The organism is Bacillus coreaensis (genome assembly GCF_050586445.1).
In the GTDB taxonomy this organism is placed as follows: domain Bacteria; phylum Bacillota; class Bacilli; order Bacillales; family Cytobacillaceae; genus Robertmurraya_A; species Robertmurraya_A coreaensis.
On the sequence record NZ_JBOCCY010000006.1, the window covers coordinates 115,344 to 230,390 of the forward strand.

A 115,047-nucleotide genomic window follows, 5' to 3' on the forward strand; every position below is an offset into this window, starting at 1 on the left:
GACCAATTTTTATATTATCATGGTCGGTTCCATAAGATAGGATGAAGTTGGCAAAAGCAAAGAGAACATCTTCGTCGTCTTTCAAACTCGCCTTGCCATCCCCATTCCCATCGATTCCAAAACCGTTAAAGTACTTAATGGATATCGGATTCTCATCTTCAAGATTTGGGTTCAGCGGGCCAACCCATACCTCTGGTTTGTAGTAAATGCCAGTTAGACCTTCCGCTTTCGGCAAATCACGTCGAGATTGCCTAAGACTTCTTTCATATTGGTCAACAGCGGCCATATAGTACCAAGGAATATTGGTAGCTGCTTCAACTTCTTTATATAGCTCGAGTCGTTTGGCATAAATGGTTTGTTGATCGGTTTGGGCATGTGCATATCGATCAGAAGGTAATAAAGCAATAATAACAAGAAAAATAAAGATTCCTTTTAGCAGTTTCCGCACGATGATCCTCCTTCAAAAGAATTAACATGCTTTAGTTTGTCTTAAATCATTTAAAACAATATATATCAATTACTGGTAATAGTAAGTCTCTTGCTTGTCGTATAATCTTCATTATGTTAAAGTGATTCAGGAGTAGTCTGAAATAGCTACATAGTGTGAAAAAAACACTTATCATATAAGGATGGTGTGGGAAGTTGAGCAAAAAACAAGAACATTTACGTAAACCCGAGTGGTTGAAAATTAAATTAAACACGAACGAAAATTATACAGGCTTGAAGAAGATGATGAGAGAGAAAAAGCTTCATACCGTATGTGAAGAAGCAAAGTGCCCTAATATTCATGAATGTTGGGCCGTTAGACGTACCGCTACATTTATGATCCTAGGAGATATTTGTACTCGTGCATGCCGTTTCTGTGCTGTAAAAACGGGTCTTCCAACAGAACTTGATCTTCAAGAACCAGAACGTGTGGCTGATTCTGTTGTGTTAATGAATCTAAAGCATGTGGTTGTTACGGCTGTAGCGCGTGATGACTTAAAAGACGGTGGTGCAGCAGTATTTGCTGAAACCGTTCGTGCGATCCGTAGAAAGAGTCCATTCACAAGTATTGAAGTACTGCCATCAGATATGGGCGGAGTCGAAGAGAACCTTCGTATGCTAATGGATGCGCGTCCAGATATCCTGAATCATAATATTGAAACGGTGAAACGTTTATCAGATCGTGTGAGAGCACGTGCAAAATACGACCGTTCACTTGAGTTCTTAAGAAGAGCAAAAGAAATGCAACCCGATATTCCTACAAAGTCTTCCATTATGATCGGTCTTGGTGAAACGAAGGAAGACCTAATTGAAGCTATGGATGATTTACGAGCAAATAACGTAGATATTTTAACAATTGGTCAGTACTTACAGCCATCTAAAAAACACTTACCAGTAGAAAAATACTACCGCCCAGAGGAATTTTCTGAACTTAAGGAAATTGCCCTAAGCAAAGGCTTTAGCCACTGTGAAGCTGGACCGCTTGTACGTTCCTCTTACCATGCAGATGAGCAGGTAAATGCAGCAGCTAAGCACAAACAATTATTAGGTGAAAAAGAAGCGAAGGAAGCATAATAAGAAAAAAGAGGCATTACGAAGTTCGTAAGCCTCTTTTTCTTATTGGTTCATTTTTGCCTTCATCTGTTGGCTTATATCATCTTTGTCCATTTCTTCATTAAGCTCTCCTTGAGCTTCACCATTCGCATTTTCACCTGTGCTCATGTTCTTCCCTTGAGGAGAGGCTAGCATTTGCTTAATGAGCTGATTGATTCCAGTTTCCGTATTTGCACTGTTCGGACCGAGGTTGGCAAGATTCTCTACATTTGGCCGAAGAGCTTCATTATCACTAACATATACATGGTACCATCTAGGTATAACGGACATAGCCATACGCTTGACTTGGTCAGCTGTTAAATTGCGATCACTTGAATCGGTATGGTACACTATGAGAACTTCCTCATCTGTTACCAATGTGGAGATATCGTCTACATTAGGAACATCTGTGCAATACTCACCGATGATATCGGCCACTTTTTCACGATCAATGGCAGCATAGTGATTTTGTGACTGTGTACGAGCCATTTCGTCCTTTTTATGTCTTACATAGCCAAAATCTTTAGAGTCATTCTTATCTCGATTGTATATGTCACCAGTTGGGTCATTAACGCTTAGAGCATTGCTTCGGTCGTTCTGAAAATCATCACGACCTAAATTATTTTGACAAGCAGTAAGTGTTGTCATCGCACAAATTCCAAGGATTATCATTGATTTTTTCAAGATTTACACCCCCTCTTTTATAGAATGACCACGAGAATTCTTTTTTCCTCTTAGTAATTCATGGAGAATCAGTTATAATTTAAAATAGATGAGTTAGTGAGGTGGACAAATGATCTGTATCGGGAATATATGTTACGAAGTAGTAGAAGAACGATCAAATGGATTCAATGAAGATGCCTTTAAGACTCGTTACAGCGATATATTAACGAAATATGACTATATCGTGGGGGATTGGGGTTACGGTCAGCTCCGTCTACGAGGGTTCTTTGAGGATAGTAATCATAAAGCAACATTTGACACGAAAATCAGTACTTTAACAGAATATCTGTATGAATACTGTAACTTTGGATGCCCTTACTTTGTAGCTAAGCGTGTAAAAAATAACAATGCAATAAAAAATGACGTGTAGCGGATACACGTCATTTTTCGTCCATGAATGGATGATTGTTATAAGGAGCCTGAGTATCCCTTGTTGGATCATCGTGCGGTGGATGTGCTCCGTCCATTTGTCTAGGGAGCCCCTCATGAAGCGTTTTATTTTCGTAATTAAATGCACTATAAGAACGCTGTTCCGTTGCCCCTGCAAGTTCTTGTTTGCCTTGTAGAGGCTCGTCCGCCTTATAAGGAGAGCCATATGGACCTTCAGGTGTTTGTTGAGGAGGAATATAACTTCTTCCCACCTCTACATTTGAAAAATCTGTATACTTCTCATCACTCATGGTCTTTCCCCCTCTCTCAATAGTATGTGAGAGGATTAGGAAAGAATTCAGAACTTATACTAATTCCATTAAAAAGGAGCGTAATTCTTCCGCATCTTCCTCAGAAAGCTGAAAAGCATACTCTAAATATCCTTCTTCTTTTAAATCATCTGGACCAATAATTGCAAATCGACTACCTTGAATATCTAGAACGATATGTTTGCCATAATATCTATCTGATTGAATAATGGCTAAGTCAAATCGAGTGTTTTCACCCATAAAACTTATAAAGCGTGTTTTTGTGTTCACTAATTCATCGTATAGAAAGAAACGATCTCCCATCCTAGTCACCCCTTTTGTCTCAATGTAATGCCTACTATCATCTTAACAGAACAAACAAGCCCATACTAGATGCTTGCTTTGAAGAGAAATATAGAATAGGAAACGCCTCCGTTTTTCCTAATTTATGTTACAATGGAAATAGTTTTCACTGCGAACTTCTGAGAGGAATGAGACGAAATGGCATGGACCACGAAGTCATTAAACAACTTATTACAGTGGAGAAAGGTAGTCTGGCCTCTAAGGTCCATTCGAATGTATCCTCCACAATTCGTCGTAAGAGATCCGATTATTCAAGGGGTACGAAAAGCCTTTAATCAAGGCCATGAAGTGGCTGTTATTGTTTTCAACATATCTAATATGAAAGATATTTATGAGCATTTAAGTGAGATACAATATATAGATTTTATAAAAAAAATGAAAATGAATTTTCAACAGGTCATTCAAGAGCAAATTGAGGATGATGACCTGCTTTTATTGCACGATTACAACAGTGATGGAATCACTTTATTTATTAAGGTAGATCATGAACAGCACTGTATATCTGAAATCGATCAGGTGATGAAGAAGGTCTTACGGGAAACAGAAACTAGGCTAGGTAGCCAATTTCTAAGTTTATTCATTCAATTTGAATCAGGTTATATGTTTGTCGAAAAGAAGCAATACTCCATTCAGGAAGCGATCTTAAAGGCTGGGCAGCAAGCGTTGGCGATGGCAGAAAAGCGTGTGCAAACGGAGTTCAATGAGCTTCTTTATAGTCTGAGCAGAATTGTCGCTCAAAAGAATATTATGCTTCTCGCCCAACCAATCTTTGATGTAGCGACAAAGGAAATTCGTGCCTGGGAAATGCTAACAAGAGGACCAAAGGGAACAGAATATGAAAATCCATTACACCTATTTTCGGTTGCACGGCAAACAGGAATGTTATATGACTTAGAGTTAATTGTTCTAGAAAAAGCACTTCAACAAATTAATGAAACAGGCTGTACACACGATATTTTCATTAACTTTACCCCGATTACGGTGGGGAATCCAAAGTTCATTCGTGATCTAAAGATGCTGATGGGGAAATATAAAAATATCTCACCGACTCAAATTACGATTGAAATTACAGAGAGGGATTCCATCGATGGTATGGAATACTTTATTTATAATATCAACCTTCTAAGAAATTTTGGGTTCCGTATAGCTGTGGATGATACAGGTGCAGGGTATGCGTCATTAAACACGATTAGTGAAATTATGCCTGATATTATTAAAATTGACCGTTCCGTCATTCAGGATATTGACAAAAACTCTCTAAAAGAATCTATGCTTAAAGGACTTCTTCTTGTTGCCCGTGAGGCCGGATCCCTCGTGGTCGCTGAAGGAATTGAAAGTGAAGAGGAAGCCTCTGTATTATTCAGAAATCGTGTCGATTTAGCACAAGGATACTTATTTGCTAGGCCCGCTTCGTTAATACATGGACTAGCTTCTGTATAAACAAAAACTGTGCTATTAGAAAAGGAGCTGACACTACGTGTACTTTGTGGATAGAGAATTAATTGAGGAAAGACTAATGTATTTAGAAAATCAAATACAGCAGTTTGAAGGAAAGAATGAGTGGAGTACGGCTCTAGAACAGGCTGCACTTGAGCGCCTTACACAAATGATGATTGAATCGATCCTTGATGTTGGCAACGCAATGATCGATGGCTTTATCATGCGTGATCCGGGTAGTTATGAGGATATTATCGATATTCTTGAGGATGAAAAGGTCATTTCGATTGATATGAGCCAGGACTTGAAAGTGATGGTTCAATATCGCAAAACACTTGTTCAGGATTATACGAGGATTGATCATGAAGATGTGAAGAATACTTTTTCACGGATCCTTCCTTCGATTAAACAGGTTTCTGAATCTGTTAGACAGTACTTAACGAACGAACTCGGTCCAGTCACCGCATTTAAAAACTAAGCAAAGCCTCTGTTGCCTGAGGCTTTTTTGTGTTTTTTCTCCGTTTTGTGCAGAATAGTTAGGGAGGGTTGTGGTATTTGAATGGGGTCCTAAAAGGGATCGCAAGTAAATTCTGAGAATCGCAAATAAAATTTGGGGATCGCAAATAAATTCTGAGAATCGCAAATAAAATTTGAGGATCGCAAGTAAATTCTGAGGATAGCAAATAAAATTTGGGGATCGCAAGTGAATTCCAGGAATCGCAAATAAAACTTAAGAATCGCAAATAAAATCGGAGAATCGCAAAAAAATCTTCCAACTTGTAGCTAGGTTCTGAAAGAATTCGTAAATTAAAGTTAATTCTCATAGCAAAACCTACAATAGCTTAAAAAAATTGTAAGAAATCCACCCGCTTTATCGAAAACTACATAAAAAATTATCAGGAGCTAAAAAGATGAAAAAGTATAAAGGATACTTAATCGACCTTGACGGGACGATGTATAGAGGAACGGAGTTAATTCAAGAAGCAGCCGATTTTGTAAAGCAGTTAAAGGAACAAAACATCCCGTATTTATTTGTAACCAACAATTCCTCAAGAACTCCTAGTCAGGTTGCAACAAAATTACGTGATTTCGGCATACCAACGACCGATGATCAAGTATTTACAACTAGCATGGCAACAGCAAACTATATTGCTAAGCAAAAACAAGATGCAACCGTGTATTGTATAGGGGAAGAGGGACTTAAAACCGCATTAGCTGAGAAAGGATTTCAGCAAGCTGAGACAGATGTTGACTTTGTGGTATGTGGAATTGACCGCGACATTACATATGAAAAGCTTGCTACTGCCTGTTTAGCGGTTCGATCGGGGGCAACCTTTATTTCAACGAATGCAGATATTGCGATTCCAACAGAGCGTGGATTGTTGCCTGGAAACGGATCACTTACTTCGGTGATCGCTGTTTCAACCACAACAAAACCAATTTTTATTGGTAAGCCAGAGGCCATCATTATGGAGCAAGCGCTAGAGGTACTAGGAACAAGAAAAGAAGACACCATCATGGTAGGAGACTATTATGACACGGATATTATGGCTGGAATGAACGCAGGTCTAGACACATTATTAGTTCACACAGGAGTAACGACGAAGGAGCTTCTACAAGGCTACGAAAAGCAACCAACTTATGTCCTCGATTCGTTGGATCAGTGGGAATTATAAGGGAAGGAAAGGGATGAACACTCGAGTTCATCCCTTCTTTTATTATTCCGTATGCTGTGCACGATGCGCTAATCTGCTAGAAGCAGCAGCGGCAACCGCACCAACAATGTCATCTAAGAAGGTGTGGCATTTTCCTGAAGACTTGTCATTAAGGTCTTTTAGTATCCCAGGTTTTAACTTATCAATATATCCGTAGTTCGTAAAACCGATGGAACCGTACACATTGACGATGGAGAAAGCAAGAACCTCGTCAACTCCATAAAGACCTTCATCCACCTCAATAATGGATTGCAACGGCTCTTCCATCAATTTTTTTTCAGCCATAATGTCTAACTGAATTCCGGTTAAAATGGCATTTTGAACTTCTCTTTTCGAAAGCACTCGCTCCACATTTTCAATGCAGTCTTTCATCTGTAAATCAGGATGGTACTTTTCCTGTAGAAAATAGACAAGGTCAGCAATGTCTTGAACTTCCACGCCTCGCTCGTGTAGCCATTTACGTGCTGTTTCTTCTGATAGACTCATCTTCTTCTCTTCAGCCATTCGCTTCACCTTTTCTCTCTCATTTTCACTATATATATAACTATATCATTAAAATTATGCACGGAACCAATTTTGGGTGCACGGTCTACCTTTGAAGCATTTGTCACTTTCCAATCCCTTATGCAACAAAACACAAGTTTTCTTTGTCATGAACATATACATAAGTAGTAAAACAAACAAAAGTGGGTGGATGTATGCTTCGAGAAATTTTAAATGAACATTTTCGACTTCAATTAGAAGAGCCTCTTTCGGTAGGGCGTTATGAGTCAGGAAGAATAAAAAATCAAATGTATATGCTCGTACCTGTAAGTTCACTGCCTGAGGAAGATCTATCTGAGCTCATGCAGCTCTCTTCACATGTCTTGAATCAGGGGGATCGGAACACTTGTCAGTTTCTACAAAAAGAATCGGGAGAATCGCTCATTGAGAGTCAGCAAGGGAAGTATGTGGTTCTTGTTTGTCAGATGTCTACAAATAGAAATCAGCAACATATTGGTCGAAAATTGTCTAAATTCCATTACAGGGGGAGAACAATTAATTTCCAAACAAACAAAATCAACCGAATCGGAAAATGGAAGCAGTACTGGGAACAACGGCTTGATCAAATGGAACGAGTGTGGAATGATATGCTTTATAAGCAGCCAGACCATGAATTTGAACGATTGTTTTTAGAAGCATTTCCTTATTATATGGGGCTTGCCGAAAATGCTATTCAATACTTAGTTGATACGGAGCTAGATGATGATCCACAAGCGGTTGACAGTGGAACGATCTGTCATGTTCGATTTACAAAACATACATGGGGAAACCAAATTTATATGAAAAATCCATTTGATTGGGTGTTTGACCATTGTAGTCGGGATTTAGCTGAATGGACAAGAGATCGGTATTTTACCAATATTAAGCTATACGAGCCAGAGGTAAGTCAGTTCTTTCAGGATTATCAAACAGTGATGCCTCTATCCTCTTTCTCCTGGAGACTGTTGTACGCTAGATTGTTATTCCCCCTTCATTTCTTTGATCATGTCGAGGGTTACTATATCACCAGCTCCGAGCAGGAGAAAAATAGTCTACAGGATCGGTTCATTAAAAGTCTCGATCAAACAAAGGAACATGAAGAATTTTTATCTTCCTTTTATCAACTGGCAGAGGTACCGGTCCGCAGGTTGAAGATACCGAAGTTAGATTGGCTATAATATAGAAAAAATATATTTCTCGAAATAATCAAATAATACAAGGGATAAAGCGTTTTCAAATAAATTCGCTCAATAAATAACCCTTGTAATATTGAGTCCCTCCATCTATAATGTCTACTATACACAAACAACTGTTCATTCCAGAAATACACACAGGAGGGGAAAAGGATGAAAGCTATCTCAATTGGATTATTAGGTTTAGGCACGGTCGGTACGGGTGTAGTGAAAATTATTGAAAATCATCAAGATAAACTCATGCACCAAGTTGGCTGTCCTGTTCAAATAAAAAAAGTATTAGTCAAAGATATCGACAAACAAAGAGATGTAAGTTTAAATAGAGAAATGTTAACAACAAATCCTAATGATATACTACAAGATTCGGAAATCGATGTGGTTATTGAAGTAATGGGTGGTGTTGAGGAAACGAGGCAACATCTTCTATCAGCTCTAAATAATAAAAAACATGTGGTGACAGCAAACAAGGATTTAATGGCTCTCTATGGTTCCCAGCTACTCACTGCAGCTTCTGATAATGGCTGTGACTTGTTTTATGAGGCAAGTGTAGCAGGTGGAATTCCCATTTTAAGAGGTCTAGTAGATGGTTTAGCCTCTGATCGTATTACGAAGATGATGGGAATTGTAAATGGAACAACCAACTTCATTTTAACGAAAATGGCACAGGACGGAAGTGCGTATGAAGAGGTATTAAAAGAAGCGCAAGATCTTGGTTTTGCTGAAAGCGATCCAACTGCTGATGTAGAAGGGCTTGATGCGGCAAGAAAGATGGCCATCCTTTCAACACTTGGCTTTTCAATGAAAATTGATTTAGATGATGTAAAAGTAAAAGGAATTACCGATATTACTGAAGAAGACTTAGAATACGGAAAGCAGCTTGGATATACAATGAAGCTGATCGGTATCGCGGATCTTGACGATGATAAAGTGGAGGTAAGTGTTCAGCCAACATTCTTAGTAGATTCGCATCCGTTAGCATCTGTTCATAATGAATACAATGCTGTGTACGTATACGGGGAAGCGGTAGGAGAAACGATGTTTTACGGACCGGGAGCTGGAAGCCTTCCAACAGCAACAGCTATTGTTTCAGATCTAGTTGGAGTGATGAAAAACATGCGTCTTGGTGTAAATGGTACAAGCGCAGTAACTCCACAATATCCGAAAAAGCTGAAAGAAGCTTATGAAATTAGGTCGAAGTATTTCTTGCGTTTATTAGTGAAAGATGAAGTAGGTGTATTTGCAAACATCACTTCTATTTTCTCAGAGCATCATGTTAGTTTTGAAAAAATTCTTCAGCTTCCAGTGAAGGAAAAAGGCTTAGCAGAAATTGTGTTAGTCACACACCATGCTTCTTTACAGGATTACGAGGATATTTTAGTAAAATTAAGAGACCTAGAAACAACAAAGCAAATCAAGAGCTCGTATCGAGTGGAAGGGAGCAAGTAGAACATGAGGTGGCAAGGGTTAATCCAAGAATATAAAGAGTTTCTTCCTGTAAGTGAGAACACTCCGAAATTAACATTAAACGAAGGAAATACTCCATTAATTTATCTTGAGAATCTTTCAAAAGAGTGGGGAGTAGAACTTTACGTTAAGACAGAGGGAACAAATCCAACGGGTTCTTTTAAAGACCGTGGGATGGTTATGGCAGTTGCTAAGGCGAAGGAAGAAGGCAGCGATACAGTTATCTGTGCTTCTACAGGAAATACGTCTGCAGCCGCTGCAGCATACGCTGCAAGAGCTGGCATGCGTTGTATCGTTGTCATTCCTGAAGGTAAGATTGCAATGGGTAAGTTAGCACAAGCAATCATGTACGGAGCAGAGATTATCTCTATCGAAGGAAACTTTGACCAAGCTTTAGCAATGGTACGTAAAATCAGTGAAACGGAGCCTGTTGCATTAGTTAACTCGGTGAATCCATACCGACTTGAAGGGCAAAAGACTGCTGCTTTTGAAGTGTGCGACCAGTTAGGTGGAGCTCCGGATATTTTAGCGATTCCTGTTGGAAATGCGGGAAATATCAGTGCGTACTGGAAAGGCTTTAAGGAATACCATGAGGCCAAAGGAACGACCCTACCAAAGATGCATGGTTTTGAAGCAGAAGGGGCAGCAGCAATCGTTCATAACCGCGTGTTTGAAAACCCTGAAACCATTGCAACTGCGATTCGTATCGGAAATCCAGCAAGCTGGCATTTAGCTTCTGCTGCTGTTGAAGAATCAGCAGGGAAAATTGATGAAGTAAGCGATGAAGAAATTCTGGTTGCTTATCAAAAGCTTGCCTCTACAGAAGGGGTATTTGCTGAGCCTGCATCATGTGCGTCTATTGCTGGTGTGTATAAGCAATTGCAAAATGGAACGATCGCTAAGGGAAGTAAAATTGTTGCAATACTAACTGGAAATGGATTAAAGGATCCTAATACAGCAATCGAATGCAGCCCAATTAAGCCAGTGTTGCTACCAAATGATGAACAAGCTGTTGCTAACCACATTCGAGGGGTTGTTCATCAATGAGTGAAGAAGCTGTACTTATCATCGATGTACCAGCAAGTACGGCCAATTTAGGACCTGGCTTTGATTCTGTCGGGTTAGCCTTAAATCTTTATTTATCACTTGAAGTAGAAAAAGCAGAGAAATGGAAAGTTGAAATGCTTTCAGAGGAGCTTGAGGTATTTCCGAAGGATGAAACAAACTTTATTGTTTCTACCGCCATTGAAATTGCTAAGACATATGGAAAGAGTTTAACTCCGTGTTTGATTAAAATGAAAAGTGATATTCCATTAGCTAGAGGTTTGGGTTCAAGTGCTGCAGCGATTGTTGCAGCGATTGAACTCGCTGACCACGTAGGCGAACTAGGACTTTCAGATGAGGAAAAAATGAAGATTGCTTCTGTCATGGAGGGGCATCCAGATAATGCAGGTGCAGCTCTTTACGGTGGTTTGATTGTAGGAACGCAGATCGGGGAAGAGGTTGATTTTTTAACCTATTCAGATCTTGCTTTTGATATTGTCATGGTCGTACCAAAAGAAGAGTTGCTGACAAAAGCCTCTCGAGGCGTCTTGCCTTCAGAGCTTTCATATGCAACAGCTGTCCGTGCTAGTTCTGTGTCTAACGTGCTAGTGGCCGCTCTTTTACAAGGGAATTTACCATTGGCAGGTAAAATGATGAGCAAGGACTTGTTTCATCAGCCTTATCGCAAATCAATAGTGCCTGAACTCGAGCAAGTTGAAGACTTAGCGCTTCAATACGGTGCCTTTGGAGTTGCACTAAGCGGTGCTGGTCCAAGTGTCATCTGCTTTGTAGAAAAGGGGCTTGGGCAAGAGGTAATCGGTTGTATGGAGCCCTATTTGCCTCATGTCTCGTTCTACTCTTTGCAAATTGACAAAGACGGAAGTCGTGTGCAAAAAAAGGTCAAGAGACTAGAAAAATAAGAAAAAGCGATTTCGCAGGAAATCGCTTTTTTCTTCAATCATTAAAATACTTGTTCTACTTCCACTACACCTGGAACTTCCTCTAATAGAGCACGCTCAATTCCAGCTTTTAGAGTAATTGTTGAGCTTGGGCAGCTACCGCATGCGCCTAACAAACGAAGCTTAACAATGCCATCCTCAACGTCTACTAATTCACAGTCCCCACCATCACGAAGAAGGAATGGACGTAATTTATTTAGTACCTCTTGAACTTGTTCAAACATTTCTTGCTCTGCCATCTAAATCGCTCCCTTCATACCCCTTATTATAATCATTTTAATTAAAAAAATCTATTGGTAATACTCAAATCCAAAAATCGTCAAACTAGTTGTTCTGTTCCTTTTATCATGTAAAATAGACATAGTGAGTAAAAGGGGGAAGGAACATGATTGAGCTTGTAGTATACGGGGCAGAAGTACTTTGCCCAAGCTGTGTGAATTTACCATCATCTAAAGAAACCTACGAGTGGTTGGAAGCGGCAATTGGAAGAAAATACCCAAATCAACCATTTCAAATAACTTATGTAGATATATACCAACCACCAAACGATGAAAAAAAGCAAGCCTTTGCTGAACGTGTCATTGAGGAAGATATGTTTTATCCGGTTGTTGTCCTAGAAGATGAAGTGGTAGGGGAAGGGAACCCGAAGCTAAAAACAATCTATGCGGCAATGGAGAGGCACGGGTATAAGGCAAGCGAATAGAGAGGAGACTTGAGTTTTGATTGATCAAGCAGTGCATTTACTCCAATCATATTTTGGATATTCCAGCTTTCGAAAGGGTCAAGAACAAATTATTCAAACGGTGCTTAACGGGAATGATGGAATTTGTATTATGCCAACAGGTGGAGGAAAATCACTTTGTTATCAGATACCAGCCCTACTGTTTGAAGGAACAACGATCGTTATTTCCCCTTTGATATCTTTAATGAAGGATCAAGTAGACACGCTTCTACAGGCAGGCGTGTCTGCGACCTACATTAACAGTTCATTGACGAACAAAGAGATCCAAGAAAGGCTGACTGGAGCGAAGGAAGGAAAATATAAACTTTTGTATCTTGCCCCAGAACGGCTGGAATCAAGTGAATTCCTCTTAAGTCTAAAAATGATACGGATTCCGTTTATCGCGATTGATGAGGCACACTGTATCTCACAATGGGGGCACGATTTTCGACCGAGTTATTTACAAATTCAAAAGTTCATTCGCAGCTTACAAGAAAAACCGGTCGTTTTAGCATTAACGGCGACTGCGACACCACAAGTAAGAGAAGACATATGCAAAACCTTACACATAAACGATGCCAACAGTGTGATTACAGGATTTGAGCGTGAGAATCTAAATTTTTCGGTTGTCAAAGGTCAAGATCGAAATGCCTTTATAAAGAGCTATGTAAAGAAAAACAAAAAAGAAAGTGGTATCATCTATGCTGCCACGAGAAAAATGGTCGATCAGCTATATGAGCGACTAAAGAAAGAAAAAATTTCAGTCACACGTTATCATGCGGGGATGAGTGATGAGGAACGGAATTCAGAACAGGAATTATTTTTAAAAGATGAAAGTAGTGTGATGATTGCTACCTCCGCTTTTGGGATGGGGATCGATAAGTCGAATATTCGATATGTGCTTCACTATCAGCTTCCGAAAAATATGGAAAGCTATTATCAGGAAGCCGGACGTGCAGGTAGAGATGGTCTTAAAAGTGAGTGTGTCGTTTTATATTCTCCTCAAGATGTTCAAATTCAGCGGTTTTTAATTGATCAATCTGCTGATCGCAGCCGCATGAGTCAGGAGCTCGAAAAGCTTCAATCAATGATCGACTATTGCCATACAGAAGAATGCCTGCACTCACATATATTAGAGTACTTTGGTGAAGAAGAGGCAACTGATTGTGGAAGATGTGGAAACTGTAAAGATACGAGAACGAGCGTGGATGTTACAAAGGAAGCGCAAATGATTTTATCGTGTATCATTCGTATGGGGCAGAAATACGGAAAAAATCTAGTAGCTCAAGTACTAACTGGTTCAAAAAATAAAAAGGTCTATGACTTTCGTTTTGACCAGTTGAGCACGTACGGAATCTTAAAGACAAAAAGTGCGAAAGAGGTTAGTGAGGAGATTGAGTTTCTCATTACTCGAGAACTGATTGGTGTGGAGCATGGATCTTATCCAACGATATATGTCACACCTGCTGGAAGAGAAGTGTTAGTTGGGAATGAGAAAGTACTCAGAAAGGAAGCCGTAAAGACGAGTACCATTACGGAGGTGGACAACCCTTTATTCGAAGAGCTTCGTGCCAAAAGAAGAAGCTTGGCTGAGAAAGAAAAAGTTCCACCGTTTGTCGTTTTCTCGGATGCTACTCTGAAGGACATGTGTGCAAAAATGCCTCAAACACCGGAAGAGTTTTTAAACGTTAACGGTGTGGGTCAAAATAAGCTGAACAAGTATGGAGAAGAGTTTATAGAAGTGATTCGTAGCTTTTCTAGTAAAGTACCTGCTCAATAAAAGAAGCTCTCCTATCATGGTAGGAGAGCTCTTTTGTATTAGCCATTGTGATATTTATACATCCATAGAATACCTGATTTTAATAGTCTTGCCACTCGTCCTGTGATTGGACGTTCTGCTACTAACCCAAAGCCATGTTTTTTACCTAAAGAGCCGAGAACTCCCTTTAACTTAATAATCGGCATTGTTTCAGGAAGCGGTTCATTTGCCCATCTTTTTAAGAGAATTTGTACAATCTGTTCCGCTTGTCCTTCAGCTAATTGAGCGCTAGGTGCGTGCGGTAGACTTGCGCAGTCGCCCACGACATACACATGTTCATCATTAGGTAAATTGTGATGAACAGTTAGCACCACACGCCCTTGATGGTCCTTTTCAACATCAAGGTTTCGGATAATTTCTACTGGCTGAATGCCTGCAGTCCATACAATCGCATCTGAGTGTAGTGGTTCATCGTGATTGTATAGAGTGTTTTCTTCTACCTTTGTGATATGTGAATTGTTAACAATTTCTACTCCGTGATTATCAAACCAATTTTCCACATACGTCCCTAAACGAACAGGGAAGGCGGATAAGATATGATTTCCGCGGTCGAATAGTTTAACGTTTAAATCGGGTCTGCTTTCATTTAATTCACTTGCTAGTTCTACACCGCTCAAACCAGCCCCAACAATGCTGACTACAGAGCCAGGGGATAAGTTATTCAATGCTTGATACGTTGTTCTGGACTTCTCAATCGATTGAATGCTATACGTATAACGGTCTGCACCTGGGACATTGTGGTATTTGTCTTCACAACCTAGACCAATAACTAAATCATCGTAAGTGATCTGATCATTATTCACGAGAACGGTTTTCTCTTCAAGATTAATATCTTTAACCTCTCCGTATTTGATGGTAAGCCTAGGGTGCTCAGGGAAAGCTACCCGTACATGCTGATCGGAAATCGTGCCAGCTGCAAGAGCGTAATATTCTGTTTTTAAACAGTGGTAAGGAATTTTATCAACTAGCGTAATGGTTACATCGTCTGGAAGTTGAGAGGGTAATAAGCGTGCGAGTATTCTCATTCCCCCGTAGCCTCCGCCGAGAATAACGAGATTCTTCATAATCAATTTCCCCTTTTTCTCTACAGTTGAGTTGCTATTCTCTCTTATAAAAACGTTTGCAATATGATGACATATTAAAATAGAAAAACATTATATATGTTTAAAAACACCATAAAAAGTATAACGAAATTGTGACAAAACCACAACATATTCAGTACAATTTCTTGACAATTAATATTTTTGGAAGGAAACTACCTACTTGAACTTTTTGGTTGGACAAGGTACATTTACTTAGTAGAGGTGGGAGAAATGATAAAACCAATTATAGAGTTTTGTATAAGTAATTTAGCAAGTGGGGCTCAAAAAGCACTTGAACAGCTAGAAAAGGATTATGACCTAGATATCATTGAATACGGGTGTCTTGGCTATTGTGGCAAATGTGCATCTACACTATATGCACTAGTAAATGGAGAAGTGGTCTCCGGGGATACACCTGATGAGCTGGTAGAAAATATTTATCAGTATTTAGAAGAAAATCCGATGTTTTAACAGGGCTCTTTTCTAAAACATTGTTGCTATATACACACTTTTTAGGAAAATTAATTATATGTTTCAACAGCCAATCAGAATATTTTCATCTTTAGAAAAGAGCTACTCTCCAAATAGACCAATAAACTCAGCGTTATGCGAGGAAAAATCCGGCTTTTGGGATTTTTCCAAAACAACAAACTTTACGAAGACAGCCTTTAACATACAAAAAAGGGTCACCTTATCGGTAGACCCTTTTTATATTTTTGTTTTTTGCTCTTCGCGTATTTCCTGCCAACGATCTCTGGCCATTTCAACGATCTTTGCCTCATTATAGCTTCCTTGTTTTTCAATAACCTTTGAAAAATATTTCACCGATTGGTCGATCTGACCTGTTCGTCTAGAAAGCTCCGCAATCATATAGAGAAGCCGAAGCTCGGTCATTTGCGTTCCACGATAATCATCAGTGATATATGCTTCCATATATTCGTCCACAGCCAGCTTCATAAATCGTTGCTCCTGCTCGTGGTCTAGAAGTGCTCTGTATATCCAAGTCAGTCTCATATACAAACCTGCAATTGATACATGCTTTTCTTTTTTCAATGTTCCACAATAGGCGGCAAGTTTGATGGTTTTTGCGGCCTCTGGGTACGTCCTAACTTCACCAAAACTACGGGGGTGCCACTGTTGGGCTATTTTAGAATCAATGATTTCTTTGCTGCCTGGTGGAAAATAAGGCGTAAAGTCATCTGTAAAAGAAAATCCGCATTTCGGACATACCGTAACAAAATAAAGGTTAGGATCATTTTCTATATTCTCATATGTAGGGGCAAAGTCAGTATCATAGGACTTTACTACTACAAAACGTGAGCGAAGCTTTTTTGTCGTAAACTTGGTTTTACACATCATACATTCACATTTTTTATCATAAAGCGGCTGTAGTTCAGTCATATTCACACACACCCCTTTTATTTTTTTGATGATTTTTATAATACTATTGTACCTTATTATTTGTGATAAAAGAACTATAAAAACATAATATTTGAAAAGAAGTAGGTTTAGTTTCAGTGAGATGAGGAACTAAAACAATTCCATTTTTCTAAGTCCGTTCAGTTGAGTATAAAGACATTGCTGTATATACTAAAAGTAAAGATGTTCGAAGGAGGAAGGAATAATCATGAAAGATATTATTACTGTGACAGATGCGGCTGCACTTCAAATAAAAGATATGATGAAAGAGAACGAAGAGGAAAATGCGTACTTACGCGTAGCGATTAAAGGTGGCGGCTGCAGTGGCCTATCGTATGGTCTTGGATTTGCTCACGAAGTAGAAGAAGGGGACACGAAGCTTGTTCAACATGGAATTACGTTCTTAGTTGATAAAGAAAGTGCACCTGCGTTAGCAGGAACTGTTATTGACTATAAGCAATCCCTAATGGGTGGCGGCTTCACCATCGAAAACCCTAACGCCATTGCTTCATGTGGATGTGGTTCCTCTTTCCGTACAGCAACGAACCAAGGTACACCGGAAGAATGCTAAAAAGTGCAAGGATCATCCTTGCACTTTTTTCTTTTCTCTGTCCAGCTCCGCCTCTTTGACTTATGCTTGTCGGGTCAGAGCAGTCGGCTCCGCTTTTCTACTTAAACATCGATGAACTATGCAATGGCTGTGCTTTTGCCTTTGGGTCAATAAATGTTTTCGCGTTGTTCACGGCTGTGGGTGCTTCACCGAAGCCGCAGGCAATCAGCTTTACTTTCCCTTCATACGTACAGATATCTCCCGCTGCATAAATGCCGGGAATATTCGTTTCCATTTTTGAATTTACCATGATGGAGTTTTTTGAAATCTCAAGTCCCCATTCCTTGATGGGACCAAGGGACGATACGAATCCGTAGTTACAAATCACAGCATCTACATCGACGGTTTCTTCTGTTTTATCATTCACATTCTTTAGCACAACTTGTGCAATATCTCCTTCACCATTTGAAAGTAAATTAGCAGGAACGTAGGGAGTTTTTATCTCCACCTTGGAATGTTTTAAATTTTGTACACTGTGCTCGTGAGCCCGGAACTTATCACGACGGTGGACAATCGTTACTTTTTCGGCAATTGGTTCGAGCATTAAAGCCCAATCAACGGCTGAATCTCCACCGCCAAATACGACCACCTTTTGACCAGCAAATTGATGAAGATCGTCAATAAAGTAATATAGATTTTTCCCTTCGTATTGGGAGGAGTTTTCTAACTCTAATCTGCGGGGTTGAAAGGCTCCATTGCCTGCGGTGATGATGATTGTTTTTGAAAAATGGACTTCTTTATTGGTTGTTAGCTTAAAGATTCCATCCGTTTGTTTCTCGATTTTTTCAACGGATTGCTCTAAACAAACCGTTTGATTAAAGGTAGCCATTTGCTCCTTCAGGTTATTGACTAACTGCTGGGCCCGGACTTTAGGAAATCCAGCAACATCATAGATATATTTTTCGGGGTATAAAGCGGATAGTTGCCCACCTAACTGTGGCAAGCTTTCGATCAATTTAACAGTTGCTTGTCTCATTCCCCCATAGAAGGCAGTAAATAGTCCAGTAGGTCCTCCGCCAATAATGGTAATGTCGTAAACTGTCTGGTCCTCTTTCATTCTATATCCCCCTCACTATGTGTAGGATTTATCATTTCATACTACCAAAAGTATTAAAAACGGCTCAGAGTTATGACTAAATAATGAAATTCACTCAGGGAAGTCACTAACACCATGAAGATTGTCAGAAAAGTTTACCATTTTAATGATCGTTTTTTGGTAGATTTTCTGCTTGAAAAAGTGAATGAAAAGGAATATGATGATATGTAGACATATTGTTAACTTTTTGTGTCATTTTTTCAACATTTTCTTGTCTTCTTTCGTGAAAAACATCACAAACTTTTTCGTTATTATTATAAAATAAATTCCTTTATAGAAGCGGAAGATAAAAAAAACACAAAAAACTATATATAAAAAAGGTGGGTTTGAACGTCTTGAGAAAGCCAAAAATCGTAGTATTAGGTGCCGGATACGGTGGATTAATGACAGTAACAAGATTACAAAAGCAAGTTGGAGTAAATGAAGCGGATATCGTCCTTATTAACAAAAATGATTACCACTATGAAACAACATGGTTACATGAAGCGTCAGCTGGTACATTACACCATGACCGTGTACGTTACAATGTAACAGATGTTATTGACACAAATAAAGTAGAATTCATTAAAGGTACGGTTCTTTCTATTAACCACGAAGAGAAGAAAGTGGTTTTTGAAAAAGGTGAGGTTGAGTACGATTACCTTGTTGTATCACTTGGTGCAGAGCCAGAAACGTTCGGAATTACAGGTTTGAAAGAGCATGCATTTGCGATTGCTAATATCAATGCTGCACGTCAACTTCGTGAACATATTGAATATCAATTCGCTACGTACAATATGGAAGAAGAAAAGAAAGATGAAAGATTAACCATCGTTGTTGGTGGTGCTGGATTTACAGGTATTGAATTCTTAGGAGAATTAACAAACCGTATTCCTGAACTTTGCCGCGAGTACGATATTGATTTCGGTAAAGTAAAACTAATTTGTGTAGAGGCTGCTCCAATGGTACTTCCTGGATTTGATCCAGAACTAGTTAACTACGCAACAGCTCAATTAGAGCGTAAAGGTGTAACATTCATGATCGGTACGGCTATTAAAGAAGCGACTGAAAATGGAATTGTTGTTGGTAAAGGCGAAGACGAAGTAGAAGAAATTAAGGCTGCAACAGTGGTTTGGGCTGCGGGAGTTCGCGGTAGCTCAATCATTGAAAACTCTGGATTTGAAGCAATGAGAGGTCGCGTAAAGGTTCAACCTGACCTAAGAGTGCCAGGACACGACAACGTATTCATTATCGGTGATTGCTCACTAATCATCGACGAGAAGGTGAATCGTCCATACCCACCAACAGCTCAGATTGCGATGCAACAAGGGGAACTATGTGCAAGCAATCTTGTCGCTCTTATTCGCGACAAAGGTGAGTTAGGTCACTTTACATTCGATAACAAAGGAACAGTGTGCTCACTTGGACACGACGATGCAATCGGAGTAGCATTTGGCAAGAAAATGACTGGTGGAACGGCTTCATTCATGAAGAAGATGGTTGATAACCGTGCATTATTCATGATCGGTGGACCTTCACTAGTTCTGAAAAAAGGTAAATTCAACGTTCTATAATAGACGAGAAAGAACAAGCTGAACAAACAGCTTGTCTAAGACTGTAGGCAACTCCAATTTTTTCGAGTTGCCTACAGTCTTTTTTCGTTTTAAATTAATTGGTTATAACTAAAGTCCTCGGTCTTCCAGTATTGATCCTGTTGTTTTGTTTAAGATGGTCTTTATTCAATACATATTCGTCTAAATGTTTATTTCATGGTTTTGAGTCAAAGTTTTAAGAGTAAACCTGCTGATTGGAGCGGAGGGTGCTTGACTCCTGGGGGATCAGCGGGACAGGTAAGACCCCGCAGGAGCGTTAGCGACGAGGAGGCTTACCGCCCGCCCCCCGGAAAGCAAGCGCCCGGAGTGGAAATCAGCCTTTTTCCCACCTTTCCAAATAAAAAATGAAAAAATATTCATGGTACCAGTGATATAATATTTGTATAAGTGGGGTGTGGGATGTGAAGAAATCGGAAAGAGGAAAGGTCTGGCTAGCAGTGGCTGGTTTGGTTATTAATGAACATGGCGAATGGCTTGTGGTAAAAAAGAAGTATGGGGGATTAAAAGGGAAGTGGTCCTTACCCGCTGGATTTGTAGATGAAGGGGAAACAGCCGACGAGGCTGTTATTCGAGAGGTAAAAGAAGAAACAGGATTAACCTGCCGTGTTGAACAGTTGCTTGGAGTACGAACAGGAGTCATTAAGCATGAAATTAGTGACAATATGATCATGTTTCTTTTGCACCAAATAAAACCAGAGGAAAGAATTGTCATTCAAGAAAATGAGCTCTATGAGGCTGCTTTTATCCTTCCAGACCAGTTGCTAGATGAAAATAAAGCTTCTATTATGCTCGCGTATATGATTGAAGCGATAAAATCTGAAGAGAGAATAAAAGTCGATCATATTGATCCAGGACAGCAGTTTGGATACACGTCTTACAAATTATTTTTATAATTATTAAAATATTTAGAAACGGTATGAAAAACAGAGAAAAAAACACTTGTATGCGTTACCACTCTTTGTTTTTGGGAGATTTTCTTACTTTCTTTTTTGGAATTTTCATGATATATTATCTGAAAATTCAGTCGTTTGGGAAGGTTGAGGAAAATGAATGTGGTGAAGGTTGAAACAAAGGAATGTCTTTATTGTTCAGGCACGGGCTACTTCCAGCTTTTACTTGGTGGTTCAGAAACATGCCCAAGCTGTGGGGGAACTGGAAAACAGAAAGAATCAAAATGACCAAATTTCCTCCGTATATGATGCGGAGTATTTTTTTTGCCTTCTTTCCTCCCTTCATCTTATTGACGAAAAACGATTGCTTTTAGTACACTAAAAGTTGATGTGTGAAGGGGGAAACAACTAAATGCCAATGACGATATTTGTTCTACCAATATCGATGCTTTTGTTTTTTGTTTTATTTTTTGGAATCGGATTCATCTTAAATATGCTACTAAGAATGTCGTGGATTATGGCAATCATATATCCAATTGTTTCGATCCTCATTGTGGATGTAGTTAGCTTCAGTGAATATTTTACAAATAGCTCGGCTTCATTTCAAGACTTGGGGAACCGATTTATGAATCTAGCACTTGCAGACATTCTAATTTTAAGCAGTGGAATGGCAGGGGCTATACTTGCAGGAATAACGATAAAAATGTTAAGAAATAGAGGATACCGCATGTTTTAGCCTTCACATTAGTGGAGGTTTTTTTGTTTTATATGGAAGTTTGTTAAAAAATACCAAAGTCTATTAATTCACTAAAATATGAATACTTCTTTCAGAAATGGGAAATGACTAGTTCTGGGAGGAGTGAAAAAAAGATGAAAATAGTGAAATTGTTTATAAGGCGTGTCATGTTGATGGTGTTGTTTATTGGAGCATTAGGTGCAACATTTCAAAGTATCTCAGGTGTAAAAGCTGAATCTCTACTGGCAAATACAAATTATGGTGACGAAGTGGTCACTGAGGATTCTGTTTTTGATCACACCGTAAAAAAGATTGGATTGGCATTTAAATTCTTAAATAATATAGCTAGTGAAGAAACATTAATCTCATCAAGTGAAGAAGTGATCGGGGCCCCGCCAAAGCTTGAAGAAGCATTTGATTGGGGACAATACCCGAAAGCAACGGTAACAGCCACTGGCTACACTGCAGGAGTTGAATCGACTGGGAAGAACCCTGGGCATCCGGAGTTTGGAATTACATATTCAGGTGTGAAGGTTACGAGAGACTTATTTTCAACAGTAGCTGCGGATTTAAATGTTTTTCCAATTGGAACGATTCTCTTTATTCCCGGTTATGGATACGGAGTTGTTGCCGATAAAGGTGGAGCGATCAAAGGCAATAAAGTAGATCTTTATTATGAAACAGTTGAAGATGTGTACAACAACTGGGGTAAGAAAACACTAGAAGTGTATGTGATTGAAAAAGGCAATGGAAAATTGACTGAAGAAGAGCTTCGTGCCTTAAATGAGGACAAGGCATTACAAGTATTTCGTCAGCAATATACGAGCTCAGAAAGTAAATAAGAAAAAGGCGAGTAACTCAGATGAGGAACTTGCCTTTTTAGTTTTCCACAATATCCTGAATAGTTAAGTGGAAATATTATCTTTGTTTATGTAGTGATGAACCGTAGGAAGAACGCAACGAGTACACCGGTGATTCCTCCAAAGAATACTTCAATTGGTTTGTGCCCAAGGAGCTCTTTTAACTCTTTTCGTTTCTCTTGTTCAGGCTTATTCGGCCAACCTTTTGCTTCATCTATAAATTTATGAAAGTCATGTACAAGCTGATTTAATACAATAGCCTGTTCTCCAGCTTGCCTTCGCACACCTGTAGCATCAAACATGGTTATAATAGCAAACACAGCTGAAACAGCGAATATAGCGGAGTCAATCCCAGCTTCGAAAGCGACACCGGTAGAAAGTGCGGTTACAGCGGCCGAATGGGAGCTAGGCATTCCTCCTGTACTCGTAAGCAGGGACCAATCAATCTTTCGTGTAGCGAGATACTGAATTGGAACCTTTACAAATTGAGCAAAAAAGATTGCGATCAAGGAAGCGATAAACGGGAAGTTAAATAAAAATTCCATAAATATATACCTCTTTTCTCCATCATGAATCCATTCACAAAAATTCTAGGGTTTGACATGATTTTCCCATTTTCCTTTGCTAAGATAGTGGTAAATGGGAGCATCATTTAGGGGGGGAAGTCATTGTCACACTATCCAGCTGAATATTATGAGTTTTTTATTTCATTTAATGAAGGCGATTATTATACTTGTCACGATTTACTGGAAGAAATGTGGATGACTGATAAAGGAAATTACTTTTTAAAAGGCTTATTACAAATGAGTGTAGCCATTTATCATTACGAGTATGGTAATGTTGTTGGTGCAAGATTAATGATGAAGGTGGCTTATGAATATTTAGACTCGTATCGTCCGATGCACTGGGGTCTGGATGTTGAAAAGCTCCATGCATTTATTTACCAGTGTCTTACTATTATACCACAACATATTGATCGAATTCCCTTTGAAAAAGTAGGGACTCTTCCAAGACTACCTCAGTACTACTTATTTTTAGAAGAAGATAATTAGATATTCGAAATATTTTTTTATATAATAGGTTTATAACTAGGAGGTGACGGTATGTTTTCCGTACATGATAAAATGGATTTATCCGTGAAATTGGACGCATTAGTCATTGGATTATTTGATAAGCCAGTAAAGTTTGACGGTGAATTAAAAGAGTTAGATGATCAATTTGATGGCTATTTAACCGAATTAGTGAAAAGCGGTGACTTGTCAGCAAAAAAGAAGAGTTTAACGAAAATACATACATTTGGAAAAATTGGAGCTAGAAATTTATATATTGTTGGACTTGGAAAAGAGGATCAAGCTACCTTTGCTTCCATCCGTGAAGCATTTGGAGCGGTGTGTAAACAAATTCAATCAGCAAGGCTAACTGAGATAGCTGTTCACTTAGATTCTTTCATAGGGAAAGAACTAGACGCGTTGGATGTGGCTCATGCTGTCGGAGAAGCACTTGCTTTAGCTACGTATGAGTTTAAAGGCTATAAGCAAAAATCGAATGAGCCGGAAAAAAAGATTGAAAATGTCCATGTGTACAGTGAACAGTTAGAAAAGGAAGACCATCAGGCTGCGTTAACCGTAGGATATGTATACGGCAAAGGAACCAATTCTGCTCGTACACTAGTAAACTTACCTGGAAATATGCTAACGGCTACCGATATGGCTAATTACGCAAAGGCACTGGGAGAAAAATACGAATTCGAAATAGAAATTCTTGAAAAGGAAGATATGCTAAAGCTTGGTATGGGTGCAATGTTAGCCGTTAACCAAGGATCAGCTGAGCCGCCAAAGATGATTGTTCTAAAGTATCAAGGGAAAGAGGAATGGACAGATGTGATTGGTTTAGTCGGTAAGGGGATTACCTTTGATACGGGCGGATACTCGATCAAGCCTAAGGATGGCATTGTTGGGATGAAAACCGATATGGGTGGAGCTGCTGCCGTACTTGGAGCGATGGAAATCATCGGTGAATTACGTCCTGAGCAAAATGTGGTTGCCGTCATTCCTTCGACTGATAACATGATTAGTGGTACAGCCTTTAAGCCAGATGATGTGATTACGTCTATGAGTGGGAAAACGATTGAAGTATTAAACACAGATGCAGAAGGCAGATTAGTATTGGCAGATGCTGTCACATACGCTAAGTTCCATGGAGCGCAGTATTTGGTTGATATAGCAACGCTTACTGGTGGAGTGATCATCGCGCTCGGTACAGATACGACTGGTGCGATCACGAATCATGAAGGATTATTTGAGCAAGTACTTGAAGCCTCTTCTGAAGCGGGTGAACCTATGTGGCGTCTTCCGCTTTTCGAAAAGGATAAAGAAAGAGTTAGAAATAGTAAGATTGCTGATCTGAACAATTCACCTGGTCGAGAAGGTCATGCGATCATGGGTGGAGCTTTTGTCGGTGAGTTTGCCGAAAATACCCCATGGGTACATTTAGATATTGCGGGTACAGCTACCACTTCTAAAGCATCAGACTTAGGGCCAGACGGAGCAACAGGTGTTATGACAAGAACACTCGCTCTCTTTGTTGAACGATTTGAAGCAATTAAATAATTGGTAAAAAAACTCTAGGTGTAAAAGTCTAACGGGTTCGGTTTTCAAGTACGTAAACTTAACTAGCAAACAGATTAGCAGTCCAATTCGCAACTGAATTGGACTGCATTTTTTTTGAAAATCAAGGCTTTCCAGGAATTTACAGGCGGAGAAATTCCGGTTAATGAGTATAGTAGGGGCTCAAGAAGCAGATATAAGCGGAAATTTTCCGATTAACTGCTTTATTTATACCTAAATCTAGAGATTAGGTTCATATAAGCGGAAAAACTCCGCTTATTTTGCGGGAAATGTTGGTATTTCCCAAAATAAACGGAATTTCTCCTTTTATTTTTCAAACTTAGTGAAAACAATGTTCCAAGCATTTTCGCTTATCAAATTGCACGGTTACTTTAAGTGTAAATTACCATTTGAATAGCAAGGTTAGTTCTAATTTTGAACTTCAAGTAAACGTCCTTAGAGTTTTTTATTTCCTTGACACGCTTTGAATTTCTGTGCTATTTTAATTCTTGTGTTTTATTACTCTACCAGTTTACCAAACTAAAGGATTTTTTTGAAAGGAGCACTTATACAACATGAATGCAGTCATCCTTGCCGTGCTTGTAATGCTAATATTAAGTTTATTTCGCGTAAATGTCGTGTTATCCCTCATTATCGGAGCGATAGTCGGTGGGTTAACCGGTGGATTATCGATTGAAAAAACAATTGAAGTCTTCTCTGGAGGGTTAGGAGGAAGTGCGGAGGTTGCCTTAAGTTACGCTTTATTAGGTGGATTCGCTATTGCCATATCAAAAACTGGGCTACCAAATGTATTGGTCGATGCCGTCTTAAAAATGGTTCAAAAGAATGGTGACTCGAAAGCCAAAGTTTATTCAAAAGCGCTGATTGTTTTTGCGATTTTATTAATGGCTTGCTTCTCGCAAAACCTGATTCCTATCCATATTGCTTTTATTCCTATTTTAATTCCACCACTATTAAATGTGATGAATGAGTTAAGAATAGATAGAAGACTAATAGCGTCTGTATTAACATTCGGGTTAACAGCTCCTTATATCCTTTTACCAGCAGGGTTTGGAAAAATCTTTCACGATATACTAGCTACTAATATGTCTGATAGTGGATTAACGATTGACCCTAGTGATATTCCGACAGCAATGCTAATCCCGACAGCGGGTCTTTTAGTAGGATTATTAATTGCTATTTTCTTCTCTTACCGTAAAGGGAGAAACTATGTGACACATGACTTAATTAAAGTAGAAAAGAATGAACAAAGTAAGTTAGCAATTGTCTTTGCTGTACTAGCGATTATTGGTGCATTAATCTTGCAAATTCTCCTCGATTCAATGATTATCGGTGCTCTTGCAGGGATCATCATTATTTACTTGAGTGGTTCCGTGAAGTGGCGTGAGGCGGACGAGCTTCTAACAGATGGAATGAAAATGATGGCCTTTATCGGATTTGTAATGTTATCGGCCTTTGGGTTTGCCGAAGTATTAAAAGCAACTGGAGCAGTGGATGAACTTGTTCAACAGTCTGCGAATGTGATTGGTGGAAACCAGGGGCTGGCTGCTTTATTGATGCTAGTAGTAGGGTTGCTAGTAACTATGGGAATTGGATCTTCTTTCTCTACCATCCCCATCATTGCTACCATTTTCGTGCCACTTTGTATGGAACTAGGCTTTAGTCCGATGGCTACGATCGCATTAGTAGGTACAGCAGCAGCACTAGGAGATGCCGGTTCTCCAGCTTCTGATAGTACGCTGGGTCCTACAGCAGGATTGAATGCAGATGGTCAGCATAATCATATTTGGGACACCTGTGTGCCAACCTTTATTCATTACAATATACCACTTGTCATTTTCGGTTGGATCGCGGCTATGGTATTATAATAGGTGAAAGTGCAGCTTTCTTAAAGAAGGCTGCATTTTTTGATTCGCTTATACATATTACCAATAGGGGAGTGCTTGTATGTACTTTGGAAAAGTAAGCAAGAAGACAAACGACCGTGTTCCTCCTAACCAAAATGTAACAACCACTTTTCCTGTGTTACATCATGGGAACGTACCATATTATAAAAACTTAAATGAATGGACTCTTCGTTTATTTGGTGAAGTGAAAAAGGAAGTAGTTTTCACTTTTCCTGAGCTTATGGAGTTACCACAAACAGAATATAAAAACGATATTCATTGTGTGACTGGGTGGTCGAAACTTGATAATACATGGAGTGGAATAAGTACGCGTGCTGTGCTCGATGCGGTTGACTTGTTAGAGGGAGTTGAACATGTCATTTTTCATGCGGAAGAAGGCTGGTCAGCTAATATTCCTTTTGAAGATTTTGCAAAAGAGACAAGTTTGCTCGCTCACAGCTTTAATGGAGTGTCGCTCACACCTGAGCATGGATATCCGCTGCGTGCGGTGATCCCACATTTGTACTTTTGGAAAAGTGCCAAATGGCTTCGGGCAATCGAGTTTTCCAAAAGTGATCAACCAGGCTTTTGGGAGAAAAATGGCTATCACAACAATGGGAACCCATGGAAGGAAGAACGTTTTACTTGGGATTAGAAGAGGGAAATTCATCCATATTCTAAAAAGAAGGTAGACAGGGCATTGCCCCAATGATTACAATTATGAAGTTGAAGACAGATCTTATTTGTGTTTGAAAAGAGTTGTTGGTAAGGAGGAAATTATGGAAGAATGGATTTTTAATATTATTGAAAACTATGGGTATCTTGGCGTATTTCTAATTATTGTAATAGAAAATGTATTCCCGCCAATCCCTTCTGAACTTGTTTTACCCTTTAGTGGATTTATGACAACAAAGACTGAATTGTCAGTAGCGATGATGATTGTTGCATCAACGGCCGGATCTGTGGTTGGTGGGACGATTCTATATTATATTGGTACAATTCTCGATGTTGAACGACTGGAAAAAATTGTGGACCGCTGGGGGAAATATCTTCAACTAAAAAGAGAAGATGTACACAAAGCAGATGCTTGGTTTGATCGTTACGGAATTTGGACTGTATTCTTTTGCCGAATGGTACCGTTACTAAGAAGTCTTATTTCTGTGCCAGCTGGGATGTCTAATATGAAAATGCCTTTATTCCTACTCTTTACTCTGTTAGGAACTGCCATTTGGAACACGCTTCTGATTGTTATTGGTGCGAAGCTTGGAGAAAATTGGACACAGATTTTAAATTACACAGAAGTGTATTCAGATATTATCTATGTAGTAGGTGCTATTACGATTGTAGCGGTAATGTTCTTTTTTGGAAGAAGAATCTTCTATAAAAAGTAGACGATACTTTACATGGTCATACGAATTAAAAGAAATTGAGGTTTTTATTTTATGAATGTATGGGATATATTTGTTGCGATTATTTTAGGATTTGTTGAAGGGTTAACGGAATTTGCTCCAGTTTCCTCAACAGGTCATATGATTATTGTGGATGATATGCTTTTTAAATCAAAAGAATTGTTCGGCAGTGAAGTGGCTAACACGTTCAAGGTTGTCATTCAGCTTGGTTCCATTTTGGCAGTTGTCATTGTGTTCAAAGACCGCTTTATTCAGTTATTGGGACTTTCATCAAGAAAAACGAAGCAAGAGTATGGTGGGAAAAAGCTAAGACTTTCTCAAGTAATCGTTGGTCTGCTTCCAGCTGGTATACTGGGTTTGTTATTTGATGACTATATTGATGAGCATCTTTTTACAACAGAAACGGTATTAATCGGACTTGTTGCTGGTGCTGTACTGATGATTATTGCTGACCTCATGCCAAAGGATAAAAAGCCAAAGGTGGAAACGGTCGATCAGATTTCGTACAAGCAAGCGATTATCATTGGATTGTTCCAATGTATTGCATTATGGCCAGGTTTTTCTCGTTCAGGATCGACAATGTCTGGAGGAGTCATCCTAGGATTAAGCCACCGTGCAGCGGCTGACTTTACATTCATTATGGCTGTTCCAATCATGGCTGGTGCAAGCTTAATTTCTCTTTTAAATAGCTGGGAATACTTCACAATGGATGCACTGCCATTCTTTATTGCAGGCTTTATTAGTGCGTTCGTATTCGCTCTTATCTCTATTCGTTTTTTTCTGGCATTAATCAATAAGGTTCAATTAATTCCATTTGCGATTTATCGAATTGTGCTTGCTACAATTATCTTCGTTGTATTTATTTTATAATAGTGAAAGGCCTCCAAGTGGGGGCCTTTTCCTTTAGTCAAAAAAATCGAAATAAAACACATCGTTTCCTCTTTCAAAAAACATTTGAAATACAATATAAGCAAACCCTAGATACTCATAAACTCCATCATATATTCCCATTTCCAATTTAGTTTACCTCCTCGCTTTCTATGTGTAGTGGATGAGAGCGTTTTGCTAACCAGCGGAAAAAATCGATAGGCAATCCTGCTCCGGATGCAATTCCTGTATGTCCATTTGGCAACAGAATAAGCTCCTTATCTTGGCTCCGTGCTAGAGTCATCATAGGCAAAGCCTGCTCTAGTGGTACAAGTTCATCATTGGTTGAAGCAATTACTAAAAGGTTAGCGGAGATTTGTTGCAATCGGGCTGGTTCTCCTCCAATCTTATATTTTCCTGTCATTAACTTATTGTGAATGATCAAGTCATTCACGATTTGTTTAAGGGCGGCACCCGGAAAGGCAATATGCTCCTTTGTCCATTGATTGAATAGTGACCATTTGTGTGCATAGTCCTTGTTATGTCCTTTTTCTAATAGTGATAAATACGGAGAAATATAAACCGGGGATGTGATTAGTCGAACTCCGTATTGGATAAAGGCTGCTGGTATAATTCCTAGCCCATCAATGAGTGGTGATATGTTGATTGTTTCATCCTTGATGGCTTGATGCAGGAGATCAAACTTTGAAACATACGAAAAGTCGACAGGAGTAACAAAGAGAATAAGATTCTCGATCGGTTCATTGGCAATGGCCGCGTATATCGCAGCGAGTGTTCCTCCAAGGCAAAATCCGATGACACTAATGTTATCGCTATTGGAGTGTTTCAGAGCGATCCTTGCACCTGTTTGAATATACTTGAGCACATAATCGTCGATGGTCATGTCGCGATCTTCGTATCTTGGAATTCCGAAGTCGATCAGATACACTTCATAGCCAGCATTGGTAAGAGCCCCGATTAAACTTGTATTTGGCATTAAATCTAATATCGTTGGTTGATTCACTAAGGAGTAAATCAAATAAAGCGGTGTATGATATTTTTTAACGGGGGCAGGGTAGTACCATAAAGTGGCTTTGTTTCTTTTCCAGAGAGCTTGTCTAGGTGTTGCTGCTGTGATGGAAGCTCCGTCAGTAAGTGCACGGAACAGTGAACTCCATCGAGCTTTCTCTAATGAAAATCGTTCAGCATCCATCTTACTCACCAAGCTTTGACTGATTTAATAAAGCATCTGAGAGCCTTGCAAGGTTTTCTTGAACAAGCTTTGCTCTTTCTTTACGGTCAAGGGGTCTTCTGCTTGTTTTTTGTAAGGGGGCTTTGGTAGAAGGAGGTTTCGTGCCCATTGCAGCTTCTAATCGCTGTAGCGTGGTTTCTATTTGTGCTAATCTTTGCTGAATATCCTCCAGCCGATCTTCATTTTGAATCGTCAGTTTGGCGACACTTGCCACATCTCTTTTGGTAGGAATGTTCAAGGGGACCGAGGCCGTTTCCACAGCGTCTTGAAGCTCCTTTATAAGCTTCCCATACCATTGGGTTCTTCTACCTAGTAGACCAACGATGTCCTCTTTGTTTACTCGATTTTTTATCCAATCGTTTAATAACGTTTCCGCTTTCGATCCAGTTATTTTAATTTGGCTATATAAATCATCAAGCTGCTCGCTGCGCAATCATCTCAGCTCCCTTTTGTAATGTACGAAAAATATCACTATATATTATAGACAGGCATTAAGAGAAGGTGCGAAAAATGGATATTAGCCTCTGCCTTATTTTTAATTGTCAAGAAAATGCCATTACTTTGTGCCGTGGAAAAGCATATTCTCCTGTAAAAGGTAAATAATATCTCCGTACCATATATAAGGAGGTTTTATTCATGCAGAAGAATGCTAGAGGATACGTTCAAGATTCAGTTAGTGCCTTATCAGAAGCAAAGGATTGCTTACAAAATGCTTTAAATACAGTGGAAAAGGGATCTAACCGTGACCGTATCGAGCAAACTTTGCAACAAGTAAACTCAGCCCTTCAATCATGTGACCAAACTGCTGGAATTTTAGGTCAGGAATAAAGGGTACAGGCGTGAATTCTTATAGAATTCACGTTTTTTTACTTTTTAAAGGGTGAAACAGGAGGAGATTGGGACATTTAGTAGGTATGAAGATCAAAATTCACGAAGATCCAGATAGAAATGAAGTTCATCGAGCTTATGAAGATCGAAACGATTGAAGATCTAAGGAGAAATGGTCTTCATCGCCTTGATGAGGACCAAAACGAGTAACAATCTAAGGAGAAACGGTCTTCATCGCCTTGATGAGGACCAAAAGGAGCAAGAATCTAAGGAGAAATGGTCTTCATCGCCTTGATGAAGACCAAAACGAGCAAGGATCTAAGGAGAAACGGTCTTCATCGCCTTGATGAGGACCAAAAGGAGCAAGAATCTAAGGAGAAATGGTCTTCATCGCCTTGATGAAGACCAAAACGAGTAAGAATCTAAGGAGAAACGGTCTTCATCGCCTTGATGAACACCAAAATCAGCAAGCACAAACGGAAAACGATCTTTCCCCAAACCACTACACTAAGACTCCACCTCCTTACAATCCAAACATTATACAAAGCCCACCTTATATTATCTTTCTATATCGTGGACATTAGCCTATTCCAACTAGGTGTTTGTTGCATATGAAGTAGAGTAGGGAAGTATAGACACGAAAAGGAGGTATACGAATGCAACATCATTACGTTGGGCCACATCATCGTGGAGAGAGATTCTTCTTTGGCGCTCCATTTGCGGCTGGATTATTAGGTGGTTTTGCTGGAGGGTTACTAGGTGGCGCATTTTATCGGCCAAGACCATTTTATCCATATTATCCACCACCACCACCATTCTATGGATACGGATATGGCGGATACGGTGGATATGGAGGACCGTTCTTCTATTAAAATGTTATGTTACAAAACTAAATCAACAATCAAAAGGTTGAAATCATAACGAATGATTTCAACCTTTTATTATGCAGTCACCCTTACATCCACCTGACTGTAAGAGTCAAGTTACAGCAATTCATCGTATCTATGTCCCTGCTGAAGACTAGTTTTAAACCATCCGGTGTATAGCTAATAACAGGGATGTTCTGAATTCCTGTATGTTTAATTTGATCCTCGACAAGCATCTGCTTCGATTCTTGTGCGTTGCTCATAAGCTGTTTGGCAAACTCCTTTGAATCGGCCATTCTTTCAAGAAGCACACTTGCATCTTTCATCAGTGATTGCATATATTTAGCTGAAGTCATAAATAACTGTGGATTTACCTCTTGAAAAGGTCTGACGTAATAATTGGGTTGATAAAAGAAAGATGACTGACGTGTACCTACGGAGTAATAGGGTGGATAGACTTGAAAGGGTACGGAATAGTATGGAAAGCTTCTGGGGTCGTAACAATACAACCATTTCACATCCTTTATTAGAAAATAGGGCATATTTCCACCATAATATATGCGTCCGAAAGAATGTCTGATGATAACATTACAAAAATGTTAAAATGACCTAGTTGGTTCTATATTTTGCTATAATGAATTTACTTAGTTACCAATGTTGCAAAAGTGGTTTTGGGAGGTGAAAGAATGGAGTTAGATTTTATTCTTGATATAATTGAGGAAAATGGATATTTAGGGCTGTTCCTTTGGCTTTGGTTTGGGGTAGTAGGCATGCCTGTACCTAATGAAATAATCGCCATGACGGTCGGTTTAGCGGCTTCCTTAGGTACGTTAAATCCAGTATGCATCTTTCTTTCTACGTATCTAGGAATAGTTGCTGCACTAACGACAAGCTACCTCGCAGGAAAGTACATAGGTGTTAGACTCCTTCCATTCTTTCGAAAGAGCAAACGGATGGCTCGAACCATTGACCGTTCCTTCCAATCGATTGAAAAGTACCATGCTTTTTCCCTTCTGTTTAGTTACTTTATCCCTGGATTACGAAACTTTGTGCCATTTATTTACGGACTAAGCAAGTTGTCCTATAAAGTGTTTGCTCTGTTTGCCTACAGTGGGGCTTTTATTTGGCTGAGTATCGTTTTTTCGCTTGGATATTGGTTTGGTGATCAGAAGGAAATCCTTGTCGAGTATGCAACAGAATTACTCCTTATGGGAAGTATCGTTTTTGTATGTGCGTTTCTATTAATAAAAGTGATTAATCGGAAAAAAGTAAAAAAGCTTAGGAGGTCTTCCACTCTATGAAGGGAAACTCATTAATTCAAACACTAGGAATTGAATTTATACAGATTGAAAAAGGAAGAGTCGTCGCTACAATGCCCGTAGATGACCGTACACGTCAACCGTTTGGCCTTCTCCACGGCGGTGCTTCAGTAGCACTTTCAGAAAGCGTTGCATCAATCGGAGCGTACGAATTGGTTAATAAGGAAAAGGAAGTTGTCGTTGGATTAGAAATCAATGCCAATCATATTAAAGCTAAAAAAGACGGTATTGTAACCGCTACTGGAACAGTGCTTCATCAAGGTCGGACCACAATGGTATGGGATATTAAAATAACAGACGAACAAAACCAACTTATTAGTGTCTCACGGTGTACAATAGCTGTAATTGAAAAAAGATAAAAAATCCATGTGTGAAAGTCACACATGGATTTTTATTATTCCCTAGCACGTTCTTTTTTCACTGCAGCTAAATCGTCCTGAACACTTTTTTCCCAAAGCTTCACATTCGTATTGTACGCAGCTCTAGCGATAAGATGTCCGGCTACAGGTGAGGTCATAAAAATAAACACAATTCCAAGAATCAGCCGAGAATTCATATGGCCTTCTAATAGGTAGAAGTATAAAAAGGTACCTGCTAAAACAAACATAACTCCTAATGTAGCGGCTTTAGACGCAGCGTGTGTGCGTGTATACACATCTGGTAATCTAATAAGTCCGACTGCTGTAACGACGGTTAGGAGTGCTCCAAGTGCGATGCATATCCCGATAATAACCTTAACTATTTCGATCACGTTCAAGGATGACCCCCTTTTCTAAATACTTGGAGAAGGCAACTGTACCAATAAAAGCTAAAATTCCAATCAACAAGATAACTTCTAGGAAAGCATTTGATTTTAACATAATTGATACAAGCGCGATGATGGCAACTAAACAGATACCAAGTGCATCAAGTGCAACCACCCGATCTGGTGTTGTAGGACCTTTAATGACCCGGTACACCATAGCAAGCATAGATAAGGTAATACATACTAAAGAAATAGTTATAACCCACTGTAACATTACCTGCTCACCTCCATGATTGCTTTTTCAAAAGTATTTTTGATGCTAGAGATGGCTGCCTCCACATCTGAAGCATCCATCGCATGGATATAAAGAGTCTTATTATCATCGGAGATATCTACCACTAATGTCCCAGGGGTTAATGTAATCAGATTGGATAATAAGGTGATTTCCCAATCATTTTTTAGTTCAGTATGAAGAGCAAAAATTCCTGGCTGGATATCAAGCTTTGGTTTAATGATGACCTTTAAAACAGCTATATTGGATAAAAGAAGCTCTTTAATAAAGATGGCGATCAGGTTGATTACTGCTACCACTCTTAATAAATAAAAGCGGGATGGGAAAAAACGTCGAAAGGTAAAGACGAGCAATAACCCGAAAAAGTAGCCAACAAAGAAATCGATCGGTTCATTAGAAACCTTTAAAAACATCCAAACAAGAGCTAGAAAAACATTTAATAAAATTTGAAATGCCATTGTTATCACTCCTTCATGACGGCATTGATGTAGGTGGAAGGATTAGCAAGTGTTTCCGCAGCTTCTAAAATATACGGGTAAACCAGCTCCGCTCCAACTCCATACAACACAGAAATAATCACTAAAATAGCGGGAGAGATAAGCAACCAGCTAACAGGAGCTTTTTCTTCCTTTTCGTATGTGCGATGGATGCCCCAGAACCCATTAATAAAGATTTTCATAACAGAAAAAAGAACAAGGAGACTCGACATTAACACGATTCCAGCCCCCCAATAGGCTTCTGCACCAAAACCACTTCTGATAATCAATAGTTTGCCGACAAAGCCACTAAGTGGGGGAATTCCAGCTAAAGCAAGGGCAGATAGTAAGAACATCCAGCCTAATAAGGGATAATTCTTAATCAACCCACTGATCTTCTTTAAGTTGCTCGTTCCTGTAATTGCAATGACTACTCCAACCAGCAGGAATAATGCTGCTTTAGTAAACATGTCATGAATCAAATAAAAAATTGCACCTGTCAAGGATTCCGTTGTATTTATCGATACCCCAAACAAAATAACGCCAACAGCAATAATAATGTTATAAATAATAATCTTCTTAATATCCCAGTACGCTAATGCTCCGATAATGCCAACAATAATCGTAATGATCGCAAGTGCCCCTAAGAGTTCATGAGTATAGCCTGGGTCATGAGGGAAAAAGAGTGTATACGTCCTCATGATAGAGTAGACCCCAACTTTGGTTAAGAGCGCCCCGAACAATGCCAAAACAGGAGCAGGAGGAGCATAATATGAGCCAGGTAGCCAGAAATAAAGCGGGAAAATGGCTCCTTTTAAGCCGAAAACGATTAAAAATAACACAGCAATGACTGTTAAAATACCAGGCTGTCCCACTTCTGCAATCCTAGTGGAGATATGTGCCATATTTAACGTTCCTACCACTGCATATAAGTAAGCAACGGTAATAACAAACAACGAACTAGAAATAATATTCACTAAAATATATTTTACCGATTCGCGAAGCTGAGCCTTTGTTCCACCCAGGACCAATAGCACGTAGGAGCTCATAAGCATCACTTCAAAGAAGACGAAAAGGTTGAAAATATCTCCAGTTGTAAATGCACCATTAATCCCGACAATCAGGAATTGCAAAATAGAATAATAGTAGAATTTTTCTCTTTCCTCTCCAATTGCTCGGAAGGAATAGAGACAACAAGCAAATGCAATGACACTTGTTGTCAAAACAAGAAGGGCAGAAAGCATGTCAGATACTAATGTAATCCCAAAAGGTGCTTCCCAACTTCCTAAGTTTAATGTTTGAATGCCATCTGTTCGAACCTTTTGAAATAGCAGAATAGACGCAAATACGGTGGATAAGAAAGATAAAACGGATACCCACCTAGAGGCTATTGTAAAGCGATTCAAAAAGATTAATATGACCGATGTTATAAGCGGAATCAGTATAGGTAATAAAAGCAAATTATTCATTTATTTTCGTCCCTCTCAAGCGATCCATGTTGTCCGTTCCTAGCTCCTGGTACGCGCGATAAGCTAATACTAGAAAAAAGGAAGTAACACCAAAGGCAATAACGATAGCCGTTAATATTAATGCCTGTGGCAATGGATCATTGTACCCGGCAGCATGTTCTCCAAGTAAGGGAGCAGCGCCATTTTTTAGGCCTCCCATAGTTAAAACCAATAAATGTGTGCCATGACTTAAAAGTCCCGTTCCGATAATAATTCGAAGTAAGCTTTTAGAAAGCATTAAATAAGTGGCGGCCATAAAAATAATACCAACAACAAACGCCATAACGATTTCCATTATTCGTCCTCCCCTATTGTTTGAATAATGGTCATTGTGACACCGATAACAACAAGATACACACCGATATCAAATAACACAGCTGTGTGCAACGATGTTTTGCCAAGGATAGGCAAATATACATCATTAAATGCATGAGTTAAAAATGGAACATTAAACAGCAATGCACCAGCTCCTGTTCCAATGGAAAAAAGAAGCCCAATTGCCGTCATAATGCGGTAATTGACGGGTAAAATATTCGCTACCGTCTTCATATCAAACGCTAGCAGCAAGAGTACTAGAGCTCCTGCCGTCATCAATCCTCCAATGAATCCTCCACCCGGATAATAATGTCCAGCAAAGAAAAGATGAATAGAGAAGAGGAGAATGATGAACAAAATCACTTTTGTTACGGTTTGTAGAATGAGGTCATTCGTTCTCATCCTTCTTTCCCCCTTGTTAGACGTAATTTAATCATGGCAAAAATACCAAGTGATGCAATCGCAAGTACACAGATTTCAAATAGCGTATCAAAGCCACGGAAGTCAACGAGAATGACGTTAACCATATTTTTCCCTGCCGCACGGATATACGTATTGTCCACGTAAAAATGTGAGATCGAATCAAATAGCTTTGTACTATAAGAAGAAAGTGCAATGGCGGTAACAATCGCACCCACACCGATAGAAATAAGAGCATTTGTGAGCTTAAACGGAATTTTTGATTCTTCCTTTTTAAATTTCGGTAAATGATAGAAACAAAGTAGAAACAATGCGACTGACACCGTTTCAATGACCAACTGAGTAAGTGCTAAATCCGGCGCACGGAAAACGACAAAGAATAAAGCAACCGTATACCCAACTGCTCCTAACAAGATAATGGAGGTGAGTCTTGATTTAGCAAACAGAATGGTAATGGTGGCTACGACTATAAGCAAGGAGAGAACCAGCTCATAAAAGCCGATGCTAGATACATTTGCTGTATCGATCACAAACGCCTCTTTCTTATAAAGCGTGTAGCCCAAAATCAGAATGAAAAAGGCAAAAATATAAACCAAATACGTTCGGATATAACCATTCATATAAAATCTTGTCAGCTTAAACGAACCAGACTGAATCGATTCAATTCCTTTGTCATACAGCTTGTTTAAAGTTAATTTTTCAGGCAGTAGATTATAGGCTTTTTCCCATTTTGGTAACGTCAAATACAGAAGAATCCCAAGTATCACGACTGCAATGGTCATAAATAATTCGATGTTTGGTCCGTGCCAGAAGTAAATATGAACGTCAAACATATCTCCTGGAGAAAGCAGGCTAGGTAAAATCGAAGCCATCGCCGGTGAAATTAAGTTATGGGAAAGGATATTTGGAAACAATCCAAAGATAATGACTAAAGAGCCGAGTATAACTGGTGAAATGAGCATTCCAAGCGGCGCCTCATGTGGCTTCTTCTTTAATTGTTCTGGTTTGTATTTACCCATAAACGTTCTAAACACAAGCTTCATGCTGTAAATGAACGTAAATACACTGGCGATCCAAGCGAGGACAGGAAATAATAATCCCCATGTGCTTAGAGAGAAAAGGTCCAATTTCAAAATATTTACCATACCGGTAAAAAACATTTCTTTACTTAAAAATCCGTTAAATGGCGGCAAGCCGGCCATAGAAAACGCACCGATAATTGCAAGCGTAAAGGTAATCGGCATCAAATGCATCAATCCGCCAAGCTTCCGTATATCACGTGTTCCTGTTTCATGGTCAACAATTCCTACGACCATGAACAAGCTTCCTTTGAAGGTAGCATGATTAATTAAGTGAAAGACAGCAGCTGTCGTTGCCACGGTAAACACATTATCGTCTATTCCATCATAGTGTAGGGCAGCAGCACCAACACCTAACAGAGACATAATCAACCCTAATTGGCTTACAGTAGAGAAGGCGAGTATGCTCTTTAGGTCAGTCTGTTTGACGGCTGAAAAAGAACCCCAGAACAATGTAACAATACCGAAACCTCCGACGAGCCAGAGCCAAACAGGTGATTCAGCAAACACAGGGCTCATTCTTGCTACGAGATAAATCCCCGCCTTAACCATGGTTGCCGAATGCAGATAGGCACTAACAGGTGTTGGAGCTTCCATTGCATCAGGTAACCAAATATGGAATGGAAACTGAGCTGATTTAGTAAAAGCACCGAGTAAAAAGCAGAGTATTGCTGGAATAAGTAAAGTGTGTTCTAACACAACGTCTGATTGTGCGACAATTTCTGAAATGCTAAAGGATCCTGTCATGATGTATAGCAGGACGATGCCTCCTAGCATCGCAAGACCACCAAAAACGGTAATTAACATAGACTTTTGTGCACCATATCTCGACTTTTCTCGATGATACCAGTAGCCGATAAGTAAGAACGAAGAAATACTAGTCAGCTCCCAAAAGCCGTACATAACAATTAAATTATCGGATAGGACTACACCGAGCATCGCTCCCATAAAGAGAAGAAGATACACGTAGAAGCTTCCAAGCTGTTCCTTATCTTTTGCTAAATAATAAATCGAATAAAGAACAACTAAAGACCCAATTCCAGAAATAAGCAAAGCAAAGAGCAATCCAAGTCCATCTATTTTAGCGGCGAAATTAATGCCAAGAGAAGGAATCCACTCAAAGCTTTCATATACTGTACCTTGGTGCGAAGTGGTACTAATAAACGAAAGAAAATAGCTAAATAATACAACTGGTAATGGTAGTACAAACCAGCCAGTATGTATTTGTCTAATGCTTTTGGAAAAAATAGGTATGATGACCGCAAGCAATAGAGGTGAAACAATGGCCAAGTGTAGCAAAGACAAAACAAAACCCCCTCTTTATATGTAAATAACAACTGTTTTTTAAAAAGTAATACTGCCTATTACTATTTCCATATTTTTCTCCGAACATGCTTCCACATTCTTTTACCGAAACAGCCATAAAAAAAGTATAACGCAAAAAAACAGACCTTGCATGCCTCAAGCGTACAACATCCCTTATTTGAAGCAAAACTAATAAATAGGTAGAAACGCAGACGAATTGGTGAAAAAATTTTTATTTTTTTTGAATAAAATCAGACTTTTATCCTCAAAATAATTTTAAAGTGAGGTGTGAGGATGAAAAAGAAAATACTAGCGTCATTGTCCATTTTTCTCCTCTTAGTGTCTTTGGCATGGACATTAGATAAAAAAGATAAGCGTGAATTTTATAGTCCTGATGAGGAGGGAGAAGTGGTTCAAATTTTTACCACTGACCCAGGTTTAAATGATATTCAGAAAAAGAAGTATCGCATGTTTAAGGCAAGGGAATATGTAAGAATTGAAAGACCATAAAGACTTGTAATATGTTCTCCTATCTTTCATAATAATGGAAGACAAAATCATATGTGGAGAATTCAATGAAAAATACGTATTTAACAAGTTACTTTCCTTTGGTTTCTATCTTATTATTTAGCTTGTCCTTTGCGATGCTAGTTGAGGTGCATCTTTTTAAATTTTTAAATGCTACTGGCATTTATGTAGGAATGCTAGAATTCTTTTCTAGAAGTGGCATCAAGCTTGCGTTGCTTATCTTATTGCTTGTTGTCTTTTTTATGGTATTTGCGGCTTTAAAGCTGATTGCTGATACGGTCAATGAGCTTTCTTTACTCTTTTTCTCAAAGGATTTTAACGGGGAAAGCTTAAAGGATGTTCGTGCAGGAGCGATTATTTATTTTTCAGGCTCTGTCTTATCGCTTTTAGGCTCTGCCCATGTAACCATACTAGCTATCGTTTTTTCCCTTACAACGATAAGTTACTTTGTCTTTTTTGTGTATAAGGTAAGCTCGAAGCTATCACTTTCTGGAATTATTGGACTGATTTTCTTTCAAGTACTTACCTGGTCAACACTCGTGTTAGGTGTCGTATTTATTGCGTTAAAAGTATACAACAGCATCGTTGCTAGTTTACCAGTATAAGAAACCCCGGATGAAGAACTCATCCGGGGTTTCTTTTGAGGTGCATGCGGCTAAAGTGGGTTTGAAAAAATAAGAGGAGAAATTTCTCTTAAATAGGAAATTGTACTGAAAATAGCCAAAATAGACGGAGAGATTCCGTCTATTGACTCGAAAAACGTTAAAATGGGCAATATTGCATTACTTAACCGGAAACCATCCGATTATTTACTCTGAATCAAGCTCTATTCAGGAGTTTAACCGGAAACCCTCCGCTTATTATAAATTCAAGTGCTTTTCATAAGTGTTTTAAAATGCTTGCACCTCTAATGTAAACCCATTTGAAGAACTCATCCGGGGTTTTATTAGTTAGACATAATAGCTTTCCATATATATAGATGTGGAGAGTATTGCTCAATATTTTCAATGCTGGATGGCATGTCTCTTCCGACCCAAACTCCGACTGTTAGCGTATCTGTTAAACCAACAAACCAGTAGTCTTGGTAATTATTCGTTGTGCCTGTTTTTCCGCCTTGGTAGGTTGCTCGCGATAAATGGGCTTTTCGAGCGGTTCCTGAAGAGACCGTTTCCGATAATAGACTGCGCATGCTGCTGACGGTTTCAGCAGACCAGACTTGTTTTTTCTCATCTCTCCACTCATAAAGAACGTTTCCTTGTAAGTCGGTCACCTTACGAATGGCACGTGGTTGCTGATACCCTCCATCATAAAAGGAGGTGTAAGCTCCTGTCAGCTCTAATGGCGACATTCCGTACGTAAAACCACCAACGGCAGCTGGTAACACATGATCCTCTGCTACTAACTTCTTAAAAGGAAAGGATGTAAGATATTGAAAGCCCGTTTCTACCCCAATTTCGTTTAACAGTCGAACAGCGGGTGTATTGTATGAGTTCGCAAATGCTCGTTCAAGCGTTACATTTCCATATATTTTTCCACCATAGTTTTCAGGACAATAGTTACCAATACAGAGCTCTCCTGCATTTACTGTTTTAGATAGAGAGGAGTGCGTCTCTTGTAAATAAGGAGCGTAAACAAGTAATGGTTTAATCGATGAACCAGGCTGACGATAAGCTTGGAACGCTCGGTTGAACTCACCCTTTTGATAGTTTTTTCCACCAACAAGTGCTAGTATCTGTGCATTCGTATGATCAATAACGGCCACAGAACCTTCCACATCGATAAATGGTAGATTATCACTAACCGCCGTTTTTGCTCGATTTTGAAGACTTTGGTCCAAGGAAGTTTCAATGCTAATTCCGGAAGCAATCACTTCTTTTACTCGATGGTCAATCTCTTCCTCTTCAGTTAATCCTTCTGAAAGGGCAATTAATTGTGATAATTCATTTTGAACATACGCCATATAATCAGGTGCTTGGTCAATTCGTTCATGTACGGTTAGATTGATAGGCGAATTTTTTATTTCTGTTGCTTCTGAAGCGGTCAACTTGTCTTTTTCCACTAATAAATCGATGAGACGCTCTTGACGCGCTTTTGTTCGATCGAAGTGGCTTAATGGATCATAGTAAGTCGGATTGTTTGGAACAGCAGCTAGAAAAAATAGCTCTGCTTTTGTGAGTTCTAGTGTTCCGCGGTTAAAGTAGTACTTAGCCGCTGCTTCAATTCCGTAAGCCCCATGTTGAAAATAAATAGAATTAATATATAAATCTATGATTTCCTTTTTTGAGTAAGTTTTTTCTAGTTTGTAGGCGTAAAGAATTTCAGTAAGCTTTCGATTGTAAGATTGCTCGTGAGTTAAATAAAGATTTCGAGCGAGCTGCTGTGTAATCGTACTTGCTCCCTGTTCGATCCCGTTTGACTGAATATTGATCGTAAGGGCACGACCCATAGCTGTTAAGTCAAAGCCAATATGCTCATAAAAGTGCTGATCCTCTGATAGAACAAACACCTCACGCAATAGCTCGGGAATGTTCTCAGATGGTAAAACGATACGATTTACCGTGCTGTACCATTCTAAAACGGTTTCCCCATTGCGATCTTTGATCAAGCTTGTTTGTGATAAGTTTGTTTTTTCTAACTGTATCTTGTTTTCTATCACATGATCGAAAGTATCAAAAGAGCGTACCTCGTTGCTAGAAAAATAGGCAAGCAGGAAAAAGACGGGGAGAAGCAGGAAAATAAAAAAATAACCGGTTTTTACTCTCATGTCGGTCGCTTCCCTTTCTATTGAAAAATTATGATGAAGATAGCAGTGATTCTGTTTTTCTCACACTCCACCATAATAAGACAAAAGCAGCAAGGAATAAAGCACTAGTGACAAAAAAGACAGTTGAGATATTATACCACCCCGAAATAAGTCCACCCATTACAGGTCCAATGACGTTTCCTAAAAACCGAAAACTTACGTTATAGCCTAATACTTCCCCTTGCATCGAGAGGGGAGCGACTTGTCGGATATAAGCCGTCATACAAGGAATAATTCCCCCAACCACCATACCAAACAGAAAACGGGATAACACAAGCTGCCATAACTGGGTAGCAAGTGCTTGCGGAATAAATAGAATGGACGCAGACAGTAATAAAATGAGGATCACTCGCTCATGCCCGATATCATCACCAAGCTTCCCCCAACGCCGAGTGGCTAACAAGTTCCCAAATCCGGTGGCTGAAAAAGCAACCCCTGCTAGAAACGCGAGATGGGTCGTTTGGACAAGCTCATTGACATATAGAGCTAATAGTGGCTGTACACTAAAGTTAGCGGTTTGAATTAATAATGATAGGATCATGATCGAAAGCAGGACAGGATTTTTAAAAATGTAAAAAAACACTTCCTTTTGGGTAAAAGAATTCTTCTCCTTCACCTTTTGTCGGTCGTTCCCTTCATGAATTCCAAACGAGACTAAAAGAGTAGCAGCAACGATGACGAAGGAGGTGATGAAAAACGTATATTGAAAACCAAAACTGTCTGCTAACAATCCTCCGAATAATGGACCGAGTAGGCCACCAGAGACGGTGCCCATCTGTAACGTTCCAAGTACCTTACCAGCAATCTCTTTTGGAGTTTGTGAGGATATGAGGGCGAGTGAGGTGGGGATAAATCCAGTAACGACGCCCATAACAAGTCGCAGGATAAAGAGCTCCATAACAGAATCAGTAAACCCCATGAAAAAGATACTGATACCAATACCGAATCCGGTAATCATCAAAATAGGCTTATACCCATGTTTATCTCCAAACCGTCCCCATAAAGGTGAAATAAAGAAAGCGGCTAAAAAGGTTACCCCAAACACATAGCCAGCCCATTTTTGAACATAGTCCGGGGAAAAAGATCCAAATGTTTCAATGTACAACGATAAAAAAGGAAGAATCATCGTTGCACTTGCAGATACGAGGAAATTTGCGATCCACATAATTCGTAAATTTCTTTTTTGATACAAAGCAAAAACACCTTCTTATGGTTATTATTTCGTTTAGCTAAATATTAGCTTATGGAAATTATAGCATATTTTAGGGCTGATATTCCTTTTCGTACTTTCTTTGAATGAATTAAACAGAAAAATGAAAAAATTATCAGAAAACATGATATAATAAAAAAACATTCATGTTCATTTTTTGGAATGGTTATTTCATATAATGGTAGTGATAGTCAAAGGAGGAAAGAGGGTACGTAAGATGAGGAAGGAGCATCAGTATTTATTTATTGATTTTGAGTTTACGATGCCTGAGAGATCTGAGAGGTTTAAAGGTTTTTACCCAGAAATCATTGAGGCTGGCATTGTGTCGGTTGTAAATGACCAAATCTGCGAGAAATTTTCTTCGTATGTCACTCCTAATCGTTTCCCTATGCTATCGGACCGCTGTAAATCATTTTTAAAAATTTCACAGGAGCAAGTCAATACAGGCATTAGTTTTACAGATCTTGTGAAAAAGTTTGAGCAGTTAAGTTCCCCATCATTAGACCTTACAATCGTTACGTGGGGGAATATGGACATGAGGGTTCTTCGCAATAACTGTGAACAAGCCGGTCTGCCTTTTCCTTTAAGAGGCGAAGAACTCGATTTATCGATGGAGTACAAGCGATTCTTCGGAGACCAAAACCAAACAGGCTTATGGAAAGCGGTGCAAGAGTATGGCAAGGAAGGAACAGGCAAGCACCACCGGGCGCTGGACGATGCATTAACCACATTTAATATTTTTCGTTTAGTTGAGAAGGATAAAAAGTACCTTCAAGGACATGCACCAACCACGATTGGTGACCGCATTGATTTCTCCCAAGTACTTAATAAGTTCGCATAAAAAGCCAAATCCCTCATATTGGATTTGGCTTTTATGTGTTAAGGCTGTTTTCGTAAAGTTTGTTGTTTTGGAAAAATCCCAAAAGCCGGATTTTTCCCCGTATAACGCTGGGTTTATTGATTTATTTGGAGAGTAGCTCTTTTCTAAGGATGAAAATATTCTGATTGGCTGCTGAAACATATACTTAATTTCCTAAAAAGTGTGTATATAGCAACAATGTTTTAGAAAAGAGCCTTTGTTAAAAATATTCTTTTTCAAGTGTCGAAATATTTTCAAGGCTCTTTTTTGCCCACTGGGAGTCATCGCCAGATAACTGGTCTCTTAATTTTTGAATCGCCCCTTTTAGTGACTCCTTGTATTCAGGAATGTCGTCTGTATAGGGCTTTACCATTTTTGCAGGGATATTGGCTTGTTCTCGGTAAGCAAGAGCTCGTCTTTCATGAAACAGAGGCACATCTGCATCCTTATGGTTATGTAAATCTCCTTGAGTCGGATGTGTAACAACAGCGAGGACCCGAACAAGAATGGTCTCTGGGCGGATGTTTGTTACTTCACCAATATACTTTCCGGTTTTATAAATAGCTGTGACCTTGTCACCGATTTGAATGTCGGACATTTTTTGTTTCTCCTTTCAAATTGGGCTAGAACTGTATATGATAATAATTATGACGTAAGCATTATGAAAAACAAAGTATTTTGGAGGGTGATTACATGAAGAAATTCCTAGCGTGTTTATTATTCGTTGTTTTTCTTGTCACTGGATGTGGGACAAGCAATGAAGAAGGTACTGGAAATTCGAATGGAAATGCAAGCAATAATGAAACCGCTAACCAAGAGAATATTGAGCTTCCACAGACAACTACAGAGGTTGGTGAAAAGGAAAGATTAGTTGAAATGGAAACATCCATGGGGAATATCAAAATCAAGTTGTTCCCAGAACAAGCTCCAAAGGCAGTAGAAAACTTTATTACTCATAGTGAAGAGGGTTATTATGAAGGAGTTATTTTCCATCGAGTGATCAATGACTTTATGATTCAAGGTGGAGACCCAGATGGAACAGGAATGGGTGGAGAAAGCATTTATGGAGAGCCATTTGAAGATGAGTTCTCAGATCAGCTTTATAATTTCAGAGGCGCCTTATCCATGGCTAACTCAGGAGCAGACACGAATGGAAGTCAGTTTTTTATCGTTCAAAATAAAACAGTCGAATCTAGCTTAGTAGACCAAATGAAGCAGGCTGGTTACAACGATAAAGTGATCAAGCAGTATGAAGATGGTGGTACTCCATGGCTCGATCAAGCACATACCGTGTTTGGTCAAGTGATTGAAGGGATGGATGTGGTGGATAAAATCGCTACCACTGCAGTAGGTGAAGGGGATAAGCCGGAAGAAGATGTTGTCATCAAGAAGATTACCGTGCTAAAGTAATTGTCCTTGGACGGAGGAAAGGAACCTTGATATAATAAGCATGAATGACTGCTTGTTTGCAGAAAGGAAGATCCTTATGATCGATGGGTTTATAGTATCATTGTTTCTATATTTTCCTGAAGATAAGTCTGAATATATCCCAGCTGCTATTTCTTTTACGATCTTCTTAATCCTCTGTATTTTCACGATGCGATTTATCGTCAAAATCTCACGAAAAGAAGAAGCGAAAGCAAAAGAATTAGAGAACCAAATTATGAGTGAGCACCAAAATAAAGGATAACGTACACTTTTCTAGGAAAGTGTGCGTTTTTATAAATTGAAACATAAAGACGGAAGAGAATCCTACTCTTCCGTCTGATTATTAAGCAAATGCTGCTTTCAAGCGCTCCAATCCTTCTACTACATGTTCTTTTGAGCACGCCACATTCATACGGACAAAGCCTTCTCCACCAGCTCCATATTTTGGTCCAGGCTCGAGTCCTATTTTTCCTTTTTCGATAAGAACTTTCTTTAAGTCATCATCTGAAAGTCCAAGCTCACGACAATCCATCCAGATTAAGTACGTTCCTTCCGGCTGCATCATCTTTATTTGTGGAAGCTCGGCCTCTAGGAACTCCTGTACATAGCGAATATTTTCTGCGATATAGGCAAGCGCTTCGGTTAACCATGTTTCACCATGAAGATAAGCGGCCTCCATTCCGACGATGCCAAACGTATTTAATGTATGAAAACCTTGCTTTTGCTGTTCATCTTGGAATAGCTCTCGAAGTTTCTGATTGCTCGTAATCACTGCAGAAGCTTGCAAGCCTGCTAAATTAAAGGTTTTACTAGGAGCAATACAAGTGACAACAAAATCAGCAAAATCCTCTAAGCTTGCAATTGGTACATGCGTATTTCCTTCAAATACAAGATCGGAATGAATTTCATCTGCTAAAATCAAGCAATTGTATTTTTTGCAAAGTTCACCGATTTGAAGGAGTTCTTCTTTTTTCCACACTCTTCCGCTTGGATTGTGGGGATTACATAAGATAAATAGCTTAACGCCTTCTTTTAACTTAGCTTCAAAATCCTCAAAGTCGATTTCATAACGGTTATTTACATTTTTTAATGGAGAGTTTACGACCACTCGTTCATTTTTTTCAACCATGGAAAAGAAAGGAGTGTACACTGGTGATTGAAGCATCACCTTGTCTCCAACAGAAGTAAATGCTCGAACGGCGGTACTGATTGTTGGGACGACTCCTGAACTGTATGTAATCCATGCCTGTCGAATTTCCCAATGATGTCTTATTTTCACCCAAGCCTGAATGGCTTTTCCAACAGACGGGGAAACAAAGGTGTAACCGAAAATTTCATGCTCTAATCGTTTTCGAATCGCATTTGTTACTTCAGCAGGTGGTGAGAAGTCCATGTCTGCCACCCACATTGGATGAAGATTACTGCTTCCGAACACATCGTGGAGGAGCCCCCATTTAACAGATCCAGTATTATTTCGGTCAATCACTTTATCAAAATCATACGTAGTCATAAAGTACCTCACCTTTTTCCATTTTATTTGATCTATGTAATATGATAAGATATGTGAACGAAAAGATAAAATAAAAGGTGATTTTACATGGAAATGCTCGAAATGAATTTAAGTTTGTTACAGCGTCTTATGGATTGGGATCCACTCGGATATGGGGAAGACAGCTATGATACGGAAATCGCGGATACGATTCAAGCGGTACATGTTTTGTCATCTGCAAAAGAGCTTGCTCGAAAAATCCAAAGCATATATGAGTTTTCTTTTGAAGAAATCATTCCTTTATCTGAATGTACAAGCATGGCCGAAGAATTGTTAGCCATTAAAAACGAGAGCTCTTGCTCGTTGTAATGTTAAAAAAAGCTTCAAGCGGATCCTCGTCTTGAAGCTTTATTTATACAAGAAACTCCTTAATATACTTGTGAACTATTTCAGGTCGTTCTTCAGGTACAAGATGTCCTGTCTCCTTTAATACAATGAGCTCGGAGTTCTTTAAATCCTGCTTCAATCGTTTTCCAACCCTAAGTGGGACGACTCTGTCATGCTCGCCCCAAATGAGCAGGCATGGGGTCTCAATTTTCTTTAGGTCGTACTCATCCAGCTCGTCCTCTCGATGCCGTATCATCCGAGTTAAGGCTGGGAAAATATCTCCTTTTAAAAAAGGGACTAAATATCCGTTCAACATATCATCATCAATCATTGAATGGTCATGCACGACATTGAGGAGATTTTTTTTTACACCTGATTTCGCTAAATGTCTTTTTACATACAGGTGGAAAAAAGGGAGATAACTGGATAACACAAGAGGAAGCTTCATGCGTTTTAAATATCCGGAGCTACATAATAATACCGACCGGTTTACAAGATCAGGTCGTAATTGCGATATTTTTAACGCGATTTGTCCTCCCATCGAGTGGCCGATAATGGATACATTTTTTATTTGAAGATGCTCCACAAAGGAAATGATCACATGGGCTATATTTTCATACGAGTAAATAAATTTCTTCGATTTACCGCTTTTGCCAAATGGCGGGAAATCAATGGCAATAACGTTAAATTCTTCACGCAGAAGAGGAATTAGTCTTCGGAAGCTAAAGGTAGACGAGAGAAACCCATGAATGAGCAATAGTGTGTCTGTTGCATGAGAATGCTTGTAATGTTCATAATACAGGTCGTTTCCGTTAATATTGATCGTACCGTTGATGCTAGCGTCATTCATAGTTGTATTCACTCCTTTAACGGCTTTTTGTTTTTTCATAGAATACCCTTCAATGAAAAAAACAATCATAAAAAAATCTAATGATAAATTTGAAAATTAAATTATTTTTTACGCATTTTTGTTATAATGTAACTATTTTAAGCGATAAAGCAGAAAAGGATGTTAACACATGAAACTTTCGGAAAAAGAACTCGAAGTTGTAGAAATTCTTGAAAAAGATGCCCGAATTTCATCTGAAGATGTAGCAAAAATGATCGGACTAAGCTTGCAAGAGACAGATGAGCTTATTAAGAAGCTTGAAAAAGAGAAGGTTCTTGTTCATTACACAACCGTAGTGGACTGGTCTAAAATTGATGGTCATGAAGGCGTTACAGCTATGATTGATGTAAAGGTCACTCCGAAGAGAGGAGTTGGCTTTGATGAAGTAGCAGAGCGTATCTACCGATTCAAGGAAGTAAAGTCTGTCTATCTCATGTCAGGTGCTTATGATCTGAGCGTCATTATTGAAGGGAAATCGATGAATGAAGTAGCTAGATTTGTTTCTAATAAGCTATCCACTCTGGATTCTGTCTTATCAACAACTACCCATTTTATTTTGAAGAAATATAAGCATGATGGAACGATTTTTGAACCATTAGCAGACGATGATAAGAGAATTGTGGTGTCACCATAATGAAACAGACAAAATCTTATTTGGCAAAAACGGTGGAAGACCTTAAGCCATCTGGAATTCGTAAGTTTTTTGATCTTGCGGCAGGAATGGAAGGAGTTATTTCCTTAGGGGTAGGAGAGCCTGACTTTGTTACCTCTTGGTCTGCTAGAGAAGCAGCCATTCTTTCCCTAGAGCAAGGATACACATCTTATACAGCCAATGCTGGATTATTAGAGCTTCGTAACGAAGTGTCCTCGTATATGAAAAAGCAATTTCATGTGCATTACAATCCGAAAAGCGAGATAATCATTACGGTTGGAGCAAGCCAAGCATTAGACATCGCATTACGTGCGATCCTCGACCCAGGTGATGAGGTCATTGTGATTGAACCAAGCTTCGTCTCTTATGCACCACTCGTTTCGTTAGCAGGTGGAAAGCCGGTTGCGGTTCAAGCAACTGAAGAGTACGATTTTAAAATTCAAACTCATCAGTTAGAAACGGCGATTACCGACCGGACGAAGGCGATTATGCTTTGTTCTCCCAATAATCCAACAGGCACGATGCTTAATGAAAAAGAATTAACAGAGCTTGCCATATTTATTGAAAAACATGACCTTCTCGTGTTATCTGATGAAATTTACGCAGAGCTTGCCTATGATGAATCATATGTAAGTTTTGCGGCGATTGAAGGCATGAGACATAGAACCCTTCTTATTAACGGTTTCTCGAAAGGCTTTGCAATGACAGGTTGGAGACTTGGTTTTGTTTGTGCGAACGAGGAACTAACTGCAGCCATGTTAAAAATTCATCAATATGCCATGATGTGCGCTCCGACAATGGCACAGTACGCGGCACTTGAGGCATTAAAAGGCGGCAGAGAAGACGTAGAGGAAATGAAAAAAAGTTATCGCAGAAGAAGAAACTATTTTGTTCAGTCACTAAATGATATTGGGCTTTCCTGTCATACCCCTGGTGGTGCGTTCTATGCTTTCCCATCCATTGTTAGTACAGGTCTGTCATCAGAGCAATTTGCTGAACAATTATTGATCGAAGAAAAAGTAGCAGTTGTTCCAGGTAATGTGTTTGGAAGGAGCGGAGAAGGACATATTCGCTGCTCGTACGCTTCATCCATGGAACATTTACAAGAAGCCGTGAAACGAATGAAACGGTTTGTTGAGAAGTAATTACCCTATAAGCAAGGACAACTGACTTATTTTCTGCATTCGGGTGCTTTCTGATTAAAAGACACAAGAAAAGACGTATGGATGTGTGACATACGTCTTTCTTTATTTATTAAAGTTTCTACGAAATGCCATTCTTTCTTCACTGCTGATTCACCCATCTAGCTTCAAGAGATTCTGCACTTATCGGTTGGTGGATAAGGTTAAGCAGCCTAGCTGATAAATAGACGGAGAAATTCCGCTTAATTAGAAATTATTATTAAAAAAAGCTTAAATAGGCGGAGAGATTCCGCCTATTGGCTCGAAAAATTCGAAAATAAAAGATTTTGCTTTGCATAAGCGGAAAAACTCCCCTTATTTACCCCAAAACGAGGCTCCACTTTGCATCTAACCGGAAATTCTCCGCTTATTTGACTTTTGCTGGTTACAGAAAAGCACTTCAAAACGGAACCCTATACTTATTTAAACAGCTGTCCTTTTAAAATTAATCCTTCATGATGTATGACAAAGCAATAGTTCCCACTCCTGTATGAACACCAGCCACAGGAATTAATGGGAGTACTTCAATCTTCAGTGACGCGTACTCGGACACAATTTTTGCAAGTATTCCTTCAATGATCTCCTTTTCACCTGCGTGCATAATTCCGATTCGATCATAGATTCCCTGCTTGTACGCTTCGTGCAAACGGTCAATTAATGCCTGCTCCGCTTTTCTCATCGTACGAATTTTTTCAACAATATTTACTTTCCCTTCTTTAAATGCAAGTATTGGCTTTATTTGTAGAAGATTTCCTAAAATTGAGCCAAAATTCGAGACTCGTCCACTTTTTCTCAATTGATCTAAGTTTGCAGGTATTAAGATCAAGCGGCATTTTTCTCTTAAGGAAAGAAGTTCTTTCACAATTTCAGACGGCTTTAGTCCCTCATTATACAAGGTGATTCCTTCTTCTATTAAGAATTTTAACGGAAAAGAACCGATCCACGAGTCAACTGGATGTACAGGGAAACCGACGATCTCGGCCGCTTGTGTGGATGTGGAGTACGTCCCAGATAGTTCACTAGAAACATGGATGATGATTGCTTCATCGTAGCTTTCTTTTAATTGGGTATAAAGGTCAATAAAGTCTCCTAAGGCAGGCTGTGAACTAGTTGGCGGAAAACTTGAGTTACTCATCATTTCATAAAATTCCTCAGTCGTTATATCTACCCCTTCTTTAAAGGTTGCATTTCCAAACGTAAATGAAAGGGGAACCACGTATATATGATTGTGTTGTAACCAAGTTTGATCTTTTTCTGAGAAGCTAGCTGTCGAATCAGTTACCCAAGCAATTTTCTTTGCCATAATGACCTCCGAAAGATGTTATATAAGCACTATGATAATGAAAAATAATCTCCAAATAAAATGAATGAAACAAACGAATAGCGAGGAACAAATCCCTCGCTTTACCTATTACCATTTATATTTGACTTTCTTCTTGCATCAATTCAGAGACTGGAATATCAAGTACAGTAGATATTTTTAAAATGGTTTGTGTGTCAGGAGTTTGTAGGCCTGACTCATATTTGTCAATCGTAGCAGTGCCAACACGGATCTTAATAGCAAGCTCCTGCTGTGACATTTCTAATTCTTCCCGAAAGCGTTTAATGTTTTGCCCAATTACAGTCATGGCTCATCTTCCTTTCGAAAAAGATTATATTATTTATTTTATCACGATTAGGATAGGGAGAATCTATCCTAATCGTGAACGTTTCGTTACAGTTACAAAAGGCCAATTGAACGTAAAAATACAAAGATAATCGCAACGGGAACAATAAATCGAATGGTGAAATACCAGATCGTAAACAGCTTGTTTATATTCCCAAACGTTCCTAATGCTAACTCACTTTTCAATAGTTTGTATGGAAGCCGGTGCCCAACAAAAATAGAAATTAAAAAGGCTCCTAACGGCATCCCAATATTACTTGCGATAAAATCAGCGAAATCAAAAATCGTTTTTCCGAAGATAAGAACATCAGACCAAACTCCAAAAGACAATGCGCTAGGGATACCAAAGATAAAAATAACAATCCCTGTTTTCCAAGCCCATTGTTTACGCAGTTCTGTTTTTTCTTTAACAAGAGCCGCTACAACAATTTCTAAAATGGAAAAAGCAGAGGTTAATGTCGCAAACAATAGCAACACAAGGAAAATTGTTAAAAAGAATGCACCAAATGCCATTTCGTTAAATACGGCCGGGAGGACCACAAAAACTAAACCAGGGCCTGCCCCAGGTTCAAATCCGAGAGCAAATACCGCTGGGAAAATAACAATACCAGCAAGTAGAGAAATAAAAATATTTAGACCAACAACTGAAAAAGCTGACTTCGTAATATTCTCTTTTTTAGAGAGATAAGATGCATACGTAACCATGACGGAAATACCAACGCTTAGTGCAAAAAAGGATTGTCCTAGCGCTAGCAAGATGGTGTCAGGGGTTAGACTGCTCCAATTCGGTTTTAGGAGAAACTCCACCCCTTTTGAGGCTCCATCAAGAGTTAAGGAACGAATGGCTAGTATGATAAATAGAATGAATAGGGCTGGCATCATGTACTTACTAGCTTTCTCAATTCCTTGCTGAACCCCACCTTGGATCACGAATATGGTTAAGATCATAAAGATTGCTTGTGCAAGGATCGCCTCAATAGGATTACTAATAACCGTTTCGAATAGAGTTCCGTACTGATCCTGAGAAAGTCCTGTTAAACTCCCAGTAACGCTACGGATTAAATAGGATAAGATCCATCCTCCTACCACACTATAAAAGGATAAAATAAGTCCTGAAACAATGACTCCTAAATACCCTATAACCTTCCAGTTTGAGTTTGGAGCAAGAATTTTATAGGAGGTGATTGCATCCTTTTGTGTATTTCTACCAATAATAAATTCAGCAATAAGGATCGGTGCACCGATAAATAAAGTTAACAATAAAAAAAGAAGGAAAAAGAGTCCTCCACCATTTGTTCCAGCCATGTATGGGAATTTCCAAATGGCTCCTAGTCCAATTGCAGAGCCAGCTGCTGCAAGTATAAAGCCGATCTTTGATGTCCATTGCTCATGTGTTTTCATTACAGTTTTTACACCTACTTTAAAAGATATTTTCCCATAATACTATATTTTCGGACTATTGTGTAGTAAATTTTTTTGAATAAGATGTGACAATGTGATATAATCTTATATTGCGTATAAAAAGGATAAATAAACTATATTTAGGAGTGTTTCTATGTCAGAGAAAATTGAAGTTGGAAGTGTTGTTACAGGTAAGGTTACAGGAATTCAAGCATACGGTGCGTTCGTTGCACTTGATGAAAATACTCAAGGGTTAGTTCATATTTCAGAAATTACTCACGGATTCGTTAAAGATATTAACGAGCACCTTAAAGTAGGAGATGAAGTTCAAGTAAAGGTTCTTTCTATCGATGAAAATGCTGGGAAAATCGGTCTTTCTATCCGCGCAACTGTAGAAGCTCCTGAAGCACCAGTAGCTGCACAAAAGGCTGCTCCGAAGAAGCCAAGAAAGCGTACAGCTGCAGCTGCTATCAAGCAAGATACAGAAGCACCACAAGGCTTTAACACGCTAAAAGACAAGTTACAAGAGTGGATTGAACAATCACAAAGATAATTATTAATCAAAGTGTGGGAGAGATTCTCCCACTTTTTTTTATGTTTTTTTCTCGAGAAAGGACATAAGTTATTCTTTTAAGATACACTAAGATAAGGTAGTTTTTTCACCACGAATGAATGAGATCGGAGGTAAATAATATGGCGAATAAATCACATGAAGTCATTGAGCAAACGGAAAAGTTTGGGGCAAATAATTATCATCCTCTTCCGATTGTTATTTCTAGAGCAGAAGGTGTTTGGGTGGAAGATCCTGAAGGTAACAAATATATGGATATGCTTAGCGCGTATTCAGCTGTGAACCAAGGTCATCGTCATCCGAAAATAATTGAAGCATTAAAGAAACAGGCGGATCGGGTAACGCTGACCTCACGTGCGTTTCATAATGATCAGCTTGGACCATGGTATGAAATGATTTGTGAAATGACCAATAAAGAAATGGCATTGCCAATGAACACGGGTGCGGAGGCAGTGGAAACAGCGGTTAAGGCAGCCCGTCGGTGGGCGTATGATGTGAAGGGTGTAGAAGATGATCAAGCAGAGATTATTGCATGCTTAGGTAATTTTCACGGACGTACAATGACAGCGGTTTCTCTTTCGTCTGAGGAAGAGTATAAGCGTGGATTCGGACCTATGTTACCGGGAATTAAGCTGATTCCATACGGAGACATCGAAGCATTAAAAGCTGCCATCACTCCAAATACTGCTGCCTTCTTGATCGAACCTATCCAAGGAGAAGCGGGTATTGTCATTCCACCTGAAGGATTTATGCGTGCTGCTTTTGATCTTTGTAAAGAAAACAATGTCCTTTTTATTGCCGATGAAATTCAAGCTGGTCTGGCGCGTACGGGGAAAATGTTTGCTTGTGAATGGGAAGGCATCGAACCAGATATGTATATTTTAGGAAAAGCGCTTGGTGGGGGCGTATTCCCGATCTCTTGCGTTGTCGCAAACAAAGAAGTTCTCGGTGTATTTAATCCAGGGTCACACGGATCCACATTCGGTGGCAACCCAATGGCCTGTGCAGTTTCCATTGCCTCTTTACAAGTACTAACAGAAGAAAAGTTAGCAGAACGTTCTCAGGAGCTTGGGATCTATTTTCTATCAAAATTAAAAGAAATCAAGAACCCAATCATTAAAGAAGTTCGCGGTCGTGGACTGTTTATCGGTGTTGAACTGACGGTCCCAGCTAGAAAATACTGCGAGCAGTTAAAAGAAGAGGGATTGTTATGTAAGGAAACACATGACACAGTAATTCGCTTTGCTCCACCATTAGTGATCAGTAACGAAGACCTTGACTGGGCGATTGAACGCATTAAGAAGGTATTAAGCGCATGAAAAAATCCTTGCACTTTTTGGGTGCAAGGATTTTTACTATTAGCTTGACGTTCTTTGAACTTTGAGAATTGCCTAGCTGCAGCGCCTAGCTCCTCGGGGTCATAAGCCAAATCTCTCCAGAAGGCAGGCCTTCCTGCGCGATTCGTCTTATGCCTGTCGGAGCTGAACAAGGCGCTTCCGCTTTATCTTGTCGCTCTAGGTTCTGGATCTCTCACGGTTTGTTCATTTGGTTTAAATAGTAGGCCTAGATTTAATAACCCAGCGATACCAACTAAGCCGTAGATAATTCTAGAAAGAGCAGAACCTTGTCCGCCGAAGATAGCTGCAACTAGGTCAAATTGGAAGAATCCAATTAGTCCCCAGTTGATAGCCCCGATAATGGTAAGTACTAGTGCAATACGTTGAATGGTACTCATGCTGTTTCCTCCTTGGGATGGTTTATTTATATAGTTTAGCTATATAAAGTTACACAATCTTATCGTTTGATTTCTGCCCACCTTTTATGCATTTTTATAGTAAGAATTTTGGAGTCTATTTTTTTGCATTCACTACTTTTTTGGAACATAATAAAGATTGAATAGGAGGATGAAGTATGGATAATTTTACATTTTTTAATCCGACGAAATTGATTTTTGGTAAAGATACTGTCGAACAATTGAAGGCTGAAGTACCTCAATACGGCAAGAAAGTCTTACTTGTGTATGGAGGAGGAAGCATTAAACGAAATGGCCTATATGATCAGGTCTTGTCCTTATTAAAAGAAGTAGATGTTGAGGTATTTGAGCTAGCGGGTGTTGAACCCAATCCACGTCTGTCTACTGTTAAAAAGGGAGTAGAAATCTGTAGAGCTGAAGGCATTGACTTCCTGTTAGCTGTTGGTGGAGGAAGTGTTATTGACTGTACAAAGGCAATTGCAGCAGGTGCTAAGTACGAAGGAGAAACTTGGGATCTAATGACACGTAAAGCCGTTGCAAAGGAAGCGCTTCCGTTTGGTACGGTTTTAACTTTAGCAGCAACAGGATCAGAAATGAATTCTGGGTCAGTTATTACAAACTGGGAAACCAATGAAAAATACGGATGGGGCAGTGCAGTCACATTCCCACAATTCTCTATTCTTGATCCAGTAAATACATACACAGTTCCTAGAGATCAAACGGTATATGGAATTGTCGACATGATGTCCCATGTGTTTGAGCATTATTTCCATTTAACCGAAAACACTGAGCTTCAGGACCGTATGTGTGAGGGGTTATTACTTACCGTAATGGAGTCGGCGCCAAAGCTTCTTGAAAACCTTGAAAGTTATGAGCATCGTGCTACGATACTTTATAGTGGAACGATGGCACTGAACGGTATGCTTTCTATGGGCTACCGTGGAGACTGGGCATCGCATAATATTGAGCATGCGGTTTCGGCTGTATACGATATTCCACACGGTGGGGGACTTGCGATTCTATTCCCGAACTGGATGAAGCATAATTTGAAGGTGAAACCAGAACGCTTCAAGAAGCTTGCTGTACGCGTATTCGGAGTAAACGCAGAAGGCAAAACAGATGAGGAAGTGGGTCTAGAAGGAATCGCTAAACTTCGTGAATTCTGGAGCTCCATCGGTGCACCATCACGCTTAGCAGACTACGACATTGACGATAGCCAAATCGAAGTGATGGCTGACAAAGCAATGGTATACGGCGAATTCGGTAACTTCACAAAATTAAACAAAGAAGACGTCATGGCGATTTACCGTGCCTCTTTATAAAAAAACTTTTTGCGTGCAATTTTCATAATTGCACGTGTTTCTTTTTTTTGGGTGGAAATACTACGGTAAGAAGGTGGGTTTTTGAGCATTTCTTAACAATTAATACATTTGTTTTAAATGTGTGCGCTTACATAAGTAGACGGTTCTTGATTCCTTAACCAGCTTTCGATAAAGTGATATAGTAAACAACAAATCATTGGAGGATCATTCATGACACACGTTCGTTTTGATTACTCAAAAGCACTTAGTTTTTTTGGGGAACATGAAGTTACTTATTTACGTGATTTTGTAAAAGTTGCTCATCATTCATTACATGAAGCAACAGGAGCTGGAAATGACTTCTTAGGTTGGATTGACCTTCCAGTTAACTACGACAAAGAAGAATTTGCTCGTATCCAAAAAGCAGCAGAAAAAATTAAGCAAGACTCTGATGTTCTTTTAGTTTGTGGAATTGGTGGTTCATACTTAGGTGCACGCGCTGCCATTGAAATGCTGCAACACAGCTTTTACAATGCATTGCCAAAGGAAAAGCGTAGCACACCACAAATTATCTTCATCGGAAACAACATTAGTTCTACATACATGAGAGATGTGATGGATCTTTTAGACGGAAAGGATTTCTCTCTTAACGTTATTTCTAAGTCTGGTACAACAACAGAACCAGCGATCGCTTTCCGTATTTTCCGCAAGCTTTTAGAAGAAAAGTATGGAGTAGAAGAAGCGAAGAAACGTATTTATGCAACTACTGACAAAGCAAGAGGAGCATTAAAAACTCTAGCTACTGAAGAAGGATACGAATCATTCATCATTCCTGATGATGTGGGTGGTCGTTATTCGGTTCTAACGGCTGTAGGTTTACTTCCGATTGCTGCAAGTGGAGCAGATATCGAAGCAATGATGAAAGGTGCAGCAGCTGCACGCGATGACTTCGGAAGCTCAGAGCTAGAAGAAAACTTAGCATACCAATATGCAGCGGTTCGTAACGTCCTTTACAACAAAGGGAAAACCATTGAGATGCTGATTAACTATGAGCCAGGCTTGCAGTATTTTGCAGAATGGTGGAAACAGTTGTTTGGAGAAAGCGAAGGTAAAGACCAAAAAGGAATTTATCCTTCATCTGCAAACTTCTCAACCGATCTACACTCTTTAGGTCAATACGTTCAAGAAGGTCGTCGTGACCTATTTGAAACAGTTGTACGTGTAGAAAATTCTCGTCATGAGCTAACGATCGAAGAAGCAGATAGTGATTTAGACGGATTAAACTATCTTGCTGGCCAAACGGTTGATTTTGTTAACAACAAAGCATTCGAAGGTACATTGCTTGCTCATACAGACGGCGGAGTTCCTAACCTAGTGGTGACGATTCCGCAAATGGATGCATACACATTCGGTTACCTTGCATACTTCTTTGAAAAAGCATGTGCAATGAGTGGCTACCTACTTGGTGTAAATCCATTTGACCAACCTGGAGTAGAAGCATATAAAGTAAACATGTTCGCATTATTAGGCAAACCTGGATTCGAAGAGAAGAAAGCAGAGCTTGAAAAGCGTTTATAATTAAAAAAGGTGTTAGTCATTAGAGATTTCCTCTCTTTTGACTAACACTCTTTTTTTTGTGAGAAACTAAAAGAAAAAGGGGGATGGCTATGATTCAAATTCCTTCACAAATTGAAGGCAAGCACTTTGATTTGTATAAGCTAGAGCAATCATTGAAACCGCTTGGTTATACGATTGGCGGTAATTGGGATTATGATCACGGATATTTAGATTATAAAATTGATGATGAAAAAGGATATCAATTTTTAAGGATTCCGTTTCGAGTAGTTGATGGACAATTAGACGCACGGAATTGTACGGTAGCGATTGAAAGACCATTCTTGCTATCACATTTTTATCAAGATGACCTAGACGACCATGCTTATATTGGTAATGCATCTGCTTCCTTTGACCAGTTTCAGGAACCAGTGGAAAAGGACGCAAGCTTTCCTGAAAAATTTGTAGATATCGGTAAGGCACTCGTCCAAGAACTCGAACAAATTCTTATTGACTAAGACTGTTTTAGTAAAGATGGTTGTTAAAATCTTAAAGCCGATTTTAACGTGGAAATAGCTATTTAAAGTTTTAGAATTTAGTTTGTAGGCTCTTTCTTATTAAATTTATACTATATTCTGCGGAAACACAGCACAATCATTGAAATTATGTTTCAAGCAACAAAGTCTAAGAAAGAGCCTTGACTAAAGCCGGTCAATAATTAGTAACTCATCATGATCATCAATAATCGTTTCTTGAGGAGGATTCACCATCGTGTTTTCTCCTCTTTTAATGCCGATTAAAAGCTTTCCATCTTTAAGTAAGCTCCCATTCGCGGTATAAAATGATTGATTAACATAGTCTTTACTTGGATAGAAATGAACTCTACTTCCATGAAGTTCGTCAAGTACCTCAACAAAAGTCGAAACAATTCGATCAGTGGCGATGCAATTGGTCATAATATAACTCATCATTCGGTTTGACTGAATAATTTCGTCAGCTCCAGCTCTTTCCGCATTGGCCATCTGTTCACGGGTAAGAACTTCTACAATGGCAGTAATGTTGGGATTTAGACCTTTGATGGTAAGTAATGCAAGAATCGTATTCATGTCCGCATCAAGCTCATCCTTATGTTGATCGGCTGTAATAAGGACCTTTTCGGCTGTTGCTATATTTGCTTTTATTAAGACATGATCTTGAGAAGCTCTTCCTCTAATAAAATGCACCTTTGCATCCATAACTGGATTGGATTCCAAGGTTTCATCGATCAAAATAATATCTGTAAATTGGTCGAGTGTTCGAATTGTTTGAATAATTTCTTTTGACCGTTCATTCCAACCAACGATAATCAAATGTTTATCTCCTCTAAAATGAACTTTTCCTTCTAGATAATTGTTTTGCCTAGAAACGGCAGTGGTTGCAAGTGTAATAAAATAGGTTGATAAGAACCCAGCACCTATAAAAATGAGGAGAATTCCTACTATTCTTCCTAGAAATGTTTCTGGAGAATAGTCCCCATATCCAACGGTGGATGTTGTAATAATGGCCCACCAGATTCCTTCAAAAACAGTAGGAAAACTCTCTGGCTCAACAATATGAATCAATGCTCCAAAGAAAAGAACGAGTAATATAGCCATAGTTAATATTCGGACAAGTGTCGGCAATCGCAAAAAACTAGTATATATTCGGTGGTGCATATCCTCACCTCTTGGAAGTGTCTCTAAAAGTATTGACCATATCCATTTGTGTTAAACTCGAAGAAAGACCCTCAGGATTGAGGGTCTTACGTTATTTCCTTTTAGCCGCAGCCAATGCTCTATTTACATCAATTAATCCTTCGCCAAAGTATTCATCTTTCCCAACTTCTCCAATGTCATAGCTTGAAGAACGGATAATGTCCATGACTTCCTTATTTGATAAGGTCGGATTCGTAGATAAGATTAGCCCAGCTAATCCTGTCACATGTGGAGACGCCATGGATGTTCCTGAAAGGGCGGCATATTGGTTTTGGAAATAGGTGCTTGGAATATCAACTCCTGGTGCGGCTACATCGATATAATTTCCATAATTCGAGAAAGAGGCCCGTTCCCCTGAATAACCGATAGCTGATACGCTAAGGACTTGGTCAAAGGCAGCAGGGTAACTTGGCTGGTTCGTATTATCATTACCCGAAGCAGCGATAAGAACGACGCCTTTATCGTATGCATATTGAATGGCTTCTTTTAAAACGGTAGCGGGTTGATAATTCCCTAAGCTTAAATTAATGACATCGGCTCCATGGTCTGTGGCCCAGACAATGCCTTTTGCAATATCGAACGTATAGCCATATCCGTCCTTCGCCAATGTTTTTACGGGCATAATTTGATTGTACCATGTGATTCCAGCCACTCCTTCGTGATTATTTGTTTCGGAAGCGATGATACCTGCGACATGTGTCCCGTGACCATTATCGTCATCTGGGGTAGCTTTTTCATCAATCGCGTTGTATCCTTCTACCAACTTATGTTGTAAATCCGGATGGTCTAGATCTACCCCTGTATCCACCACGGCAATTACGACATTTTTATCACCCTTTGAAATATCCCATCCTTTTTCTGTTTCTATTACAGGAAGATTCCATTGGTACTGCTCTTGATAATAAGTGTCATTTGGGGCAACTGCTTCATTTTGTAAAAGAATGAAATTAGGTTCCGCATACTCTACTTCCTCTAACCCACGGAAGTAAAGGAGCATTTGATGAGTCGTTTTGGATTTGGAGCGGAACATATATAGGTTCGCTAATTTTTCACTTCTACTTGCATCAATCTCTTTATTTATTTGGGCAAGCCGTTCATCAGTAATGTCAGTTTTAAATTTCACAGTTGCCTCGTGCTCATAGTAGTGACTTTGATCATCTTCATTATGGTTAATAATTTGAACTTCTGAATGATGATTAAGTTTTGAAACTAAGCGGTTGTTGGATGGATCATTATTTAGATGCATGAGTTTGGATGTTGGTTCTTGAGAAGGCTCAACATTCACTTTGCGCATATCTATCGTATTTCGGTCGAGCGTTCTTACTTCTCGATCGGGCATCATTCGAGCAACACCTATAATAAGTAATAATGCTAATCCAATAAGCATAAGCGGTCTTGTTCTTCGAAACATCCTTCTCACCTCAACGTTTATTTCCTACTATTAGGATGTTCAGTAACAGTGCTAGTATTGATGGTAATTTTAAGGAAGCGAGAAACATACATAAATCTCGAGCAAAACAGCAAAAATGTACGTGTGTGCCATGAAAAGGAGGGAAACGAATGAACAAGTCATTAGCTTATTTAAGAGAAATATTATCGAACTATACGGATCGATCTGACACAGCTGAATTCATATTCAATAAGATAGAGCAAGGGCATTTTTCAAGTGAAGAAAGCTTTGCTCGAAGCTTATCTGATGAAGAGAATAATTTTTTAAACAGTATTTTGCCGGAAGAAATTCAGCATGCGAACAATGAAGATGATGATACTCGTGCTAAGCAATTAAACGAAGTGTTTGAACAACTCTTTTAACAAGGAGAAAAGGACAATGAAATCATTGTCCTTTTTCATCTCTCTCTAGAGCTTCTTCCGTATAAGGGTCATGCTCAACGGCAGGAAGATCACCAAAGGTTGTCATAATGCCTTCTTCATCGAGTTCCTCTTCATACTTTTCATGTTGCTTATTGGGGTAGACGGTCACATGCTTACCGGTAATATCCACTCCGACAAAGTTTTCGTAATCTTCCACATAACCAACATTTTCTTGCGGTTCAATATACATGTCATTATAATGATCCACTTGCTCCACTAAATCAGAAGGGCTCTCAGACGTTCCGTAGCTTGCAACATCCTGCCAGGAATCTTCTGCATCATACGAGACATTTTCATCGGTCTCATCCATATCGAACTTTCCGAAAGGAGGCATTAATACGCCCTCTTCAATCGGTCTTTCATGAGAGGTCACTTTATCTGGAGTATGCTCAATGCAATAAAGTGTATTGGGAAGAGCTTCTAATCTCTCCACTGGGATCTCCTTATGACAAACCAAGCATGTACCATATGTTCCGTTTTTGATGGCTTCTATGGCTTCAAGAGTATTACGATATTCCAATCGATAATGTTCGTTAAGGGCGAGATCTTTTTCCCGTTCATATAATTCGGTTCCAGCATCACCAGGGTGGTTGTCGTAAACAGAAAGTTCACTTACCGAATCGGAAAGACTTCGCTGCAAATTAAAATGATCATTGTTTTCAAATTCCTCTTCTATCTGTGCTTTACGGTCTTCTAACGTTTGCTTAAATTGCTGTAGTTGTTGACTTGATAGCATCTCAACCAATCCTTTCGCTGGTCTGGTACAAGTTTTAGTATTTACTAATACATGTAGGAACATAAAAGGTAAAATGTGCTTAGAAAAAATGTCGATTCGTCTCCTAATTCTCCTTAAAACTTTGTTATAATTAGTTGGGTGTGGAAGGGAGAATTGAAAATTGGGGAATAGGGAATTACTAAAAAAGAATTTAAAAAGTAGATCATTTCGTTTAAACCTACTGTTCTTTGTTATATTTTGTCTATTTACACTTCTCATTATCCGTTTAGGATTAGTACAAATCGTATTCGGGGAATCATATAGTAAAGAAGTTTCAAGACTAGATGCGACGGTTGTGAGTTTGCCAGCACCACGGGGCAAAATGTATGACCGACATGGACAAGTGATTGTCGATAATGAAGGAATGGATGCTGTCGCCTTTTCAGAAGAACCAGGCATGACAACTGAAGATAAAATTGAAGTTACACGTAAACTTGCAAAACTATTAAGCTTAGAAAAAGAGAGTTATAAAGAAAGAGATTTAAAAGATTACTGGTTAGCGGCTTATCCAGACGAAGCAGAAAAGCTTTTAAAGGAAAAAGAACTTTCGCTTACCGGGAAAGAACAATATGCCCTTCAAATCGAGCGAGTTCCTGAAACAGCTTTGAAAGAAATAGAAGAAAAAGAGCTTGAGGAAGCCATTATTTACAAGCGCATGACAAGTGGCTATATGTATGAAATTCAAACGATTAAATCTGAAGGATTAACTCTTGAAGAGATGGCAACCGTATCGGAAAATCTTAGCTATCTTCCAGGTGTAGAAATTATTACAGATTGGAATCGTATTTATCCATATGGTGAAATGTTGAAGCCGGTTTTAGGCAGTGTAACAACAGCCAAGCAGGGGATATTGGAAGAAAGAAGCAATTTTTACTTATCTAGAGGCTACTCGCGTAACGACCGGGTGGGAAAAAGTTATTTAGAGTATCAATATGAAGAATTACTGCATCCGAATAAAGGTCAAAAGAAATACGTAACCGACCGAAGCGGTAACGTGGTTGATGAAGTAATCGTTTCTGAAGGTTCAAGAGGAATGGATTTACGCTTAAGTATCAATGCTGATTTGCAAAAGGAAGTAGAAAAGATACTAGAAGAAGAAATTCGAAATGCAAAAGCAGGAAAAGGAAATAATCTCCTTGACCGTGCCTTTGTGGTCATGATGCACCCGTATACTGGCGAAGTGTATAGCATCGCTGGAAAAATGATTAATCAGGAAAATAAGAGTGAACTACTCGATTATTCTGTTGGAGCGTTTGCGAGTCAGTATGAAATGGGATCAACAGTCAAAGGAGCAACCGTTCTGGCTGGATACCAAACAGGAGCCATTAAGCATGGTTCATATTTCTATGATTCACCGATCCTTTTAAAAGGGGCAAAGCCAAAGTCATCATGGAAAAACTTCGGAAGCTTGAATGACTTAAAAGCTCTAGAAGTATCGAGTAACGTGTACATGTTCCATACTGTTATGAAAATGGCAGGCGTGAATTATGTGGCTAACTCTCCTATATCCGTTCAACAAGAGGATTACATGAGATTAAGAAACATCTATAAGCAATTTGGTCTCGGTGTGTCAACAGGAGTGGACCTTCCGAACGAAGCAACTGGGTTCCAAGGAGTACCCGATAACCCAGGGTTGCTACTCGATATGGCCATTGGACAGTACGATACGTATACACCGCTTCAAATGGCACAATACGTATCAGCGATTGCAAATGGCGGCATGCGTGTGAAGCCTCACCTTGTGGCAAGTGTCCATGAACCTATTAGTGAACAAGGACTAGGGCCAGTTGTTCAGAACATCAAAACAGAAGTGTTAAATCGCGTATTAAATACAGATGAAGATTTGGCTCGTGTTCGGGAAGGGTTTTACCGAGTTGTTAATGGAGCGAACGGTACGGCCAAAGGTTCCTTCACGATGGACGTATCAGGAAAAACAGGAACGGCACAAACCTATTACTATGGACCAGACCGTTCAAAGTGGGGACAAGCAACCTACAACCTAACATTTGTCGGTTACTACCCATCCGAGAATCCTAAAGTAGCTTTCTCTGTCGTCGTTCCATGGGCTTCAAATGACAAACATCCGGTTAACAAACACATTGCTAATCGTGTGGTTGAAGCGTTCATTAAATACGAAGAACAACGAGCGATAGAAATCCCTACAGATGTGGAAGGCGAAGAAGCGTTGTTAACAGAAGAACAATAAAATGGGGAGAAACCTAGATTCGGTTGGATCTAGGTTTTTGTTTTTGGAAATATTGTTTGAATAATCTTACAATGGTGTGTTAGGATAAAAATATACAAAATAACAAACAGCGTTGCGTAATAAGAAACAGTCTATTTTCATAGGGAGGAAAGAGAATGTCTATTTATGTAACAAAGGGGAAGTTAAAGATTGCAGCAGAGCTTTACCATTTCATCCAAAAGGAAGCGTTGCCACTAACTCATCTTGATGAAGAGGCATTTTGGGAGGAGCTTATTGAGCTTTTCAATGAATTAACACCGAAAAACGAAGCCCTTTTAAGAAAAAGAGAAGATCTCCAACAGCAAATCAACATATTTCATAAACAACAACCATCCTTCACTCCTGAGTCCTACAAAAACTTCTTAACGGAGATCGGTTACTTAGAACAAGAAGTAGCTGATTTTGAAGTAACAACAGAAAACGTGGATGAAGAAATTAGTCTTCAAGCAGGTCCTCAGCTTGTTGTTCCTGTCGACAATGCCAGGTACGCATTAAATGCCGCCAATGCCCGATGGGGAAGTCTGTATGATGCCCTTTATGGAACGGATGTTATTAGTGAGGAAGGTGGAGCATCTAAAACAGGAGCTTATAATCCGATCCGCGGGAAAAAAGTAATCGCTTTTGCAAAGCAATTTTTAGATCAAACGGCTCCTCTTCAGGAAGGTTTCCATTCAGACGTAACCAATTATTATATTCAAGAAGATCAGTTAATCATTGCCTTAACAAATGGAAGTAAGACACAGCTGAAGAACCAACAGCAATTCGTCGGATACCAAGGTGAAACCGAAAAACCGTCAGCAATCTTGTTGAAAAATAACGACCTCCACTTTGAAATCCAAATTGATTGCCAATCACCCATCGGAGCGTCAGATATGGCTGGTGTAAAAGACATTGTCATGGAATCAGCCTTAACTACCATTATGGACTGCGAAGATTCTGTTGCCGCAGTAGATGCTGAAGATAAAGTACGTGTGTACCGAAATTGGCTAGGATTAATGAGAGGGGACTTAACCGCCACCTTCCAAAAAGGTTCGACCACACTCACGCGTAGACTGCAACCAGACCGTGAGTACACGAGTCCAACGGGTAATTCATTCACTTTAAAAGGTCGCTCCCTTATGTTTGTTAGAAATGTTGGTCATTTAATGACGACGAATGCTATCCTCGATCAAGCAGGAAACGAAGTGCCAGAAGGGATCATGGATGCTGTACTAACAAGCTTAATTGCGAAGCACTCTCTTTTAGGAAATGGCTCCTATCAAAATTCTTCTAAGGGCTCTATCTATATCGTAAAACCAAAAATGCACGGGTCTGAGGAAGTCGCTTTTGCCAATGAACTATTCAATAGGGTGGAGGACTTAATCAATGTGCCGCGGAACACGATAAAGATTGGGGTAATGGATGAGGAAAGACGTACGAGTCTCAATTTGAAGAATTGCATACATGAAGTTAAAGAACGAGTAGTGTTTATCAATACTGGTTTCCTTGACCGTACGGGAGATGAAATTCATACCTCCATGGAAGCAGGACCGATGATACGAAAAAATGAGATGAAAACATCCACCTGGCTTCAAGCCTATGAAAAGTCCAATGTGGCAACAGGACTAACTGCGGGTCTGCAAGGAAAGGCGCAAATTGGAAAAGGAATGTGGGCAATGCCGGACTTGATGGATGAGATGATGAAACAAAAAATCGGTCATCTAAAAGCAGGAGCAAACACGGCTTGGGTGCCATCACCGACGGCAGCGACCCTGCATGCTCTTCATTATCATCAAGTTCATGTTGGTTCGGTTCAAGAGGAACTGAAGCGAAACCTACAAAGCTATCAAGCTGATATATTAAGCATTCCAGTGGCAGGAGATCGTAGTTGCTGGAGTAAAGAAGAGATTCAAGCAGAGTTAGACAATAATGCACAAGGGATACTTGGTTATGTCGTTCGTTGGGTCGAGCAAGGAGTGGGTTGTTCTAAAGTTCCGGATATCCATCATATTGGTTTAATGGAAGACCGAGCAACCTTACGAATTTCAAGTCAACATATGGCCAACTGGTTACATCATGGAATTTGTACAAAGGAACAAGTTCTAGACACGATGAAGCGGATGGCAAAAGTAGTAGACGAACAAAATGCGGGAGACCCTCATTACCGTCCAATGGCCGAAAGATATGAGGATTCCGTTGCCTTCCAAGCAGCATGTGAGTTAGTGTTTAAAGGATATGAACAGCCGAGCGGGTATACTGAACCCATCTTGCATCGTCGAAGAATCGAAGCCAAAAGAAAATTTGCCCATCAAAAATAATCAATAAATCAGGGCGTGAGGTGAAGAAAATGGAAAGAGAAAATATGGTCAAATCGGTGAGTCGCGCCCTGGATATTATTACTCTTGTTTCTATGAAAAAAGAAGGTCTTGGCGTTACAGAAATCGCCAATCAAATGGATATAAACAAAAGTTCCGTCTACCGTATACTAACGACATTGGCGCAGTACGGGTATATTGAGCAAGATGCTGAGAGTGGTCGATATCGGCTGGGATATACATTTTTGGATATTAGCTCAAAGCTTTTGGATTCCATCGATATACGAACAGAAGCTAAGCCTTACTTACAAGAGCTAGGAAAGGTGACTGATGAGGTTATCCACTTAGTCGTGTATGATCATGATGAAGTCGTTTATATTGAAAAATTTGAAGGAACAGAGACGCTTCGTATGCACTCAAAGGTAGGGAGACGAGCACCTATGCACTGTACAGGAGTAGGAAAAGCCATCTTAGCCTACTTACCGACTAGCACCACTGAGGAGATCATTCAACGAAAAGGGTTGCCTGTTCATACAAACTATACAATTACCGATCGTGCAAAATTTCTATCTGAATTAGAAGCCGTTAAACAAAGAGGGTATGCGCTAGATTTACAGGAAAATGAACTGGGCATCACGTGCATTGCCGTGCCCATTTTCGACAATAAGGGGAATGCAGTGGCAGCGTTAAGTGTTTCGGGCCCAACAATTCGAATGACGGACGAACGTATGGAAGAATTGAAACCACATGTTCTTGAATCAGGATTAAACATTTCAAGACGGTTAGGATATCGATAAAAGATGAGTTCCAGCAGGAAACGTTTGAAATCGAGTAACTAGAAAAAGTGAAATAACCGGAGACTTTCCGGTTAGGTGGAAAATGGAGCTCATTTCGGGGTCAATAAGGGGAGGTTTTCCGCTTATGCAGAGCAAAATCTCCCTTTTTTGCAATTTTCGAGCCAATAGGCGGAAACTCTCCGTTTATTTAAGCCTTTTTTAAAAAAATTATTAAGTTAAGCGGAATTTCTCCGTCTATTATCAGCTCGGGTGCTTAACCATATATAATGAGAAAAGACGTATGCCAATTCATACGTCTTTTCCTATGTCTTTTAATAAGAAAGTAACAGCCCATTAGTTTTCAGTAAGTATTACTCAGCTTTTGCAGCTTCTAAAGAGATAGAAAACTTCACTTTATCTCCAACAAGAACTCCACCTGTTTCAAGAGCAGCGTTCCAAGTTAGACCGTAATCACTGCGGTTTACTGTACCTTCTGCACTGAAACCAACCTTTTCATTTCCCCAAGGATCTTTGCCTTGACCTTCGAAAGTGACAACAAAAGTTTCAGATTTTGTTACGCCGTGAAGAGTAAGGTCGCCAGTAACGTTGTACTCATCTTCGTCTTTTCTTTCAATTAAAGTAGATTTAAAAGTCATAGTAGGATAGTTTTCTACATCAAAGAAATCTGCAGAACGAAGGTGGTTGTCACGATCTTCGTTACGAGTATCAATGCTTGCCACATCTACGTTAAACACGATGTTAGCAGTTGTTAAATCAGTTGGATCTGCATCAATTTCTGCATCGAACTTATGGAATGCACCATTTGTTTTAGCGATCATCATATGTTTGATTGAAAAATCAACGTTGCTGTGTGCTGTGTCTACTGCCCATTTTGCTTTTGTCATTTTAATAAACCTCCAATTGTTTTGTTTTAGTTTGTATATCTCGAATTAAATATATTTTATTTCGAGGTAATTATATGATATGGTTCAAACCTTTGTCAATAAATAAATTTTCAAAAAAATAAAAACAGTTCGCGCTACGAACGCAAACTGTTTTTTTAAAGGCTGTTTTCGTAAAGTTTGTTGTTTTAGAAAAATCCCAAAAGCCGGCTTTTTCCCCGCGTAACCCTGGGTTTATTGGTCTATTTGGAGAGTAGCTCTTTTCTAAGGATGAAAATATTCTGATTGGCTGTTGAAACAGCTAGTTTATTTCCTGAAAAGTGTGTATATAGCAACATTGTTTTAGAAAAGAGCCTTAGTAAAAGTAATATCAATTAATAGTATTTCCGAACGGCTCCCAATCCGGAGCGGTGGACCCCAAAAGCCAAAACCTGAGGAGACGAATGCATGAAGTTGACTTTTCTTCAAATATCCCCAATCAAGCTCAAAAATTCTTCTAGTAATCAAATGGTTCGGTGCCATCTGTCCACGATGTGTATGTCCAGACAGCATTAAATCCGCTCCGTGCTCTGCTGCTTGAACGAGTTCTAGTGGTTGATGATCCATAATAAAGATCGGCTTTGTCTCATCTAAACTATCTAGCAGGTTTTCCATGTTTTTTCGGTTACGATCGGTCTTATCTTTTCTCCCAACCAGCTGTATACCGCCTTCAAGAACAACTGTTTCATCCATTAAGATAGGAATTCCAATACGCTGCATTTCTTCTACATACAGGGGAATTCCGCCACCATAATATTCGTGATTTCCTAAAACCCCGTAAACACCATATGTAGCTGATAGGTTTTCCATAATGGAACCGAACCCTTTTTGAATAAAAGGCTCAGGGTCATCATCAATTATATCCCCTGGCAACAGAATCAGATCGGGCTGTAGCGAATTCACTTCTTGAACCAAACGATTCGCATGAGTTTTACCGGATAAATGGCCAAAGTGCATATCAGATGCCATGACAACCCGGAGTGAGGAAAATGAAGCTTCCTTATCTATTTTAATAGAATGCTCCCGAATCACAGGATTATAGGCGTTGAAAGTACCAAGCCCCAAAATACCAATCATCACAAAAAGGACAAAGGTACCAACCCAAAAAATAACGCGGTCAGGAGAAAAACCAGCAAAAATAAATAGCCAACCAATAAAATCAGCGATCGGAAGGAGCAACAAGGTGTATTGAATGATTCCGAACCAATACGAACCTATGTATTTGAGAACTAATAATTTTTTAAAAAATCTCGCTAGAACATAGCTGTATGAAAACAGAAAAATAACAGCCACAACGATTCCGAAAATTTCTACTGAAAAAGTGGACTGTAGCCACAGATGTACATTCCAGCTGATATAAAAGGTAAAAAAGCTATATAAAATAATGGTTAGGACAAGCCTACTGAACATGGCTGTTTTCAAATGATTTTACTCCTATTCCTGTGCTACAAGGCGCTTACAGAGTGATGCTTGTATTCCTTGTTTTTGTAGCTTTTCAACAATTTGCGCACTCGTTAATCGTTTACTTATTATCATCGTTTCACGAACTGCTTGTTTTACTACCTCATTTAGCTTCATCTTTACCCCTCATTCTGTATGACCAATTGGTCAGTTTAAGTATATGCTTTAAATGACTAGAAGGTCAAACTATGTGAAACACGCACAATCTCTGAGCGTTTATTTTCTTGAATAATATTCTGACATGAGATTTTTATAGTGATCAAGGCTAGGATATCCACTGAAGTTTGATAGCATGCCTTGGATGACAGGAGCTCGCGGCTTTTCTTTTTCAAGTTCCTCTTTTAATACTTGAAAAGTGACTAGCAGCTCGTCTTCTCCTATTTTATCTATCTCTTCTTCTAAGTTTTTTAGTACATTGGATAACGATGGCTGATCAGACGAAAGGAAGAAGTGTATGATTTCTTCGACTTTCTCGTTTGTTAAGAAGGGACTGTCTTCATAAATATCCTTCACTATACTATCTGTTCTTTTAAGAATAAACTCAGTAACCTGTTTGATATTAAAATCTGGGGAAGAAAATAATAAAACACCCATATATGATTTGATCATGCCTTCAAGGATAATCGTTATATCCCATGAGTACGGTTCAATGTCCGGACCGTAAATATCAATAATGCTTTGGCGATAGTGTTGATGTGATTCCATTTGCTTCCCTAGTAACAAATGTTTGATGGTTTCATTTCTCGGTATCGCTTGCTCTTTTGTAAGCATAATAAGAAAGTCTCTATGCGTAAGAAAATGTGAATATAATGCCATCTGTTGAGAAATAAACTTCTCTCGAGGACTTTGAGTGCTTGTTACTACTTCTGAAAAAGCTTGCTCTATCATTTCAAAATGGTATTGTAAAATAGCTAATAGTAAGTCATCTTTTGATTTAAAGTGTAAATAAAAGGCCCCTTTAGAAATTCCACTTTCTGTTGCAATTTCTTGGATGGATGTGGTTGAAAAGCCTTTACTGGCAAAAAGCCTCATGCTCACTTCAATAATTTGCCTATCTTTTTCATTCATAGAAAAACCCCCGTTAAAACAAGTTCCGATATTAATTGTAATTTTTTTATTATAAAATTTGAATCTTTATTTATAGTATTCCGTATTAACACATTGTGAGTACAAACAAGTTGACGACTGACCGATCAGTCAGTTATATTGTTATAGTGATGACTGTTCGGTCATATATAGTTTTGATTATAACAAATCACTTGAAATTAATCAAAAGGGGAGAAAAATGTTTGAAAAGTTTAGTTAATTTTGTCCTGAAAAATAAACTTGCTGTTTGGTTATTAACCATTATTGTTACAACTGCTGGTATATACTCTGGCACAAAGATGAAGATGGAAAGTATTCCTGATGTTTCGATTCCATATTTGATTGTCATGGATGTGTATCCAGGTGCAACGGCTGAACAAGTAATGGATGAAGTATCCATACCGATGGAGCAGACGATTGAGGGGCTTGAAGATGTTAAGGCAGTCTTTTCAAATTCATCTGCAAACGTAGCTCAATTGCAAATTGAGTACGACTATGGCGTTGATATGGATGAGAAAAAACGTGAACTAGAATCAGCACTAGATAATATAACATTACCGGAAGCTGCTGAAGAGCCAACGATTATGGCGCTTAGTATGAATATGATGCCTGTGTTGGCTTTATCCATATCCAGCACGGAGGAAGATATTGTTGAATTATCAACAACGGTTGAAGAAACCATCTTACCGGAAATCAACAATATTGATGGTGTTGGATCCACAACCATTACAGGTCAACATATCGAAGAAGTGCAATTCACGTATAACCAAGAGAAGATGGAAGCGCTTGGTTTAACGGAAGATACCGTGAAACAAATGGTTCAAGCAAGCGATATGGCGTTATCACTAGGTCTCCAACAGTATGAAGAAGGAGAAGAAGCGGTAGCCATTGATGGAGATATAAAAACGGTGGATGAACTAAAAGAGATGCTCATTCCTGTAACACCTACAGCTGAAAATCCAACTCCATTTGTTACATTAGGAGATATCGCTACGATAGAAACAGTTGGAAAAGTACAATCCATTTCCCGTACAAATGGGGAAGAAGCTATTTCTATTCAAATCACAAAAGGTCAACAGGCAAATACGGTTGAAGTAGTTAATGAAATTAAAGACTTAATTGAGGATGAAAAAGAGGCCATTGATGGATTAGTTATTGATGTAACGTTAGACCAAGGAAAACCAATCGAAGACTCTGTTTTCACAATGGTTGAAAAAGCGTTATTTGGTGGATTGTTTGCGGTCATCATCATTCTTTTATTCCTGCGTGATGTAAAATCAACACTTATATCCATCGTATCGATTCCAGTGTCTATCTTTATGGCATTCTTGCTATTAAACTGGCTTGATATTACCTTAAACATTATGACGTTAGGTGCGATTACGGTAGCGATTGGTCGTGTAATTGATGACTCGATCGTTGTTGTAGAAAACATCTATAGACGAATGAATTTGGAAAATGAAAAGCTTAGAGGTCGTGCGTTAATTCGTGAAGCAACGATTGAAATGTTTAAACCAATCCTGTCATCCACGCTCGTAACGGTTGCGGTATTCGCACCACTTATGTTCGTTGGCGGCATGGTTGGAGAGCTCTTTAGACCGTTTGCATTAACGATGGCCTTCGCTTTAGGTGCGTCATTAATTGTTGCGATTACGATTGTTCCAGCATTATCACATTTCTTATTCCGTAAGAATTTATACGGAGAAAAGAAAGTTAAACAACACAACGAGGTTGGAAGATTAGCAACATGGTACAAAGGTGTGCTAGCTAAAGCGTTAAATCATAAGATTATTACCTCTCTAATTGCGGTAGTATTACTTGGGGGATCTCTTGCATTAACTCCAATCATTGGATTTAGTTTTATGGGTTCTGAAGAAGAGAAAACCATTTACCTAACCTACACACCAGCTGCTGGTGAGCTTGAGGCAGAATCGCTAGAGAATATTGAAGAAGTTGAACAAGAGCTGATGAAACGTGATGATATAGACATTGTTCAAATTTCTTACAACAATAGTGCGTCTACAGACATGTCGGCTATCATGACGGGAGGGGCAAAAGGTGCGTTAATGTACCTAATTTTTGACCCTGACATGAAAGATTTCCCAGAAGCGAAAAAAGAAGTAGAAGATTATGTATTTAACATGGATCATTCTGGTGAATGGAAATCGCAAAATATGGCGATGGGTAGCATGAGTTCAAATGAAGTAAGCTACACATTGTACAGTGAAGATTTAGAAGACTTAAATAAAGCAGTGAACCAAGTGGAAGAGGCATTAAACGATGTGAAAAACTTGGAAGACGTTACATCTGATATGGAAAATCCATATGTGGAGCATGTGTTAAATGTGGATCAACAGGATGTGTTACAGTACGGTTTAACTACCGCACAAATCGTTGGAGCACTAGCGAATACAGGTTCTGAAGATGTGTTAACAACCGTAGAAAATGACGGTGAAAAAATTGATGTCATCGTTCAACGGGAAGCAAAAACAGATGCAAAATCGATCGATGAATTATTGGAAACTCAAATACCAACTGCATTAGGTACGACCATGCCGTTGTCTGAGCTTGTTTCCGTAGAAGAGGGAACAGCCTATAACACATTAGCTCGTAGTGAAGGGGAATACTACTCTACTGTTTCTGGAACAGTCACGACAGACGATGTCTCTGCAGCAACCTCTGCAGCAGACAAAAAAATCGATGACCTCGATCTGCCTAAAGGAGTAACGCTTGGGGTATCTGGTGTAGCCGCGGATATGCAAGAAACATTTACGCAACTTGGGGTAGCGATGTTAGCAGCGGTTCTGATTGTGTACTTTATTTTAGTTGTCACATTCGGTGAAGGGTTAGCGCCATTTGCGATTCTATTCTCTTTACCATTTGCAGTGATTGGTTCTTTCGTTGGACTTTGGATAGCTGGTGAGACAATCTCAGTATCTGTAATGATGGGACTATTGATGTTAATTGGTATTGTTGTTACGAACGCAATTGTTCTCGTCGACCGTATTATTCATATGGAACGTGAAGGAATGTCGATCCGTGACGCAATTATTGAAGCGGGAGCGACTAGATTACGTCCAATTCTAATGACTGCTATTGCAACAATTGGGGCAATGGTACCAATGGTATTTGGCGCTGGTGGAGCTGGTCTTATCTCAAAAGGATTAGCGATCACGGTAATTGGTGGTTTAACATCATCAACTCTTCTCACACTAGTGATTGTACCGATTGTGTATGAAGTACTTTCAAAAATGTTGAAGAAAAATCGTAAAGAAATTGAAGAGAACTAAGCATTATTGGAACCCTCAATCATTTGATTGAGGGTTTTTTATTGTAGAGGAATATTTTAAATCACCGCTGTTCTTAATTAAGAACATTTCGTGTTATAATAGTAGTAAAGTATGACGTGATAAAAGGAGGTGATCTTCTTGAAGAGCTCTTTAAAATACTGGACCATCGTGATGCTGATTGTTGGTCTTCTTTTCCCATCCTCTGCTTTAGCAACTTCAAGTTACTCTTATAGTGATTCGCAATCAACAAAGTCTTTTTTTAGTTTCCTCTTTTCCTATTCTAGTTCGAAGGAGAGTAACGATTGGGATAAAGATTGGGACCACGATTGGGGCGATGACGACTGGGAAGATTGGGATGGCTGTCTAAGGGAAAAGAAAGATAGTAGCAAATGTATTGAGTCAAAGGACGTATGGCATGATTGGTATTGCTGGAAAAAAGGAGACCATGACCATGACGACGATGACAACGATGACAACGATGACAACGATGATTACTCATGGTATGACAAAGACTGGGATGATGATAAGAAATATTCCTGGGGCGATTGGTCTTTTTGGAAATGGTGATAACACAAAAACAGCCAACTGCAAAGTTGGCTGTTTTAAAACTTCTTATAGAATACTTTAATCTTCCTTAACCCTCAAAATAAATTCAGACTTTGCTTTCTCTTCTCCATTAATAAGAATAACTAAACCGTGCAAACCTTCATAATGCTTACGTGTATTCAAATTCTTAAATACATGTTCTCGGACCAAACGGGTTGTTCCACTTGGATAGATCTTCTGTGATAAATGAAAAATCTTTCGCGCTTGTTTTCCGTTCGCTTTCATAAAATCAATGCCGTATTCAATCCGAAGGTTTTGTGATTCAATGGATTCGTTAATAACGTCAAATGAAAACGTTAATGTCTCACCAAGTGACAGTTGATCACATGAGAGAGTGAAATTTTGAACACTTATATTAGCCGCTGATGTGTATCCAAATAACTGAAGAATCTCAACATCCCCTTTTTTCAGCAAACTGCGACTAGCATGCTTTAATATCCAATCGGTGTGCGGACGTTTTCCTCTCCATTCACGAACGATTTGCTTTAACAGGTTGGGGTGATCTTTTGAAATATCGTTTAAATTATTTGCTACAGATTTCCTTACATAAAGGGAAGGGTCTTCCTTTAATGTTTCAAGGATAAGTAAGATGGGAGTTGGATCTTCCTTTAAAGCAGGCAAAACTGGAGCCCAAGGGAGACGCGGACGGCAGCCCTCACTCGCTAATCTTCGTATATGCTCATCCTTATCTAATGCCCAATGCTGCATTTGAATCATCATTTTTGCTTGGATTTTTAAAATAAACGGTCGAACCGCAAATTCAGAACTCGAATATTTGGTGAACTGCTCTAGTGCAATAATCGAGGTTTCCCAATGGTCTAGACCGTATACTTCAACAAAATCAGGGAAAAACAAATATTCTACACCCTTGCATTGTGGAGCGATCGTCAGCAATATTTCAATAGAAGAATCATACGGTTGCGGTAAGGATTCTCCTAATGCATGTGATATATGGCGAATTCGTTGCTTGAATTCCCGCTGTTCCCATTCGTCATCATAAATAAAGGTTAAAAACTGGTTTTCATCAAAGCTCGGATAAGTTGACTTCAAGATTTTAATAAATTGGTTAAAAAATGAAGGGCTATATCTATCTTTAATTAACTCTGCCATATATATCCTCATTTCTATTTTTGTTTCTTAAATAAAGACTCTTTTCTAAAACATTGTTGATACATACACCCTTTTTAGGAAATTAACTATATATTTCAACAGCCAATCAGAATATTTTCATCCTTAGAAAAGAGCTACTCTCCAAATAGACCAATAAATCCAGCGTTATGCGGGGAAAAATCCGGCACTTGGGATTTTTCCAAAACAACAAACTTTACGAAAACAGCCTAAATAAATAATAACAAAAAAACCACCCCACATCAGTGGGATGGCTGAAAGTTTAAATTAAGATGCTTTCTGCTCGTTTAAAACGGGTTGAACACGTTCTGCTTTGGGAGCAACATTAAATACAATATTTAATAAAATGGCCGTAATGCTACCAGCAACAATTCCGTTGTCAGTCAAAATACGAATGCTTGATGGCATTTGAGCAAATAGGTCAGGAACAGCTGTTACACCAAGACCAATTCCAACCGAACAAGCAATGATTAATAAGTTTTCTTGTGATGCGAAGTTTACCTTGCTTAACATTTTAATACCATAAGCAATAACCATTCCGAACATTGCAATCATAGCTCCACCTAGGACAGATGTAGGAATGATCGTTGTTAAGGCACCGATTTTAGGAATAAATCCTAATAGAATTAACATCGCTCCCGTAGTATAAATCACATTTTTGCTTTTTACTCCCGTGATTTGTAGAAGACCAACGTTTTGAGAATAAGTTGTGTATGGGAAAGCGTTAAATAGTCCTCCAAGTAGAATCGCTAAACCTTCTGCGCGATAGCCATTTGCTAGATCTTTTTCCGTAACTTCCTCTTCACAAATATCACTTAAAGCAAAATATACTCCAGTGGACTCAACCAAACTTACCATCGCAACAAGAATCATCGTTAAAATCGCTGTGATTTCAAATGTTGGCAATCCGAAATAGAAAGGAGTGACCATATGGAACCAGCTAGCTTCAGCTACAGCCGAAAAATTAACCATTCCCATAAAGGCAGCAACCACTGTACCTGCTAATAAGCCTAAAAGAATTGAGATCGAACGAACAAAACCGGTGAAAAAGCGGTATAAAACAATAATAAAAAGAAGAGTTCCAAAAGCTAATGAGATGTTCGTCATCGAACCAAAATCAGGGCTTCCTTGACCACCAGCCATATTGTTAATAGCAACAGGAATTAATGTAATCCCGATAATCGTTACAACTGAACCTGTTACAACAGGTGGGAAAAATCGAACAAGCTTTCCAAAGAACTTCGCAATCAAAACTACGAATAAACCAGAAACCAAGATGGATCCATAGATAGCGGAAATTCCATATTCTCCACCAATGGCAATCATCGGACCAACTGCTGTAAATGTGCAACCAAGAACAACAGGTAAGCCGATTCCAAAGAATTTATTTTTCCAGACTTGTAAAAGTGTTGCCACACCACACATTAAAATATCGATTGAAACTAAGTATGTTAATTGTTCGCCAGTTAATCCAAGGGCTCCCCCAACGATTAGTGGAACAATAACTGCCCCAGCATACATGGCAAGTACATGTTGAATTCCTAAAGAAGTAAGTTTGAACGGATTTGTTTTCATTATACCGATTCCTCCACCTTGTCTTTTACAAATTTGACCTTTCCATTTGAAAGGGACTCTACTCTTGCTAGTGACTCAACTTTCCAGCCTTGTTCTCTTAATTTCTTTCCACCAGCTTGGAACGATTTTTCAATCACGATTCCAATACCAGCAATCGTTGCTTCAGCCTGTTTAGTAAGCTCGATAAGACCTAAGGCCGCTTCTCCATTTGCTAAAAAGTCATCAATGATAAGGACGTGATCACCCTTTTTAATAAATTTGTTAGAAATAGAGATTTCGTTCGACTCTTGTTTCGTGTATGAATAAACAGTGGCCGTTAGTAAATCGTCTGTTAATGTAAGAGATTTGCGTTTTCTAGCAAAAATAACAGGGATGCCAAGCTTAAGTCCTGTCATCACCGAAGGAGCAATCCCTGAAGACTCGAGTGTGAGAATCTTTGTAATACCTTCATTTGCAAAAAGCCTTGTGAATTCTTCACCAATTTCTAGCATGAGCTGAGGGTCTATTTGGTGGTTTAAAAACGAATCAACCTTTAAAACAGACTCCGAGAGTACTTTTCCCTCTTGTAAAATCTTATCCTGTAATAACTTCATATGTCCTCCCTAAGAAAGAAAAATAAAAAAGCCTAACTTCATTGCATTCACATCAAATTGAGTGAAGCAATGACCTTAGACTTTAAAAGGCGTGGTTTGCATGGATATACAAATATCTTAGCAATTCCCATTGCTCACTCATAGTCGAATTATTTACGGTAATTCGGTAGAAACTTGCGAGCCGTATTCTCGCTATTATATGAGTGAATCCTATGAAGTTAGGTATTATTATACCACCATTATATTGTAGTTCAATAGAGAAATCACAATTAATTCCGAAAATTATTGGTAAAAAGATGCATTAATATTCGTGTTAAGGGTTTCAATAGTCAGATGAATATGAAAAAATAGCAAACTACCAATAAAATACGAACAAAGAGGTGCCCGTTTCGGACACCTCAACTCTATTATTTGGTAACTGTAACAGCTTCTACCTCTAACTCGACCGGATGCTGTTTATGTCTACTATAGAAGATACCTGTGGTGAGTAATGAAATGGCTCCGAAAATAATCACCATGATTTGTAGTCCCACTACATCTAATAAAAACCCGGTTCCTAGTAGCACGACCTGAAACATGATTCGGTCAAGCATATTTCGGAACGAAAAGAAGCGACCGTGGAAGTTCTTTGGAACCTTTGTTTGAAACAAAGTAGAGACGGTCGGGTAAAAGCAGCCAACCGCAAAACCTACAATCGCAAAGGAAAGAATAGCAAGAGCCTTGTTCTCAACAAAATACAAGGAGATTTGACCCAAACCGATCACGGTTGAAAAAACGAAAATAATCGTAAAAGGAGACCATTTATCATTGAGCCTTTTAATCACAAATGTTCCTAGCATAAAGGCAATCCCTTCTGCTGTATAAATCAATCCTTTAATGGAAGAGTCATCATGAATCTCACTAATATTAATGACCATCAAATTAAAGCCACTTAGAAACAATAATGGAACAAGTGCCATAATGAGTGTCATCAAGACAACGGGCATTCCTTTGATAACAGGGAGGACGTCTTTAAATCCGCTAGATCCGTTATTTTTAAGTGATGAACTAGATAGAGCTGGCTCATCCATTTTTAAAAAGAAGGTGAAACCGAGTAAAACACCGTAAGCAACAAATGAGGCAACATACAACATAGATAACGGCATAACAACCAGCATGGCGCCAGCTAAAGCCGTACCTAGTACACGTGAAATGGTTGCCACATTCATATGTACTCCATTCAATTGGAGAAGTTGGTTTTCTGCAACAATTAGAGGGATGGCTGATTGTAGAGCTGGAAAATAAAAAGCAGCTGAGAGCTGAATACCGATCATAAACACGACCATCCACCAGACGGAACCGGTGTAAAGAGCGAGGAACATAAAGATAACGCTGAACATACGGGCAATTCCCGAATAAATCATAATTGTTTTTTTACTATACTGATCGGTCATTCGACCAGCAAGTGGACCAACAAGAATTCCTGCTAACAAGCCAGTAGCGAGGATAAGTGACTTAACAAAATCAGAGGGCACCTTCTCTTGCATAAATTCTAAGTTTCCGATAATTCCGGTCCATAATCCAACCCCAGCAATAAACTCGCCAATTAAAATAATCCATACATTCCGATTTTTCCACATGATTTTATAGCCTCTTTTTTAATTTAATATATTCTTATGATGATAAAAAATTTCGTTTCCCGAAGATTATTATATAAGTTTTTCTAAAATCTGTCATGGGTAAATTTGATGGAAACTTATGTTGTCACAACAAATGAAAACAACAGAGTTTTACACTCTGTTGTAATTTCTTTCAATAATAAAATGGGTCAAATCTCCACGGAATATCGTTTTGGAGTACTCAATAATGGTTCCATCCTCTAAGTATGCATGTGTATCTAAAGAAAAGCAGGGGCTGGCCACTGGAATTTGGAGCTTTTGTGCTACTTCCTCATCCGGAAGATACAATTCTAAATGCTCAACCGTTTTATTTATGTGAAGGTTGTATTGAGTTTGTAACAGCTTGTACAGTGAATCTTCACAGCCTTCTTTATTAATAGCAGGTGTTTTATACCAAGGTAGATAAGAGACCTCATATTGAATAGGTTCATCATTCACGAAACGAACGCGCTCGAGTAAATTTACAGGCTCACCTTCGTTCACTTTTAGAAGATTCATCAAATAATCGTCCGCAGGCACTACTTCTAAATTAATAACCTTAATGGACGGTATTTTTCCTTGCATCGAAATTTGATCTGAAAATCGTTCAATCGTTGTGGTCAACACTTGCTTCACTTTATTGTTAGATACAAATGTACCGCTTCCTCTTTTTCGGTAAACATATCCCTCGGATGTTAACTGCTGAAGTGCTGTTCGAACGGTCGTACGGCTCACCCCAAAGGTTTCACAAAACTCTGCCTCTGTGGGAAGCTGCGAATCCGGTGGATATTCTCCATCTTTTATAAGCTGGATAATCGCTTCCTTTACTTGTAAATGTAGGGCATTTCCATCTTTTATCTCTTCATTCATATCGGAAAACCTCCTTGTTTCATTATAGCAAACATTATTCTTAATTTGTATCTTCATATAGGTATAAAATAATTTGTAATAACAAATTAAATAATTGTATTGAAATATAATACATAAGTCATTACAATGAAGGTACATCTTGGTAAGCGCTCTCATAATAACGACATAAGGGGGAATAGGTGGATGATGAGTTTTATTGAAAAATACATCATGCCGGTGGCGAACAAGTTGGGGAATAACAGGCATTTACTTGCGATTCGTGACGCGTTGGTTGGAATGATCGCGATTACGATGGTAGGTTCTTTGGCCGTCCTGTTAAACAACTTAGGATCAGTACCAGGGATTGGAAAGCCGTATCAAAAAATGATGGTTGCCTTATTCGGAGAAACATGGAACACACTTGGCGGAGACATCTGGTGGGGGACGCTTGCGTTCATGACCGTTTTTGCTGTCTTTGGAATTGCCTACAAGCTTGCAAAATCTTATGGTGATGATGGATTTGAAGCGATGCTCGTTGCAGGAGCTGCTTTCTTTGTCCTCATTCCTCAAATAGGAAATGTGACACTCACACCTGAAGGAGGAGAGGCCGTCACTGGTGGCGCTTGGGGCTTTATTAGTTGGAATTATTTTAATGCTACTGCACTTTTTACAGGTATTATCGTTTCTATTATTGCGACTGAGATTTTTGTACGGTTGGCGAAAATCAAGTATTTGGTGATTAAGTTACCAGATGGAGTACCACCTGCCGTTGCACGATCTTTTTCAAAATTACTTCCTGGAATGGCGACGATTTTTACCATGGGCTTATTTGGTCTTATTTTACGAAAATTTATTAGTGATGGTGCGTATTTAAATGATTGGTTAAATAAAGTTCTTGTTACCCCTTTAACGGGTGCAGTCGATTCATTACCATTTGCGGTATTGATTGTTGCTTTAGTTCACGGGTTCTGGGTCATTGGATTACATGGACCCAATATTTTAGGTGGAATCACGACGCCATTAATGACGAAGCTTGGACAAGAAAACTTGAATATGTATGCACAAGGTGTGGAGAAGCTGGGGGACTATAACATTCTTGCCGGGTCATTCCTAGATGCCTTTGTTTACTTAGGAGGTTCAGGGGCAACGCTTGGTTTGCTGATTGCACTGTTTATTGCCGGAAGAAGAAGGCATAAACAGCTATTAGCGCTAGGAACTCCTCCAGGGTTTTTCCAAATTAACGAACCGATTTTATTTGGTCTCCCAATTGTATTAAATCCGATCTGGTTTATTCCGTTTATCTTAGGTCCAATTGTTATGACAATTATTGCATATCTATCGATTAGTCTCGGTTTGGTTCATCCAGTAGTGGCGGATATCCCATGGGTAACACCAGCCATTCTAGGTGGACTACTCGCTACGGGTGGTCATATCTCTGGAGCCGTTCTTTCGGCTGTAAATCTAGTAGTCTCTATTGCTATTTATCTACCATTTGTGATTGCCCAAGGAAAGATCGAAGCAAGAAAAGACCGCGAAAGAGAACTTCAAGCACCAACTGATACTTTGAAAATGTAAAATGATTCCCTGGGCAAAGTGATTCATCTTCCCAGGGAGTTTCTTTTTTTAAAATATAAGGAGGTCATACCATGAATAAAGGATTAAAAATTGTAACGATTGGCGGAGGATCTAGCTATACGCCTGAATTAATTGAAGGATTTATTAAGTATTATGACGAACTACCAATAAGAGAAATATGGCTTGTGGATATAGAAGCAGGAAAAGAAAAGCTCGATATTGTTGGAAACTTAGCTAAACGAATGGTCGAAAAATCAGGGCTTCCAATCGAAGTTCACTTAACACTCGATCGAAGAAAAGCGTTAGAAGGGGCAGACTTTGTCACAACTCAATTGCGAGTAGGATTGTTAGAGGCTCGGAAACTTGACGAAAGCATACCGTTAAAGCATGGAGTGTTAGGACAAGAAACGAACGGACCGGGTGGATTGTTTAAAGCATTCCGAACCATCCCGGTGATCCTTGATATCTGTCGTGAGATGGAGGAGTTTTGTCCGAACGCGTGGCTCATCAATTTTACCAACCCAGCTGGTATGGTAACAGAGGCCGTATTAAAACATACGAAAATAAAAGTAGTAGGGCTTTGCAATGTTCCGATTGGGATGGAAATGGGAGTGGCGAAATTATTAGGTGTGGACCACAGTCGCGTTAGAATCGATTTTGCTGGGTTAAATCATCTGGTGTATGGATTGGATGTTTTTGTTGATGGAAAATCGGTGAAAAAGGAAGTTATTTCTCTTTTAACAAATCCAGAAAAGGCAATTACGATGCAAAATATCCATGCGATGGGATGGGAACCTGAATTTTTACAAGCATTAAATGTTCTCCCATGTCCATATCATAATTATTATTACAAGTCTGGTAACATGCTAGAAGAAGAACTAAAAAAATTCCGTGAAGGAAATATTCGAGCGGAGGTTGTAAAAAGATTAGAGGATGATTTATTTGAGCTGTACAAGGACCCAAGCCTTGACATCAAGCCACCACAGCTAGAAAAAAGAGGTGGAGCTTACTACAGTGATGCTGCTGTTCGCTTGATTCACTCGATGTATACAGATAAACGTGATATTCAAGCAGTGAATACAAGAAATAACGGAGCTATTTCCAATTTACCTGCGCAAGCCGCTGTAGAAGTAAGCTGTGTCATTACAAAAGACGGTCCGAAACCAGTTAGTGTAGGAGAATTGCCGGTAGCGGTTAGAGGACTAGTGGGGTATATGAAATCCTTTGAAGAGGTGGCCATTGAAGCTGCGGTAACCGGAAACTATAATACAGCCCTTCTAGCCATGACCATGAATCCCTTTATTCCAAGTGATCAAACCGCAAAGACGATTCTTAATGAAATGTTAGAAGCGCATAAAGAGCATTTGCCGCAGTTTACTTTAAAATAAGGAGAATGTACATGATTCAATTAATTGTAAACGCAGACGACTTTGGTTTTAGTTCTGGAGTGAATTATGGGATTATTGACACTCATCTGAATGGAATTGTGAACTCCGCCACAATGATGATGAATATGAGTGGAACCGAGCACGCCATTCAACTTGCAAAAGAGCATCCTAGCCTACAAGTAGGGATTCATTTGGTCCTTACATGTGGCAAACCCCTTTTACAAGATGTTGGGTCACTTACAAATGAAGAGGGATTCTTTCACTCCTTATCAGAGCTCCACTTGAAAAAAGACTCTGTACATCTTGAAGAAGTGGAGAGAGAATGGACAGCTCAAATTGAAAAGTTCCTCAGCTCAGGTGTTCCCCTTACACATATGGATAGTCATCATCATGTTCATACGATTGAGGAATTATTACCGGTTGTTCAACGATTATCTAAAAAATACAACTTACCGGTGAGAGCAAATGGGATAGACCAAATTCAAGGGGTTGAGCCGTTTTCTGATGTGGCCCTATTTGATTTTTATGGAGATGGGTTGGAAGCAACGTATTTTGACAAGCTTAAGGAAAGCTTCACCCAACCAATAAAAATTGAAGTCATGGCTCACCCAGCTTACTTAGATACGGCTCTGTTAAATGGTTCCTCCTATACGTACAAGCGAATAGAAGAGGTAGATATTTTAAAAACTGTGGTGCTGCCTGATGATATCCAATTATTATAAAAGGGAAAATGTTACAAGTTTTATAGTTGCATATAGTAATAAATTTGTGTCATAATAGGAATGTAATCATTTTGTTTCGACTATATTAATAGTATAGTAAAAAGAATATTATCGGTTTTCCTTTCTCAGTAAAGGGGAGTAGCGTCAGGATTTTTCCTGAAACAAAGTCGTCAATCCATGGAGCAATCCATCGGCTTTGTTGGCATAAAATGTGCTTAGCGAGACCTTTGCCTACAATGGCAAGGTCTCTTTATTTTGTGGGCAAAAAAATCGATAAGAACTTATTTTTTAGGAGGGAATTTGTTATGGAACTAGAATTTTTAACCGCACTACTTACCATTATTGTCATTGACTTAGTTCTTGCCGGTGATAATGCCATTCTTATTGGTTTAGCAGCTAGAAATCTTCCAAAGGAACAGCAGAAAAAAGTTATTTTATGGGGTTCACTTGGAGCAATTATCATTCGTGTGGTCGCAACACTTGCTGTTGTATGGTTACTTAAGATCCCAGGTCTACACTTAGTTGGCGGACTGTTACTTGTTTGGATCGCGTATAAGTTATTAACGGATGATGATAGCCATGGTGATGTAAAAGCTGGTGATAACTTTTGGGCAGCGATTCGTACCGTTATTATTGCGGATGCATTAATGGGATTAGACAACGTACTTGCAATCGCTGGTGCTTCTCACGGCAATATGACTTTAGTTATTATCGGATTACTGATCTCTGTACCCGTTGTGATGTGGGGTAGCACGATGATTATAAAATGGATCGAGCGTTTCCCAGTTATCGTTACAATTGGATCAGCTATCTTAGCATGGACAGCTGCAAAAATGATTGTTGGAGAAGGATTCCTAGAAGGTATTTTTGCAAATGGTTTTGTAAAATACGGGTTTGAAATCCTTGTCATTGCTGCTGTAGTTTTAGCAGGAAGAATGACCATGAAAAAGAAACAGCTTGCAGCGCAAACCGAAGAAACATTCGAGTTGAAAAAGGCTGGTTCTCATTAATATATGTAAGGTGCTCCCAGATGAGGGAGCACTTTTTTATATTTTAAGTTCTTGATGAAGTTGGGTGGATGTTTCGATTTGAAAGGTTGCATGATCAATATGATATTTCTCACGTACCAAAGAAATCGCCTCTTGAAGTATCGTTTGTGAAGGCTGATCATCTTTTACAAGCAGATGGCATGTTAACGAATGTAGTCCAGATGTGATCGTCCAAATATGGAGATCATGTACATCGACCACGCCTTGAATCGATTCAAGAGTATTCTTTACATCCTCTTGATTCACAGCTGGTGGTGTTCCCTCCATTAGTATGTGAAGAGAATGAGAAATGACACCCCATGCACTACGTAAAATTAATAAAGCGACAATAACGGAAATAATAGGATCGGCGATATACCATCCAAATACGAGCATGACGATTCCAGCAATAATCGCCCCAACTGACCCTAACGCATCTCCTAATACATGTAAATAGGCACTTCTCACATTCACGTTATCTTTCACATCACCATTTCGTAATAAAGACCAAGCGCTAATTAAATTGGCTCCGAGACCAATACAAGCAATGAGGATCATCGTTCCGCTTGCAACGGTCGGAGGCTCAATAAACCGTTCAAATGCTTCCCACACGATAAAACCAGCAATGACAAATAATGTTACCCCATTAAATAGAGCCGCTAATACTTCAAAACGGTAAAATCCAAAGGTTTTCTTTGGTGTAGCCGGACGAGAAGCAATCCATAGAGCTACCAAACTAAGCAATAAAGAGCTCGCATCACTAAGCATATGCCCTGCATCTGACAAAAGTGCAAGACTATTGGTCATTAATCCTCCAAAAAATTCGGCGAACATAATTCCTGTTGTAACCAATAAAGCGATTAATAACCCCTTTTTATTTCCTTCCCGCTGCGAATCAAAATGATCATGGCAATGGTCATGAGCATGGTGGTGATGATGATGTCCATGACCGTGGTGATGATGATGACCCATGTGAATTCCTCCTAATTACAATTAATATGGGAAAGGACTTGCTGAAGAATCGTGATAACATGTTCGTCATCGTATGAATAGTACAAGGTGCTTCCTTCCCGACGATACTTGACTAATCGAAGCTTTCGCAGTGTGCTCAGTTGATGTGAAACGGCCGATTGAGTCATCTCCAGTACTTCCGTAATATGACTCACAGAGCATTCCTCTTGGGAGAGTAGGTATAAAATTTTGATTCTTGTTGGATCAGCTAGTGCTTTAAAAATTCTGGCTGCTTCATCCGCAGTAGCTTGGTTAAGAAAAGAATGATCAGTACGTTCCATCATCTAGCCCCTTTAATCAGTAATTTAACATATGAGCATATGTTCATATATGTATATTATCATAAAGTTGGTCATTTGGTGATAAAAAAACTTGAATTCTCAGAAATTTATTTTGGAACAAACGTAAAAAAGTGATAACATGGTAGCATACAATATGCTTTAGTCCGGTTAAGTATTGGAGTGAACGTTGGAGTGATGACAGTGACAGGAAGAGAAGTTCCATTAAGAGAGAAAAGTATCGTATTTATTGGTTTCATGGGTGTGGGGAAAACAACCATTGGAAAATTAGTAGCTAAAAAGCTTTATCGTGATTTTATAGATATTGATCAAGTGATCGAAGAAGAATACGGTGCACCAACTTCAGAAATTTTTAAGCAGATTGGGGAAAAAGCCTTCCGTGCCAAAGAAAAGGAAGTAATTACTGAATTAAGCAAGAAGAAGCTTTCAGTACTTTCTTTAGGTGGCGGTGCATTTCTTCAAGAAGATATAAGGGAAGCGTGCACGAAAAATTGTATCGTATTTTTCCTAGACCTATCGTGGGAATATTGGAAGGATCGTATTAGTTTAATTATTGATTCAAGACCCGTTCTTCAAGGTAGGAATATTGATGAGATTTTGGAGCTTTTTAATAGTAGACAAGAGATCTATCAATACCACCATTCAAGGGTAAAAACCGATACTCAGGAAGCAGAAGAGATCGCTGACTATATCGTCGATTCTTTAAAAGTTGCTTGGGATATTTATGAGCCAAGATAATATATGACGAAAAAGCCATTCAACGAATGGTTTTTTTGTTTTTATTGGAGTTTTTAATAGGGACAGCCTATGAATTAGACTGTTTTTTTCAATTAGACTTTCCTTTCTCTCCCCCATACAATTAAGGTATAACATGAATTCATGAAAAAAAGTTTGTTTAATCTTGTGAATCATTTCACAATAAACCAGCTAGGTAAACAACAATTCAATTGGAGGCAAGGAACATGGCAGACTTAGGACGCATCGATGGCAGAACAAAATTAATTGGACTTTTAGCAACCCCAATCGGACACTCATTATCACCAGCTATGCAAAATATGTCATTAAGAGAACGTGGGTTAAATTATTCATATATGGCATTTGAGGTAGGAAATGAGCAATTAGCCGATGTAGTAACTGGGATGAGAGCGTTAGGAGTAAGAGGTTTTAATGTATCCATGCCCAATAAAACGAAAATTCTACCATTATTAGATGAACTTTCTCCTGCTGCTCAGTTTACGGGTGCAGTGAATACAGTGGTTAACGAAAACGGAAAGCTAATTGGTCATATTACTGATGGAACTGGATATATGAGAGCATTAAAAGAAGCAGGTGTGGACGTTGTTGGCAAGAAAATGACCTTGATGGGTGCTGGTGGAGCTGCGACTGCGATTGCCATTCAAGCTGCCTTGGATGGAGTAGCTGAAATCTCGATTTTTAACCGAGAGGACGACTTTTATCATCGTGCTTTAAAAAATGCCCAAATTATTAACGAAGAAATAGAAGGAATCAATTGTAAGGCAGCGGTTTACAATCTAGATGATGCCGATCGTTTAAAGGAAGAAATTGCAACTAGTGATATTCTTACAAATGCAACAGGTGTAGGAATGAAGCCGTTAGAAGGAGAGAGCGTGGTGCCAGATGCATCTTGGTTACGGCCAGAGCTCATTGTATCTGATGTCGTATACATTCCACGTAAAACAAGATTACTAGAATTAGCAGAAGAAGCTGGTTGTTCAAAAGTAATCAATGGATTAGGAATGATGCTTTGGCAAGGTGCCGCAGCCTTTAAGCTTTGGACTGGCGAAGATATGCCCGTTGAGTATGTAAAAGAGGAAATGTTTTAAAAGAGAAAGGAATGGTATTCCTTTCTCTGCTAAATATATTTTTTTTATTAATAATGTGAAGTGATTCACAAATTTGAAAGGAGAAGAAGGTATGGAGACAAATAAAAAATATTACCCAATCGCTTTTGCACTTTATTTTACTTATTTAGTTCACGGAATTGGAGTATCCATCTTAGCGCAATACAAGCAGAATTTTGCAGAAAAATGGGGGGCTACCACATTAACGGATGGTACATTTGACGTTAGTATGGTGCTTACGGTCATTGCCGCATTAGGCTTGGGACGTTTAATCTCACTTCCCATTGCAGGACCACTGTCAGATAAGTTTGGACGAAGAGTATCTGGATTAATTGGTATTACAGCCTATGTTACTTATTTTATCGGTCTTGTATTCTCACCAAGTATGTATGTTGCTTATGCATTTGCTTTATTAGGTGGGGTGGCGAACTCTTTCATAGATACAGCGGTTTATCCGGCCATCATGGAAATTTTTAAGAAAAAAGGCGATGTGGGTAATCTATTTGTAAAGTTCTCGATCTCCATTGGACAATTTTTGCTTCCATTTATGATTGGTTTTGTAGCAGCAAATACGATGCCATTTACATCATTATTCTATTTATCAGCAATTTTATTAGCTGTATCAGGGGTACTAATGGCGGTTTTACCATTCCCTCCTATGTTGGTGAAAGTTGAAAAAACAGACTCTAAAAAAACAGAAAAGTTAAAGTTAACAGGACCAAGTTTGGCGATTGTGATCTTAGGTTTTACCGTTACTTCTACATTTATCTTATGGTTAAATGCGAATCAGGAATTAGGAAAACTATACGGTTTAGCAGACCCAAGTAAAATTCAATCGTATTATGCACTCGGTACAGTTATTGCAATTCTAGTAACATCCTATTTAATTAACAAAAAAATTCTTCAATCGGTTCAAGTCGTTGCTCTTTACCCAGCGATTGCTGCCGTCATGTTGCTAGTGATTTACTTTGTGAAAGTACCTTCTATTTTATTAGTCGGTGGTTTCGTGCTTGGGTTTACTGCTGCAGGTGGAGTTCTTCAATTAGTCACATCTCTAGCTGTAGAGTTATCACCAGCAAACGGTGGAAAAATGACATCGGTTGTAATGATCGCTTCAAGTCTCGCAAACTACACGATTTTAACAGCTGCAGGAGCTATCACGAAAGCTGGCGGAGTAAATGGCCCATTGTATCTACTATTATTTAACTTTGCCATCACAGCCATCGGTGTCGGACTTGCCGTATATGTGAACAAGAAGTATGCAGAAAAGGCAACAGCTCCGGTTAAAATGGCGAGTTAAAAAGGAAATGGCACTAATCACATGTATTAGTGCCATCCCCTATGATTCTAGAAAGTTCTCCAGTTAGACCATTTGATTTCAAAAAGTAGACGCATTTACACCGTAATAAGTATCTTAATACTGTTATAATATGCTCAAGTTCTCACAAAGTGTACTTTACTGAAGAAGAAAGGAGTGCTGAACATGAAAAATAAATACTCTTTCACTGCAATTGGCTGCTACATTAACTATTTTGTCTTTGGCATGGCCTATATTATGATTGCACAAAATATGTCGTTCCTAACGGAGCAATTTCACACAGATAAAGCTGGAGTCAGCTTTATCATTTCGGCATTTGGGCTCGGTCGGCTCTTGTCACTCTATTTAGGTGGTGTATGGTCTGATAAGATTGGTAGAAAACCATTTATCGTCGCTGGTTGTCTGTTATTTGCTTTCTTCCTAATTGGTATTCCTCTTAGTCCAACCTATGAATTGGCAATTGTCTTTGCCTTCTGTGGTGGATTGGGCAATGCATTTCTAGATGCAGGAACCTACCCAACGTTAATGGAGGTTTACCCAAAGACAGCTGGTTCAGCTACGGTTGCTTTAAAGGCATTTATTTCTTTCGGCTCTGCTTTACTTCCATTACTGATTGCCTTTTTTATTCAGCATGATATTTTTTACGGAGCATCGTTTTTTATTCCTGCCATCATTTTCTTGGTATCTGGCTTCATGTTAATAAAGGCAAAGTTTCCTAATCATAAGGTTAGCGCAGAAAGTACGGAAAACGGCCCACCTGTCGTGTTCTATACAAAGCCTAATTTTAAGGTTGAAGGAGTGGCCATTATCGTAATTGGTTTTACTGCTCCAGCCCTACTTTATTTAATGAATATTTGGATTCCCACTTACGGGCAGGAAATGATAGGAATGCCTCTAGTTGATTCGTTAAAGCTGATGTCTTATTACAGCTGGGGAGCTCTTCTCTCTGTTATCTCTTTAGCATTCTTAGTAAGAAAGACGATTCGTCCCGTCACCATTGTTCTTGTGTATCCGATACTATCATTTTTGTCGATTTTGGTATTATTGACTTTTAAAACACCAGTGCTCGCAATGATTTCAGCATTCCTGATCGGCTTCTTTCTAGCAGGTGTTCTTCAGCTAGGATTAACCGTATTATGCGAGTTCTTCTGGGATCGTAAAGGCTCAGTAACAGGAATTATGTACACCGCAACAGGATTAGCAACGACCCTTATTCCGATGGTATCAGGATTCATCACCCGATATGTAGATATTCAAGGCGTATTTGTATTTGCGCTTGCCGTAAACTTCATAGGAATTCTTGCAGCAGGTGTCGTATTCTTCCAATATCGTAAACTAACAAGCTTAAAGCAACAGCAACTAGCCGCATAAGGAAAGGCAGCCACTTTTGAATACGGGCTGCCTTGTTTTATTTTGCCTGGAATTTTCTTTGGAAAAGATCGAACAACATCATTTTGTCTCGCAACAACGCAGAACATGGTTGCTGTCCCATCGGATACGTTAGCGTGTATTTGTCGCAAACAGGACATTTTTCGTCCTCTTTAAAATAATGAATAATGTTCATTGGGAAGTTGAAATCGCCTCCCCCTACTAACATTTGATAAGAGTGACCTTTCACTTCAAATAGTACCTGATACCCACTAAAAATGGATAATTTACTAATCTTTATATTCGTTGCAGAATAATGGCTCATTTCTTTTACACATCCTAAGGTAAATTCAATAGAAGACTAGCTTATGGTTTTATTATAGCTGAATCTGGTTGGGATTTCATGGCATTCTGTAACAAAATGGGGGAGAAATTGGTGTGGTCTCCAGGATCCTTCCGTCCTCTTTCAATATATCAGCGCCATATCAAATATATCAGCGACTTTCGTAATATATCAGCACCATATGAAATATATCAGCGACCTTCCCAAAACGCGTGGCTCTCCAAATCAACAAAAAGCGAGCCACACCCCGTGCAGCTCGCCCTTCACTAATAAAAATCAGCCTATTTCATTACATAATTGACACCCAACATTCACTAGATCATTAATAAGGATCCGCTTCGTGGCTTTTCTTTACCGCTTCTTCTGTTGCTTCATTCGCAGCTAATGAACCTTGGCCATATTTGGATTGACCTGCTTCACGACCTGGAACTTTACCTGCTTCCATAGCTTCCATTTCTTTCATTTTCATGTGAAGACCTTCCTTCACACGGCGACCATACTCCTCATCGGCTTGTGTGAAGTGATCAATCATGGCATCTTGAATTTTCGGGTCGCAGACGGCAAGTGCTTCGGATAGGTTTTTAATTAATTCATCGCGCTCCCAGTCTTCTAAGCTTCGGTAAGTGTGACCAGCCTGCCCATAGTTGTTAGGTCGATCAATTGGCGCACTCATGGCTGCTGCATTATACATGGGTTGGTGAGGTGCACGACCTTCTCTACTTGCTTCCTTAAATCCACCTAACATCGATGGCTCATAGTTAATATGTGGATTATCCCCTGACTCTTTTGGGTCACGCACATCCATTTGCCCGCGTTGCTGATTGGTGTGGATAGGTGCCTTTGGTGCATTTACAGGAACTTTTAAATAGTTTGCTCCCACACGATAGCGTTGCGTATCGGAGTAAGAGAAGGTACGCCCTTGCAACATTTTATCATCTGAAAAGTCCATTCCATCGACAAGAACTCCTGTACCAAAGGCAGCTTGCTCAATCTCAGCATGAAAATCTACTGGATTTCGATCTAGGACCATACGACCTACTGGTAACCATGGGAACTGATCTTCTGGCCACAGTTTGGTATCATCGAGCGGGTCAAAATCAAGTTCAGGATGGTAATCATCTTCCATTATCTGAACAAAAAGTTCCCATTCTGGATATTCACCACGTTCAATTGCTTCATATAAATCTTGTGTAGCATGACCTACGTTTTTGGCTTGAATCTCGTTAGCCTCATCTTGTGTTAAATTTCGTATTCCTTGCTTTGGCTCCCAGTGATATTTTACCAATACAGCCTCACCCTCGGCATTCACCCATTTATAAGTGTTCACACCAGAACCCTGCATATGGCGATATGTAGCTGGAATTCCCCATGGAGAGAAGAGGAAGGTAATCATATGTGTCGCCTCAGGTGTGCGGGAAACGAAATCAAACATCCGCTGTGGATTAGGAACGTTAGAAGCAGGATCCGCTTTAAAAGCGTGAATCATATCAGGGAACTTCATCGCATCACGAATAAAGAAAATTTTCAGGTTGTTTCCAACAAGATCCCAGTTTCCGTCTTCCGTATACATTTTTACAGCAAAGCCACGTGGGTCACGTGCGGTTTCGGGCGAATCCTTCGCGCCTGCCACTGTAGAGAAACGAACCATTAATGGAGTTTTCTTCCCGGCTCCAGAAAATACTTTGGCGCGCGTATACTTTTCTACTGGTTCATCTCCCACTTTTCCATACGTTTCAAAATACCCGAATGCTCCAGAGCCACGTGCGTGTACCACACGCTCTGGTATCTCCTCACGATCAAAATGGGAAATCTTTTCAATGAAGTGATAATTCTCAAGTGTAGCTGGTCCGCGGTTACCAATCGTACGGATATTTTGATTATCTGGTACTGGATGGCCCTGACGAGTGGTTAACGTCTCACGGTTCTCATCTTGTCCGTTTGAAGCATTTTTATCTTTGTTCTCTGTCAAAAAGATAACCTCCTAAATAATTATTACTGTCATAGAATGTCCATTTTAAGGTGGGGTATGCAAAGTTTTCCAGAAATGCAAAAAGAACATGAACGGGACATTCACCACCTAATAACATATTCATACACTGTACGTGAAGTGGATGCCCTTCATCCATTTAAAGCAAAAAAATCTGATTATTCTTTAGAAATAGGTGATGTGAAGTGACAAGGAAAATCCCTGCAGGTTACAAGTCAAAACTCGATTTACTACAAACCGAACAAGCAATAAAAAAGGTGAAGGATTATTTTGAGAGCAATTTGGCTGAAGAATTGAATCTAATTCGAGTGTCAGCGCCGATTCTTGTAAAAGAAGGGAACGGGATAAACGATAATTTAAATGGTGTGGAACGGATTGTTTCCTTCGATGCTCTTGATATAGAAGATACACAAATTCAAGTGGTCCAATCTTTGGCTAAATGGAAACGGCTGGCTTTAGCAAAGTACGGAATTGGTTTAGGCAGAGGGTTGTATACTGATATGAATGCCATTCGTCGTGACGAAATCCTCAGCAATCTTCATTCCCTGTATGTGGACCAATGGGACTGGGAAAAGGTCATTACCAAAGAACAACGCAATGTCCAAACCTTGCAAGCGGAAGTTCGAAAAATTTATAATGTGCTTCGATCCACAGAGATTTACCTTAATGACTTTTTCCCAGAATTAAAACCATCGCTTCCGATGAATATTCATTTTGTCACGACACAGGAACTCGAAGATCAATATCCAGACTTAACACCGAAGCAAAGAGAAGATAAGGTTGCTAAGGAATACGGTGCCGTGTTTATCTCTCAAATTGGTGGTGCATTAAAGTCAGGCAGCAAACACGATGGCCGCTCCCCAGATTATGACGATTGGACGTTGAATGGAGATATAGTCCTTTGGAATTCGACCCTTGAAAGGGCATTTGAAGTCTCTTCTATGGGGATACGAGTAGATGAAGAAGCCTTGAAACAGCAGTTAAAACTAGCGGGTGCTGAAGATCGTGCACAGTTAGAATTTCACCAAGCCATTTTAAATAAGGAAGTTCCATACACCATTGGTGGAGGAATCGGTCAATCAAGATTGTGTATGTTTTTCCTGCAAAAAGCACATATTGGCGAGGTTCAAGTGTCCATATGGAATGAGGAGATTCTGCAATCTTGTAGAGAGGCAAATATTCAGCTGTTATAGCAGATAAAGTCCCAATAAGTTTGCCCTTATTGGGACTTTATTTACGCTGGTTTTGCCTTTTTCCATACTCGAGTCATAATAATAGTGACAAGAGCAATCAGTACGACAAAGATCAAACTAATAAAGAATCCAAGTCGGATACTTTTTTCAAATATCGTCCCTGATACAGCAGCAGCAAGCAAAATCAACCCGAGGATACATAGTGTTTTATCCCAAGCCTTGAGCTTTAGAATTTTTAAGGCAGAGAGGATGATAAATGCCCAGTTATACATTTGTAAAATTCCAGCTGCCGTTGTGATATACGCATAGATTTTTCCTGGTAAAAGCAAGGCGGCAACGACTGATGCCGATAAACCTAACGTAGCCAGCCCTAACGAAGGAAGCGGAACTTCTTTTCCGAAAAAGAGCTTCTTTTCTTTTTCAAATATAGCTGGGGCATCCTTATCTTTGGCTAATGTTTTTAACAGGTTGGTTACCGTAAATAACGATGCTGTCATCGTGGAGAACCCGGCTGTTATAATGGCTGCATTAAACACATGCGGAAAAAATGGCAGCTTATAATGAGACAAGGCAGTCACAAATGGGCTTTCTTTTTCATCAATCGCTTGATAAGAAACCATAGTGACAACAAGTCCCATGGATATCGCATAGATAATGGTCAATACGATTAGCATAATCTGTCCTGCTTTTGGAGCATCTTCTTTATTTTCAAGCTGCATGGATAATAATCCAATCGCTTCAATTCCGCCAAACGCATAAAATGCATAAAGCAGGGAAGACCAAAATGCTAGTCCACCTTTAGGGAATAGGTCATGAAAGGAATTTGGCATTCCTGGCTGATGGGTATCACCTCCATGAACCCATCCTATAAGCGCAGCAATGGCAAGAATAATAAACATAAGAATAGCCGCCGTCTTCGTTACGGCTAACACATTTTCTACCTTATCGAACCCTTTTGTTCCTAAAAAAACGACAATAATAGAAAGAACCGCATAGCCTGCAGCAAATACCCACAGTGGAACCTTAGGGAACCAAAATCGAGAAAGAATCGCTAATGCTGTTAACTGACTTCCGATAATTAAAATTTTCGAAATCCAGTAATTCCAACCACAGCTAAATCCAGCCCAGCGTCCGAAAGCTTTTCCGGCATAATAACAGAACGAACCTTCTTGCGGATCTTTCGTTGTCATCATCGCTAAAAAATGATACACCACATACGTGCCAATCGCAGCTAACAAAAAGGAGAAAACGATCGCAGGTCCGGTGATTTTTACCCCAATACCAGAACCAAGAAAATACCCTGTTCCAATCGTACATCCGATACCGATAAGGCTCAGCTGCCACCATTTTAAATCCCCTTTTGATGCATTTCCTTTTGCTTGCCCTGAACCACAGCTTACTTTTTTCATCCAAATCCTCCTTCAAAGCGTTCTTATTGTGTTACACATTCGCACTCTTCAAACATTGTTATTTTTGGATATGTTTCTGTGTTCGAACAAAAGCTAAAAAGCAGGAGGTGAAGCAAATGGAGAGTCATGAAATTGGGGTACATGAAATTATTGATTTAAGAGAACTGAATGCCTTTAAGGTGGCATGTTTAGTGGAGGCTAAAGCTCGACTCGACCGAGTAGAAAATCCGGATCTAAAAGAATTAGTGGAAGAAAACATTCGATTAGGAACAGCGACGTTGAGCCAAATGAGAGATATATTGGCAAGAGCTCAAACGAAAATGGACCAGTAGGAGGTGTTATATTTGGAGGTAAAACCATTAAGCTTTACAGATCATGTGATTGCAACGGATATGCTGTTTGAAACCACAGCATCCATAAAAGACCTTTCTGTAGCAATTACGGAAGCGACATCAGATGAGGTACATACATTTTTACGACAAGAGTTACGAAATGCGATCGCCTACCATGAAAGAATATACGGATTCCTTCAGGACAGGGGCATTTATGATGCTTACAACATCCCAGAGCAGTTAAAAAAGGACATTTCTTACGCAACAGAAGCTCTTGAACAATAAGTGGAGGTGAGATCATGATAGACAATATCGGAGTTCACGAAAGTTTGGAATTACACGAACTATTAACGTTTAAAAGCTTATGTTTAACCAAATCAACAGTCATGCAAGCCTTAGTGACTGACCCGGCTTTATTTAAAGGAATTAATGCAGGAGGATGTCTCAGCCTCCACCAGACATATCGAAGGGTTAAAACGTCATCTTACGTAACGGAGGATACTATGAACGGATTCATTGAAAAACTAACAGGCATGGCTCCATTAACCGATCAGGTCATCGCGACCGACCTTTTAATGGCATCAAAAACGGCGGTAAGAAACTACTCATTTGCCATTACCGAAACCGCTACTCCAGAAATTAGACAAACCTTAATGGATCAACTTGAGGATGCGATTGATGCTCATCGGAAAATTTCGAAGTATATGATGGAAAAAGGGTATTATCATCCTCAAGATACGAAAAAACAACTAGAGGTGGATTTGAGGACTGCGGAAACGGCTATGTCTCTATCGAACGACTAACGGGAAAGCTTGTGGCGAATGTCCGCAAGCTTTTTAAAAAGAAAAGAATATATTTCATCTTCCTTCTTTTGTATACTAGGTAAATAGTACCGAAATGAGGTTGTGAAATGAAAACCAAACGTTCCTTTCTTACACCAGATATCCCTAGGGAAAAGAAAATATTATTAGAAGAATACCTGTTTAAAGAAAACATCCAACGCTGTAAGCTATTCGCTAGTATTGTCATATTATTCGAAGCTATTTTACTTGGAATGAATATGGCTGAAACTTACGCTACGAAACAAATCTTAGTAGATGGAAATACATATTTTATTCTGTATATCACTTTAGTCATCATGGCTAGTACGATGCTTTTATTAATACGGTGGTTCGAGCGCCAGGTCTCCCGGAATAAGTGGGCTAAACCTGTGTTATTAAGCCTTGTCAGTTTGTTTTTAGTTTGGGGTGCAATTGTAACGCTCGTAGACCAAAAAGAGTACGGACATGTCATGGCGTTTGTTGTGAACTTTATGTGTGTATCGATTCTGTTTCATGCCACTAATAAAATCATGCTGGCCATTTACACACCAGCCATTCTCGTTTTAGGAATCGGATTACCAATAGTTCAACCCTCGAGTACCGTTGTAATGGGACATTTTATCAATTTAACTGTCTTCCTATTTTTCTGTTGGCTTGCTTCTAGAATGCTATATCGAAGCTACGCGACCAATTACATCAGTGAGCTGTTATTAAAAGAATCAAACAACTCACTTGCTGAAAAAATAAAAGAAAATGAAAAGATGAACGCTAAGCTAAAAGAGCTTTCGATGCTAGACGAGCTCACAGGAATATCAAACCGAAGAGGATTTTATCAATACATTGAAAGTACATTGACCCATTCAAATCAGGAAAGACCAATATCGATTCTTATGATTGACATCGATGCTTTCAAACCATATAACGATCATTATGGGCACTTACAAGGTGATAAGGTGATACAAGCTGTAGCAAACGTGTTAAAGACGGTAGTAGATGTTCCTTCTAGTATCGCTTCTCGATTTGGAGGAGAAGAGTTTATAGTGGTAGTGTTTGATATAGATCATCAGTTGACTCAACAGTTGGCAGAGGACCTTAGAAGTGCAGTTGAAAATCTCCTGCTACCACATGAATTTTCACCAGTTGCTGATTATGTAACTATCAGCGTAGGTTATGTATCTAGCACGATTGGTAGGGAAGAGGAGTTAGAACTACTCATTGAACAGGCCGACCTTTTTCTTTATCAGGCGAAGGATGCGGGGAGAAATCGAGTGGGGACGAGTGCAAGTGCGAGTGCGAGTGTCAGCATATAGATGATGTTGAGAATATTAGACTAAAAAAACAGGGTGTTGTTTCCCTGTTTTTTTTAGGTTTAATAAAATAGCTTTCTTAATTTTCTACTTCATTATTAATAACAAATAAAGGAGGATAAATTTAAGAAGAGACGAATATTTTAAAATATTAAAATTTAATTAAATATGGGAGGGGAGGGAGACCATGAAGCGTCTAGCGATCGTCACGAAGGATATGAAGATGGGCGGGGCAGAGAAAGCGCTTGTGTCTATGCTCAAAGTGATACCAAAAGGCAAGTTCAAAATTACGTTATATGTGTTAACAGATGATGGAGAACTGCTAGGAGATGTTCCGAGCTGGGTAGAGATCAAGAAAATCCCTTATGGTACAGCTGGGATGACCGATACTGTCAAGGGATATTTGCGTACCGGAAAGCTGATCAAAGCTGTCCATAGCACTGTACTCTCCATACAAATGAGGTCGAAGGATTACTATGAACAATATCTGTACAAAGCATTAATGCTTCCGAAAATCGAAGAGGAGTATGACGTTGCGATCTCTTATTTTTTTCCATGCGGCTTTATTGATTGGTATACCCTCCACAACGTCCAAGCGAAAAAGAGATTCGTATGGGTGCACAGCGATATCTCAAAGTTTCCCAATATTCATCATTCTGCATGTATAGAGATGTACAGTGGGTACGACAGAATATTCTGTGTGTCTGACGAATCTAAACTTAGCTTCATTAGGACTCTCCCCGAGATTAGAAGCACAGTGGATGTTATGTATAACTTTATTTCTAGCGAAGAGATCTTGACGAAGGCTGATCAGGGTCCGGGCTTCGATGATGAATTTGATGGGTTCCGGATAGTGACGGTCGGCAGATTATCCAAAGAGAAAGGGCAGGATCTCATTCCGGGTGTGCTCGCGAGGCTAATAGCTGATGGGTACAACGTACGTTGGTATTGCGTTGGAGAGGGAAAGTTAAGAACGTACATAGAACAACGGACAGCACAGATGGGGTTAGAGGAAAAGCTTGTTCTTCTTGGGAATCAAATGAATCCGTATCCATATATGAAGAATTGTGATATCTACGTGCAGCCCTCACGAATAGGAGCCTATGATCTAGCAATAGCTGAGGCTCGGTGCCTGAGAAAGCCTATCGTTGCAACGGTCACAAATAGCTCGGTGGAGCAGATTGAGGACGATGTTACAGGTTTTCTAGTAACGATTGATGAAGATGCATTATATTCAGCATTAAAGAAACTATTCGATTATGAAGAAATCCGTAAGAGATTTATATCCCAAGTGGGTATGAGAGGATTGGATTCAACGGATGAGAAGCTCGAGATATTGTATTCACATATATTAAGCTGAGGGAAGGTATAAAATATGAAAGCAGAAGTGAGCATTATCGTTCCCGTCTATAACGTAGAACAGTATCTACGCAGGTGTGTTGATTCCATCTTGGAGCAAAAGTTCCAAGACTTTGAGCTGATCTTAGTGAACGATGGGTCTATCGATGGTTGTGGCGGGCTTTGCGACTTATATGGTTCACAACATTCGAATGTTCGTGTGATTCATAAGCCTAACGGTGGTTTGTCTTCGGCGAGGAATGCGGGGCTCGATGTTGCAGAAGGCGAGTATATCGTATTCGTGGACAGCGATGATTATATTCACCAGGAGATGATTGGGACGCTGCACGAACTAGCGAGAATTCATTCTTCAGATATAGTCATGTGCAATTATGTGAGGACAAACGAAGAGCAAATCTCACAAGTGTTACCTACTGAGGTGCCCGAAGTTTATCATTATACGAATCTACAAGCAATCGACAGGCTGCTAAACGTAGATGAAGATCACCAGTCTGGCAAAAAAAACGGCCTTCATTGGGTGCTTGCGTGGAACAAGCTGTATAAACGGCATCTTTTCAATGACTTGCGTTATAAGGATGGGGTTTTGTTCGAGGATGTACATATTATTCATAGACTGCTATATAAGTGCTCGAAGATTACCTATATTCCGCAACCATTATACTATTACTATCAGCGTCCTGAGAGTATTGTGAACTCAACCTTCACAATTCGGAAGGCTGATAAAGCCTATGCGCTGGAGGATCGTGCTATTTTTTTGCGTTCCATAGGTAAGGCACAATTATACCGGAGATCACTCAAAACGTACTTGGATATGTTCTATTGGTATTACTATAAGGCGGTTCAGGAATGTGCGCATGAGAAGGAAGAGATTGCGAAGCTGAAGAGGAGTCTGCGCAAATGGCTGTTCCAACTGCTGGGTAATCCACTTATAGGAAGGAAACAGAAAATGCTTCTGATATTGTTCCTGCTGCGGAGGAATTAAATATATCTAGCACGCAATCCTAGTATGACAAAGCACAGTTACGATGAAAATAAAAACCGAGGATACATTAGTCTAATAAAAACGAGATTTCTAGATAGGTAGTAATCTCGTTTTTGTGTGGTTAAAACTGGACGAATGCTTGGTGATTAACGAAAATAAAATATAAAGAATTGCACTGCATAACAGTGGAATATTAAAAATAAAAAACGAAAAAGAGTTGATTCAGGTGAGTATTATATTAGCGTTTTTAGCGGCCCTATTTGCGGCACTAACGGCCATTCTAGCCAAATTCGGAATCGAAAATGTTAACTCAAATCTTGCCACTGCTGTACGAACAGTTGTTGTATTAATTATGGCTTTTGTTATGGTTGTCATCACCAAACAGACGGACGCTGTGTTTAAGATGTCTGGAGAAGCATTGTTCTATCTGATGTTGTCAGGATTATCAACAGGTTTATCGTGGCTATGTTTTTTTAAAGCTATTCAAATCGGTGATGTATCCAAAGTGGTTCCAATTGATAAAGCAAGTGTCGTGTTGACCATTATTCTCTCATTTGTTGTATTACAGGAGCCTGCGACTACCTTAGTTATGGCAGGAGGATTTATTATCTCCATCGGAACATTTGTATTAATCGGGAAAAATAAAGAAAAAGATAAAGTACGAGTTGGTCAATCTTATATTTGGTTAGCTGTACTCTCAGCGGTGTTTGCTTCGCTCACAAATATCTTGGCTAAAATCGGAATTGAAGGAATTGATTCAAACGTGGCAACCTTCATTCGAACCGTTGTCATTCTTTTATTCGCTTGGGGAATTGTTTTTTTTCAAAAAACCGGCAGTCAGTTAAAAACCATTTCGAAACGTTCGTACATATTTTTGATTTTGTCAGGAGTAGCAACCGGACTTTCATGGCTTTGTTACTTTGGAGCACTTGCACTTGGAAAAGTGAGTGTAGTCACTCCGATTGATAAGTTCAGTGTCGTAATCACGATGGTGCTTAGCTTTTTTATATTAAAGGAAAAGCCGACAAAGAACACGATAGCAGGAGCAGTTTTAATTACAATTGGAACGGCATTATTGATCTTGTAGACATTTGAATGGGATGTCTTTTTTTATTTTTGTAAATTTTGAAAAGTAGATTGACTATTGTAAAGGAAGGTGGTATTTTTAGTTTATCGAATTAAGTTCTCAATAGAGAACTACAATAAACCACTTAAAGAGACGATTTTTTTTTTGGGAACGTTGTTCTTTAATGAGAACAAGTTAGAGTTCATAAATACAGATTGTTTGTAATCAGGAGGAACCATGAGCGCAATTGCTGGAATCTTAAATTTAAACGGGGAACCCGTCTCAATAGAACATAGTGCTAGTATGATGAAAGCTCTAGAAAAATTTCCTGCCAACGACATACAAACCTGGCATAAGGATAGTCTGTTTCTTGGTTGCCATGCTCAATGGATCACACCAGAATCAATAGGTGAAGAACTACCATTCTATGACTATACTAGAGGGCTAGCTATTACAGCCGATGCAATCATTGACAATCGTGATGAGCTTTTTCAACTTCTACAAATTCATAGAGAAGATCAGAAAAAAATCACAGATAGCCAACTGATTCTTCTTGCTTATCATAAATGGGGCGAGGAGTCACCTAAGTATTTAGTTGGTGACTTTGCCTTTATGATTTGGGATGAGAAAGAGCAGAAATTATTTGGGGCACGAGATTTTTCAGGTAGTCGAACGCTCTATTACTTTAGAGATGGACAAAAGTTTGTGTTTTGTACGGTAATGAAGCCAATTTTGGGGTTGCCGTTTGTTAGCGCTGAATTAAATGAAATGTGGATAGCGGAGTATTTGGCGAATCCTGGGATGTATGAGTCCGTGGATCCTAATATTACGGTGTATCAAAAGCTACAACAGCTCCCACCGTCACATTCTATTACCATACGTAATGAGGAGGTGAAGCATACAAGATATTGCTACCTAACTAACGATAAAAAGCTCTATTTAAAGTCAGATGAGGAATATGTAGAGGCATTTCTTGAGGTATTCACTAATGCTGTGAATACAAAATTACGGACACATCTGAATGTTGGAGCTCATTTAAGTGGAGGGTTAGATTCCGGCTCGGTTGCTAGCTTTGCTGCCAAAAAACTACTTCTAGAAGATAAAAAATTACATACCTTTAGTTACGTCCCTGTAGATGACTTTGTTAATTGGACACATAAAAGTAGGATAGCAAACGAACAACCAATGGTTGAAAAAACAGTGAATTATGTGGGGAATATATCATCCCAGTTTCATAGTTTTAAGGAAAGAAACTCTTACACTGAAATTGACGAATGGATAGATGTACTAGAAACTCCGTATAAATTCTTTGAAAATACCTACTGGTTAAGAGGGATTTTTGAAGTAGCAAAGGAAAATGGGATCGGAGTTCTTCTCAATGGTCAAAGGGGTAATTGGTCAATATCTTGGGGGCCAGCTTTTGAATACTACAGATTATTATTAAGGCAGTTAAAACTTATTAAATTTTATAAAGAGATTAACTCATATTCTAATAAGTTTGGTGTAAAGAAGAGTAGAGTTATTTCATTAGTAAACAAAAAGATGTTTACGAAAATTAAACAAGAAGATTTGTTCCCGTCTTATATAAATGAAGGTTTTGCTAGTAGGACAAAGGTTTTAGAGAAACTTGAGGATCATGGTATTGATATTGAAGGGAAAATCCAATCAAATGTTTTCCAAATTAGAATGGATCAATTTCAAAAGGTTTATTATTGGAATACGTCAGGGACCTATGGTTCCAAATTATCCTTAAGGTATGGTCTAGTTGACAGGGATCCAACAAATGATTTAAGAGTTATTCGTTTTTGCTTATCTGTCCCTGAAGATCAATATGTTCAAAATGGGTTGGATAGGGCACTAATTAGAAGGGCTGCGAAAGGGCACTTACCTGATGAAATTCGATTAAATATGAGCACAAAAGGAGTCCAAGGCGCAGATGGAATTCATCGTATGAAACCTACCTTGGACCAGTATATATGTGAGCTTGAAATGATGAGAGATGATTCAAGTTTTTCTGGTTTCATTAATCAAAAAACCTTAAATAATGCGATATCAGTTTTGAAAAAGAATCCAACAGATAATTTTGTGTTTGAGTTCGAAAATAAAATTTTAATGAGAAGTCTTATCCTATATCGATTTATAAATAAACAATCTTGAGAGGAGGTGATAGTATGAAGAAAGAATGGAAAGCACCACAGTTAGAAGTTCTTAATGTAAGTATGACTATGGCTGGCCCAGGGATTAAAACTCCTGATACAGTTCAGCCAGATCAGGACGAAATGGTTCACTACAGCTAATAGTTATTATACTTAGACGAATCAATTTCGCCCTCATAGCATGAAAAGGTATGAGGGCGTATTGAATTTTTTGTAATACCGTGGGGGTAATTCATTGAAAACACTTCAAAGGAGTACTTATAGGGCATTTGGAATGATATTTAGTAGTGAATTTGAACTACCAGAATTAATGAAAATGGATGAAAAACCGAACTTAGTTGATATTAATATTGAAATTAAGGACTTACAGGATGCATGGAGAAATCTTCAAGCATTTAATAGATTTTGTGTTGTAGAAGATAATGTAGTTTGGATTCATATACCTGAGACAGCAATTTTCTGTATTGAAAATGGAAATAACATAGCCGTTTCTCCATTAAAGTCTGATTTGGAGGATCGAATACGTTTATATATACTAGGTTCTTGTATGGGAGCGCTTCTTTTACAAAGAGGGATTCTACCACTTCATGGAAGTGCTATTTCTATAAATAATAAAGCATATGGGATAGTTGGAGAATCAGGAGCAGGAAAATCTACACTTGCTGCGGCCTTGCTCTCAAAAGGATATAGGCTATTAAGTGATGATATAATTCCTATTTCATTTATTGATAACAAGCCTATGGTAACTCCAGCATATCCACAACAAAAGCTTTGGAAAGAAAGCCTGGATGCTTTTCGAGTTGATGCAGATCAGTTTTCATCTATATTTGATCGTGAAACAAAGTTTATCGTTCCTGTTTCTTCCCATTTCCATCTAGAACCAATGGAATTAGGCGGGATTTTTGAACTTATGAAAGGCAAGGAAGAGGATGTGATCCTTCGCCCGATTAATAAACTAGAACAAATTAAAAAATTATACGATCATACTTTCCGACAGTTGTTAGTTGAACGATTAAATATTCAAGAATGGCATTTTCAATTAACAACTGCGGTGGCGGGAGCAACTTCTATGTACCAATTACAACGACCGGCTACTCGTCTTACCATAAATGATTTAACCGATCTAGTCTTAACTACAATAGATAAGGAGTGAAAAAATGTTAAAGGAAAAAGAGATTCTGTTAACTGATTATGTGAAGCAAGTAGAAGGAAATATCGTAAGTGATATGGGTGGGGAAAAGGTAATGCTTAGTATTGAAAATGGAAAGTACTATAACTTGGGTGAAAGTGGCGGCACTATTTGGGGCTTATTAGAAGAATCTACTATGGTAAAAGATGTTATTACTAAATTAACGGAAATGTATGAGATTGAGCACGAGGAATGTGAGGAACAAGTCATAACTTTTCTTAATCATTTACTAAAAGAAGGGTTAGTAAAAGTAGTGTAAGATATTACACATTCTATAAGAGGTCTTAGAAATGAAATGGTTCTCGAAATGTAAATATTTTTTATTATTAGAAACAAAAACAAAGATTCTATTATGCGAAGCATTTATATTTTTAGGATGGGCAAGAATACTTAAACTGAGAAACTTCTCCCTAGTTGTACCTATATTAGGTGATTATATGGAAGAGACCCATCATGATCTTATCGAAAGTCAAAGACAGATAATAAGAGATATTTCCTCAGCTATTCATCTAATGAGTAAATATACTTTTTGGGAAAGCCAATGTCTTGTGAAAGGGATTGCTGGACTAAAAATGTTAGAACGAAGAAAGATTGATAGTACCTTATATTTGGGGACTGCTAGAGAAATAGACGGCAAGTTAATTGCACATGCATGGCTGCGTAGTGGCCCTTTTTATGTATCCGGTGCTGAGGAAATGAAGAGGTTTACAGTTGTAAGTATGTTTGCAAAAAGAACAGATAGTAAAAAAGGGGAAAGCCATGAAGAGCGAATGCGTAATTAACCTATCCAATATCCCAGCTGAATTAAAATTAATTTTGGACATACTTGAAGATAATAATCCACTAATTAAAGATAAACAAATAAATTGGGACTTATTTCTAAAGCAATCACACCATCATCGCCTGTACCCCGCTCTATATAAGAAACTGATTCAAGCAAACATTCAGTCGATTCCCGGGAATGTACTTCAAAAGTTAAAAATATCTTACGAAAAAAATACTTTTCACATGCTTTTTCTCTCTAGAGAAATGGAAATGATCAATCATGCTTTACAAAAATGCGGAATTAAAATTTTGTTTTTAAAAGGGCCAATATTAGCAAGAGACCTTTATGGTGATTTATCAAGTAGAACGTGTGGAGATTTGGATATTTTAACATCTATGGTTAATCTTCAAGCAGTTGAAAACACTTTAGTTAGTCTGGGATATGAAAAGGATGACTATATTAAATCCTTATTAGGAGATTGGAAATGGAGACACCATCATTTTACTTATTTTCATAAAACTCATCGAACAAAGGTAGAAATACATTGGAGACTAAATCCTGCACCAAGTAACGAACCGTCTTTTGCAGATTTATGGAGTAGAAAAAGAGAGTGTGTATTAAAAGACAATCCTATTTATTATTTGGGAGAAGAGGATTTGTTCTACTTCCTTGTAACTCATGGTGCTCGTCATGGGTGGTCGCGTCTCCGCTGGCTTATGGATATTCATCAGATTCTTAAAAAGGATTTAGATTGGAAGAATGTTATTCTGCTTCTACAAGAATGTCAATCCGAAAAAGTGGCTGGTCAATCATTAGTATTATCCGATTCGCTGTTTCAAACTACAATACCGAGCGATTTGAGGGATTTAATAACGAAAAGTGAATCAAAAAAACTAGCTCAGGATGCTGTTTTTTATCTTGAAAATATGGTCAATTTACATAATGATCCAGTGCCGATAGAAATTTCTAAATACCATGCTAGGCACTTGTTTTCACAAATGTCTCTTCAACAAAAAATAGTGCATTTATTTAGTATTCTACATCCATTTTATACAGATGCTGAAATTTTACCATTACCCAAAAAGTTACATTTCCTATATTTTCCGCTACGCCCATTTTTACTGTTATGGAAAAGGAAGAGTAGACATGTATTATCATAGGAGGATATTCAATGAAACAGGTTTTATATTTTTATAAACAGTTATACTCTTTTGTTGGAAAAAAACTTTATTTGAATATTCTAGGTATGGTATTGATCAGTTTATTAGATGGGGTGGGTATGTTATTGCTGTTACCACTAGTGACCTACAGCGGGATGGTGAACGTAAATGAAAAGACAATGCCTTTATATTTGGTATTTCAAGTATTAAATAAAATACCGGAGGAACTAAGACTTATTCTAATTCTTGGACTATTTGTCTTTGTTAACGTGATTCTAAATACCATTCAAAGATATATAACAGTAAAAAATGTGAAAATACAACATGGTTATGCCAAACATTTACGTGTTGAAATGTACCGAGATTTGTTATTAGCAAATTGGGATTTTTACATTAAGAGGAGAAAGACAGATATTATTAATACGATTACAGCAGAGTTAGCAAGAGTTAGTGCAGGTACAAATGTCTTTTTACAATTAATTACTTCCATCATTTTTACCATCATTCAGATTGGTATTGCCTTCTTTTTGGCACCGAGTATAACAGCCTTCGTATTAATGAGTGGGCTTGTATTAGCGATATTTTCTAGAGGTTTTATCAAAAAATCTAGCGCACTAGGAAACAAGACTTCAGAAAATGGAAAGAACTTCTTAGCAGGAATTACCGATAATTTTAATGGAATGAAGGAAATAAAAAGTAATAATCTTGAAAACTCCAGAATGGAATGGTTTCATTCCATTACACAAAAAATGTACGTAGAACAGATGGAGTATATTAAATTAAAAACCTCTTCACAATTCTATTATAAAATTTCATCTGTAGCATTAATTGCCATTTTTATCCTTATTTCTGTCCGTTTGTTTCAAGCACAGACAGCACAACTTATGTTAATCCTAGTTATTTTTTCAAGACTTTGGCCTCGTGTAACGGGAATCCAATCAAATCTTGAACAAATAGCAACCATCGTTCCTGCTCTAAAAGCAGTAATTAAGCTAAGAAATGAGTCAAGAAAGGCTAAAGAATTTAAAGATTTAGATGAAAAGAATAAGCAGAGACTAGAGATATCCCATAATATATTGTGTAGAAATGTGTACTTTCGTTACAGTCAGGAAGATAATAAATATTCTTTAAAAAATATTAATATATCCTTTCCAGTTAAACAGATGACTGCTATTGTAGGTCCCTCCGGTGCGGGGAAAAGTACGTTAGTCGATTTAGTTATGGGGTTAAATCAGCCTGAACGAGGAGAAATTTTAATTGACAGTGTAAAACTTTCTCAAGAGGACTTATTAAGATTGAGGCGATCTATTAGTTATGTACCTCAAGATCCTTTCTTATTTAACACAACGATAAGAGAGAATTTACTACTTACAAGGCCATCCGCAACTGAAGAAGATTTATGGGAAGCACTTGATTTCGCTTCGGCTGACTTTGTGAAAAATCTCCCAAATGGTTTAGATACATTAATAGGAGACCGAGGAATTCGACTTTCCGGTGGGGAAAGACAACGTGTTGTTTTAGCTCGTGCCATTTTACGTAACCCAGAAATATTAGTACTTGATGAGGCTACAAGTGCTCTAGACACAGAAAATGAAAGAAAAATTCAGGAGTCCCTTGATAGATTAAAAGGGAAAATGATGATTATTGTGATTGCTCATCGTTTATCAACGATTCGAAATGCTGACCAGGTCATTGTCTTAGATCAAGGGCAGATTATTCAATCAGGAAAGTTTAATCAGTTGGCGAAGGATCGAAGAGGGTTATTTAGTCACTTGCTTGGTAATCAACAGTTTGAAGCAATTCAATAAGATTTACCTTTTCTTTATAAAATATATAAAAATCGATTGACTTGTTCTTTATAAAGAACTAATATATTTATTATAAAGAATATTAGTTCGAAAAAGTGGATTCCACAAAGGAAGTCTATTTTTTTGTAGTGGTTGTTCTTTATTTAGAACTATACAATACAAAGAGAACAAGGTGGTATGTATGGGGCGATTACAAACAGATCGACGCATCGCTAAGGAAATAAATCTAAAAGAAATACTTGGAGTTTTAAAGAAACGTGCTTGGATTGGAATAACCATCACAATATTAGCAGCCCTGTTTGGTTATTTTTACAGTTCGATCAATCAAACAACGCTGTTATATAGTTCATCTACTAATATCATTATTAATGCGGATGGAGGGCAACGAAAGACACTTGAAGTGATCATTAAGGACAAAACAGTATTAGAGAAGGTAATAAATCAACTTGGTATTGAGAGAACACCAGAATCTTTAGCTCAAAGTATTCAGGTTGGAAGTATTGATGAGACACAAGTGGTGAAAATCAGTGTCATTGATGTAAATCCTGTACTAGCAGCAGAAATTGCCAATACAACTGCCAGTGTCTTTATTCAAGAGATTCCTAATATTATGAATTTTGATGATGTTAGATTACTCTCGGATGCACAGGTAAATCCAATTCCTATTAATGAGAGTAATGAAAGTGAGATATTGGGGGCCGCTATTATTGGAGGCATTGTCATAGGGATAGGCTTAATATTTTTGGTTGACTCGCTGGATGAATCCATTCGCTCAGAGCAGGAAGTTGAGGAACTTCTAGAAGTCCCTATTTTGGGGAGTGTATCCATAATGTCCAAAAAGAATATTAACAAAACCAAAAAGATAAGCGTGAATAATCGAGGTGATTCTATTGGTATTTAGTAGACGTAAGGAATTAACAAAGATTAAGAAGAGGAACTTAATTACCTACTCAAATCCTGAATCAATCATTTCTGAACAGTTTCGAACGATAAGGACGAATATTCACTTCCTAAATGAAGATGAGAAAAACAATTTGCTTGTGGTTAGCTCTCCAGGGCAATCTGAAGGAAAATCAACCATTATTGCTAATACAGCTATTTCCATTGCTCAGCAAAAAGAAAAAGTCCTTCTTATTGATGGGAACCTTAGAAATCCAACTATTCACCAACTATTTAAAGTGACTAATGAAGTTGGCTTAACAGATGTTCTTAGTGAGAAAACACCCCTTTGTGAAGCAATTAAAAAATGTAATATTAATAATCTAGATTTATTAACAAGTGGTCCGATTCCAATGGATCCCGCAGAGCTACTTGAATCAGAGAAAATGAAAGAATTGTTATCACATATAAAACCACTCTATGACCTTATTTTGGTTGATTCACCATCAGTACTTGAGGTAACAGACACCAAGGTTCTAGCAAACTTGTGTGACGGAGTCATTCTAGTTGTACAAAAAGCAAAAACCAAACTGGAGGCAGCTCAAGAATCTAAGAAGGTCTTAGAATTTGCGAAGGCTCCTTTAGTTGGTGTAATTGTAAATCAAGTAAGCTAATTTTTTTAACTCATTTGTTCTTAATTAAGAATTATCATGTTCACAATAGAACAATTTGAAAGGTGATGCCTCCTAACCTATATCAATGGAGGCACTCGGTTATGCTGTGGGTGTAAAACCTTAGACGCGAGTCGTCGATAGTGTGATGTGAGGTGGGGTTAGATGCCCTGTTTTATTCATAAAAAACTTAACTATACGCTTTTACACAGAAAAACGTATAGTTAAGTTTTTTATTTTATTCCTAAGGAGTTCGATTATTGATGGGTAATATTGATAAGTTTCCGAAGTCGCTTAAAAAGACAGTGAGGTACATAAAACAAGAGGCAACACGTGAGCAGCTAGAAGAAATTAGAAAGATCATTGACTATGCCATTCAACGAAGAAATGTGACATTAGATTAAGTCGTAAGACGAATAGGGGGAATAAAAATTGTCTTATAAGAAGCGAGTGTCATTATTTATATTAATTGATTCCTTCATTGTATTAACAGCCATCTTCTTTGGGTTCTTCTTGACAAATGCAAGTACTGGTGTCATCACTACACCAATTGTATTAAGCTCATTAGCGATCGTGCTTAGTCATCATGTCTATTCATTGCTTTTACATGTATATAAAAAGGCATGGGAATATGCAAGCGTAGGAGAAATGATCATCATATGTAAAGTGGTGACGTTGTCTATACTGACAGCAGCACTAACTCAACAGTTTATGCTTGGAGAGATCTACTTCCGACTTTTGGCCGTTACATGGCTTCTTCATATGTCCATGATTGGTGGATCAAGATTTTGTTGGAGAATATATCGTGATAACTATTTGCGTTCATCTGAAGTAAAAAAGAGAGCTTTAATTATTGGTGCAGGTTCTGCAGGAACCATGGTGGCAAGACAGTTACTAAGAAGTAGTGATTCCGTATTAAAACCAATTGCATTTATAGATGATGATCTTAATAAACATCAATTAGACATCCTAGGGCTACCGGTAGTCGGGAGCATTGGTCAAATAACTAAAACCGTCGATTCACTAGGTATAGATAATATCATTATTGCCATTCCTTCTTTAGGAAGAAAAGACTTGAACATCATTTTTCAAGAATGTGCGAAAACAAAGGCGAAGACTCAAATTCTTCCGATGCTAGAGGACATTGTGACGGGAAGAGTGTCTGTTAGTGGTATTAGGGATGTTGAGGTAGAAGACTTACTTGGTCGTAGTCCTGTGGTTCTTGATATGGATCGTATCTCGGAGTATGTTACTAATCGGGTCGTACTAGTAACTGGGGCAGGTGGTTCTATTGGATCAGAGTTGTGTAGGCAGATATCCTTGTTCTCACCAAAGAAACTTGTGTTGCTTGGCCACGGTGAAAATAGTATTTACTCCATTGAGCAAGAGCTAAAAGAAAAGTTTGGACACCTCCCAATTGAGTATGTGACGGAAATTGCTGATTTACAGGATGCTAAGAAAATGATGAATGTGATGGGTACTCACCATCCAGCAGTGGTCTATCATGCAGCAGCTCATAAGCATGTTCCGTTAATGGAGCGTAATCCAGAAGAAGCGGTCAAAAATAATATTATTGGTACAAGAAATGTGGCGGAAGCAGCTCGCTGGCATGGGGTTGAAACCTTTGTCATGGTTTCGACAGATAAGGCTGTGAATCCAACCAGTGTGATGGGAGCAACGAAAAGACTTGCAGAAATGATCGTTCAAAACATGGATCAAAAAAGTAAGACGAAATTTGTTGCAGTACGGTTTGGGAATGTACTAGGTAGTCGTGGTAGTGTCATTCCATTATTTAAAAAGCAGATTGCCAAAGGTGGGCCGGTTACAGTCACCCATCCAGATATGATTCGATATTTTATGACCATTCCAGAAGCCTCTCGACTAGTCATTCAAGCAGGTGCACTAGCACGTGGAGGAGAAATCTTCGTCTTAGATATGGGAGAACCCGTGAAAATTGTAGACTTGGCAAAGAATTTAATCAAGCTGTCAGGCTATACAATAGAAGAAATAGGAATTGAATTCACAGGAATCCGCCCCGGTGAAAAGTTATTTGAAGAGCTTTTAAAGGATGATGAAGTACAGGAAAAACAAGTATTTCCGAATATATATATTGGAAAACCGGCTACACTTTATCTCGAGGATATTGATAAGATAGTCCAAACCTTCCACACCATGGAAAAGGAAAAGTTAAAAGAAGTGTTAGTTAGCCTAGCGAACAATAAGGTGAAGAGAAAGAAAGCAACTGTTGTATCTATTTCAGGGTAAGAAAGGGGAAAAAAATGAAAAAAGTAAAAAAGGCAATCATTCCAGCAGCAGGATTAGGAACTCGATTCCTTCCAGCGACAAAGGCGATGCCAAAGGAAATGCTACCAATCGTAGATAAACCAACGATTCAATATATTATTGAAGAGGCTGTTGCTTCAGGGATTGAAGATATCATTATCGTTACCGGAAAAGGAAAACGTGCGATTGAAGATCACTTTGATAACTCTTTTGAACTAGAACAAAACTTAATTGAAAAAGGAAAGTTTGAGTTACTAAGTGAAGTGCAAAAATCCTCACAAATGGCAGATATCCATTATATTCGTCAAAAGGAGCCCAAAGGCTTAGGCCATGCCATTTGGTGTGCAAGAAAATTTATTGGGAATGAACCTTTTGCAGTTCTCCTTGGGGACGATATTGTTCAAGCTGAAAAACCATGTTTAAAGCAGTTAATTGATCAATATGAAAAATATCAAGCTTCCGTTCTTGGTGTTCAAAAGGTTCCTATGGAAGAAGTATCACGCTATGGAATTGTAAATGGCAATGAAATTGGTGAACG

120 protein-coding genes, 2 pseudogenes and 2 riboswitches (2 of these 124 running past the window's edge) are annotated in these 115,047 nt (G+C 38.9%); of the genes and pseudogenes, 76 read left to right on the forward strand and 46 right to left on the reverse strand.

All coding sequences use genetic code 11. From position 1 onward, the window contains the following. On the reverse strand, positions 1-451 hold the beginning of the coding sequence (locus ACQ5H4_RS11530; RefSeq protein ID WP_430775227.1) for a M23 family metallopeptidase. Its footprint begins 548 nt before the window's first position; 451 of the gene's 999 nt are visible here — the first part of the coding sequence; its start codon is at positions 449-451; its stop codon lies beyond the left edge, outside the window. Between the two features lie 191 nt (positions 452-642). Here ACQ5H4_RS11530 and lipA point away from each other — a divergent pair, with 191 nt between their 5' ends. Then, positions 643-1,560, forward strand: a complete 918-nt coding sequence (lipA, locus tag ACQ5H4_RS11535; protein ID WP_430775059.1) for a lipoyl synthase — start codon at positions 643-645, stop codon at positions 1,558-1,560. Between the two features lie 42 nt (positions 1,561-1,602). On the opposite strand, the gene ACQ5H4_RS11540 is transcribed toward lipA, so the two are convergent. Beyond that, positions 1,603-2,262, reverse strand: a complete 660-nt coding sequence (locus ACQ5H4_RS11540; RefSeq protein WP_430775060.1) for a YhcN/YlaJ family sporulation lipoprotein — start codon at positions 2,260-2,262, stop codon at positions 1,603-1,605. A 109-nt stretch (positions 2,263-2,371) separates the two neighbouring features. On the opposite strand from ACQ5H4_RS11540, the gene ACQ5H4_RS11545 reads away from it, so the two are divergent. Then, the gene (locus ACQ5H4_RS11545) at positions 2,372-2,671 is read left to right on the forward strand and encodes a YutD family protein (RefSeq protein ID WP_430775061.1); all 300 of its coding nucleotides are present in this window, start codon (positions 2,372-2,374) and stop codon (positions 2,669-2,671) included. A 10-nt stretch (positions 2,672-2,681) separates the two neighbouring features. On the opposite strand, the gene ACQ5H4_RS11550 is transcribed toward ACQ5H4_RS11545, so the two are convergent. Further along, a complete protein-coding gene (locus tag ACQ5H4_RS11550) occupies positions 2,682-2,981 on the reverse strand; it encodes a cytosolic protein (RefSeq protein ID WP_430775062.1) in 300 nt (99 codons plus the stop codon). Positions 2,982-3,035: 54 nt separating this feature from the next. Further along, positions 3,036-3,302 carry a DUF3055 domain-containing protein gene (locus ACQ5H4_RS11555; protein ID WP_160546256.1) on the reverse strand — a complete coding sequence of 89 codons (267 nt, stop codon included), beginning with the start codon at positions 3,300-3,302 and terminating at the stop codon, positions 3,036-3,038. Positions 3,303-3,479: 177 nt separating this feature from the next. On the opposite strand from ACQ5H4_RS11555, the gene ACQ5H4_RS11560 reads away from it, so the two are divergent. From ACQ5H4_RS11560 to ACQ5H4_RS11570, 3 genes are all read left to right on the forward strand, one after another. Continuing rightward, positions 3,480-4,781 (forward strand): EAL domain-containing protein, encoded by a 1,302-nt coding sequence (locus tag ACQ5H4_RS11560; RefSeq protein ID WP_430775063.1) that lies wholly within the window; start codon positions 3,480-3,482, stop codon positions 4,779-4,781. Positions 4,782-4,818: 37 nt separating this feature from the next. Further along, complete coding sequence (gene hepT, locus ACQ5H4_RS11565) at positions 4,819-5,256, forward strand: type VII toxin-antitoxin system HepT family RNase toxin (RefSeq protein ID WP_430775064.1); 438 nt, start codon at positions 4,819-4,821, stop codon at positions 5,254-5,256. A 433-nt stretch (positions 5,257-5,689) separates the two neighbouring features. Further along, entirely contained in the window at positions 5,690-6,454 is a 765-nt protein-coding gene (locus ACQ5H4_RS11570; protein ID WP_430775065.1) for a TIGR01457 family HAD-type hydrolase, read from the forward strand. A gap of 42 nt (positions 6,455-6,496) precedes the next feature. Here the strand turns inward: ACQ5H4_RS11570 and ACQ5H4_RS11575 are convergent, their stop codons facing one another. Beyond that, complete coding sequence (locus tag ACQ5H4_RS11575) at positions 6,497-6,997, reverse strand: phosphatidylglycerophosphatase A family protein (RefSeq protein ID WP_430775066.1); 501 nt, start codon at positions 6,995-6,997, stop codon at positions 6,497-6,499. 194 nt (positions 6,998-7,191) lie between these two features. On the opposite strand from ACQ5H4_RS11575, the gene yutH reads away from it, so the two are divergent. The 4 genes from yutH to thrB all read left to right on the forward strand — a co-directional run bounded on the left by yutH (position 7,192) and on the right by thrB (position 11,636). Further along, positions 7,192-8,193, forward strand: a complete 1,002-nt coding sequence (gene yutH, locus ACQ5H4_RS11580) for a spore coat putative kinase YutH (RefSeq protein WP_430775067.1) — start codon at positions 7,192-7,194, stop codon at positions 8,191-8,193. A gap of 168 nt (positions 8,194-8,361) precedes the next feature. After that, a complete protein-coding gene (locus ACQ5H4_RS11585) occupies positions 8,362-9,654 on the forward strand; it encodes a homoserine dehydrogenase (RefSeq protein WP_430775068.1) in 1,293 nt (430 codons plus the stop codon). 3 nt (positions 9,655-9,657) lie between these two features. Continuing rightward, complete coding sequence (thrC, locus tag ACQ5H4_RS11590; RefSeq protein ID WP_430775069.1) at positions 9,658-10,719, forward strand: threonine synthase; 1,062 nt, start codon at positions 9,658-9,660, stop codon at positions 10,717-10,719. Beyond that, positions 10,716-11,636, forward strand: coding sequence for a homoserine kinase (thrB, locus tag ACQ5H4_RS11595; protein WP_430775070.1), 921 nt, complete (start codon positions 10,716-10,718; stop codon positions 11,634-11,636). Before thrC ends, thrB begins: the two co-directional genes overlap by 4 nt. A 41-nt stretch (positions 11,637-11,677) precedes the next feature. Here thrB and ACQ5H4_RS11600 read toward each other — a convergent pair. Further along, positions 11,678-11,914, reverse strand: a pseudogene (locus ACQ5H4_RS11600) (NifU family protein); the annotation flags it as partial. Between the two features lie 146 nt (positions 11,915-12,060). Between ACQ5H4_RS11600 and ACQ5H4_RS11605 the strand changes: the two are divergent. Both ACQ5H4_RS11605 and recQ read left to right on the forward strand, forming a co-directional pair. Then, complete coding sequence (locus ACQ5H4_RS11605) at positions 12,061-12,378, forward strand: YuzD family protein (protein ID WP_119709798.1); 318 nt, start codon at positions 12,061-12,063, stop codon at positions 12,376-12,378. A 16-nt stretch (positions 12,379-12,394) separates the two neighbouring features. Then, positions 12,395-14,167, forward strand: a pseudogene (gene recQ, locus ACQ5H4_RS11610) (DNA helicase RecQ); the annotation flags it as partial. 47 nt (positions 14,168-14,214) lie between these two features. Here the strand turns inward: recQ and ACQ5H4_RS11615 are convergent. Next, positions 14,215-15,279, reverse strand: a complete 1,065-nt coding sequence (locus ACQ5H4_RS11615) for an NAD(P)/FAD-dependent oxidoreductase (RefSeq protein ID WP_430775071.1) — start codon at positions 15,277-15,279, stop codon at positions 14,215-14,217. A gap of 249 nt (positions 15,280-15,528) precedes the next feature. Here ACQ5H4_RS11615 and ACQ5H4_RS11620 point away from each other — a divergent pair, with 249 nt between their 5' ends. Continuing rightward, the gene (locus ACQ5H4_RS11620) at positions 15,529-15,768 is read left to right on the forward strand and encodes a YuzB family protein (protein WP_430775072.1); all 240 of its coding nucleotides are present in this window, start codon (positions 15,529-15,531) and stop codon (positions 15,766-15,768) included. 237 nt (positions 15,769-16,005) lie between these two features. Here ACQ5H4_RS11620 and ACQ5H4_RS11625 read toward each other — a convergent pair whose 3' ends face one another. After that, the gene (locus tag ACQ5H4_RS11625) at positions 16,006-16,698 is read right to left on the reverse strand and encodes a DUF2225 domain-containing protein (RefSeq protein ID WP_430775073.1); all 693 of its coding nucleotides are present in this window, start codon (positions 16,696-16,698) and stop codon (positions 16,006-16,008) included. 226 nt (positions 16,699-16,924) lie between these two features. On the opposite strand from ACQ5H4_RS11625, the gene ACQ5H4_RS11630 reads away from it, so the two are divergent. Beyond that, entirely contained in the window at positions 16,925-17,287 is a 363-nt protein-coding gene (locus ACQ5H4_RS11630; protein WP_430775074.1) for a HesB/IscA family protein, read from the forward strand. Between the two features lie 97 nt (positions 17,288-17,384). On the opposite strand, the gene ACQ5H4_RS11635 is transcribed toward ACQ5H4_RS11630, so the two are convergent. Further along, on the reverse strand, positions 17,385-18,383 hold the full coding sequence (locus ACQ5H4_RS11635; RefSeq protein WP_430775075.1) for an NAD(P)/FAD-dependent oxidoreductase: 999 nt from the start codon (positions 18,381-18,383) through the stop codon (positions 17,385-17,387). A gap of 374 nt (positions 18,384-18,757) precedes the next feature. On the opposite strand from ACQ5H4_RS11635, the gene ACQ5H4_RS11640 reads away from it, so the two are divergent. The 5 genes from ACQ5H4_RS11640 to ACQ5H4_RS11660 all read left to right on the forward strand — a co-directional run bounded on the left by ACQ5H4_RS11640 (position 18,758) and on the right by ACQ5H4_RS11660 (position 22,482). Then, positions 18,758-19,975, forward strand: coding sequence for an NAD(P)/FAD-dependent oxidoreductase (locus tag ACQ5H4_RS11640; protein WP_430775076.1), 1,218 nt, complete (start codon positions 18,758-18,760; stop codon positions 19,973-19,975). A 440-nt stretch (positions 19,976-20,415) separates the two neighbouring features. After that, complete coding sequence (locus ACQ5H4_RS11645; protein ID WP_430775077.1) at positions 20,416-20,907, forward strand: NUDIX domain-containing protein; 492 nt, start codon at positions 20,416-20,418, stop codon at positions 20,905-20,907. Between the two features lie 153 nt (positions 20,908-21,060). Then, positions 21,061-21,192 carry a YuiA family protein gene (locus tag ACQ5H4_RS11650; RefSeq protein WP_430775078.1) on the forward strand — a complete coding sequence of 44 codons (132 nt, stop codon included), beginning with the start codon at positions 21,061-21,063 and terminating at the stop codon, positions 21,190-21,192. 130 nt (positions 21,193-21,322) lie between these two features. After that, a complete protein-coding gene (locus tag ACQ5H4_RS11655; protein WP_430775228.1) occupies positions 21,323-21,640 on the forward strand; it encodes a YuiB family protein in 318 nt (105 codons plus the stop codon). A 134-nt stretch (positions 21,641-21,774) separates the two neighbouring features. Then, positions 21,775-22,482 (forward strand): 3D domain-containing protein, encoded by a 708-nt coding sequence (locus tag ACQ5H4_RS11660; protein WP_430775079.1) that lies wholly within the window; start codon positions 21,775-21,777, stop codon positions 22,480-22,482. 86 nt (positions 22,483-22,568) lie between these two features. On the opposite strand, the gene ACQ5H4_RS11665 is transcribed toward ACQ5H4_RS11660, so the two are convergent. After that, positions 22,569-23,045, reverse strand: coding sequence for a divergent PAP2 family protein (locus ACQ5H4_RS11665; protein ID WP_430775080.1), 477 nt, complete (start codon positions 23,043-23,045; stop codon positions 22,569-22,571). A gap of 123 nt (positions 23,046-23,168) precedes the next feature. Here ACQ5H4_RS11665 and ACQ5H4_RS11670 point away from each other — a divergent pair, with 123 nt between their 5' ends. From ACQ5H4_RS11670 to ACQ5H4_RS11695, 6 genes are all read left to right on the forward strand, one after another. Next, a complete protein-coding gene (locus ACQ5H4_RS11670; RefSeq protein WP_430775081.1) occupies positions 23,169-23,552 on the forward strand; it encodes a DUF309 domain-containing protein in 384 nt (127 codons plus the stop codon). A 51-nt stretch (positions 23,553-23,603) separates the two neighbouring features. After that, positions 23,604-25,109, forward strand: coding sequence for a leucyl aminopeptidase (locus ACQ5H4_RS11675; protein ID WP_430775082.1), 1,506 nt, complete (start codon positions 23,604-23,606; stop codon positions 25,107-25,109). Positions 25,110-25,681: 572 nt separating this feature from the next. After that, entirely contained in the window at positions 25,682-26,995 is a 1,314-nt protein-coding gene (locus ACQ5H4_RS11680; protein WP_430775083.1) for a Na+/H+ antiporter family protein, read from the forward strand. Between the two features lie 79 nt (positions 26,996-27,074). Continuing rightward, a complete protein-coding gene (locus ACQ5H4_RS11685) occupies positions 27,075-27,668 on the forward strand; it encodes a sulfite oxidase-like oxidoreductase (RefSeq protein ID WP_430775084.1) in 594 nt (197 codons plus the stop codon). A gap of 124 nt (positions 27,669-27,792) precedes the next feature. Beyond that, positions 27,793-28,404, forward strand: coding sequence for a DedA family protein (locus tag ACQ5H4_RS11690; protein WP_430775085.1), 612 nt, complete (start codon positions 27,793-27,795; stop codon positions 28,402-28,404). A 51-nt stretch (positions 28,405-28,455) separates the two neighbouring features. Continuing rightward, entirely contained in the window at positions 28,456-29,292 is an 837-nt protein-coding gene (locus ACQ5H4_RS11695; RefSeq protein ID WP_430775086.1) for an undecaprenyl-diphosphate phosphatase, read from the forward strand. Between the two features lie 148 nt (positions 29,293-29,440). Here ACQ5H4_RS11695 and ACQ5H4_RS11700 read toward each other — a convergent pair whose 3' ends face one another. Continuing rightward, positions 29,441-30,502: an alpha/beta fold hydrolase gene (locus tag ACQ5H4_RS11700; protein WP_430775088.1), complete on the reverse strand. Its 1,062-nt coding sequence runs from the start codon at positions 30,500-30,502 to the stop codon at positions 29,441-29,443. Position 30,503: 1 nt separating this feature from the next. Beyond that, positions 30,504-30,974, reverse strand: a complete 471-nt coding sequence (locus ACQ5H4_RS11705; protein ID WP_430775089.1) for a hypothetical protein — start codon at positions 30,972-30,974, stop codon at positions 30,504-30,506. Positions 30,975-31,177: 203 nt separating this feature from the next. Between ACQ5H4_RS11705 and ACQ5H4_RS11710 the strand changes: the two genes are divergently transcribed. Together ACQ5H4_RS11710 and ACQ5H4_RS11715 are read left to right on the forward strand one after the other, a co-directional pair. Continuing rightward, complete coding sequence (locus ACQ5H4_RS11710) at positions 31,178-31,369, forward strand: hypothetical protein (RefSeq protein WP_251516954.1); 192 nt, start codon at positions 31,178-31,180, stop codon at positions 31,367-31,369. A gap of 656 nt (positions 31,370-32,025) precedes the next feature. Beyond that, a complete protein-coding gene (locus ACQ5H4_RS11715) occupies positions 32,026-32,241 on the forward strand; it encodes a hypothetical protein (protein ID WP_430775090.1) in 216 nt (71 codons plus the stop codon). Positions 32,242-32,324: 83 nt separating this feature from the next. On the opposite strand, the gene ACQ5H4_RS11720 is transcribed toward ACQ5H4_RS11715, so the two are convergent. Continuing rightward, the gene (locus ACQ5H4_RS11720) at positions 32,325-32,744 is read right to left on the reverse strand and encodes a YuzC family spore coat inner layer protein (protein WP_430775091.1); all 420 of its coding nucleotides are present in this window, start codon (positions 32,742-32,744) and stop codon (positions 32,325-32,327) included. A 177-nt stretch (positions 32,745-32,921) separates the two neighbouring features. Between ACQ5H4_RS11720 and ACQ5H4_RS11725 the strand changes: the two genes are divergently transcribed. After that, complete coding sequence (locus tag ACQ5H4_RS11725; protein WP_430775092.1) at positions 32,922-33,536, forward strand: DedA family protein; 615 nt, start codon at positions 32,922-32,924, stop codon at positions 33,534-33,536. Next, a complete protein-coding gene (locus tag ACQ5H4_RS11730) occupies positions 33,533-33,913 on the forward strand; it encodes a PaaI family thioesterase (RefSeq protein ID WP_430775093.1) in 381 nt (126 codons plus the stop codon). Before ACQ5H4_RS11725 ends, ACQ5H4_RS11730 begins: the two co-directional genes overlap by 4 nt. 35 nt (positions 33,914-33,948) lie before the next feature. On the opposite strand, the gene mnhG is transcribed toward ACQ5H4_RS11730, so the two are convergent. From mnhG to ACQ5H4_RS11765, 7 genes are read right to left on the reverse strand one after another with little or no spacing between them, the layout of a single operon-like run. Next, positions 33,949-34,305: a monovalent cation/H(+) antiporter subunit G gene (gene mnhG, locus ACQ5H4_RS11735; RefSeq protein ID WP_430775229.1), complete on the reverse strand. Its 357-nt coding sequence runs from the start codon at positions 34,303-34,305 to the stop codon at positions 33,949-33,951. Further along, entirely contained in the window at positions 34,289-34,573 is a 285-nt protein-coding gene (locus ACQ5H4_RS11740) for a Na(+)/H(+) antiporter subunit F1 (protein ID WP_119709774.1), read from the reverse strand. Before ACQ5H4_RS11740 ends, mnhG begins: the two co-directional genes overlap by 17 nt. Next, positions 34,573-35,049 (reverse strand): Na+/H+ antiporter subunit E, encoded by a 477-nt coding sequence (locus tag ACQ5H4_RS11745; protein ID WP_430775094.1) that lies wholly within the window; start codon positions 35,047-35,049, stop codon positions 34,573-34,575. The genes ACQ5H4_RS11740 and ACQ5H4_RS11745 overlap by 1 nt, the downstream gene beginning before the upstream one ends. 5 nt (positions 35,050-35,054) lie before the next feature. Continuing rightward, positions 35,055-36,536, reverse strand: coding sequence for a Na+/H+ antiporter subunit D (locus ACQ5H4_RS11750; RefSeq protein ID WP_430775095.1), 1,482 nt, complete (start codon positions 36,534-36,536; stop codon positions 35,055-35,057). Continuing rightward, entirely contained in the window at positions 36,529-36,870 is a 342-nt protein-coding gene (locus tag ACQ5H4_RS11755; RefSeq protein ID WP_119709771.1) for a Na(+)/H(+) antiporter subunit C, read from the reverse strand. Before ACQ5H4_RS11755 ends, ACQ5H4_RS11750 begins: the two co-directional genes overlap by 8 nt. After that, positions 36,870-37,292 carry a Na(+)/H(+) antiporter subunit B gene (locus tag ACQ5H4_RS11760; RefSeq protein WP_430775096.1) on the reverse strand — a complete coding sequence of 141 codons (423 nt, stop codon included), beginning with the start codon at positions 37,290-37,292 and terminating at the stop codon, positions 36,870-36,872. Before ACQ5H4_RS11760 ends, ACQ5H4_RS11755 begins: the two co-directional genes overlap by 1 nt. After that, the gene (locus tag ACQ5H4_RS11765) at positions 37,289-39,694 is read right to left on the reverse strand and encodes a Na+/H+ antiporter subunit A (RefSeq protein WP_430775097.1); all 2,406 of its coding nucleotides are present in this window, start codon (positions 39,692-39,694) and stop codon (positions 37,289-37,291) included. Before ACQ5H4_RS11765 ends, ACQ5H4_RS11760 begins: the two co-directional genes overlap by 4 nt. A gap of 294 nt (positions 39,695-39,988) precedes the next feature. Between ACQ5H4_RS11765 and ACQ5H4_RS11770 the strand changes: the two genes are divergently transcribed. Further along, positions 39,989-40,204: a hypothetical protein gene (locus ACQ5H4_RS11770; RefSeq protein ID WP_430775098.1), complete on the forward strand. Its 216-nt coding sequence runs from the start codon at positions 39,989-39,991 to the stop codon at positions 40,202-40,204. Positions 40,205-40,269: 65 nt separating this feature from the next. Next, entirely contained in the window at positions 40,270-40,827 is a 558-nt protein-coding gene (locus tag ACQ5H4_RS11775; RefSeq protein WP_430775099.1) for a DUF5366 family protein, read from the forward strand. 341 nt (positions 40,828-41,168) lie between these two features. Here ACQ5H4_RS11775 and ACQ5H4_RS11780 read toward each other — a convergent pair whose 3' ends face one another. Both ACQ5H4_RS11780 and ACQ5H4_RS11785 read right to left on the reverse strand, forming a co-directional pair. Continuing rightward, positions 41,169-42,986 carry a transglycosylase domain-containing protein gene (locus tag ACQ5H4_RS11780; protein ID WP_430775100.1) on the reverse strand — a complete coding sequence of 606 codons (1,818 nt, stop codon included), beginning with the start codon at positions 42,984-42,986 and terminating at the stop codon, positions 41,169-41,171. A 28-nt stretch (positions 42,987-43,014) separates the two neighbouring features. Next, a complete protein-coding gene (locus ACQ5H4_RS11785; protein WP_430775230.1) occupies positions 43,015-44,190 on the reverse strand; it encodes an MFS transporter in 1,176 nt (391 codons plus the stop codon). 262 nt (positions 44,191-44,452) lie between these two features. Here ACQ5H4_RS11785 and kapD point away from each other — a divergent pair, with 262 nt between their 5' ends. Then, on the forward strand, positions 44,453-45,076 hold the full coding sequence (kapD, locus tag ACQ5H4_RS11790; RefSeq protein ID WP_430775101.1) for a 3'-5' exonuclease KapD: 624 nt from the start codon (positions 44,453-44,455) through the stop codon (positions 45,074-45,076). A 238-nt stretch (positions 45,077-45,314) separates the two neighbouring features. Here kapD and kapB read toward each other — a convergent pair whose 3' ends face one another. Beyond that, positions 45,315-45,692 carry a kinase-associated lipoprotein KapB gene (kapB, locus tag ACQ5H4_RS11795; RefSeq protein ID WP_430775102.1) on the reverse strand — a complete coding sequence of 126 codons (378 nt, stop codon included), beginning with the start codon at positions 45,690-45,692 and terminating at the stop codon, positions 45,315-45,317. A 95-nt stretch (positions 45,693-45,787) separates the two neighbouring features. Here kapB and ACQ5H4_RS11800 point away from each other — a divergent pair, with 95 nt between their 5' ends. After that, a complete protein-coding gene (locus tag ACQ5H4_RS11800) occupies positions 45,788-46,504 on the forward strand; it encodes a peptidylprolyl isomerase (protein WP_430775103.1) in 717 nt (238 codons plus the stop codon). Positions 46,505-46,580: 76 nt separating this feature from the next. Then, entirely contained in the window at positions 46,581-46,784 is a 204-nt protein-coding gene (locus ACQ5H4_RS11805; RefSeq protein WP_430775104.1) for a hypothetical protein, read from the forward strand. Positions 46,785-46,865: 81 nt separating this feature from the next. Here ACQ5H4_RS11805 and ACQ5H4_RS11810 read toward each other — a convergent pair whose 3' ends face one another. Beyond that, complete coding sequence (locus ACQ5H4_RS11810; RefSeq protein WP_430775105.1) at positions 46,866-48,032, reverse strand: MalY/PatB family protein; 1,167 nt, start codon at positions 48,030-48,032, stop codon at positions 46,866-46,868. Positions 48,033-48,119: 87 nt separating this feature from the next. Here ACQ5H4_RS11810 and ACQ5H4_RS11815 point away from each other — a divergent pair, with 87 nt between their 5' ends. Continuing rightward, positions 48,120-48,380 carry a DUF1871 family protein gene (locus ACQ5H4_RS11815; protein WP_430775106.1) on the forward strand — a complete coding sequence of 87 codons (261 nt, stop codon included), beginning with the start codon at positions 48,120-48,122 and terminating at the stop codon, positions 48,378-48,380. 43 nt (positions 48,381-48,423) lie between these two features. On the opposite strand, the gene ACQ5H4_RS11820 is transcribed toward ACQ5H4_RS11815, so the two are convergent. Then, entirely contained in the window at positions 48,424-49,248 is an 825-nt protein-coding gene (locus tag ACQ5H4_RS11820) for an alpha/beta fold hydrolase (protein WP_430775231.1), read from the reverse strand. A gap of 169 nt (positions 49,249-49,417) precedes the next feature. Here ACQ5H4_RS11820 and ACQ5H4_RS11825 point away from each other — a divergent pair, with 169 nt between their 5' ends. After that, the gene (locus ACQ5H4_RS11825) at positions 49,418-49,921 is read left to right on the forward strand and encodes an Lrp/AsnC family transcriptional regulator (RefSeq protein ID WP_160546212.1); all 504 of its coding nucleotides are present in this window, start codon (positions 49,418-49,420) and stop codon (positions 49,919-49,921) included. Next, complete coding sequence (locus tag ACQ5H4_RS11830; RefSeq protein ID WP_430775107.1) at positions 49,921-51,084, forward strand: aminotransferase; 1,164 nt, start codon at positions 49,921-49,923, stop codon at positions 51,082-51,084. Before ACQ5H4_RS11825 ends, ACQ5H4_RS11830 begins: the two co-directional genes overlap by 1 nt. Positions 51,085-51,565: 481 nt before the next feature. Here the strand turns inward: ACQ5H4_RS11830 and ACQ5H4_RS11835 are convergent, their stop codons facing one another. The 3 genes from ACQ5H4_RS11835 to ACQ5H4_RS11845 all read right to left on the reverse strand — a co-directional run bounded on the left by ACQ5H4_RS11835 (position 51,566) and on the right by ACQ5H4_RS11845 (position 54,187). Beyond that, positions 51,566-52,423 (reverse strand): DegV family protein, encoded by an 858-nt coding sequence (locus ACQ5H4_RS11835; protein ID WP_430775109.1) that lies wholly within the window; start codon positions 52,421-52,423, stop codon positions 51,566-51,568. A 115-nt stretch (positions 52,424-52,538) separates the two neighbouring features. Next, on the reverse strand, positions 52,539-52,748 hold the full coding sequence (locus ACQ5H4_RS11840; protein ID WP_430775110.1) for a helix-turn-helix domain-containing protein: 210 nt from the start codon (positions 52,746-52,748) through the stop codon (positions 52,539-52,541). A 92-nt stretch (positions 52,749-52,840) separates the two neighbouring features. After that, a complete protein-coding gene (locus ACQ5H4_RS11845) occupies positions 52,841-54,187 on the reverse strand; it encodes a sodium-dependent transporter (RefSeq protein WP_430775111.1) in 1,347 nt (448 codons plus the stop codon). 154 nt (positions 54,188-54,341) lie between these two features. Between ACQ5H4_RS11845 and yugI the strand changes: the two genes are divergently transcribed. Both yugI and ACQ5H4_RS11855 read left to right on the forward strand, forming a co-directional pair. Further along, on the forward strand, positions 54,342-54,740 hold the full coding sequence (gene yugI, locus ACQ5H4_RS11850; RefSeq protein WP_430775112.1) for a S1 domain-containing post-transcriptional regulator GSP13: 399 nt from the start codon (positions 54,342-54,344) through the stop codon (positions 54,738-54,740). Between the two features lie 140 nt (positions 54,741-54,880). After that, the gene (locus ACQ5H4_RS11855; protein ID WP_430775113.1) at positions 54,881-56,077 is read left to right on the forward strand and encodes an ornithine--oxo-acid transaminase; all 1,197 of its coding nucleotides are present in this window, start codon (positions 54,881-54,883) and stop codon (positions 56,075-56,077) included. 182 nt (positions 56,078-56,259) lie between these two features. Here the strand turns inward: ACQ5H4_RS11855 and ACQ5H4_RS11860 are convergent, their stop codons facing one another. Beyond that, entirely contained in the window at positions 56,260-56,493 is a 234-nt protein-coding gene (locus ACQ5H4_RS11860; protein ID WP_119709751.1) for a DUF378 domain-containing protein, read from the reverse strand. A gap of 176 nt (positions 56,494-56,669) precedes the next feature. On the opposite strand from ACQ5H4_RS11860, the gene ACQ5H4_RS11865 reads away from it, so the two are divergent. From ACQ5H4_RS11865 to ACQ5H4_RS11875, 3 genes are all read left to right on the forward strand, one after another. Next, the gene (locus ACQ5H4_RS11865; RefSeq protein ID WP_430775114.1) at positions 56,670-57,833 is read left to right on the forward strand and encodes an iron-containing alcohol dehydrogenase; all 1,164 of its coding nucleotides are present in this window, start codon (positions 56,670-56,672) and stop codon (positions 57,831-57,833) included. A 210-nt stretch (positions 57,834-58,043) separates the two neighbouring features. Then, complete coding sequence (locus ACQ5H4_RS11870) at positions 58,044-59,390, forward strand: glucose-6-phosphate isomerase (RefSeq protein ID WP_430775115.1); 1,347 nt, start codon at positions 58,044-58,046, stop codon at positions 59,388-59,390. A gap of 89 nt (positions 59,391-59,479) precedes the next feature. Then, complete coding sequence (locus ACQ5H4_RS11875) at positions 59,480-59,884, forward strand: YugN-like family protein (protein WP_430775116.1); 405 nt, start codon at positions 59,480-59,482, stop codon at positions 59,882-59,884. A gap of 183 nt (positions 59,885-60,067) precedes the next feature. Here the strand turns inward: ACQ5H4_RS11875 and ACQ5H4_RS11880 are convergent, their stop codons facing one another. After that, a complete protein-coding gene (locus ACQ5H4_RS11880; protein ID WP_430775232.1) occupies positions 60,068-61,102 on the reverse strand; it encodes a potassium channel family protein in 1,035 nt (344 codons plus the stop codon). A 49-nt stretch (positions 61,103-61,151) separates the two neighbouring features. Continuing rightward, entirely contained in the window at positions 61,152-62,510 is a 1,359-nt protein-coding gene (locus ACQ5H4_RS11885) for a S8 family peptidase (RefSeq protein WP_430775117.1), read from the reverse strand. 149 nt (positions 62,511-62,659) lie between these two features. On the opposite strand from ACQ5H4_RS11885, the gene ACQ5H4_RS11890 reads away from it, so the two are divergent. Further along, the gene (locus ACQ5H4_RS11890) at positions 62,660-62,911 is read left to right on the forward strand and encodes a sigma-G-dependent sporulation-specific acid-soluble spore protein CsgA (RefSeq protein ID WP_430775118.1); all 252 of its coding nucleotides are present in this window, start codon (positions 62,660-62,662) and stop codon (positions 62,909-62,911) included. A gap of 22 nt (positions 62,912-62,933) precedes the next feature. Here ACQ5H4_RS11890 and ACQ5H4_RS11895 read toward each other — a convergent pair whose 3' ends face one another. Further along, positions 62,934-63,707 (reverse strand): TraR/DksA C4-type zinc finger protein, encoded by a 774-nt coding sequence (locus tag ACQ5H4_RS11895; RefSeq protein WP_430775119.1) that lies wholly within the window; start codon positions 63,705-63,707, stop codon positions 62,934-62,936. 160 nt (positions 63,708-63,867) lie between these two features. On the opposite strand from ACQ5H4_RS11895, the gene ACQ5H4_RS11900 reads away from it, so the two are divergent. From ACQ5H4_RS11900 to ACQ5H4_RS11910, 3 genes are all read left to right on the forward strand, one after another. Continuing rightward, on the forward strand, positions 63,868-65,952 hold the full coding sequence (locus tag ACQ5H4_RS11900) for a peptidoglycan D,D-transpeptidase FtsI family protein (protein ID WP_430775120.1): 2,085 nt from the start codon (positions 63,868-63,870) through the stop codon (positions 65,950-65,952). A gap of 155 nt (positions 65,953-66,107) precedes the next feature. Continuing rightward, positions 66,108-68,288, forward strand: coding sequence for a malate synthase G (locus ACQ5H4_RS11905; RefSeq protein ID WP_430775121.1), 2,181 nt, complete (start codon positions 66,108-66,110; stop codon positions 68,286-68,288). A 29-nt stretch (positions 68,289-68,317) separates the two neighbouring features. After that, entirely contained in the window at positions 68,318-69,082 is a 765-nt protein-coding gene (locus ACQ5H4_RS11910; RefSeq protein ID WP_430775122.1) for an IclR family transcriptional regulator, read from the forward strand. Positions 69,083-69,432: 350 nt separating this feature from the next. On the opposite strand, the gene ACQ5H4_RS11915 is transcribed toward ACQ5H4_RS11910, so the two are convergent. From ACQ5H4_RS11915 to ACQ5H4_RS11930, 4 genes are all read right to left on the reverse strand, one after another. Next, positions 69,433-69,966, reverse strand: a complete 534-nt coding sequence (locus tag ACQ5H4_RS11915) for a YceI family protein (protein WP_430775123.1) — start codon at positions 69,964-69,966, stop codon at positions 69,433-69,435. Between the two features lie 339 nt (positions 69,967-70,305). Further along, the gene (locus ACQ5H4_RS11920; protein ID WP_430775124.1) at positions 70,306-71,424 is read right to left on the reverse strand and encodes a metallophosphoesterase; all 1,119 of its coding nucleotides are present in this window, start codon (positions 71,422-71,424) and stop codon (positions 70,306-70,308) included. Positions 71,425-71,436: 12 nt separating this feature from the next. Then, on the reverse strand, positions 71,437-71,580 hold the full coding sequence (locus ACQ5H4_RS11925; protein ID WP_430775125.1) for a hypothetical protein: 144 nt from the start codon (positions 71,578-71,580) through the stop codon (positions 71,437-71,439). Between the two features lie 99 nt (positions 71,581-71,679). Then, complete coding sequence (locus tag ACQ5H4_RS11930) at positions 71,680-72,531, reverse strand: TetR/AcrR family transcriptional regulator (RefSeq protein ID WP_430775126.1); 852 nt, start codon at positions 72,529-72,531, stop codon at positions 71,680-71,682. A 221-nt stretch (positions 72,532-72,752) separates the two neighbouring features. Here ACQ5H4_RS11930 and ACQ5H4_RS11935 point away from each other — a divergent pair, with 221 nt between their 5' ends. Both ACQ5H4_RS11935 and ACQ5H4_RS11940 read left to right on the forward strand, forming a co-directional pair. Next, on the forward strand, positions 72,753-75,839 hold the full coding sequence (locus tag ACQ5H4_RS11935; protein WP_430775127.1) for an efflux RND transporter permease subunit: 3,087 nt from the start codon (positions 72,753-72,755) through the stop codon (positions 75,837-75,839). A gap of 138 nt (positions 75,840-75,977) precedes the next feature. Next, positions 75,978-76,406 carry a hypothetical protein gene (locus ACQ5H4_RS11940; RefSeq protein ID WP_430775128.1) on the forward strand — a complete coding sequence of 143 codons (429 nt, stop codon included), beginning with the start codon at positions 75,978-75,980 and terminating at the stop codon, positions 76,404-76,406. Between the two features lie 57 nt (positions 76,407-76,463). Here the strand turns inward: ACQ5H4_RS11940 and ACQ5H4_RS11945 are convergent, their stop codons facing one another. The 5 genes from ACQ5H4_RS11945 to ACQ5H4_RS11965 form a co-directional block, all read right to left on the reverse strand. Continuing rightward, positions 76,464-77,555, reverse strand: coding sequence for a DNA alkylation repair protein (locus ACQ5H4_RS11945; protein ID WP_430775129.1), 1,092 nt, complete (start codon positions 77,553-77,555; stop codon positions 76,464-76,466). Positions 77,556-77,840: 285 nt separating this feature from the next. Further along, a complete protein-coding gene (locus ACQ5H4_RS11950) occupies positions 77,841-79,148 on the reverse strand; it encodes a nucleobase:cation symporter-2 family protein (RefSeq protein ID WP_430775130.1) in 1,308 nt (435 codons plus the stop codon). Beyond that, complete coding sequence (locus ACQ5H4_RS11955; RefSeq protein ID WP_430775131.1) at positions 79,148-79,741, reverse strand: xanthine phosphoribosyltransferase; 594 nt, start codon at positions 79,739-79,741, stop codon at positions 79,148-79,150. Before ACQ5H4_RS11955 ends, ACQ5H4_RS11950 begins: the two co-directional genes overlap by 1 nt. A 121-nt stretch (positions 79,742-79,862) precedes the next feature. Further along, positions 79,863-79,964, reverse strand: a riboswitch (purine riboswitch). A 184-nt stretch (positions 79,965-80,148) separates the two neighbouring features. Further along, on the reverse strand, positions 80,149-81,360 hold the full coding sequence (locus ACQ5H4_RS11960) for an MFS transporter (RefSeq protein WP_430775132.1): 1,212 nt from the start codon (positions 81,358-81,360) through the stop codon (positions 80,149-80,151). Positions 81,361-81,510: 150 nt separating this feature from the next. After that, positions 81,511-82,248: a GntR family transcriptional regulator gene (locus tag ACQ5H4_RS11965; protein ID WP_430775133.1), complete on the reverse strand. Its 738-nt coding sequence runs from the start codon at positions 82,246-82,248 to the stop codon at positions 81,511-81,513. A 183-nt stretch (positions 82,249-82,431) separates the two neighbouring features. On the opposite strand from ACQ5H4_RS11965, the gene ACQ5H4_RS11970 reads away from it, so the two are divergent. From ACQ5H4_RS11970 to ACQ5H4_RS11985, 4 genes are all read left to right on the forward strand, one after another. Beyond that, entirely contained in the window at positions 82,432-83,802 is a 1,371-nt protein-coding gene (locus ACQ5H4_RS11970) for a PTS sugar transporter subunit IIC (protein ID WP_430775134.1), read from the forward strand. A gap of 71 nt (positions 83,803-83,873) precedes the next feature. After that, complete coding sequence (locus tag ACQ5H4_RS11975) at positions 83,874-85,190, forward strand: 6-phospho-beta-glucosidase (RefSeq protein ID WP_430775135.1); 1,317 nt, start codon at positions 83,874-83,876, stop codon at positions 85,188-85,190. Positions 85,191-85,201: 11 nt separating this feature from the next. Then, positions 85,202-85,912, forward strand: a complete 711-nt coding sequence (chbG, locus tag ACQ5H4_RS11980) for a chitin disaccharide deacetylase (RefSeq protein ID WP_430775136.1) — start codon at positions 85,202-85,204, stop codon at positions 85,910-85,912. 121 nt (positions 85,913-86,033) lie between these two features. Continuing rightward, a riboswitch (yybP-ykoY riboswitch) is annotated at positions 86,034-86,129 on the forward strand. Between the two features lie 88 nt (positions 86,130-86,217). Further along, entirely contained in the window at positions 86,218-86,922 is a 705-nt protein-coding gene (locus ACQ5H4_RS11985) for a TerC family protein (RefSeq protein ID WP_430775137.1), read from the forward strand. Positions 86,923-86,958: 36 nt separating this feature from the next. Here ACQ5H4_RS11985 and ACQ5H4_RS11990 read toward each other — a convergent pair whose 3' ends face one another. Together ACQ5H4_RS11990 and ACQ5H4_RS11995 are read right to left on the reverse strand one after the other, a co-directional pair. Further along, positions 86,959-87,912: a cation diffusion facilitator family transporter gene (locus ACQ5H4_RS11990; RefSeq protein WP_430775138.1), complete on the reverse strand. Its 954-nt coding sequence runs from the start codon at positions 87,910-87,912 to the stop codon at positions 86,959-86,961. Positions 87,913-87,923: 11 nt separating this feature from the next. Further along, positions 87,924-88,232 (reverse strand): ArsR/SmtB family transcription factor, encoded by a 309-nt coding sequence (locus ACQ5H4_RS11995; RefSeq protein ID WP_430775139.1) that lies wholly within the window; start codon positions 88,230-88,232, stop codon positions 87,924-87,926. Between the two features lie 195 nt (positions 88,233-88,427). On the opposite strand from ACQ5H4_RS11995, the gene ACQ5H4_RS12000 reads away from it, so the two are divergent. From ACQ5H4_RS12000 to ACQ5H4_RS12015, 4 genes are all read left to right on the forward strand, one after another. After that, positions 88,428-88,988: a shikimate kinase gene (locus ACQ5H4_RS12000; RefSeq protein WP_430775233.1), complete on the forward strand. Its 561-nt coding sequence runs from the start codon at positions 88,428-88,430 to the stop codon at positions 88,986-88,988. A 224-nt stretch (positions 88,989-89,212) separates the two neighbouring features. Further along, positions 89,213-90,094 (forward strand): shikimate dehydrogenase, encoded by an 882-nt coding sequence (locus ACQ5H4_RS12005; RefSeq protein ID WP_430775140.1) that lies wholly within the window; start codon positions 89,213-89,215, stop codon positions 90,092-90,094. Between the two features lie 91 nt (positions 90,095-90,185). Further along, positions 90,186-91,412, forward strand: coding sequence for an MFS transporter (locus ACQ5H4_RS12010; RefSeq protein ID WP_430775141.1), 1,227 nt, complete (start codon positions 90,186-90,188; stop codon positions 91,410-91,412). A 183-nt stretch (positions 91,413-91,595) separates the two neighbouring features. Further along, positions 91,596-92,801, forward strand: coding sequence for an MFS transporter (locus ACQ5H4_RS12015; protein ID WP_430775142.1), 1,206 nt, complete (start codon positions 91,596-91,598; stop codon positions 92,799-92,801). A gap of 37 nt (positions 92,802-92,838) precedes the next feature. Here ACQ5H4_RS12015 and ACQ5H4_RS12020 read toward each other — a convergent pair whose 3' ends face one another. Then, positions 92,839-93,123: a hypothetical protein gene (locus tag ACQ5H4_RS12020; protein ID WP_430775143.1), complete on the reverse strand. Its 285-nt coding sequence runs from the start codon at positions 93,121-93,123 to the stop codon at positions 92,839-92,841. A gap of 340 nt (positions 93,124-93,463) precedes the next feature. Continuing rightward, the gene (locus tag ACQ5H4_RS12025; protein WP_430775144.1) at positions 93,464-95,110 is read right to left on the reverse strand and encodes a catalase; all 1,647 of its coding nucleotides are present in this window, start codon (positions 95,108-95,110) and stop codon (positions 93,464-93,466) included. 57 nt (positions 95,111-95,167) lie between these two features. Between ACQ5H4_RS12025 and ACQ5H4_RS12030 the strand changes: the two genes are divergently transcribed. Then, positions 95,168-95,317, forward strand: a complete 150-nt coding sequence (locus ACQ5H4_RS12030) for a hypothetical protein (RefSeq protein WP_430775145.1) — start codon at positions 95,168-95,170, stop codon at positions 95,315-95,317. Continuing rightward, positions 95,314-96,321, forward strand: a complete 1,008-nt coding sequence (gene asnA, locus ACQ5H4_RS12035) for an aspartate--ammonia ligase (RefSeq protein ID WP_430775146.1) — start codon at positions 95,314-95,316, stop codon at positions 96,319-96,321. Before ACQ5H4_RS12030 ends, asnA begins: the two co-directional genes overlap by 4 nt. Before the next feature lie 41 nt (positions 96,322-96,362). On the opposite strand, the gene ACQ5H4_RS12040 is transcribed toward asnA, so the two are convergent. Then, entirely contained in the window at positions 96,363-97,730 is a 1,368-nt protein-coding gene (locus ACQ5H4_RS12040; protein WP_430775147.1) for an amino acid permease, read from the reverse strand. Between the two features lie 116 nt (positions 97,731-97,846). On the opposite strand from ACQ5H4_RS12040, the gene ACQ5H4_RS12045 reads away from it, so the two are divergent. From ACQ5H4_RS12045 to galU, 19 genes are all read left to right on the forward strand, one after another. Then, complete coding sequence (locus ACQ5H4_RS12045) at positions 97,847-98,062, forward strand: hypothetical protein (RefSeq protein WP_430775148.1); 216 nt, start codon at positions 97,847-97,849, stop codon at positions 98,060-98,062. A gap of 12 nt (positions 98,063-98,074) precedes the next feature. Beyond that, positions 98,075-98,347, forward strand: coding sequence for a spore coat protein (locus ACQ5H4_RS12050; RefSeq protein ID WP_430775149.1), 273 nt, complete (start codon positions 98,075-98,077; stop codon positions 98,345-98,347). A 218-nt stretch (positions 98,348-98,565) separates the two neighbouring features. After that, positions 98,566-98,865, forward strand: a complete 300-nt coding sequence (locus ACQ5H4_RS12055) for a spore coat protein (protein ID WP_430775234.1) — start codon at positions 98,566-98,568, stop codon at positions 98,863-98,865. Positions 98,866-98,972: 107 nt separating this feature from the next. After that, on the forward strand, positions 98,973-100,193 hold the full coding sequence (locus ACQ5H4_RS12060; RefSeq protein ID WP_430775150.1) for a GGDEF domain-containing protein: 1,221 nt from the start codon (positions 98,973-98,975) through the stop codon (positions 100,191-100,193). 184 nt (positions 100,194-100,377) lie between these two features. Next, on the forward strand, positions 100,378-101,550 hold the full coding sequence (locus tag ACQ5H4_RS12065; RefSeq protein WP_430775151.1) for a glycosyltransferase: 1,173 nt from the start codon (positions 100,378-100,380) through the stop codon (positions 101,548-101,550). Between the two features lie 15 nt (positions 101,551-101,565). Continuing rightward, positions 101,566-102,531 (forward strand): glycosyltransferase family 2 protein, encoded by a 966-nt coding sequence (locus ACQ5H4_RS12070; RefSeq protein ID WP_430775152.1) that lies wholly within the window; start codon positions 101,566-101,568, stop codon positions 102,529-102,531. A gap of 226 nt (positions 102,532-102,757) precedes the next feature. Continuing rightward, on the forward strand, positions 102,758-103,618 hold the full coding sequence (locus ACQ5H4_RS12075) for an EamA family transporter (RefSeq protein ID WP_430775153.1): 861 nt from the start codon (positions 102,758-102,760) through the stop codon (positions 103,616-103,618). A gap of 216 nt (positions 103,619-103,834) precedes the next feature. Further along, positions 103,835-105,754, forward strand: coding sequence for an asparagine synthase-related protein (locus tag ACQ5H4_RS12080; RefSeq protein WP_430775154.1), 1,920 nt, complete (start codon positions 103,835-103,837; stop codon positions 105,752-105,754). A 14-nt stretch (positions 105,755-105,768) separates the two neighbouring features. Continuing rightward, complete coding sequence (locus ACQ5H4_RS12085; protein ID WP_430775155.1) at positions 105,769-105,894, forward strand: paeninodin family lasso peptide; 126 nt, start codon at positions 105,769-105,771, stop codon at positions 105,892-105,894. Between the two features lie 94 nt (positions 105,895-105,988). Then, on the forward strand, positions 105,989-106,906 hold the full coding sequence (locus ACQ5H4_RS12090) for a phosphoenolpyruvate carboxykinase (ATP) (RefSeq protein WP_430775156.1): 918 nt from the start codon (positions 105,989-105,991) through the stop codon (positions 106,904-106,906). Between the two features lie 4 nt (positions 106,907-106,910). Then, positions 106,911-107,201 carry a lasso peptide biosynthesis PqqD family chaperone gene (locus ACQ5H4_RS12095; RefSeq protein ID WP_430775157.1) on the forward strand — a complete coding sequence of 97 codons (291 nt, stop codon included), beginning with the start codon at positions 106,911-106,913 and terminating at the stop codon, positions 107,199-107,201. 31 nt (positions 107,202-107,232) lie between these two features. Then, positions 107,233-107,724, forward strand: a complete 492-nt coding sequence (locus ACQ5H4_RS12100; RefSeq protein WP_430775158.1) for a lasso peptide biosynthesis B2 protein — start codon at positions 107,233-107,235, stop codon at positions 107,722-107,724. Continuing rightward, positions 107,702-108,868: a nucleotidyltransferase domain-containing protein gene (locus ACQ5H4_RS12105; protein ID WP_430775159.1), complete on the forward strand. Its 1,167-nt coding sequence runs from the start codon at positions 107,702-107,704 to the stop codon at positions 108,866-108,868. Before ACQ5H4_RS12100 ends, ACQ5H4_RS12105 begins: the two co-directional genes overlap by 23 nt. Before the next feature lie 11 nt (positions 108,869-108,879). Further along, on the forward strand, positions 108,880-110,676 hold the full coding sequence (locus ACQ5H4_RS12110) for an ABC transporter ATP-binding protein (protein WP_430775160.1): 1,797 nt from the start codon (positions 108,880-108,882) through the stop codon (positions 110,674-110,676). 181 nt (positions 110,677-110,857) lie between these two features. After that, the gene (locus ACQ5H4_RS12115; protein WP_430775161.1) at positions 110,858-111,577 is read left to right on the forward strand and encodes a YveK family protein; all 720 of its coding nucleotides are present in this window, start codon (positions 110,858-110,860) and stop codon (positions 111,575-111,577) included. Beyond that, a complete protein-coding gene (locus ACQ5H4_RS12120; protein WP_430775162.1) occupies positions 111,567-112,229 on the forward strand; it encodes a CpsD/CapB family tyrosine-protein kinase in 663 nt (220 codons plus the stop codon). Before ACQ5H4_RS12115 ends, ACQ5H4_RS12120 begins: the two co-directional genes overlap by 11 nt. Positions 112,230-112,486: 257 nt before the next feature. After that, entirely contained in the window at positions 112,487-112,630 is a 144-nt protein-coding gene (locus ACQ5H4_RS12125) for a hypothetical protein (protein ID WP_157077395.1), read from the forward strand. 28 nt (positions 112,631-112,658) lie between these two features. Then, positions 112,659-114,491 (forward strand): polysaccharide biosynthesis protein, encoded by a 1,833-nt coding sequence (locus tag ACQ5H4_RS12130; protein ID WP_430775163.1) that lies wholly within the window; start codon positions 112,659-112,661, stop codon positions 114,489-114,491. A 14-nt stretch (positions 114,492-114,505) separates the two neighbouring features. Continuing rightward, on the forward strand, positions 114,506-115,047 hold the 5' portion of the coding sequence (gene galU, locus ACQ5H4_RS12135) for a UTP--glucose-1-phosphate uridylyltransferase GalU (protein WP_430775164.1). The gene runs 340 nt beyond the window's last position; the window shows 542 of its 882 coding nt (coding positions 1-542); it begins with the start codon at positions 114,506-114,508; the stop codon falls past the right edge of the window.

Excerpts from the sequence above, each read along its gene's own strand:
- ACQ5H4_RS12000 (WP_430775233.1), top strand. The coding sequence starts at position 88,428 with ATGACAGTGACAGGAAGAGAAGTTCCATTAAGAGAGAAAAGTATCGTA.
- ACQ5H4_RS12085 (WP_430775155.1), top strand. The coding sequence starts at position 105,769 with ATGAAGAAAGAATGGAAAGCACCACAGTTAGAAGTTCTTAATGTAAGT.
- ACQ5H4_RS11915 (WP_430775123.1), bottom strand. The coding sequence starts at position 69,966 with ATGACAAAAGCAAAATGGGCAGTAGACACAGCACACAGCAACGTTGAT.
- ACQ5H4_RS12070 (WP_430775152.1), top strand. The coding sequence starts at position 101,566 with ATGAAAGCAGAAGTGAGCATTATCGTTCCCGTCTATAACGTAGAACAG.
- ACQ5H4_RS11730 (WP_430775093.1), top strand. The coding sequence starts at position 33,533 with ATGAAGGGAAACTCATTAATTCAAACACTAGGAATTGAATTTATACAG.
- ACQ5H4_RS12105 (WP_430775159.1), top strand. The coding sequence starts at position 107,702 with ATGAAGAGCGAATGCGTAATTAACCTATCCAATATCCCAGCTGAATTA.
- yutH (WP_430775067.1), top strand. The coding sequence starts at position 7,192 with ATGCTTCGAGAAATTTTAAATGAACATTTTCGACTTCAATTAGAAGAG.
- ACQ5H4_RS11755 (WP_119709771.1), bottom strand. The coding sequence starts at position 36,870 with ATGGAAATCGTTATGGCGTTTGTTGTTGGTATTATTTTTATGGCCGCC.
- ACQ5H4_RS11545 (WP_430775061.1), top strand. The coding sequence starts at position 2,372 with ATGATCTGTATCGGGAATATATGTTACGAAGTAGTAGAAGAACGATCA.
- ACQ5H4_RS11930 (WP_430775126.1), bottom strand. The coding sequence starts at position 72,531 with ATGAATGAAAAAGATAGGCAAATTATTGAAGTGAGCATGAGGCTTTTT.
- ACQ5H4_RS11810 (WP_430775105.1), bottom strand. The coding sequence starts at position 48,032 with ATGACTACGTATGATTTTGATAAAGTGATTGACCGAAATAATACTGGA.
- ACQ5H4_RS11630 (WP_430775074.1), top strand. The coding sequence starts at position 16,925 with ATGAAAGATATTATTACTGTGACAGATGCGGCTGCACTTCAAATAAAA.
- ACQ5H4_RS11870 (WP_430775115.1), top strand. The coding sequence starts at position 58,044 with ATGACACACGTTCGTTTTGATTACTCAAAAGCACTTAGTTTTTTTGGG.
- ACQ5H4_RS11770 (WP_430775098.1), top strand. The coding sequence starts at position 39,989 with ATGAAAAAGAAAATACTAGCGTCATTGTCCATTTTTCTCCTCTTAGTG.
- ACQ5H4_RS11635 (WP_430775075.1), bottom strand. The coding sequence starts at position 18,383 with ATGAAAGAGGACCAGACAGTTTACGACATTACCATTATTGGCGGAGGA.
- ACQ5H4_RS11890 (WP_430775118.1), top strand. The coding sequence starts at position 62,660 with ATGAACAAGTCATTAGCTTATTTAAGAGAAATATTATCGAACTATACG.
- ACQ5H4_RS12080 (WP_430775154.1), top strand. The coding sequence starts at position 103,835 with ATGAGCGCAATTGCTGGAATCTTAAATTTAAACGGGGAACCCGTCTCA.
- ACQ5H4_RS12010 (WP_430775141.1), top strand. The coding sequence starts at position 90,186 with ATGGAGACAAATAAAAAATATTACCCAATCGCTTTTGCACTTTATTTT.
- ACQ5H4_RS11995 (WP_430775139.1), bottom strand. The coding sequence starts at position 88,232 with ATGGAACGTACTGATCATTCTTTTCTTAACCAAGCTACTGCGGATGAA.
- ACQ5H4_RS11905 (WP_430775121.1), top strand. The coding sequence starts at position 66,108 with ATGTCTATTTATGTAACAAAGGGGAAGTTAAAGATTGCAGCAGAGCTT.
- ACQ5H4_RS11680 (WP_430775083.1), top strand. The coding sequence starts at position 25,682 with ATGAATGCAGTCATCCTTGCCGTGCTTGTAATGCTAATATTAAGTTTA.
- ACQ5H4_RS11560 (WP_430775063.1), top strand. The coding sequence starts at position 3,480 with ATGGCATGGACCACGAAGTCATTAAACAACTTATTACAGTGGAGAAAG.
- ACQ5H4_RS11650 (WP_430775078.1), top strand. The coding sequence starts at position 21,061 with ATGAATGTGGTGAAGGTTGAAACAAAGGAATGTCTTTATTGTTCAGGC.
- ACQ5H4_RS11740 (WP_119709774.1), bottom strand. The coding sequence starts at position 34,573 with ATGTTACAGTGGGTTATAACTATTTCTTTAGTATGTATTACCTTATCT.
- ACQ5H4_RS11700 (WP_430775088.1), bottom strand. The coding sequence starts at position 30,502 with ATGGATGCTGAACGATTTTCATTAGAGAAAGCTCGATGGAGTTCACTG.
- ACQ5H4_RS11605 (WP_119709798.1), top strand. The coding sequence starts at position 12,061 with ATGATTGAGCTTGTAGTATACGGGGCAGAAGTACTTTGCCCAAGCTGT.
- ACQ5H4_RS11970 (WP_430775134.1), top strand. The coding sequence starts at position 82,432 with ATGATGAGTTTTATTGAAAAATACATCATGCCGGTGGCGAACAAGTTG.
- thrC (WP_430775069.1), top strand. The coding sequence starts at position 9,658 with ATGAGGTGGCAAGGGTTAATCCAAGAATATAAAGAGTTTCTTCCTGTA.
- ACQ5H4_RS11910 (WP_430775122.1), top strand. The coding sequence starts at position 68,318 with ATGGAAAGAGAAAATATGGTCAAATCGGTGAGTCGCGCCCTGGATATT.
- ACQ5H4_RS11675 (WP_430775082.1), top strand. The coding sequence starts at position 23,604 with ATGTTTTCCGTACATGATAAAATGGATTTATCCGTGAAATTGGACGCA.
- ACQ5H4_RS11570 (WP_430775065.1), top strand. The coding sequence starts at position 5,690 with ATGAAAAAGTATAAAGGATACTTAATCGACCTTGACGGGACGATGTAT.
- ACQ5H4_RS11625 (WP_430775073.1), bottom strand. The coding sequence starts at position 16,698 with ATGACTGAACTACAGCCGCTTTATGATAAAAAATGTGAATGTATGATG.
- ACQ5H4_RS12115 (WP_430775161.1), top strand. The coding sequence starts at position 110,858 with ATGGGGCGATTACAAACAGATCGACGCATCGCTAAGGAAATAAATCTA.
- ACQ5H4_RS11555 (WP_160546256.1), bottom strand. The coding sequence starts at position 3,302 with ATGGGAGATCGTTTCTTTCTATACGATGAATTAGTGAACACAAAAACA.
- ACQ5H4_RS11885 (WP_430775117.1), bottom strand. The coding sequence starts at position 62,510 with ATGTTTCGAAGAACAAGACCGCTTATGCTTATTGGATTAGCATTATTA.
- ACQ5H4_RS11925 (WP_430775125.1), bottom strand. The coding sequence starts at position 71,580 with ATGAAGCTAAATGAGGTAGTAAAACAAGCAGTTCGTGAAACGATGATA.
- ACQ5H4_RS11785 (WP_430775230.1), bottom strand. The coding sequence starts at position 44,190 with ATGTGGATCGCAAATTTCCTCGTATCTGCAAGTGCAACGATGATTCTT.
- ACQ5H4_RS11875 (WP_430775116.1), top strand. The coding sequence starts at position 59,480 with ATGATTCAAATTCCTTCACAAATTGAAGGCAAGCACTTTGATTTGTAT.
- ACQ5H4_RS11895 (WP_430775119.1), bottom strand. The coding sequence starts at position 63,707 with ATGCTATCAAGTCAACAACTACAGCAATTTAAGCAAACGTTAGAAGAC.
- ACQ5H4_RS11655 (WP_430775228.1), top strand. The coding sequence starts at position 21,323 with ATGACGATATTTGTTCTACCAATATCGATGCTTTTGTTTTTTGTTTTA.
- ACQ5H4_RS11835 (WP_430775109.1), bottom strand. The coding sequence starts at position 52,423 with ATGGCAAAGAAAATTGCTTGGGTAACTGATTCGACAGCTAGCTTCTCA.
- ACQ5H4_RS12095 (WP_430775157.1), top strand. The coding sequence starts at position 106,911 with ATGTTAAAGGAAAAAGAGATTCTGTTAACTGATTATGTGAAGCAAGTA.
- ACQ5H4_RS11965 (WP_430775133.1), bottom strand. The coding sequence starts at position 82,248 with ATGAATGAAGAGATAAAAGATGGAAATGCCCTACATTTACAAGTAAAG.
- chbG (WP_430775136.1), top strand. The coding sequence starts at position 85,202 with ATGATTCAATTAATTGTAAACGCAGACGACTTTGGTTTTAGTTCTGGA.
- ACQ5H4_RS11750 (WP_430775095.1), bottom strand. The coding sequence starts at position 36,536 with ATGAATAATTTGCTTTTATTACCTATACTGATTCCGCTTATAACATCG.
- ACQ5H4_RS12045 (WP_430775148.1), top strand. The coding sequence starts at position 97,847 with ATGGAGAGTCATGAAATTGGGGTACATGAAATTATTGATTTAAGAGAA.
- ACQ5H4_RS11975 (WP_430775135.1), top strand. The coding sequence starts at position 83,874 with ATGAATAAAGGATTAAAAATTGTAACGATTGGCGGAGGATCTAGCTAT.
- ACQ5H4_RS11550 (WP_430775062.1), bottom strand. The coding sequence starts at position 2,981 with ATGAGTGATGAGAAGTATACAGATTTTTCAAATGTAGAGGTGGGAAGA.
- ACQ5H4_RS11990 (WP_430775138.1), bottom strand. The coding sequence starts at position 87,912 with ATGGGTCATCATCATCACCACGGTCATGGACATCATCATCACCACCAT.
- ACQ5H4_RS11725 (WP_430775092.1), top strand. The coding sequence starts at position 32,922 with ATGGAGTTAGATTTTATTCTTGATATAATTGAGGAAAATGGATATTTA.
- ACQ5H4_RS11985 (WP_430775137.1), top strand. The coding sequence starts at position 86,218 with ATGGAACTAGAATTTTTAACCGCACTACTTACCATTATTGTCATTGAC.
- ACQ5H4_RS11945 (WP_430775129.1), bottom strand. The coding sequence starts at position 77,555 with ATGGCAGAGTTAATTAAAGATAGATATAGCCCTTCATTTTTTAACCAA.
- ACQ5H4_RS11615 (WP_430775071.1), bottom strand. The coding sequence starts at position 15,279 with ATGAAGAATCTCGTTATTCTCGGCGGAGGCTACGGGGGAATGAGAATA.
- ACQ5H4_RS11840 (WP_430775110.1), bottom strand. The coding sequence starts at position 52,748 with ATGACTGTAATTGGGCAAAACATTAAACGCTTTCGGGAAGAATTAGAA.
- ACQ5H4_RS12065 (WP_430775151.1), top strand. The coding sequence starts at position 100,378 with ATGAAGCGTCTAGCGATCGTCACGAAGGATATGAAGATGGGCGGGGCA.
- ACQ5H4_RS11860 (WP_119709751.1), bottom strand. The coding sequence starts at position 56,493 with ATGAGTACCATTCAACGTATTGCACTAGTACTTACCATTATCGGGGCT.
- thrB (WP_430775070.1), top strand. The coding sequence starts at position 10,716 with ATGAGTGAAGAAGCTGTACTTATCATCGATGTACCAGCAAGTACGGCC.
- ACQ5H4_RS11830 (WP_430775107.1), top strand. The coding sequence starts at position 49,921 with ATGAAACAGACAAAATCTTATTTGGCAAAAACGGTGGAAGACCTTAAG.
- ACQ5H4_RS11710 (WP_251516954.1), top strand. The coding sequence starts at position 31,178 with ATGCAGAAGAATGCTAGAGGATACGTTCAAGATTCAGTTAGTGCCTTA.
- kapD (WP_430775101.1), top strand. The coding sequence starts at position 44,453 with ATGAGGAAGGAGCATCAGTATTTATTTATTGATTTTGAGTTTACGATG.
- ACQ5H4_RS12100 (WP_430775158.1), top strand. The coding sequence starts at position 107,233 with ATGAAATGGTTCTCGAAATGTAAATATTTTTTATTATTAGAAACAAAA.
- ACQ5H4_RS11955 (WP_430775131.1), bottom strand. The coding sequence starts at position 79,741 with ATGAAGTTATTACAGGATAAGATTTTACAAGAGGGAAAAGTACTCTCG.
- ACQ5H4_RS11695 (WP_430775086.1), top strand. The coding sequence starts at position 28,456 with ATGAATGTATGGGATATATTTGTTGCGATTATTTTAGGATTTGTTGAA.
- ACQ5H4_RS11845 (WP_430775111.1), bottom strand. The coding sequence starts at position 54,187 with ATGAAAACACATGAGCAATGGACATCAAAGATCGGCTTTATACTTGCA.
- ACQ5H4_RS11805 (WP_430775104.1), top strand. The coding sequence starts at position 46,581 with ATGATCGATGGGTTTATAGTATCATTGTTTCTATATTTTCCTGAAGAT.
- ACQ5H4_RS11820 (WP_430775231.1), bottom strand. The coding sequence starts at position 49,248 with ATGAATGACGCTAGCATCAACGGTACGATCAATATTAACGGAAACGAC.
- ACQ5H4_RS11825 (WP_160546212.1), top strand. The coding sequence starts at position 49,418 with ATGAAACTTTCGGAAAAAGAACTCGAAGTTGTAGAAATTCTTGAAAAA.
- ACQ5H4_RS12060 (WP_430775150.1), top strand. The coding sequence starts at position 98,973 with ATGAAAACCAAACGTTCCTTTCTTACACCAGATATCCCTAGGGAAAAG.
- ACQ5H4_RS11665 (WP_430775080.1), bottom strand. The coding sequence starts at position 23,045 with ATGGAATTTTTATTTAACTTCCCGTTTATCGCTTCCTTGATCGCAATC.
- ACQ5H4_RS11960 (WP_430775132.1), bottom strand. The coding sequence starts at position 81,360 with ATGTGGAAAAATCGGAATGTATGGATTATTTTAATTGGCGAGTTTATT.
- ACQ5H4_RS11865 (WP_430775114.1), top strand. The coding sequence starts at position 56,670 with ATGGATAATTTTACATTTTTTAATCCGACGAAATTGATTTTTGGTAAA.
- ACQ5H4_RS11575 (WP_430775066.1), bottom strand. The coding sequence starts at position 6,997 with ATGGCTGAAGAGAAGAAGATGAGTCTATCAGAAGAAACAGCACGTAAA.
- ACQ5H4_RS11800 (WP_430775103.1), top strand. The coding sequence starts at position 45,788 with ATGAAGAAATTCCTAGCGTGTTTATTATTCGTTGTTTTTCTTGTCACT.
- ACQ5H4_RS12020 (WP_430775143.1), bottom strand. The coding sequence starts at position 93,123 with ATGAGCCATTATTCTGCAACGAATATAAAGATTAGTAAATTATCCATT.
- ACQ5H4_RS11780 (WP_430775100.1), bottom strand. The coding sequence starts at position 42,986 with ATGAGAGTAAAAACCGGTTATTTTTTTATTTTCCTGCTTCTCCCCGTC.
- ACQ5H4_RS11855 (WP_430775113.1), top strand. The coding sequence starts at position 54,881 with ATGGCGAATAAATCACATGAAGTCATTGAGCAAACGGAAAAGTTTGGG.
- ACQ5H4_RS12040 (WP_430775147.1), bottom strand. The coding sequence starts at position 97,730 with ATGAAAAAAGTAAGCTGTGGTTCAGGGCAAGCAAAAGGAAATGCATCA.
- ACQ5H4_RS12055 (WP_430775234.1), top strand. The coding sequence starts at position 98,566 with ATGAACGGATTCATTGAAAAACTAACAGGCATGGCTCCATTAACCGAT.
- kapB (WP_430775102.1), bottom strand. The coding sequence starts at position 45,692 with ATGTCCGACATTCAAATCGGTGACAAGGTCACAGCTATTTATAAAACC.
- ACQ5H4_RS11715 (WP_430775090.1), top strand. The coding sequence starts at position 32,026 with ATGCAACATCATTACGTTGGGCCACATCATCGTGGAGAGAGATTCTTC.
- ACQ5H4_RS12110 (WP_430775160.1), top strand. The coding sequence starts at position 108,880 with ATGAAACAGGTTTTATATTTTTATAAACAGTTATACTCTTTTGTTGGA.
- ACQ5H4_RS12005 (WP_430775140.1), top strand. The coding sequence starts at position 89,213 with ATGGCAGACTTAGGACGCATCGATGGCAGAACAAAATTAATTGGACTT.
- ACQ5H4_RS11745 (WP_430775094.1), bottom strand. The coding sequence starts at position 35,049 with ATGGCATTTCAAATTTTATTAAATGTTTTTCTAGCTCTTGTTTGGATG.
- yugI (WP_430775112.1), top strand. The coding sequence starts at position 54,342 with ATGTCAGAGAAAATTGAAGTTGGAAGTGTTGTTACAGGTAAGGTTACA.
- ACQ5H4_RS11660 (WP_430775079.1), top strand. The coding sequence starts at position 21,775 with ATGAAAATAGTGAAATTGTTTATAAGGCGTGTCATGTTGATGGTGTTG.
- ACQ5H4_RS11690 (WP_430775085.1), top strand. The coding sequence starts at position 27,793 with ATGGAAGAATGGATTTTTAATATTATTGAAAACTATGGGTATCTTGGC.
- ACQ5H4_RS11620 (WP_430775072.1), top strand. The coding sequence starts at position 15,529 with ATGATAAAACCAATTATAGAGTTTTGTATAAGTAATTTAGCAAGTGGG.
- ACQ5H4_RS11760 (WP_430775096.1), bottom strand. The coding sequence starts at position 37,292 with ATGAGAACGAATGACCTCATTCTACAAACCGTAACAAAAGTGATTTTG.
- ACQ5H4_RS11775 (WP_430775099.1), top strand. The coding sequence starts at position 40,270 with ATGAAAAATACGTATTTAACAAGTTACTTTCCTTTGGTTTCTATCTTA.
- ACQ5H4_RS12015 (WP_430775142.1), top strand. The coding sequence starts at position 91,596 with ATGAAAAATAAATACTCTTTCACTGCAATTGGCTGCTACATTAACTAT.
- ACQ5H4_RS11950 (WP_430775130.1), bottom strand. The coding sequence starts at position 79,148 with ATGAAAACAAATCCGTTCAAACTTACTTCTTTAGGAATTCAACATGTA.
- ACQ5H4_RS11685 (WP_430775084.1), top strand. The coding sequence starts at position 27,075 with ATGTACTTTGGAAAAGTAAGCAAGAAGACAAACGACCGTGTTCCTCCT.
- ACQ5H4_RS11585 (WP_430775068.1), top strand. The coding sequence starts at position 8,362 with ATGAAAGCTATCTCAATTGGATTATTAGGTTTAGGCACGGTCGGTACG.
- ACQ5H4_RS12030 (WP_430775145.1), top strand. The coding sequence starts at position 95,168 with ATGCAAAGTTTTCCAGAAATGCAAAAAGAACATGAACGGGACATTCAC.
- ACQ5H4_RS11815 (WP_430775106.1), top strand. The coding sequence starts at position 48,120 with ATGGAAATGCTCGAAATGAATTTAAGTTTGTTACAGCGTCTTATGGAT.